Genomic DNA, 115,343 nt, shown 5'->3' on the forward strand with positions numbered 1-115,343 from the left:
GGCTAAGGCCGGAGACAAACAAGAAGAGGTGTTGGTGGTCGAAATCGATCGGCAACGCAGTGAACAAGTGCGGCGTATCTGGCCCTTCTTAAGGGACCGACGTATCGATGCCTATGGGGAACTGACGAAAAGATTTAGGGATTAGTTTGAAAATCACATAATCTTTAAAAAAGAAAAAGGACCATGGTTCTTCGCCACGGTCCTTGTCATTTAATCATTTAGCTGTAAACTGGGTGGGGAGTGGAATCAACCAACAAAAACGTCCTGGCGACGGGCACGATTAGCCAGGATGGTATGATCGATCATTTCTCCACATGAGTAGCACTTCCATGCATCGAAGACCCTAACAAAGTCATAAAATTTTTCTGCGTACATTCTGCCTTTGCATTTTGGGCATCTCATCTGGTTTCCCCCTTTGTGAATTATGGTAGATAGTAACGGTTGATGTTCATCCACATGTCTATTATTAATTACACAAGGTATGCCAGTTAAGAACTCAGTCAGGGGGTTCGCCGGCGGATGCAAGCATTGACAACAATTTTCCTACTATTTTTTGCTGAGTTACAAGAATTGATTATTTTTAAAAAAAACGTTCCCACGCAGCCAAACGGCCTGGGCCGATCCCCGGGACCCGTTCTAGCTGGGCAAAAGAGGTAAAATCGCCATTTTTTTGGCGGTCCAACTCAATAGCAGCCGCTAACTTTGGCCCGATTCCGGGGAGAGCCATCCAATCGGCGGTAGTCATGGTCTGCGGTTGTAATGGGATGCCTAATACAATCCGTCGAGAAGCCGGCATCCATGTTCTTTTTACCTCAATAATTTCAGCGCCTTCCAGACGAATACAAAGAGTTTCTCCAGAAGTAAGAGGCTTATCAATTGATGCTTTTTCGCATCGATCAGAGTTTCGCTCACCAAGCGTCACTTGAATGACGCTGCGCGGAGTAAATCCGTCAATAAATTGATGAACCCCTTGATCGGGAAATCCCTCTCCCAGCTCGATCCATATCCCTTCGCTGTCACCAACAGAAACGGCCGGGGGATTCTCCTCCATGAGGGAATCCACCCGGCCGTATCGAATACCAGCAGTCAACAGCATCAAGGCTACCGTCAACAGCAGCCCTGCCTTGTTGTTCATTCGTCTTCCGCATCCTTTAACAGTTTGTATTGCAGGGCATCGACCAGGGCCTGGTAAGAGGCGTCGATAATATTGTCGCTAACCCCTACCGTTCCCCAACGCATATTTTTATCTCCCGACTCGAGCAATACCCGGGTAATGGACGCGGTACCTTTGCCGGTAGGCAACACCCGCACCTTGTAATCAAAGAGACGCATGTCTTTAACCTGCGGGTAAAAACTCTCAAGAGCTTTGCGCAAAGCGTTATCCAGGGCGTTGATCGGTCCGCTGCCCTCGGCTGCGGTATGTTCTATGCGGCCTCCGACCTTGACCTGTACCGTGGCTTCGGAAAAGGGTTTTTCCTCGCCGTGGCGCTTGGAATCGATAACCCGGAAACCGATGATGGAAAAGAATTGCTTTACCGAACCGAGGGCGCGGCGCATGAGCAATTCGAAGGAGGCTTCGGCACCCTCGAACTGATAACCTTTGTTCTCCAGATCCTTGATCTTTTCCAGGATCTCCATGGTTACCGGGTCTTTGCTGTCGAGATTGATATTGAACTGCTCGGCCTTGGCCAGCACGTTAGAGCGCCCGGACAGGTCGGAGACCAGCACCCGGGTAACATTGCCGACCTGTTCGGGGCGGATATGTTCATAGGTTTCCGGATGACGCTGAATGGCCGAGACATGGACACCGCCCTTGTGGGCGAAAGCGGAGTTCCCGACATAAGCCTGGTGCGGATTGGGCACCAGATTGGCCAGTTCATAAACATAGCGGGATACTTCCCGCAGCCGCTGCAATTGTTTCTCGGTCAGGCATTGGTGCCCCATCTTCAACTGCAGGGAGGCGATAATGGAGCAGAGGTTGGCATTGCCGCAACGTTCGCCAAATCCGTTCAGAGTACCCTGCACATGGACGATACCATGTTCTACCGCCATCAATGAATTGGCCACCGCACACTCGCTATCGTTGTGCGTATGAATGCCAAGAGGCGTCTGGATATGCTTTTTCACCTCGGTCAGAATAGCGGGCAATTCATGGGGCAAGGTACCGCCATTGGTATCGCACAGCACGATACAGTCGGCCTGAGCCTGCTGGGCCGCCTTGAGGGTGTCGATAGCGTACTCGGGATTGGCCTTGTACCCGTCGAAAAAATGCTCGGCGTCGTAGAAAACCTCGGCAACATGCTGCTTGAGATAAGCCAGGGAATCGTAGATCAACTCCAGATTGGCTTCGCCACTGATGCGCAGCGCCTCTCGGACGTGAAAATCCCAGGTCTTGCCGAAGATAGTCACCGCATCCGGCTCGGCCTCGATCAGGGTCCGCAGGTTGTTGTCCTTTTCCGGTGTGGTCTTGGCCCGCCGGGTTGAACCGAAAGCAGCAATCTTGGCCTGTTTCAGGGAGACCTTTTTGACCTCCTTAAAAAAAGCGATGTCCTTGGGATTGGATCCCGGCCAACCACCCTCGATATAATGAACACCTAACTCGTCAAGTTTCTGAGCAATCCGGATCTTGTCCGCCACCAGAAAAGAAATTTCTTCCGCCTGGGTTCCGTCCCGCAAGGTCGTATCGTACAGATGGATCAAACTCATGGTCTCTATCCTTCATCTGCTGCCAACAGTGTCGACAGTATTATTCAGACTCGGCCCCTTGGTCACCCAGGCCGAAGGCTTCGTGCAGAACACGCACAGCCAGCTCGGTGTACTTGGCGTCGATGATACAGGACACCTTGATCTCACTGGTAGAAATCATTTGGATATTGATTCCTTCCTGACTGAGCACCTGAAACATTTTGCTCGCCACTCCCGAATGGGAACGCATGCCGACACCGACAATAGATATTTTGGCGATATTTTCATCGCTCAGCACCCCGGCGGCACCAATCGCCTTACTGGTCTGTTCCACGGTCTTCAGAGCTTTTTTAAAGTCGCCATGGGGCACAGTAAAGGTCAGATCCGTGTAACCTTCGTGAGACACGTTCTGAATAATCATATCGACCGTAATGTTCTCCTCGGTGAGGGGCAGAAACAACCGAGAGGCGATACCGGGCTCATCGGGAACCCGCATCACGGAGATTTTAGCTTCATCCTTGTTATAGGTCACTCCTGAAACCAGAACGGTCTCCATATCACTATCCTCCTTCATCACCAGGGTTCCCTGGTTGTCATTGAAACTGGAACGCACATGCACCACCACGCCATATTTTTTGGCGAACTCCACGGAACGAGTCTGCAACACTTTGGCCCCCAGGGAGGCCATCTCCAGCATTTCGTCGTAGGATATTTTAGCAATCTTGGAGGCCTCCGGCACGATCCGCGGATCGGTAGTATAAACGCCATCAACATCCGTAAAAATTTCACAGACATCGGCTTTTAAAGCAGCGGCGACCGCCACGGCCGAGGTATCGGATCCGCCCCGGCCGAGAGTGGTCAAGTTGCCGTTGCAATCGGCCCCCTGGAATCCGGCAACCACGACAATGTGCCCGCTATCCAAGTCGGCACGAATCTTCTCATCGCCGATATGTTCAATGCGAGCCCGGGAAAAGGCGCTGTTGGTGACGATCGGCACCTGGTGGCCGAGATAGCTTTTGGCCTTGTAGCCCATGGACTGCAGACACATGGACAACAGGGAAATGGTTACCTGCTCACCAGTGGATACCAGCACATCGTATTCACGGTCATCGGGTTGTTCGCAGATCTCCTTGGCCAGCCCGACCAGTTTATTGGTTTCCCCGGACATTGCCGACAGAACCACTATAACCTGATTGCCTTCGGCATGGGTTTTGGCGACCCGACGAGCTACATTCTGGATTCTGTCGATGGTTCCCACCGAGGTGCCGCCATATTTCTGTACTACCAGGGCCATGACTTCCTTCTCCTCTTATAAAGATAAAATAGAACAACCGCATGGCTCTCATGGCGAGTCCTTATCCATGCAGAATTACATCCACTTATTCACGCCTGGCAGGCGGCCGATGAATCGCTAAATGGTTGACATCTTCGGCCGCCTCTTTAACCATCTCAGCCAAAGTCGGATGGGCATGGATCAGCCGGCCGACATCGGCAGCAGTCAATCCATGACCCAGAGCCAGGGCTATTTCAGCCACCAGATTGGAGGCCTGCTCGCCCACTACCGTGGCGCCAAGCAGGCGACCGTCACTTTTGTCGGCCAGCAACTTGACGAAACCTTCGGCGTGACCATCAGCTAAGGCCTTGCCGCTGGAACGATAGGAAAACCGACCGATATCCACGGCTAATTGCCGCGCCCTGCAGGCCTCTTCGGTCAAACCGACCTGGGACAATTCAGGCAGGGTAAAGACGGTGCTGGGAACCACATTATAATCAACCTGTTCGTTGCCGCCCAAAGCATTGGCTACTGCCACCCCGGCCTGATACGCAGCGACATGGGCCAATTGCGGCCCTCCAGTCAGATCACCAATGGCAAACACGTTTTCGACGGAGGTACGCATACCTTCATCGACCACCACGGCGCCGGCAGCTAATTCCACACCAAGCTCTTCCAAGCCAAGACCGTCGCTGTTGGGCACGCGACCGACGGCCACCAGGGCCTTATCAACTTGACTTGTTCCTTTGCCGGCAAGCTGTGCTTCAACTCGGCCATCAACCACAGTAAGCTGATCAATGGCGGTACCGACATGGATGTTTACGCCTTGAGCGTGTAGGGCTTTTGTCAGCAAAGCCACCGCTTCCCGATCGCTGTTGCCGAGCAGGTCCGGTTGCTGTTCCACCAATGTCACCCGGGAACCGAAAGCAGCAAAAATAGCGGCCAATTCGCAACCGATATAGCCTCCGCCAATAACCAGCAGGCTGGACGGAAGTCCTTGAATACCAAGAATTTCGTCACTGGTCAAAATATTTTTCCCGTCCACCGACCAAACTGCGGGACGTACCGGTCTCGCTCCGGTAGCCAAGACGATATGGCGGGCTTGTAGACGGCCTGTCAGGCCGGGACGACGAAAAGCAATCCGGCCCGGTTGTTCAATCCTGGCCTGACCTCGAAAGACCTCAATATCGTAGCTCTTCATCAGCTGACGCAAGCCACCGTGAAGTTGATCAACCACCGTATCCTTGCGCTTTGCAGCCGCCCCAAAATCAAAAGACAAAGAGCCGAGTTTAATGCCGTGAGCAGCGGCTTGATCGATCTGGCTCAGCAACCGCGCGGTGCTGTGCCAGGTTTTGGTCGGAATACAACCGCGATGCAAGCAGGTGCCGCCCAGGCGATCCGCCTCGATCAGGCAGACTTGCATACCCTGCTGGGCAGCGCGTACCGCAGCCGTGTAGCCCCCCGGGCCGCCGCCAATCACCGCCAGGTCGTATTCAGTCATTGTCCCCCGCCTGGCTCAACCACTCCCCTTGCCACTTTTGCATCAGGGCAAGAGGGCCCGCACCTGCAGCACGACACTCGATTCGCCGTTGATCGGCCTGTTCATGGGATAAATGCACAGCAAGATATTCCCGGGCCAGCCCGGTAAAGAGATCCGCCCATTCGACGATCGCTACCCCATCCCCCGGCAGATACTCCTCCATGCCGAGCTCAAGCAGATCCTCCGGTTCGGCCAATCGGTAAAGATCGAAGTGATAGAGTTCCAAACGCCCCGTATAAGCATTCATCAGGGTATAAGAAGGGCTCGCAACAGGAACCTCTTCCGGAACCCCGAGACCGCGGGCCAGGCCACGGCTGAAACAGGTTTTACCGGCCCCCAGATCGCCACTGAGCAGGATAACCAGGGGTTGCTCGATAAGGCGGCCGAGACAGCGTCCAAGCCGGCCGGTTTCCTCTTCACTGGATGTCGACAAAGACCAAACAGACACGAGCTATAGCCCCATGCTGCGAATAATATCGAGACGGGCCACTACGCCAAGCAGGCGTTTGCCGTCGACGACGGGAATCATATGAACCTGCTTATCGACCATCAGGGCGGCGATTTCTGCGACCGTCGTATCCTCGCTGCAGGTGGTGATCCCGGTCGTACAAATTTCACCGACCTTGCGGGCAGTCAGCTTTTCTACCTGTTCGCGAAACTTGTTTTCGCTCTCCAGGTAGATCACCCAGTCGAACAGGGAAATGACCGTGGGCAAATGCAGCGGACGATCTTTGGCGATAAGATCGGTTTCCGTAACCACGCCGTGCAACTCGCCGGCCTCATCAAGTACCGGCATGGCATTGACACCGGTCTCGATGAACAGACGAGCCAACTCTTCCACCCCGGTATCGATGCGAACAGTGTGAACCTCGCGGGTCATGATGTCCTTTGCCTTGAGCATAGCGTCTCCCCTTTTGCAAACGGGGCGGCTCGATGGCCGCCCGTGAAAATTAATGTGTTATTCTTGCCGGTAACAACCCTTACTTCAGCAACCTTCTAAAATCACCGTCGCGAAAGCATAGTCGCCATCGTGACTGCAAGAAAGATGGATTGTCTCATGACCCCCGTCACGAAACAATTCCTCGGCACGCCCGGACAGAACAATGGCAGGCTGTCCCAGGTCATTGCGTACTACTTGCACCTCATGCCATCTGATCCCTCGACGCAGACCTAAGCCCAGGGCTTTCAAAAGTGCCTCCTTAGCGGCAAAACGAGCCGCCAGATGGGAGGCCGGATCGGCCTTGGGCAGGGAGTAGGCAAGCTCACCGGCGGTAAAAATCCGTTCCAGCAACGCCTGTTTGTTCTCTTCAACAAAGCAGCGAAAACGAGCGATGCGAACCAGATCATTGCCCAGGCCGGAGATCCGTGCCGTCATCAGCCCCCCTTGAGCAGCGCCACCATTTCCCGCACCGCCCGCTCCATTCCGACCAATACCGCGCGGGCCACGATACTGTGACCGATATTCAGCTCCGCGATGCCACCAAGGGCTACCACATCCCGTACGTTGACATAGTTGAGGCCGTGGCCGGCGTTAACTTGCAAGCCAAGCTTTTTAGCGGCCTTCATGGCCATTTCCAGCTTCCCTAACTCTGCTTTTCGACTAGCCTCGTCCGAGGCTTCACAATAACTGCCGGTATGCAACTCAATGGCCTGAGCGCCTACCCGGTGAGAAGCCTTGACCTGCTCCAAGTCGGGATCGATAAAGAGACTGACCAGCATTCCCCCCTGGCGCAAGGTGGCAACCTGTTCTTTAAGGGTTGAGCGCAAATGCACCACGTCAAGACCCCCTTCCGTGGTCAACTCTTCACGCTTTTCCGGAACCAGCGTCACGCAATCGGGCAGCACCTTGAGAGCGATTCCGATCATCTCTTCGGTAGCAGCCATTTCCAGGTTGAGGCGAGTCTTGACCGTCCGGCGCAGAATTTCCACATCCCGATCCTGGATGTGCCGGCGGTCTTCCCGCAGGTGCACGGTAATACATTCGGCACCGGCCAATTCGGCGAAGGCCGCAGCGGTAACCGGGTCGGGCTCGTCAATTCCTCTGGCCTGACGAACGGTGGCGACATGATCGACATTGACTCCCAGAGTGATCATGCTATGCCTCCTCTCCGCAGCACATATGCTTTTCGACAGCAGTCGCAATATCCTGAGCCAAAGCGGCGATCTGCACTTCGTCCTGCCCCTCGAGCATAATCCGCATCAACGGTTCGGTACCGGAATAACGAATCAGTACCCGGCCGGTTTCAGCCAGCTTTTCCTCAGCGGCGGCGATACTCTTGGCAACCTCGGGGACTTCAGTAACCGGCCGTTTTTTATCGACCCGCACATTGACCAGTACCTGGGGCAATGCAGTCATCACCGAAGCCAGCTCCGAGAGGGGTTTGCCGGTACGTTGCATGATAGCCAGCACCTGCAGGGCCGAGATCATGCCGTCACCGGTGGTATTATGGTCGAGGAACACCATGTGCCCCGACTGCTCTCCACCCACATTATAGCCGCTGCGACGCATCTCCTCCACTACGTAGCGATCACCGACGGCGGTCTTGACAATGCGGCCTCCGGCATTACGAATCGCGATATCGAGTCCCATATTACTCATGACCGTCGCCACCAGGGTGTTGTTGGCCAGCTTCCCCTGTTTAATCAAGTCGCTGGCGCAGATGGCCATGATATAGTCGCCATCCACTTCGCGGCCGTTCTCATCGACGAAAATGACCCGGTCGGCATCGCCGTCCAGGGCTATACCGAGATGGGCCTTATGTTCCTTGACCGCAGCCGATATCACTTCCGGGTGAAGAGACCCGCAACCGGCATTGATATTGGTACCATTAGGTGAAGCGCCAAGGAGCACAACATCAGCACCGAGTTCTCTCAGAACCGCCGGAGCCGCCTTATAGGCAGCGCCGTTGGCGCAATCGAGAACGATCTTCAAACCCATCAGGTCGAGATCCCGTGGGAAGGAATTTTTCAGAAAGACCACATAACGACCGACAGCATCGTCAATACGGTAAGCCTTGCCCACCTTTTCAGCGATAGGCCGCAGGGAATCGATCTCCTTGGAAAAAATCAGTTCCTCAATGGCCAGTTCGGTCTCATCAGGAAGCTTGAACCCGTCACCACTGAAAAACTTGATGCCGTTATCCTGGTAAGCATTGTGCGAAGCGGATATAACCACCCCGGCATCGGCGCGCATTGAAGAGGTAATAAAGGCGATTCCAGGAGTCGGCAATGGACCAACCAGTAGCACATCGACACCCATTGAGCAGATCCCCGAGGCCAAAGCGTTTTCGATCATATAACCGGACAGCCGGGTATCTTTTCCGATAACGATACGATGTCGCCGATCATCCTGCTTAAAAATATAGGCAATAGCCCGACCGAGCTGCATGGCGATTTCGGTAGTCATGGGATGAATATTGGCCACCCCGCGCACGCCGTCGGTACCGAACAATTTCTTTTTCATGACAGGTAGTCTCCTGGGTAAATACTTTATTTCTATTTAGGCAGCGGCTCGACAACAACTTCCACCGCGACTGCCTGGTTGTTTTTAAGATTGCTATAGCGTCCCGGATACACCAAAGAGACCTCCTCCCTAAGGGTTGTCCGAGCATCGGTCAGGTCCAACTTTTCTGTAATAACGCTGTCGACCCCGGCCACTTCACTCTCTGCGCCCTCTATCATTACCTGTCGGGGCGTGATGTTTACCTTCGCCACCCGATAGCCGGCGGCCGGCTTACCGCTTAACTGGTGTTTAACTGCCACATTTTTACTGACGACTCGTTCGAGTTTGACATCAATATAGGATGGCGATAGGCGCGTCACCTTGAGGGGGCCCGGCAGATTAAGACGTTCTTCGAGGCGTTTGAGCGTGATCAGACCGGGCTCCAGATCCTTGAGATTGACGGCGATACCGATATCCTGCAACTGCAGGTTCATCAACAAAGTGCGGGGACCGCTGATACGCACGTCGATCAGGCTTGGTATTTCATTCGCCACCATCATCCCGGCCGGCATGTTTTTCAGCTCCAGAGGTACCGCATAGGAACGCTCAAGCTTCTGTTCGCCGGTCACAAAAAACCACAGAATACAGGCGAAAACCAAAGCCAGCAACTTCAGGGCCCAATTTTCGGTCAGCTTACTCAACATATTACTTGGTTTTCCTCCGGAAACGGCTCTTTGCCCATATGAAAACTGCACAGTGTCCATCCGGAACTTCCGAACAGAAACTACTTGGCCTTTTTCTTACTCCCTCGCGGCTCCAACAGTCGCTTGAGCACCCGAGTCAGAGCGGTGGAGTCAAGGTCACGGGTAATACGACCGCCGACCACCACGGAAATCTTGCCGGTTTCCTCCGACACCACGATGGCTACGGCATCGACCAGTTCGGTCAAACCGATGGCCGCACGATGACGGGTCCCGAAAGTCTTGCTGATATCAGGATTCTGCGACAGAGGTAAAAAACAACCAGCCCTCTTCAGTCGACCCTGCTGAATCACCAGTGCACCATCGTGGATCGGGGAATAAGGCAGAAAAATGGAAGTGATCAGATCGCTTGCCACCTTGGCATCGATCTCCACGCCAACCTCCAAAAAATCCTTGATGCCCGTCTCCCGTTCGATAACGATCAGTGCACCGATACGCTTGTTGGCCATATTGACGCAGGCCTTGACCAATTCGGACATGACCGCGGTTTCTTCCCGGTAGGATAAATCGGCAAAGAAGGGGTTGGCGCCGACATGGATCAGAGCACGACGGATGTCCTCCTGAAACAGGACAACAATGACCAGAATGATCGAGGAGAGAAAATTATCCAGAATCCAGTGCAGGGTATAGAGACCGGTCAATTGGGAACCGACATAAACACTGAGGATAACCGCCAGGCCGAACAACATCTGCACCGCCCGGGTGCCTTTGATCAGCAGCATGATCCGGTAGATGATAAAGGCGACCAGGCCAACATCGAGGGTATCGAGAAGCCATCTGAAATCTTTTAAATAGTCGACAACTCCGCCCATAACACCTCTGCCCGCGACCTTAGCGCAGACGACTCAATAATTGTTATATATGATTATGGCATCTGCTCACGACAGATCGCCCAGGCCATCAAGGCCGCTTCCCTGGCTGGTTTCACGTCGTGTACGCGAAAGATTTGGGCCCCGGAAGCCACTCCGAGGGAAATGGTGGCCAGCGTACCGGCTAACCGGTCAGCGGGGTTGTCCACCCCAAGAACCTTACCGATAAAACTTTTTCTCGAGGTACCAAGCAACAAAGGGCGGCCGAGACAGTGCAGCTCTTTCAAGCGGTGGAGAATTTCGAGATTGCCTTCAAAACTCTTGCCGAAGCCGATGCCGGGGTCAATGGCCAAACGGTTTTCGCTGATGCCGGCAGTAACGGCCTGAGCGACGGAAGCCCTTAAATAACCAACTATTTCGCCGAGAAGGTCATCATAGCGCGTATCCTGCTGCATCGACCGGGGACGTCCCCGGGTATGCATCAGAAAGAGCCCGGCACCGCTCTGGGCTACCGTTTCCGCCATCCGGGGGTCGAACTGCAAGCCGCTGATGTCGTTGACGAATTCGGCACCGGCAGCCACCGCGGCGGCAGCCACCTGACTCTTGTTGGTGTCCACAGACAGAGGGCAATCAACTTCACGGGACAGCCGTTCGATAACCGGCACCACTCGTTCCAGCTCTTCGTCAACGTCGACAGCGGCGGCGCCGGGGCGGGTGCTTTCACCGCCGATATCTATAAGGTCCGCTCCTTCGCCTGCTAAACGGACCCCTTGGCGCAAGGCATCGTCCAGGGCAACCTGGCGGCTACCCGCATAGAAGGAATCAGGGGTGACATTCAAAACCCCCATAATCCGTGGTCGATCCAGAGACAGGGTGCAGTGGCGGCCGACCAACTGAGTGGGCATGGGCCGTTCTTCATCCAACTGACGAACCAACTCAACGGCCAGCGACGGCGCCATTTGCTCGGTCCGGGCCAGAGCCATTAAATCCGAAGTCTGAGCGATCAATGCAAGACGGCATCGACTTGTGGAAGCCGATCGGGATTGTACAAAACTGATACCTCCCAAGCTTTTCAAGGCTTCCGCCAGCAAGGCCGCTTCGGCCGCTGGCAGGTCCGCAATAACCACCAGCCGGGGAAAGACACCGGCCAGTTCAAACCTGACATCTGCAACAGAAAACCCGGCATCCTGCAAACGGCGAGACAGTTCGTCGACACCGGTTGGCGAAAACAATCGAACGACAGCGGCCAATTAGACCTCGGGAGACAGACTGTCGACGTCCGGCTGACTGTCGACGGCGACGACTTCTTCCTGCTCTCCGGTTACCAGGTAGCGTACCTCAGAGGCGTCCAGGGTTTCTTTCTCGAGCAAGGCTTCAGCCAGGCGGGTCAGACTGTCTTTATTATCAGACAGAATCTGCCGGGTTCGTTCGTAATTTTCCTGGACGATGCGGCGAATTTCCCCATCGATCTCCACAGCCGTTGCTTCGCTGTAATTTTTCATATGGCCGAGATCACGGCCCAGGAAAACCTCACCCTCTTTTTCCCCATAAGCCAGCGGACCGACCTTGTCGCTCATGCCCCACTCGCAGACCATTTTACGGGCGATGCCGGTCACTCGCTCGATGTCGTTACTGGCGCCGCTGGTAATTTCGCCGAATACGATCTCTTCAGCCACCCGGCCTCCGAGCAAGGTACAGATAATGGTTTCCAGGCCGGTGCGGGACTCGTTGTACTTTTCTTCGGAGGGCAAATACATGGTTACGCCAAGAGCCCGGCCGCGGGGTATGATGGTCACCTTATGCACCGGATCGGCATCCGGCAGATAAAAGGCCACCACCGCATGACCCGCCTCATGATAGGCGGTAACATTCTTTTCTTTTTCGGTGATAACCATGGAACGGCGCTCAGCCCCCATCATCACCTTGTCCTTGGCCGATTCAAGATCGTCCATCTCGACCTGCTCCTTGTTCGCCCGGGCTGCAAGCAGAGCGGCTTCATTGATCAAGTTGGCCAGGTCGGCGCCGGAGAAGCCGGGTGTTCCCTTGGCCACCACATCCATATCCACATCGGGGGAAAGGGGAACCTTACGGGCATGCACCTTGAGAATCTTGGAACGCCCTTTGATATCCGGACGGGGGACCACAACCTGGCGATCGAAGCGGCCAGGACGCAACAGGGCCGGATCGAGAACGTCGGGGCGGTTGGTGGCCGAGATCAGGATCACCCCCTCGTTGGACTCGAAACCGTCCATCTCCACCAAGAGCTGATTGAGGGTTTGTTCCCGCTCGTCATGTCCGCCGCCGAGACCGGCACCACGGTGACGACCGACCGCATCGATCTCGTCGATAAAGATGATGCAGGGAGCATTTTTCTTGCCCTGCATAAACAGGTCCCTAACGCGGCTGGCACCGACACCAACGAACATCTCGACAAAATCGGACCCGGAGATCGTAAAGAACGGCACATCGGCTTCCCCGGCAATAGCCCGGGCCAACAGAGTCTTACCGGTACCGGGAGGCCCGACCAGCAGCACCCCCTTCGGAATCCGGCCACCAAGACGGGAAAACTTCTTGGGGTCCCGAAGATAAGAGACGATTTCTTCCAGTTCGTCCTTGGCTTCATCGACACCTGCCACGTCCTTGAAGGTCACCTGTGCGCCGGTATCGGACATGAGTTTAGCCCGACTTTTGCCAAAGCTCATCGCCTTGCCGCCACCGGACTGCATCTGACGGATGAAGAAAATCCACACCCCGATCAGCAGCAGAATCGGGCCCCAGGACACCAGCATGGTCATCCAGAAGCTGCCATCTTCTTCGGCCTTGGCCTCGATGACCACTCCTTTGGAGCGCAATTCCTGAACCAGGTTGGGATCGTTCGGAGCAAAGGAAATAAAGGTGCGTTCATCCTGATACACCCCTTCGATATTCTGCCCCTGCAAGGTCACGCTGCGAACATCGCCGGCCTCAACTGCAATCAAAAATTCACTATAAGCCAAGGTCGGCTGTTGTTGCTGGCGGTTGGCCATGATGTTGTACAACATGATCATAACCAACAGAATGACTAACCAGAGCGCCAGGTTTTTATGAAGCTGGTTCACAATTCCCCCTAAAATTTCGTTATAACGACGACTGCACGCAGCCGTACGGCATGGCCTAGGACCGCTTAAACACTACCGAAATTTATCATACCAGGACCCAATGTACAAGGGGCATCTGAGCACTCAACAAGCCTGAACAACCACTCTCAGTACCGGGCCCTCCCCCTCTACGCAGGCCCACTGCTGACAACGGGCCAGCCCTGCCAGCCAAAGAATCTGACGGCCCTCTAAAAGAGGTACTGCAGCGCGCGTCTCGCGATCTATTTTGGCATCGATAAAAAATTTTTTGAGCTTGCGACTGCCGGGAGCCCCATCGGGGTGAAAACGGTCTCCGGGACGGAAGGAACGCACTGTCAAGGGGAAGGGTACCAACTGCGCCGGAAACTCCACCACTACAGGGGTTTCGCCCTGCGGTGCCGCCTCTATACTGAATACCATCCGCCGCCCGTCCGGCAAAAGCACCTCACCCGGACCACGCACCTCAATAGTGAAGGGAGCCGCCATTATCGGCGGGATGGGCCGCAACCAAAGACGCTCGTAACGACGCCCTGCCCAAGCCCCGGGCAGATGCGCTTCTGCCTGAGGCTTAGTCCCCTCAAGCAGCTTTTCCATGGCTTCAACGTGTATCGCACCGATACCGCGCAGATCGCCACGCACTTCCTGCAAAGCCTGCCGCAGAACCCGCGCCCGCAAGGCGGGGTGCAGATCCAGCAAGGCAGGTCGGTTGAGCCATAACCCTCTATCGTCCATGGTTCGAACGGCACCCAGAGTTTCCTTGACCTCCTGCTGCCAGAAATCTTCTTCCGAAGATATACGCTGCGTCAAAGCGACCAGATTTTCTCCAAGTCGCGGATTAAGCTCTGTCAACTCCGGCAGCACCCTGTGGCGAATACGATTGCGTGTATAGTAGAGATCCTCGTTGCTGGCATCCTGCAGATAAGCCTGACCGATGGCTTCCAGATAATCCTCGACCTGCTTCCGGGAGAAGGTGAGCAAAGGACGAATAAGGCGATCATTGAGGGGCCGCATGGCGGCGAGTCCCGTCAAACCACTGCCCCGCACCAGACGCATCAGCAAGGTTTCCGCCTGGTCGCCCCGATGATGTCCGAGGGCGATATAATCACAGCCCAGAGCATCCGCAGTGCGTTGCAGAAACTCCCGACGCAATTCATGTCCGGCCTCTTCCAGCCCCTGGCCTCGCTCACGGGCCAGCTTCGGCAAATCAAGGCGCTCGACCGTCAGAGGTACCTGCCACTCACTGCAGAGCTGTTGAACAAAATCAACATCCCTGCCACTCTCGGCACGAATACCATGATCAAGATGCGCCGCTTGAATCCGCAGAGAAAAGAACGGCGCCAACTGCAACAGTAGATGCAACAAGGCCACAGAGTCGCCGCCGCCGGACAGGGCAATGAGAACCCCGACCTCCTTGGGCAAAGAATGACGAACCCAGAAATCGTGCAGGCCCTGCTGCAAAATTTTTATAGCATTCATCGTACGACCATTCCGGAAAGCGCAAACGACAAAACCCCCACCGTGAACCGGAGGGGGTTTTGTTTATAAAAATGGTGGCGGTGCAGAGATTCGAACTCCGGACACTGCGGATATGAGCCGCATGCTCTAACCAACTGAGCTACACCGCCTTGTTTACGAGGAAAAATCCATCCTCCCCTTGCGGGAAGGCTCACTTTATAACCTAAGCCAATTACCTTGTCAAGCAGAAACAAGCAGTCTTTTTTCAACCTGCCGCCAACGGCATTCTAATCCCCTGAATCACCCTCAGGACTGGCATTCTCGACATTTCATACCAGGCTTCAATAGTTAAAAACCCTTGACATCCCATAAAACGAAAGCAGATAATTTACCGCTAACACTCACCTGCGTAATCTCATAAACCCTTATTCTTTAGAATATAAGAGAGGTGCTGCCCCAACGGCTATCATTTGACCACTCGGCAACAACTACCCGTTACACCCATAATACGCATCTCCAGGAGGCACCATGAGTGAAGAGTCTCTGCAAGTTAATTTGGAAGACACCCAAAAAGATAAATATTTAACTTTTCGCCTGGCTGACGAAGATTACGGCATCGAAATTTGCCACGTCACCGAAATTATCGGCATCCAGAAAATCACTGCGGTGCCCGACATGGCACACTTCATCAAAGGCGTCATCAACCTGCGCGGCAAGGTGATTCCAGTGATGGATGTGCGAGCCCGCTTTAATCTGGCTCCCCGGGAATACGATGAGCGCACGTGCGTTATAGTGGTGAATGTCAACGAACAGGACATCGGCCTGGTCGTCGATCGAGTCAACGAAGTGGTCGACATTCCTGCGACTCAGGTGGAACCGCCGCCAGCGACCTCTCAAAGTCAATCGAGCCGGTACATCCGCGGCATCGGCAAAATGGGCGAGTCGGTCAAAGTCCTGCTTGACGCCGAAAAACTTCTGGAAATCTAGTGGACACGTCACAGAACTGATTTTAAAAGAGCCCTGCCCTTTTCGGCGGGGCTCTTTTTTTAAAAACACAGCAAAACAACCCGTTTATTGACCAAGCTCAACCCTGTCAAGCAGGACGTAAGGCATTCTATCCATAACCTTGCCCTTAAACTTACAGGATGGCTACGCCATCAAACTTCTTTATGGAGATTGCCATGAGCACAAAAAAGCAAGAGCCCAACATGCCCGCCGCCACTCCCACTGAACTAGCTGCCATGATCGACTACCAGGAAGGGTCCGTGGTCAGTCGTACCCTGCAACAAGACGAGGTCGGCACCCTGACCGTTTTCAGCTTTGACCAGGGACAGGGCCTTTCGGAACACACCTCTCCCTTCAATGCTTATGTGCAGATCCTCGACGGCCAGGCCGAGATCACCATCGGCGGCAAATCGGTTATCGTCCAGACCGGCCAACTGATTCTCATGCCGGGCGGCATACCGCACCAATTAGACGCTGTCCAACGCTTCAAGATGCTGTTAACTCTGTTTCGCACCAGTCAACCGGCGAAACAGATCTGATTGTCACATGCCACGAATGCCTCGCTGGCCCTAATAAGTCAACAGCAGCCAAAGATTCGTCAAAAGGGCGAAAAAAGTCGTTGACAGTTCTGCCACCCCTTTGCTATAAAGTGGACCTCGCAACGACGGGGCTATAGCTCAGCTGGGAGAGCGCTTGAATGGCATTCAAGAGGTCGGCGGTTCGATCCCGCCTAGCTCCACCAAAGAAATCAAGGACTTACGGCACTAAGCTGTAAGTCCTTTTTCTTTTCCCACGCCTCTCTCCCTATCCTCTCCCACACCTTAAAGATTCAGCCCACACGATCATTCCTACCCAAACCTGACGATCAGGGGCCTTTTCGGGCAATGAAGTTGAATATGAATTTAGAGTGCCGGAACCAATCAGGCGGATTCAACTAGCAAGTGAAACGGATTCCTTGCTGAAGAATACCTCGTTCGGGGTTCGATAACCAAGGCACTTTCTTGGTCGATTATTCAGCCGCTCCATCGCAAACTGAATCTCTTCGTCAGTGACCGCTCTCAAGTCACAGTCCTTGGGAAAATACTGGCGAATCAGGCCGTTCATGTCTTCGTTGCTCCCGCGCTCCCATGATGCATAGGTGCGGGCAAAGTAAAAATCGGCTATTAGGGCCTCAGCAATATCTTTATGTTGAGCAAACTTCTTGCCGTTGTCCGAGGTCAGCCTATGAACCCGATCGACATGGGGACTGAGTAATCGAATGATCGTTGTTGCCACCTGGGAAGCGGTTTTCTGTTCCGCTTTGGCAATGAGGGCCAGACGAGCTTTGCGGTCCGTCAGAGAAACAATGGCCTGTTTGTACCCCTTGCCGATAACCATATCGAGTTCCCAATCGCCCAGACGAGAACGGTCACCTACAATGACAGGCCGGGTCTTGATGCATCGCCGATCAGGTAGCTGGCCGCGACGATCTCTGGCGCCATAACGCTTATTGCGTTGCTTTTGACAACGAAACTGCTTGTACAGATCGCCTCCATTACTCTTATCCGCCAGAACGTATTGGTAGATTCGTTCATGGTTCACCGATGGGCGATCGGTTCTGCGCAACCAGCCAGAAATCTGTTCGGGGCTCCAGTCGAACCGAAGATGACTTTCGATCAAGGACTAGGCTTCAACCGTGATTCGCTTGCGAGACTTTTCACAGTGTCGTTTCTGGGCCCGTTGATGGCCTGCTTGGGGCAGTAGCCCCGTTGCCCGCGGTTGCGCTTGAGTTCACGGCTAATTGTTGCCTTGTGTACTCTGAGCACTTCGGTAATTTTGGATTGCGTATATCCTGCTTTCTTGAGAGCGTAAATCTGGCATCCTTGATCTTGTGCAAGCTGCGAGTAGCGTCTCATCTGTGCTCCTTTGACCGGCCAGTCTAGGTGGCACAGATGCTACCGTAGCTTGCTCACTTAAACCAACCGTACAAAGATGCACTTACGAATTAAATCCAGGTCACCGCCTCCAGGTCGGAACCGCAAACCATATTGACAGTCACCGCCCTGGCCTAAACAGGGAGACCGACCAGCATGAAAGCCTGCCAGGCGGGGCTTTGACCCTGTCCGGCTGAAAGAACGTTGCCCATGATGACCTCGGACACGTACTGATCGCTGTCGGTGATCAAACATAATATCTCGATCTTAACACGGATATAACGTCTTCTCTTCGAAACCATGCCAATCCTCCTTGTGCTGTTGTAGCTGCTTTTCGGACTGTCCACAATCTCAGGGGAAGGCCACGACATTATAACCTTGTTTTACAAAAAGAATCGCCCCCCCCACAATCCCCCTATTCGGGGGGTCATTTTCCCCATTTCCAGCGATTGGCGGCCATCGAGTATTTTGCTGTAATAACCTAACTAGCTAGTGGAAGGGTGACAACTTCATGAGCGCCCTCGCCCTGAATTTTAAACCGCTTGGATTAGCAGTCATAAAAGGTACCGCGATGCATCACTTACTGCCTCTGATAGCAGCATGGGGTGGCTTTATATCGGACCTTTTTATAAAAACCTTTTTGTGATGAGGAAGAGACCATGAATCAAGGAAAAGAACCGATACAAGCATGGATCACAGTTTTTGCCGGTACGGCTATTAACCTGTGTCTTGGTATTTTATATGCCTGGAGTATTTGGAAAAAATCCCTCGTGAATATGGACCTGGCCGGCCAGACCATGTCCGGCATCAATGCAGGCTGGACCTATCTGACAAATTCCCAGGCAGCCACGCCGTTTTCCCTCTGCATCGTCATGTTCATGTTGTGCATGATTCCCGGAGGTAAAATCCAAGACAAACTGGGCCCCAAAGCCGGTGCCACCATCGGCGGTCTGTGCATGGCGGCGGGTTGTATTATCGCCGGCCTGATGAAGAGTTACACCGGCCTGATCATCGGTTTCGGATTCATGGGCGGTCTCGGTATGGGGATCGGTTATGCTTCCCCCACACCTGCGGCTTTGAAATGGTTCGGCCCGCATAAGCGCGGCTTCGTGGCCGGCTTGGTGGTCATGGGATACGGTGGCGCGGCCATCTATATTGCGCCGCTGGCCCGATACCTGATCAACAATTACGGTATATCCGGCAGCTTTTTCGCCTTGGGTGTATTCTTTGCCTTGGTGGTGATCATCGCAGGACAGCTACTGAAAACACCGCCGGTCGGTTATACACCGCCAGCATCGCCCGCCACTCAGGCCACCAATGCCACTGCCACGAAAGAAAACTGGGCACCATCCCAAATTGTCAAAACCTGGCAGTTTTACGTACTAGTCATCATGTTTATCCTGGCCACCCAATCCGGTCTGCTCATCATCGGAAATGCTGCCGGTCTGCTCAGTAAAGTAGGTAAAGAGATTCCCTTCTTTGTCACCAATGCATGGATTCTGGCGGCCTACGGCGGTATCGTCAATGCTGCCGGGCGTCCGTGCACTGGGATCTATTCAGACAAATGGGGCCGCATGCGTGCATATGCCCTCAACTGCGGGCTATCAGCCCTGTGCATCTTTTCCCTGCCGATGATCATCGCTTCTAAGAGCATCGTTCTGCTCTTTCTGGCCGTCGGTATCGGGTTCTGGCAGTACGGTGGTTTGCTCTCCCTGATGCCCTCTTTTGTTGCTGACTTTTTCGGTCCCAAGAACCTTGGCATCAACTACGGCTTGGTTTTTATCGGCTGGGGCTTGGGGGCTTTCATGCCCAAACTGGGCGGCATCATCCAGGATCAAACTGGAAGCCTTGACCTGGCGTTTTACATCTCCGGCGTTCTTTTGATCGTATCCGTGGTGCTTGCACTGATGCTCAAACGGCCCTGTGACGCGCATGTAACGGTGACCCAGATAGCGCCCGCTGAATCCTCATAACGATATCCAGAATCGGAATGTCACGCGTGCAACAACCGTATTCCAAGTCAACCCGGCATTAAGCCTCCTAGCTGTAAACTTATTTCAGGACGGGACACCCGGACGACAAGGGCCGCCCAGCCTCTGGCTGGCGGCCCTTTTGTTTTAAGAACGGTTTTGTCGAAATCGGAAAAACTTCATCTCCAATGTGATACCCGGATAGTGACTGGCCTTTTAAACAGCCTCCTACCCCACCGCTACCCACATCCCGCGCGAACATTTATCCTTTCCTTATTGTCGAAACTTCCGGGCGTAGAATTCAGCCGCCGGGGGCTTGGCTTTGTCCCCCAGCGTCGGGACAATCCCAGCTTTCCCGCCCATGTACGGGCCGCGCAGGAGGCTCTGGATCTGGTTCGCGAGGCAATCGGGGCCAGCCATTATGATCTGCTGGTCATGGATGAGATCTGCGGCGCCATTGCTGCCGGCCTGGTAGATGAACAGGAGGTGGTAGCCCTGCTGGAACAGGCCCCGGAAGCTATGCGCATCGTACTGACCGGAAGAGATGTCCCTTTCGGGCTAATAACCCTGGCCGACACAGTGACGGAAATGCGTTGCATCAAGCACTGCCTGTAACAGGGCCGTATGGCCCAGAAAGGGGTTGAATTCTGAGGTGGGGGTCAGGTGTGGGATGCGTTCTGGCCGATGGCACCTGTAACGTCGCCGGCAACTCGGTTGCGTCCCTCTTTCTTGGCCCGATACAGTGCTTGCCCGGCGCTGGCGACGAATTCTTCCATTGCCATTGTGCTGTCCGGCCTCGTACTGGTCACCCCGATGCTGACGGTGACCGTACCCGAAGCGCCTTCGCCGATGTGGGGGATGGCCAGACTCTGCACCTGCCGACGGACCTGTTCAGCCAGTTCGATGGCCTCGGCCTGATCCGTATCACGCAGGATAATGGCGAACTGCTCGCCGCTGAAACGGGCGATGTGGTGGGCATCCCAGGCCTGGGCGGAATCGACCAGGGTCTGGGCGATGTTTTTCAGGATCTGGTCACCGGCCTGGTAGCCGTAGGTGTGGTTGAATTGTTCGAAAAGGTCGATATCCACCAGGAGGAGGGCCAAACAGGATTCGCTCTTGCCGGCGTGGCGCCAGACCGCGGTCAGTGAAGCGTCGAAGCTGCGGCGGTTGGCGATATTCGTTAGCGGATCGAGCAAGGCCTGGCGACGCAGATAATGCTGGGCACGTCGGCGATGCTGCACCTCAAGTTCCAGTTTGATGTTGGCCTGCTCCAGCTTATCGGTGCGGTCCGCCACGCGTCCCTCCAGATCGCTCCGCACGATGCGCAACTGCTCCAGGGCATCGGCCAGTTTGCGAGTGCGGCGATTGAACCAATAGGCGAAGGCGCCGAATTCATCCGGGCGATTGAAATCGAGGCACAGCATTTCTTCGGCGTTGATATCCACGGCCGATTTCAGCTGCTGAGTGATTCTCGCCAGCGGTTGCATGAGAATGCGGTTAAAGGTCAGAAAGGCACCGATGACCGCCCCCGAAACCCCTAGGATCAGGGTCAGCAGCAGAGCACGATAGATGGCCGTGGCAGCCGAGATGGCGTGGCTGATTGGGGTTACAGTGACAATCTTCCAGTAGGTGCTCGGCACATGAAAGATGGCGATGGAGCACGGTTCGCTCAGCAGTAGATCGCCTTTGGTGGTAAAATGCTTCAGCAGAATGTCTTCGTCTTGGCCGTCGGGCCAAGGGTCCTGCAGCACGGCGGCGATCTGTTCCGCCTCAATGGCAGATACCTGATCGCTGTCCTGCGCCATGCGTTCGGCTATGGTTCGGTCATATTGTTCTGATTGTCTAGCCCTGTCCAGTAGAGATGTGGAGGCCTCCTGCAGAGCCGCAGCAATAGGCTGAAAAACCGGATTACTTTCGGCCAGCTCCGCGGCCTGAATGTATTCGATGTGCTGGTGGCCTAACTTGTCCCGGTAGCGGTTCTGGGTGAGTGGTACCTCCGGAAAGGAGAGAAAGGTGCCGTTGCGGTCCACCGCAAAGGCATAACCACCCATTTTGGTGGCTTCGCCTTCAAAGAAGGCCTCCATCCCTTCCAGCTTGAGGTCGACAGTCACCACTCCGACAAAGCGATCCTTGCGGTAAATGGGCACGGTACAGGTGACCATCGGTACGTAGGTGTGCGGGTCCATGTAGGATCTGGACCAGAAGACCTTGTTTGGCGGCAGGAAACGGCCGGGTACGTACCATTCCTCGTGATGGTAGCCGACCCCGCGCGGATCGTTATAATCCGCAATAAACTCGAGGGTACCGGAAGCATTGCGGCCCCAGAAGAAGCTGCGCCGTTCCAGGCGCTGAGCGAAGGCGTAGGGTTCGTACCATACCCCGCCACCTATGATATAGGAAGATGGTCCCAGTTGCTCCATGAGGCGGGGGATGAACCGCATGTGATCCTCGACCTTCAGGGGAAGATCGGCTGACGTGGTGGCCATGGCCCGCGCCAGGGTTTCGGCGACCGCGATCCGTTCGCCGAGTTGCGCCACCATGGTGTTGCCGATCTGGTTGACCAGGCCAAAGGACTGTTCCTCCATGCGCGGCCGGCCGATCCGCTCCATGATGAGGGTCAGACTGATGACCAGAACGGCCAGCAGAAAGACAAACACCAGAGGAGTGCGAAACAGGAGGCTGTGATACCAACGCACAGAAAAAGATTTTATGTCGCTCATTCCGGACCTCGAAAGCCTGTTGGGAGGCGGCAATGCCTCCCTTTTCCCTGGCGAGGATAGCATAAGCGTTTATCCTGCGACCACTTTTTTCCGGCCGTATACGATTCTGGCTGTGCGGAGCAAAAACAGCGGATGGCGAAGGACAAGTTTCCATATTAAGCAAAGTATAACTGGACAGCCAATCGGCAGCTCCTATACCATTACAGAACCTCAGCAGCGGCGGAGGGTGCCGATTTTCCGCTCATTTCCGCCATTTTTCCACCTTGTAAACTGTCCTGCTTTACAAACATGGAATTACAGTCCATGCGTTTTCAGACCCGCCAGCCGAATCCACCGGCAAAGAGCGGTTAAACAATGACCGGAACGTCATGATCAATCTACTTGAACTCATCGACCAGTCCACCCTGGACAAGATCATGACTGCCTATACCAAGGCCACCGGCCTGGGCGGCGGCATCTACGATCCAAAGGGCAACATCCTTGCCGGGCCCTACAATTTTTCCGACTTTTGTCTTAACTTCTGTCGCGGCAGTTCCAAAGGACGAAAAAAGTGTATGGCCAGTGCCCGGTTCGGTGCCCACGAAGCCATGCGTCCGGATGCCAATGCCATTTACGCCTGCCTCAACGCCGGGCTGGTGGAGTGCGCCGCGCCCATTATCGTCGAAGGTCAGTTGATCGCGGTCATCATTTGTGGCCAGGTACGGACTGAAGACTACGAAATCGACCGGGATCTGGCCGTACACCACGCCATGGACATCGGTATCCGGGATATTTCCGGATACCTGGAGGCATTGTACCGCATTCCCAGGATCGGCTACGGGCAACTAAAGGACTATGCCACCTTACTGAAGATCATCGCTCATACCACCGGCACTCTGGCAACCAACAACAGGCGCCTGAAAAACCTTTCGCGCAAACGGTTATTCCAACTCTACAACAGCGTTTCCGACTACATCATAGCGACTGACGTCGACGGCAACATCGAGATGCAGAACAAGGCCCTGCTTACCGCCTTGGGACAGCCCGACGCTGATCTTACCGGGAAGTCTCTACCCTCGCTGTTTCTCGATGACTCCAGCATCGTACAGGAGTTGGACAAGCTACGTCGCGACCGGGAAGTTCACGACCGGCTGAGCGTAGGCCTGCTGCTGTCGGACAAGAAGTTGGCCCAGGTCGATGCCTCGCTTTCCCGCATAGAAAATGAGCAGGGCGAACTGCAGGGCTATGTGGCGGTTATGCGCGATATGTCCGAAGAGAAAAACATGGAAAAAATGAAAAACGACCTCTTCGGCATGCTCACCCACGACATGATCAATCCCATTCTGGCGGTGAAATCGGCCATCAAGCTGCTGCTCGACGGCCAGGTGGGCGACCTGACCTCGGACCAGCAGGATATCCTGCAAATGGCGGCCAGCACCAACCATGACCTGCTGGGTATGGTCTCGGACTTTCTGGATGTCTATCGACAAAGTTACGGCATGCTGACGCTGCGCCGCTCCCGGTTCGATATTCACCTGGCGCTGCAGGAAGTCATCAACCAGTCCTACTATTTCTGTCAGGACCGAAAACTCAACATCGTCTATCGATCGGATGTACAGGAGGAACAGATATTTTTTGGTGACCGCCTCCGCCTGATGCGTGTGTTCGCCAACCTGCTGGACAACGCTATCAAGTTCAGCCCTGAAGAAGGATCGATCATCATTGAAACCAAACAGTTGATGGCGACCGACGAAAGAGCCGTTGTTTTCCCTCCACTGCAGGAGGGGGTTTCTTACATCGAAATGTCCTTTCACAATTGCGGTGACCGTCCGCCTCGGGAGGAACTAGACCTGCTGTTCGACAGGTTTTTTACCAGCAGCCACAAAAAACCCGGCGAAAAAAAGGGGCTGGGACTGGGCCTGCATTTTTGTAAACTAGTGGTCGAGAACCACGGGGGACACATCTTGGCGGAAACAACAGAGGATGGGCTTCGCATCAGTCTGGCACTGCCCGTGACGGACGAAAATAGCCAGCGCGGACACTAAACCACCGTGATAAGAGAGGGGGATTCATGCAGCACGACAAACCGTTTAAAGTCTTTCTAGCCGACGATCATCCCCTGTTGCGCACTGGGTTGCGCATGAGTCTCAGCCAGCATGCCGACATCGACTTTATCGGCGAAGCCAACGACGGCTTCAAAGCCGTGGAAAAGATCAAAACAAACCCACCGGATGTCGCCCTGATCGATGTCGACATGCCGGGCCTTTCAGGGATGGCCGCCATCCGCCTCCTGCGCAAGCAATACCCCGACATGAAACTGCTCATCTTCTCCTCCTACAGTGACCGGCATTACATCGAAGAAGCCATGCAGGCTGGCGCCAACGGCTATATCCTCAAGAGCATAGACATCAGCGAACTGGTCGAGGTCATCCGCGCTTTTGCCCGCAATGAGCAACCCATGTCGCCCTACCTCATGGACCTGGCCATCGAATGGGAGAATACTTCCGCTAGTGAAAACGCGGATAAATTGGTCACCAAACGGGAAAAACAGATTCTCGAATGCCTTGCCCGCGGGCAAGGCAACAAAGAAATCAGCGATTCCCTCTACATCAGCACCGAAACAGTCAAAACGCACATCAAGAACATCTTCAAAAAGCTGGAGGCAAAAAGCCGCCTGGAAGCGGTCATCGCCGCCAAGGAAAAACACATCATAGACTGAGTCGTGGACAAGACGCTCCATGCCTGGAGCGGAACATAATTCGTGGCCACATGCTTTCGGCCGGCTGTTGCGCAATGGAGAAATACCTCCGATGAGGGATTGTTTTCGGTTGAAGCCTCTGTTAGAAATATAAACAGGTTGAGAGATCGAAAACTGAAAGCTTCGCAACAATTTTATTGTTACGCTCTCAGGTTCCAACTCTTTACTTCACAATTTGATCCAGGACAGGTGTTTAACCAACCTAACAGGGAAGACGGTGTAAATCCGTCGCGGTCCCGCCGCTGTAACCGGTGACGATAGCCACACGATGCCACTTTTTTTTCATAAAAGGGAAGGCGTGGCTGGTAGGATGATCCGGAAGCCAGAAGACCTGCCTGTCCTATGTACGTGCTGTCGCGGCCTTCGAGGATAAAGGTCAGGCAATCCCTACACGTGTACATATCGATAGCTGGCGGATAAAAAACGATATCCCCGGAGCTTTTGGCTCCGGGGATTTTTCTTTTCAGGGGAGGTATCCATGCACCTGCCGATTCATCTATCCATCCGGGGGCGGCTTTGTCTGCTGGTCGGCAACGGTCTCCTCGTTCAATCACTTACTCCCCGGCTGAGCAACCAGGGTGCGCAACTGCGATGCGTAGACTTACGGCAGCAACCCTACCGACAGAAAGATCTTGAAAACGTCTTTTTAGTCATTGCCGATGCCGACGATCCTGCCATCAATAGCCAGGTCACCAGGGAGGCCCGCGATGCCGGCATTCTCGTGATGCGCGGCGACCTGCCCACTGATGGAGACTTCACCCTTCCCGGCTTGCAATCCGCCGCCACGGCATTTTCGGAACCCGCTACCCTCTCCCCGGCCAAATCCCCTCAGGGAGATTCCCCCCCGGGAAAAGTATCCTTGATCGGGGCCGGACCGGGTGATCCGGGCCTGCTCACCGTCAAGGGAGCGGCCTGCTTGCAAGCTGCCGATGTGGTGTTGTTCGACGCCATTGCTAATCCTTTACTGGTGACGCGATACGCCCCGAACGCCGAAAAGATCGATGTCGGCAAACGCAAGGGCAACTACAAATACAGTCAGGAAGACATTACCAGGCTGATGCTCGACCTGGCCCGCCAGGGCCGCAAGGTCGCCCGCCTCAAAGGAGGCGATCCGACAATTTTCGGCCGTGGCGGTGAAGAGGCCCGTGCCTTGTTCGCCGCCGGCATTCCCTTCGAAATCGTACCCGGCGTCAGTTGCGTGGCCGCAGCCCCGGCCTACGCCGGAATCCCCATCACTGACCGCGAATACGGTTCATCCTTCGGGGTTTACACCATCCACAAAAAAAACGGCGCCGGCCTGAGCGGTGAACAGTGGCAGCGCATGGCCGGAGGGCCCGATACCCTGATCCTGCTTATGGGCAAGAGCATGCTCGCCACGGTGGCCGAAAAACTGGTATGCCAGGGTCGGCCGGCCACCACCCCGGTGGCCCTTATCACCGATGGTACCACCTGCCGACAAAAATGTTTTATCGGCACCTTGGCCAGTATCGTTGAAAAAGTGGAACAGGAGGCGGACGGCAACGAAGGGCCCGGCATAATCGTGATCGGCGAAGTGGTCTCGGCCGTTCCTAAAATGCAGTGGTTCCATCCCAATTTACAGGAAGAATTGGCCGGTGCCACGGAACAGGAAAGCGCTTTTGCCCTACTGAGCAGGCTGATGGAAGGGATCGCGGCATGAGCGGCGCACAGGTCTTTCTAATCCGTCACGGCGATACGGGCGACGCGCTGAAGGGCCGATTCGTCGGCCGGAACGATGTCCCCCTGGGTCCCATCGGCCGGCGACAGGCTGCCGCCCTGGCAGGCCGTCCGGACTTAAAGAGCTGTCGGGAAGCCTTCTGCAGCCCCATGCTGCGGGTACGACAAACCCTCGCACATTCGGAGCTCGACCTGGCCTGTCAACAGGACGCAAATCTGCGGGAGATCGACTTTGGACGTTGGGAGGGGCTTTCCTTTGCGGAAATATCCCGAGATTATCCCGCCGAAGTCGACAGCTGGGCAGGTCTGGAGAGCGATTTTCGTTTCCCCGGAGGGGAAGCCTACGCCGATTTCTTGCACCGCATCCAAAAAGCAGCTGAGCGTATCGCCCGGACTGCCGCGTCGCAGACTTCGCCGGTTGCAATTTTCACCCACGGCGGCGTCATACGCGCCCTGATCTGCCATTGGCTCGGCCTGCCGGCCAAACATTACCTGTTGTTCGAAATTGAACCGGCTTCCGTTTCGGCGGTGCGCCTGTTCGGCGACCAAGGGGTACTTACAGGCCTTAATGATCTGAGCCATCTCAGGGAGGATCGGTCATGAGTCGCCTGATCCTGATCACCGGCGGTGCCCGCAGCGGCAAGAGCGCCTTTGCCCAACAATTGGCCGAAAGTTTACCCGGTCCCCACACCTATGTAGCGACCTCTCCGGTGACCGACCCCGAGATGGCCGAACGGGTCCGCAAGCACCGACTGGCGCGCGAAAATCACGATTGGCAAACGCTAGAAGAGCCGCTCGACCTGGCCGGCACCCTGGCTCGAACAGAGGATTGTCCGACCGTACTGGTCGACTGCCTGACCCTCTGGATTAACAACCTCATGTATCGGGCCACAAACAACCGTCAGCCCCTTACCGAAGAGGACGTTGAAGAGCATTGCCGGGCCGTTATCGGCGCCGCGCATCAGCATCCGGGCACCGTCATCTTCGTCACCGGCGAAGTCGGCCTGGGTATTGTCCCGGAAAATCGCGAAGCCCGTTTATTCCGTGATCTTCTCGGGCGCTGCAATCAGAGTCTGGCCGCCGCTGCCCGACAGGTCACCCTGGTGGCCTGCGGCCTGCCGTTGCATCTTAAACAGGAGAACACACCATGAGCTTGCTCAACGACACCATCGCCGGTATTCGTTACCAGGATCAGGACACCCGCCGCAGGGCCAAGGACCGCCTCGATCGCCTTACCATGCCCCATTGGGCCCTCGGCCGGCTGCTCGACCTGGCCCTGGACCTGGCAGGCATGACCGGCTCCCTGCAGCCGGTGGTGGAGCGTCGGCTGATTATCACCATGGCCGGGGACCACGGCGTGGCGGACGAAGGAGTAAGCGCCTTCCCTCGGGAAGTTACCGGACAGATGGTGGCCAACATTGCCGCCGGCGGCGCCGGCATCAACGCTCTGGCGCGAGTCGCAGGGGCGCGGGTACAGGTGGTGGACATGGGCGCGGCCTGTGATCTCTCGTCCCTTGCCGAAAGCGGCCGCATCCTCTCCCGACGCATCGCCCCCGGCACGGCGAATATGGCTGTCGGAGCAGCCATGAGCCGAGAGCAGGCAGTGCGCAGTATCGAGGCTGGCATCGAACTCGCTCAAACCTTTGCCGCCGATACCGACCTCTTCGGCACCGGAGAAATGGGGATCGCCAACACAACGCCGAGCAGCGCCATCGTCGCAGTATTGACCGGCGCCACCGTGGAGCAAGCCACCGGTTGCGGCACCGGCATCGATGTTGAGCGCCGCAAACACAAGGTCGCCGTCATCGAACGAGCGCTACAGGTCAACCGCCCCGACCCCGACGACGGTCTCGACATACTGGCCAAGGTCGGCGGTTTTGAGATCGGCGGATTAGCCGGAATGATCCTCGGCGCAGCAGCACAGAAAAAAGCGATCATCATCGACGGCTTCATCAGCACCGCCGCCGCTCTGATAGCGCAATCCCTGGCCCCGGCCTCGACGGATTACATGATCGCCGCCCACCACAGCATCGAGCAGGGACATTGTCTGGCTCTGGAGCGACTCGGCAAAAAACCGCTTTTGGACCTCGACTTCCGTCTCGGCGAAGGAACCGGGGCAGCCCTGGCCATGAATCTGGTGGAAGGCGCCCAGCGTATCCTCACCGAAATGGCGACCTTCGAAGAAGCCGCCGTCAGCCAGGGAAACGTCAACCAATGAAGAGCCTGTTCGCCGCCCTCAGCTTTCTCACCGTCGTACCGCTGCCGGCCCCTTGGCACGGGACCGAACGCGAGCTGAGCCGAAGTCCGGTCTGGTTCCCCCTCGTCGGGGCCTTGATCGGTGGAGCAGTCGCTCTGTTCGATTTCGGTCTGGGACTTTTTCTGCCGACAACCGTGGTCAGCACTTTTAGCGTCCTGGCGATGCTGGTGGCATCCGGGGGGTTGCACATGGACGGACTGGCCGACACGGCCGACGGCTTTTTCAGCTCTCGCAGCCGCGATCGCATGCTGGAAATCATGCGCGACAGCCGCAGCGGTCCCATGGGTGTTATGGCCATCTGCTCCCTTTTGCTACTGAAAATCGTAACCCTGGCCGCGGTGCCGGAGCCCCTGCGCATCTCCACACTGATCCTTATGCCTTTAGCTGGGCGCACCGCTTTGACGGTAAGCCTCACAACGCTCCCCTATGCACGGACCACCGGCGGCCTGGCCGGGGTCTTCCGCACCGACGGCATTCAGGCACTGCTGGCGGCGGCTGTCCTGTTGGCCTCGGGCTGGCTTCTGCAGAGCTATACGGGATTAGTGGCGGCAATGGCATGTCTGGCGGTTATCCAGTTGATGGCCGGATACAGCAAAAAAAAGATCGGCGGCTTTACCGGCGACACCCTGGGCGCAACCTGCGAACTGACAGAACTGGTCCCGGCCCTGATCGCGGTGGCAATGGGGTGATGCGCTTCATTTCTCACTTTTAAGCGCCAGGCCTCCTGTAATGAATGCTGAGAATCTCGGGCAAGCGAAACAACCGAAAAAGGATAAACAAACCATGACTGAATCCGGTACATGGCGTCACGGAGGGCATCTACAACAACTGGCCATGGCGGCCGGGGTGAGCCCCGGGGAATTGCTCGATTTTTCGGCCAACATCAATCCTCTAGGTCCCCCCGAATGGCTGCGTTCTTGTATCAGTGGCAGCATCAGCTCCCTTGTGCACTACCCGGATCCCGAGGGTCGAGCTCTGGTCGATGCCGCCTGCCAACGCTACGGCGTTACTGCCGATGAAGTCCTTCTCGGCAACGGCTCCACCGAACTTTTTTATCTGCTCCCCTCCGCCCTCGGAGTGCACCATGCATTGATTCCGATACCGAGCTACGTCGATTATGCCACCACGGCCAAGATCGCCGGACTGACGGTGCATCCCCTGACCCTTGCCGACGACGACGGTTTTGCTCTCGATTTCGACCGCTTGGAGTCCGCCCTGATGACCATTGACGCTGGGCCGGTGATGATATTTATGGGGCAACCCAACAACCCCACCGGCACCAGTTTCGACGCCGGGCGGTTGCGGCATCTGGCCCGCCGCTTCCCGGCGGCCACTTTTGTCGTTGACGAGGCCTTCGGTGATTTTGTAGAGGGTTTCGACAGTCTCACCGTCAATCGTCCCGCCAATGTGGTCGTCATGCTGTCCCTGACTAAAATTTTTGCCATCCCCGGCCTACGGCTCGGTCTCGCCGTTGCCTCCCCTTCCACGGTGCAGAAGGTCAAGGCCCTGCAACCGCCCTGGTCGGTCAACACCATTGCCCAGAAGGTCGGCGAGGCGGCCCTGCGCGACACCGAATATATTCAAGCATCCCGCAGTGCCGTAGCCTCCATGCGCAAAGCCCTGCGTCTGCAGCTCGACCGGATTCCCAACCTGACCGTCTATCCGGGCGAGGCAAATTTCCTGCTGATCCGCTGCGATCACCGATCGATGAATGCCCGTGTCCTGGCCACCCGCCTGCTTAAACGGGGGTTGGCCATCCGTGTCTGCGACAATTTCCAAGGGCTCGATGAGCGCTTTTTTCGGGTAGCGGTTCGCACAGAACAGGAAAATGAGCAACTGGTGGAAGCGCTGCGCCAGGAGCTTTTCATGGCGCCACTGATCGTGACCCGGCGTCATACCCCGGCCCTCATGTTCCAGGGCACCAGTTCCAACGCCGGTAAAAGCGTGCTGGCTGCGGCCCTGTGCCGCATCATGCTGCAAGACGGCTACCGGGTGGCCCCCTTCAAAGCCCAGAACATGTCTCTTAATTCCTTCGTTACCCGCGACGGCGGCGAGATGGGGCGCGCCCAGGTAGTGCAGGCCCAGGCCGCCCGCATCGATCCGGACGTGCGTATGAATCCGATCCTGCTCAAACCGAGCAGCGATACGGGCAGTCAGGTGGTTTTGTGCGGCAAACCGGTCGGCAACATGCGAGTCATGGATTATTTCCGTTACAAAGCCGAGGCCTTCGAGCGGGTCAAGGAGTGCTACGATTCCCTGGCGGGGGAATACGACGCCTTGGTACTGGAAGGCGCCGGTAGCCCCGCCGAAGTCAATCTCAAGGCCCACGACATCGTCAACATGAAAATGGCCCTGTATGCCAATGCGCCGGTGCTGATGGTCGGCGACATTGACCGCGGCGGTGTTTTCGCCTCCTTCGTCGGTTCCATGGAGGTCCTGTCCGAGCGCGAACGCGACCAGGTAGCTGGATTTGTCGTCAACCGCTTTCGCGGCCAGGCCGATCTACTCAAGGGTGCCCTCGACTACACCCTGCAGCACACGGGGAGCCCCGTCCTCGGTGTCGTCCCCTACCTGAAAGATCTGGGACTTCCCGAGGAAGATTCCGTCGGATTCAAGAACGGACTGTTCGATGATGCACGGTCCGCTGAGAATGCCGTCGATATCGCGGTACTCGACCTGCCGCATATTTCCAATTTCACCGACGTCGAACCGCTGCGCATCGAACCCGATGTGCGCCTGCGAACGGTGCGCCGCATTCAGGATCTGGGGCGGCCGGATGCCATCATCCTGCCGGGGAGCAAGAACGTCATCGGCGATCTGACCTTTTTGCGCGCCGTCGGCCTCGACCGTGCTCTGGAAAAGTTGGCCATCGAAGGCGGTTGTGAAATCGTCGGTATCTGCGGCGGCTATCAAATACTCGGTCGCTCCATCAGCGATCCCCACGGCATCGAATCGCCGGGTACCGACCTTGTGGGACTCGACCTGCTGCCTATCGAGACGATCCTCGAACCGGACAAAACCCTCACGCGCACCGAAGCCCGGCACCGTATTTCGGGCCTGAAGGTCCATGGCTATGAAATCCATCACGGCCAGAGCCTTACCGGGGAGATAGCGCCGGCTTTGATCGGTACCGACGGTCAAGGGATGGGCGCCTGCCTCGGTGACGGCTTGGTGTGGGGCAGTTACCTGCATGGCCTGTTCGATGCCGACGACTACCGCCGCTGGTTTATCGACCGCTTGCGAGAGCGCAAGGGGCTGCAGCCCCTCGACACGGTACAGACCTGTTACGATCTGGAACCGGCCTTCGAACGACTGGCCGATGCGGTACGGCAGAGTCTGGACATCCCGGCCATCTATCGCCTTATGGGACTGAAATGACCCTCGAACTGCAGATACTGGCCGCCATCGGCCTCGACATGCTGTGGGGAGACCCCCGGCGAATGCCACACCCGGTGAAGGGCATAGGACGCCTGGCCATGGCCCTGGAAGGCCCGATGCGAAAGTGGTTCGCCGATCCACGCCTGGCCGGTCTCGTCACAGTCATTATCGTCATCTCCGCGACGGCGGCTGCGACGGCCTTGTTGCTGATCGCGGCCTCTCGCCTGCACCCGTGGGCCGGAGACGCCCTGAGCATCCTGCTGTTGTCGACCTGCCTGGCAGGCCGCGATCTGGCCGCCCATGCAAGGCAGGTCTTTAAGGCCCTCCAGCAGAACAACCTGGAACTGGCCCGCGAACGCGTCGCCTGGATGGTCGGCCGCGATACAGCATCCATGAACCGGGCCGATATCGTGCGGGCCGGGGTAGAAAGCGTAGCCGAAAACACGGTGGACGGCGTCACCGCGCCCCTCTTCTGGGCGGTGCTCCTCGGTCCCGTCGGTGCCCTGGTCTACAAGGCCGCCAGCACCCTCGATTCGACCTTTGGCTATAAAAACGAGCGTTACCTGCACTTTGGCTGGGCCTCGGCGCGACTGGACGACGTCCTCAACTACCTGCCGGCGCGCCTGACCCTGCCACTGACTGTGGTAGCCGCCGCCCTGCTCGGCCTACACCCCGCAAACAGCTGGAGCATCGCCCTGCGGGATCGGCGCAAACATGCCAGTCCCAACTCCGGCTGGAGCGAAGCGGCAACCGCCGGGGCTCTCGGGATCCAACTGGGCGGGCCGGTCTACCGGCAGGGGAAGCTCAGCGACATGCCCCTCTTCGGCGATGGCGGAGAGCCCCTGGCGCCAACGCATATCGAACAGGCGGTGCGGCTAATGCTGCTCACTTCGCTGCTGGCGGCAGTGGCGTTTTTGGGGATGCGGGTTGGATGGGGCTGGTTGATATGGGGATAAGCAAAACCAGTCTCACGCTCGTTCGCTTCGCTCACTAAAGCCGCAAAGAAAGACAATTCAAAAAAGGTTTTCTTTGCGACTTTGCGGCTTGAGCGACTGAAAAGGAGCGGGCGTGAGATGATTTTTATTGTTTTTAAAAAAGGACAAACCAAATGAACGACAAACCACGCATCCTTATCTTCACCGGCGACGGCAAAGGCAAAACCACCGCCGCCATGGGCATGGTACTCAGAGCCAGCAGTCACGGCATGCGGATCAAGGTTGTGCAGTTTCTCAAGTCCGATAAAGGCAGCGGCGAGATAGCGGCCCTACAGAACCTGCCCGGAGTGGACTTCGTGCAGCGCGGACTAGGTTTCGTACCGAAACGCCGCAATGACCCGAAATTGGGCGAGCACCGCCGGATCGCCGGAGAAGGATTGGACTTGGCCCGGGAAGCGATCCTATCGGACAACTACGACCTGGTTGTGATGGACGAAATCTGCGGCGCCATTGCCGCCGGGCTGCTGGAAGAAGCCGATGTCAGCGAGCTGCTGACCCGGGCCCCGGCGGGGCTGAGCCTGGCTCTGACCGGCCGTCATGCCACCGCCAATCTTATTGAACTGGCCGACACCGTCACCGAAATGCACTGCGTCAAGCATGGCCTGCGGCAGGGCAGAACAGCCCAGAAAGGCGTGGAGTTCTGAGTATGAGTTGTCCGAGACTGGTCATCGCCGGCACTTCCAGCGGCGTCGGCAAAACCTCCCTGACCCTGGGTCTGACGGCCGCTCTGTGCCGCCGGGGCCTCAAAGTCCAGACCTTCAAGGTCGGTCCCGACTTTCTCGACCCCACCTGGCTGGCCCTTGCCAGCGGCCGTCCCTGCATCAACCTGGACGGCTGGATGTGCGGCGAGGACTACGTGCGGGACCGGTTTGCCCGCGCCTCTGCCGATGCGGACATCGCCATCGTCGAAGGTGTTATGGGACTTTTCGACGGCGCCGATCCCGCAGACGCCGTCGGCAGCACCGCCGAAATCGCCCGCTGGCTCGACGCTCCCGTTCTGCTGGTGGTCAACGCCCACGGCATGGCCCGCAGCCTGGCGGCTTTGGTAAAAGGCTATGCGGAATTTGATCCCGAGCTGCAAATGGGCGGAGTGATCGCCAACCGCTGCGGCTCGGCGCGCCATGCCTCCTGGCTTTCGGAGGCCCTTGCCGCGGCCGGCATGCCCCCGTTGCTAGGTGCCGTCCGCCGGGATTCCCTGCCGCCTTTGCCCAGCCGCCATCTTGGCCTGGTAACCGCCGACCGACAGAATCTCTCCGCTTCGGCTTTGGCAAATCTCGCCGATGCCGTCGAACAGCAACTCGATCTGGCCCGCATCCTCGAACTGAACAAGGGGATACCGTGGGAAACTCCCGTTTCCGTCCCAGACACAGCACCCCTTGCCGGTACTCAGGGGGTGCGCATCGGACTGGCCTTCGACGAAGCCTTTCACTTCTACTATCCGGACAACCTGCAGGCGCTGGAAGAAACCGGGGCTACCCTGGTGCGTTTTTCTCCCCTGCGGGACCGCACGCTGCCCGATGGCCTGGATTCCCTCATCTTCGGCGGCGGTTATCCCGAGGAATATGCCGCCGATCTGGAAGCCAACCGCGACATGCGCCGGTCCGTGGCGGCGTTCGCCTCTGCAGGAAATCCGGTTTACGCCGAATGCGGCGGACTCATGTATCTATCCGCAGGGATCGAATTACGCGATGGAGTCCACCATAAAATGGTCGGAGCCCTGCCCTTTGCCACCCGCATGCTGACTACGCGCAAACGCCTTGGCTACACCGAAGTCAAGCTCTTGCAGAAAGGCCCTTTCGGCGATGCAGGCACCTGTCTACGCGGCCACGAATTCCATTACTCCGAAATCATCGATTCGGCTTCCACCTGCACCGATGGGTCCGCATGGCAGGTCCGCTACCGCCGATCCGGCACCCCGGTCATGGAAGGTTATCAGCACGGCAACCTGTTCGCCAGTTACATCCACATCCATTTTGCCAGCCGCCCCGGTGCGGCCGAGGCCTTTGTCGACTTTGCCCGAGGAGACCAATGAAACCGTTGATCCACGAATTACTGGCCAATCCATTAAGCGGCGAACAGATCGAAGCGCGTTCCATGGCGACCATCGACCGGGAAGCGCCGCCTCACCCTTTTACCCCCGAACAATGGCCGGTGGTACGCCGCATGGTACATACCACCGCCGATTTTTCCCTGCTTGAACATGTACGCTTTTCACCGGACGCTATCGAGGCTGCCCGCGGCGCCCTGCGGGGGGGCGCTCCGATCTACGCCGATTCCAACATGATCCGCGCCGGCCTCTCCATGGCCCGCTTGCAGCGGGTCTGCCCGGACTATCGACCGGAATCGATCCTGTGCCATGTGGCCGATGGCGACGTCGCCGCCGAGGCTCGGCAAACTTCGCTGCCCCGTTCCCTGTTCGCCGTGCGCAAGGCCGCGGATAAATTGCAGGGCGGCATCGCGGTATTCGGCAACGCTCCCGTCGCCCTGCTGGAACTCAACCGCCTGATTCAGGAAACCGGGCTGCGCCCGGCTCTGGTGATCGGCATGCCCGTCGGCTTCGTCCACGTGGTGGAGAGCAAACAGGAACTGATGGGCATGGGCGTACCCTACATCACCCTCGAGGGACGGCGAGGCGGCTCACCGCTGGCGGTCAGCGTAATCCATGCACTGTGCGGACTTGCTGTGACGGAGTAAGTGCTGAGATTCGCGGGATGTTAACTTCCGGTTTTAAGGAAAATTCAACTGCCCGCAGCATGCGGAAAGGTATCACCTTGTTCCACCCATCCAACATGAAAGGAGGTGATTGAATGAAGCAGCAGCGCAAGGAAGTCATCGCCTACCGCAAATCCTGCGTGGCGAACGGTACCGGTCTTTCCCATTACATTCTGATGGACAAAAAGACCAAGTAGAGTACTAAACCGCGGGGCGCCTTCGGGCGCTCCGCACCCTAAATACTTAACCCAGTTAGCAACCGCTCTTATGAGCGCTAAAACTGATAACCATATCGATCCTTGGGAGAAACTTCATGAACGAGACGAAAACTTTCGAAAACAAGGCTTCCTCGCGGGGCATCCACTTCAACACCGGTAACGGTCCGAGTCTGGTCCCGGTCAACATCGACCACCCCGATTACATCGCCCTGCTCGACCCCGATGCTGCTTTCTGGTCTCTGATTCAGAAGGACAAGTTGGGCGAGGCCCTGAGTAACGAAAGCAGCTTCATGCAGCAGTTCCTTGGCCGTCGCGACGAGTTTTTGGATGAGATCAATGCCCTGCGTTTCGGTCTGAAACCGTCGGCGGTCTATTTCAACCCCACCGACCGCTGCAACCTCAACTGTTCCTACTGCTACATCCCCGAAGAGATGCGTACCGACGGTAAGACCATGACCCCGGAAGAATTAATCAAAGCCCTGGGCCTCCTCAAGGAATATTTTAAGACTACCGTGCCCGAGGGCCTCAAACCCCAGATCATTTTCCACGGTGCGGAACCGATGATGGCCCGCGAAGCCGTTTTTGCCGGTATCGACGCTTACCTGGACGATTTCAGCTTCGGCGTACAGACCAACGGTACCCTGCTGGACGACGAAGCCATCGCTTTTCTCACTGAGCGCAACATCGGCATCGGTCTGTCCCTCGACAGCCACATCGAAGAAATCTGCACCCGCACCCGCAAAACCTGGGAAGGCGAAAGCGTCTTCAACCATGTGGTAAGTGCCATGAACAAGCTCAAGGGTTACCCCTTCTACAACGTCATCTGCACCGTGACCCGCGAAAACATGGACAAGCTGGTGGAGATGGTCGACTTCTTCCACGAACAGGAAGTGCCCATCTGTATGCTCAACCAGGTGCGCTGTACCCGCCAGGGAGCCCGCGACATCAAGCCCCTCGACCATGAAATGGCCGAACATTACTTCAAAGCTCTCGACCGCACCTACGAACTCTACAAAAAGACCGGCCGCAAGCTGGTGGTAGCCAACTTCGCCAACATTCTGGTCGGCGTCGTCGCTCCCGCGGCCCGCCGCCTGATGTGCGATATCTCCCCCTGCGGCGGCGGCCGCTGCTTCTTCGCCCTGTCCGCTAATGGCGACCTGTTCCCCTGCAGCGAATTCGTCGGTGTCGAACGCTTCAAAGGCGGCAACCTGTTCACCGACGACATCGACGCCGTCCTGCAGACCGAAGCCTTCCGTGCCGTTACCGAACGGGTAGTGGAAAACATCGATCCCTGCAAAAGCTGCGCGGTGCGCCACTTCTGCGGTTCACCCTGTCCGGCAGAAGCTCATGAGATGAACGGCGGCCAGAACGTGCCCGGCGCCTTCTGCGAGCTGTACGAAGAACAGGTGCGCTATGCCCTGCGCCTCCTCGCCGACGGTAAAGAAGATAGCTACCTGTGGGAAGCATGGGATGAGGATACCACCACCAGCATTGATTTGACGTCTCTGTGAGTAGGAGTTCGGACAACCTGCGGGAAGCCTTCCCGCAGGTTGTGAAATCGGGATTTTGGCCTGAATCCACGGAGAGATAAGCCATGTTCAATCGATTCAAAATAACCCCATGGATGCTGCTTCTCTGTACTCTGTTCGGCTGCACAACCGGAGAACCCGGAGTTACAGCACAAAAGGATAAATCCATGAGTCAAAAACCTCCCGCCATCGTGCTGGTGGCTTTCGGCACCACTTCAAACAGGGGTCGGGAAGTATTCGAGGTCATCGAACAGGCAGCGCGAGAGCGCTATCCGCAACACGACATCTTTTGGGCCTTCACTTCCCAGACCGTTATCAATCGCCTCCGCCTGCGCGGAGTGGTGATACACAACTTGCCGGAGACTCTTGCCCTGCTGCAGGCAGAGGGATACAAACAGGCGGTGCTGCAATCGCTGATGATCGTGCCGGGACAAAAAGACGCGGAAATCGCCAAGGTGCCGACGGGTGCGTTACAGGTCGCCTATGGACAACCACTGATGGCCTCCCCCGAGGATATACGTGATACCGTCGATGCTGTCCGGAGAGATATCGCCGCTGACAGCCCCACGGTTTTCGTAACCCACGGTAACGCCAAATACCCGCAATACAACCGGGCCCTGCTCGATTTCGCCGCCGCCGTCGAAGCACATTTCACCGACGCCTTTACCTGCAGCGTTGAGGGTGAACCCGGTCTGGCCCAGCTCGACATCGCTCGGCAGCAGGCAATAAAAGCCAAGGCTGTACATTTCGTGCCACTGATGCTGGTAGCCGGCGACCATATTGAAAACGATGTATTGGGGGACGAGTCCGATTCATGGAAGAACCTGGTCGGCGTCCAAATGGCCAGTTGCGCCGCACCCTTGGGGTACAACCCGGCGATTCTCGCAATCTTTTTCCGGCACCTCGATACCGCCATGGCCACACTGTAGGGAGAAAAGCAGTGACATCGATACGTTACTTTCCGATTTTACTTGCCTTGATCTCCTTGCTGTCCTTGGGGACCCTTGGCTTTGTGGGCTTGACGCCCCCGGCCATGGCCGCCGCTTCCCAGACTGAGACGGCCCTCCGGCCCGAAAAGGTGCAGGCTGAAGGCGCTCGGGGCCGCGCTCTTGAGAGAGCACGGCACCAAGCCAGGGAGAATCCTTCGGCCTACCGCAGTTGGAAACGTCAGCTGCCTTTCTGGCCGCGTAAAACAGTACTGCTTATTGAACTGGCGTTCATGATCACCATCGGCATCCTCATCGGCCAGGTACTTGAGGTGGCCGGCTGGATCGGCGTGTTGTCGGTGCTGGCCTGGCCGCTGATACGCCTGGGGCGCCTGCCGAAGGCTGCCGGACCGGCTTTCATCATGGCATTTCAGTCCGGGGCGGTAGCCAACAGCATGCTGGTCACCTACAGGGACGAAGGCACCCTCAACAACCGTCATCTTTACACCTCGGTGCTGGTGGTTTCCTGCCTCTCGCTGTTTGCCCACCTGCCGACCTTCATCGTCCCCTTGGGATTCGCCTTCGGTTGGATGGCCACCGGCGCTCTGTTCGGGGTCCGGTTCGCCGCTATCGCCCTGGAAATCATACTGGTGTTGATCGTCTCCAGCTGGCTAAGCCGACGCTGGAGTGAGAACCGAACCGACTTCAACGTTCCGGCACAGACAGCGGTCATCGAGGGTGTCAGGTCGGGTCGACCGGCCTTTGCCAGCCGGGAATTCTGGCGAAAGGTCTGGAAGCGCTCGCAGCGCACCCTGCGGCGCCTGCTGCTGTATGTGGTCCCGACCTTCGTGGTCATGGCATTGCTCGAACAGTTCCAGGCATTCGATTTTCTGGCCGCCTGGCTTCCGGGGCTGTTCAAACCATCATTTTTACCACCCCAATCGGTGGCCATCATCCCCGCTCAGGCGGTGAACATGTACAACGGAGCCATCGCCGCGGCCAACTTCATCGACGCCGGCAATCTCACCACCAAGCAGGCCGTCACTACAATCCTGCTCGGTTCGGTGATCACCGCGCCGATCCGCACCCTGCGCCACGCCTTGCCCACCTACCTAGCCACTCTGGGCGCCCGCCCGGGCACGGTGATGGCTTTCAGTGCGCAGGCCTTGCGGGTCCTGTTCGTACTGCTGTGTACCTGGGTAATGGTACTGGTTTGGTAAGGGCGATCTTTATGATCGACCCGCACCGGGACATTAGTTGCTCTGTCCATTTACCGGGGACGAATCCATGATTAGCCCCTACGAGGAATTATCCATATGACTATCAAAACAAAAAAATGCCAACCCGGCCATTTCTATGCCGTCGGCGTCGGCCCCGGGTCCCCAGACCTGATTACTTTGCGGGCCGCCGGCCTGATCGAATCCGCCGATACGGTGATCGTTCCCCGGTCGGAACTCGCCGGAGAAAGCCTGGCCCTGGTCACCATCCGCGATTTGATTGCCGATCAGGAAGTCATGGAACACGTCTATCCCATGAAGCGCGATTCGGCGAAGACGCGGGCCTGCTGGGCGGAGGTAGCCGCAGAGGTCGCTGCACGGACCAGCGCCGGGCTGTCGGTCGTCCAGGTCACTATCGGCGATCCGATGATTTACAGCACCAGTTCCTATCTCATCGAAAGTCTTGTCGAGCTGCTCCCGGCCGAATGCATTCATGTCACTCCCGGTATCAGCGCATTTCAGGCCACGGCCTCGATCCTAGGCGAACCACTGACCCTGCAGGAGGACCGTCTCTGCATCATGCCCGCCACCGACATGGACGAGGTGAGCCGCGCTCTGGACCGTTGCGAAACCCTGGTCCTCTACAAAGTCGGACCGCGCCTGCGTCAATTGGGCGCCTTACTTGAAACCCGCAATCTGCTCGATCAGGCCCGACTGGCCAGTTATGTAGAACAGGACGGCAGGGAAGCTATTTTCCATGATTTCCGCAAAGCCCTTGCCGATGAAACCCACGGCTACATGTCGACGGTTATTGTTCGCCTTGGACGCCGCTCCTGGGAGCAAACTTCCGGGGCGAGAAAGGCCGTCTGAGCATGGGCGGCCTGCAGAGCGGATTCACCACCGGCGCCTGTGCGGCAGCGGCGGCCAAAGCCGCTGCCTGTTTGCTGTCCGAAGGGACGATGCACGATGCGATAACCATTCCCCTGCCGGACGGCACACGGGAATCGCTGCCTCTGTCCTATGTCCGGGCCCTGCCTGACGGCGCGGAAGCAGCCGTATGCAAGCAGGCCGGTGACGATCCCGATGTCACCGACGGAGCCCTGGTCATCACCCGCATCGCCTGGGTGGACGGCGACATCCAGTTTCATGCCGGAGAAGGGGTCGGTATTATTACCAAACCGGGACTGGCACTGCCCCCCGGAGAACCGGCCATCAATCCCGGCCCCCGTGCCATGATCAAGGCCGCAGTGCGGGAAGTAACCGATCTCGGCCTGCGCATCACCGTGGTCATCCCGGCCGGAAAGGAACTCGCGGCCCGTACCTTCAATCCCCGTCTGGGAATTGAAGGCGGCATCTCGGTCCTTGGCACCACCGGCAGAGTGCGGCCCTTCAGTCTCGAAGCGGTTCGCAAAACCATGGAGTGCGCCTATAACGTAACCCTGGCCTCGGGGAACCGTCACCCCGTGCTGGTGCCCGGGCATATCGGCGAAAGGGCGGCACGCAGGCATTTCCGATTAACTGACGAGCAGCTCGTTGAGGCCGGCAACGAATGGGGGTTCATGATCGACCTGGTCTTGCGTAAGACGCCTGCAGCCCTGCTGGTGCTGGGACATCCCGGTAAACTGGCCAAGCTCCCCCTGGGTCACTGGGACACCCATTCGAGCCGATCTGCCAGCCCGGTGCCCTCGGTCAGGACACTGGCCGCCCAGGTCCTTAACTGCACGGTTGCTGAAGCGACTACGGTGGAAGGAGTCTTTGCCGATTTAACCCCGGAGCAACAGAAATACCTCGGGGATGCGCTGGCCGAAGCAGTTCAGGTCGCCATCAGCCGCCGCCTTAACTACAGCGTGCCGGTCTCGGCCGTACTCATCAACCTCGCCGGGGATCTCCTTGGCTCCAGCGGAGATTTGACACCATGGCAATAACGGACAAACCGATCACCATCGTCGGCTGCGGCCCCGGTGGTCCGGCCTACCTGACGGACGCGGCCCGGCATGCCGTGGAACATGCCGGCCTGTTGGTCGCCGCCAACCGGCTGCTGGAACTCTTTCCGGAAGCCCAAGCCGAGCGGTTGGCCGTAGGCGCGGATATCGCCGCGGTCCTGCAAACCATGGAAACCCGCCTGGGCCAGCTGCCCATGGTGGTGTTGGTCACCGGCGACCCCGGCATGCACAGCCTGGCCCGGCCGGTGGTACGTCATTTTGGTCGCGCCCTGTGCCGCATCATTCCCGGCATCAGTTCTGTGCAGGCCGCTTTCGCCGCTGCCGGCCTCGACTGGATGGACGCCCGGATCCTCAGCGCCCACGGGACCCTTCCGGAGGTCGATCACGACGACCTCGAAGCCGTGGATAAAATCGCCGTGCTGGCAGGATCACAATCTGCCCTGCGCTGGATCGCCGACTTAGCTAAACGCCTCGCCCCGCGCTGGATACTGGTCTGCGAAGAACTGACCCTGCCGGGCGAAACCGTTACCAAAGTAACAGCCGACATATTGGCAAGGATGGAAGCAAGCCCCAGAACGGTGGTGCTGTTATTGCACCCGGCGGTCTGGGATATTTAGCCATTTCCCGCAAGGAGATAATATATGAAAGTCTACTTCATCGGCGCCGGCCCCGGCGATCCGGAACTCGTTACGCTCAAGGCAAAACGCCTGCTGAACTCCTGCTCTATCTGCATCTATGCCGGCTCGCTGGTCAACCCCGCGGTGCTCGACCACCTGCCGGCAGGGGCCGAACGCTACGATTCCGCCGTCATGAGCCTGGATGAAATCACGGTGCTATTCGAAAGCGCCCGACAGCGTGACCTGAACGTGGTGCGGCTGCACTCCGGGGACCCGTCTATCTATGGCGCCATCCGCGAGCAGATGAACGAGCTTGACCGGCTCGACATTTCTTACGAAGTCATACCCGGCGTCAGTTCTTTCCAGGCGGCGGCCGCCGCCCTGTGCACGGAACTGACGGCACCGGAGATATCCCAAACCATCATTCTGACCCGCACGGCGGGTCGCACGCCGATGCCGGAAGATCAGGATCTGTTGAAACTGGCCAAAAGCAACGCCACCCTGTGCATCTTTCTCTCGGCGCATAAAATAGGCGAAGTCGCCTCCACCCTGTCCGGCCATTACGGCAGCGGATGCCCCGTCGCCGTGGTCTATCATGCCTCCTGGCCTGATCAACTTATCCTACGGGGCACTCTGGACGATATCGGCGCGCAGGCGGATAGCGCGGGGATCACCAAAACCGCTATGATCGTGGTGGGCTGGGCCCTGTCGCGGGACATACCGGTTTCCAAACTCTACGACGCCGGATTTTCCCACGAATACCGCCGGGCCAAAACATCATGAGCGTCGCCCTGGTTTCCCTGTCAGCCGAGGGGCTGGCCATAGCCCGTAAACTGGCTCCTCACCTGCCCGGTGCCGAAATCCATGCACATGAATGCGTCGGCCGATCGCCTGATGCCGCTGCCTTTTCCGGGGTAGTTCCCCTCACCCGGGAACTGTTCAGCCGCTGCCGGGGCATCGTCTACATCATGCCGAGCGGAGTGGCGGTACGAGCCATCGCCCCGCTCATCGAGCACAAACTCCGGGATCCGGCGGTGGTGGTCGTCGATGTCCTCGGCCGTTGGGCGATCAGCCTGCTGTGCGGCCACGAGGGGGGCGCCAATGACCTGACTCTGCATATCGCCAATCTGCTGGAGGCCGAACCGGTCATCACGACCACTTCGGAAGCCGCCAAAAACCTCATCGTCGGAGTCGGCTGTCGGCGTGGCACTCCGGCCGACACCATCGTAGCCGCCGTTACGGAAGGACTGGCCCTGGTCGGCCACAACCCCGGCGAAGTGCGCTATCTCGCTTCGGCCGATCTCAAGGCCGACGAAGCCGGGCTGTTGGAGACAGCCGAGCGTCTCGACATACCCCTGCGACTGATTTCCGGCGCCGAAATCCGCGCCAGCAGCCGCAATTTCAACATATCCGCTTTTGTTCAGGACAAGGTCGCTTTGCCGGCCGTAGCCGAGCCCGCCGCCCTGTTGGCGGGAAGGAGGACCCGATTAATACTACCGAAAACCATCATCAAGAGTGTCACCGTGGCGATCGCCCGGGAAAACTGTTCGTGGTCGGCATCGGACCCGGCAACCGCCTCGATCGAACCCGCCGGGCCGAGCAGGCCATAGCGGACTGTCAGGTCGTCGCCGGTTACCATCTGTACCTGGAACATATCGCCGATCTGACCGCCGGCAAGGACCGTATCGCCTCGGGAATGATGCAGGAGACCGAGCGGTGCCGCGCGGCGTTGCAACGGGCGACCGAAGGCGCCGTGGTCGCCCTGGTGTCTTCTGGCGATCCCGGCGTGTACGGCATGGCGGGGCTGGCACTTGAAATGGCTGCTGCCGAAGGGTTTGACGTGGCCATCGAAATCGTGCCTGGCATCTCCGCGGCCAACACGGCCGCCGCGCGCCTGGGAGCCCCGCTGATGCTCGATTACGCCTGCATCAGCCTCAGCGACCTGCTGGTGCCCTGGGAGTCCATCTGCACCCGGCTGGAGGCGCTGGCCGCCGCCGACCTGGTAGTGGCCCTGTACAACCCGCGCAGCAAAAAACGCATTCGCCAGCTTGAAGAAGCCGTGGCCATCATGCGGCAGCACCGCGATGACAGTACACCGGTCGGTATCGTCACCGCCATCGGAGAAACAGATGAGCAGATCACCCTGACGACCCTCGATCGACTGCCCGGGGCCGAGGTCGGCATGCGCAGCACGGTCATCATCGGCAACAGTACGTCCCTGTGCCTGAACGGCCGGCTGATTACGCCGAGGGGTTACCGCTTATGATCATGCTCCTCGGCGGCACCAGCGAAACGGCACCAATGACCCGGGCCCTTCTGCAAGCCGGATACCGGGTCCTGGTCTCAACGGCGACGGACGCACCCCTGGCCCTGCCGGAACATTCGCGACTGGAACGCCGCCATGGCCGTCTCGATGGGATGGCCATGGCGGACCTGATGCGCCGCCGACATGTCGGGGTGCTGATCGACGCGGCCCATCCCTATGCCTCCCGCGCCCGGCAAGAAGCACAGAAGGCCGCGGCTGCGTTGAGTCTCCCTTATCTGCGCTGGGAAAGACCCGGTACCGATTTCAACGGTTTCCCCGTGATTGCGGCCGAGGATCACGAAAAGGCAGCGGAGCTTGCCTTTGCCGACGGCCGGCCGGTACTGCTAACCACCGGTTCCAGGCATTTATTACCCTATACAACCCGGGCCCGCCAAACCGGCATCCGTCTACGGGCCAGGGTCCTCCCCCATGAAGAATCCCGAATCGCCGTGCTGCAAGCCGGGTTGTCAACCGAAGAAGTAATCTTCGGCAAGGGGCCGTTTTCCGTCGAGTGCAACCGCCGGCATATACGCCGGCATGACATCGGTGTTCTGGTCACCAAGGACAGCGGCGAAGCCGGAGGGGTTCCGGCCAAACTGCAGGCGGCACGTCTAGAACATTGTATCATTATCGTCGTGCAACGCCCTGCCGTCTCCAACCCGTATCCGCGATTCAACCATCTTCCGGAACTGCTTGCCACCCTGGCCTCCATCGTTCCACCCCAGACTGCCACCGACTGATCATTTCTTTATTTTCAAATACTTAGACTTTATCTCTACCCCGTATCCCCCCGATAGGGGAGTTAAGTTCCCCCCCGTTGAGGGATATTCCCGCCTTCCCTTATGAGTTACCTTAGCTCATGGATAGCAAAGGAACCGTTTTTTGGACATTTCATAAAGTTCCGTTTGAGTCTGGAACGTTGAAGTTCACGAACACCTCGCAGTTCATAAACAAAACTTTTTTCTTCCCAGGGTGAGAAAAGGCACGCAATGAACCGATCAATGGCAATCATGGCGAAAAAGTTTTGGGCGATAATCTCTCTCACCGTCCGGCATCCCGTTTTTTCAGGGGCGACCCACCCTGGTCATTTATCCTCCCACGACCCGTTCAACTACCTGTTTTTTTCGGCATTATCTTCCCGGCAGTTTCCCGCTGACCGGGGGTCGTATGTCTTTTACCGGGACGGTTTCTCTCCGGATGGCCCGGAAGATTCACCGTCCTTTTTTTCATCCCCCTATGGAGGTTCATCATTATGAAAAAGTGGAGTGTATTACTGATCTCCGTCTTTATGCTGGCTGCCGGTTTCATCGGTACCGCTGGAGCGGCGATCCAAGTCGAAGGAGATACCTACGCAGGTATCTGGGACAAGTACATGTGGCGCGGCTTTAACATAAGTAACAGCCGACCCACCATTCAGGCCGGTATTGATCTCTCTGCAGGCGGCTTTACCCTTAGCACCTGGCACAACTGGCAACTGTCCAGTGGAGAAGACTTCCGTGCCGGGGAATTGAACGAGACCGACATCATCCTGACCTATGCCTTTGACCTGGGCGAAATGGTTTCCATCAGCGTTGGCGACATCTTCTACTCCCTCGACATGGGCGGCGCCGAAGACACCAACGAACTGTTTGCCACCGCCACTCTTAACACCCTGCTTTCCCCCAATTTCAAAGTATCCTGGGACTGGGACGCCGCTGAAGAAGACGGCATGTTCTACAGCTTCGACATCAGTCACAGCTTCGACATCGCGGAGAAAACCGCTCTTAACCTCGGCGCCCTGGTCTCCTACAACCAGCACTGCGATTCTTCCGTTGGTGACTACGCCGGCTGGCATAACTATGAGCTGAGCGCCAGCCTCGATTACGCCTTGACCGATCAATTGACTCTCAGCCCGATCTTTATCTTATCTTCGGGAATCAGCAGCTCCGCCAAAGACGCCATTGACACCGAAACAGCGGGCGCGTTGAACCTGACCTTCACTTTCTAAGAAAACGGAGCAGAACCGGGGCGCAATTGCCCACTTAAAACGACGGGTGAGAAGCCGGACATGGGCTTCTCACCCCGATCTCCCCATGCCCTGCAGCAGGGGATTATTCGCGTACAAAACCTATCACTGCTTTCCTGAAACCGACACACGTCAGGAGGAACGTCATGAAGAAGACCTTGTGGGGAGCCATTTCAGCTACCGCTGCCATCGTGGCCGTCGGCGCCCTGTTGCTGACCCCGGCTTGCATAAAAAAGGAAGAACACCAGAAGGAAACCTTACGCATCACCTGCTGGGGCGGCTATGCCAAGCCCTATGTCAAAGACTTCCAGAAACTGGTTAAAGACAAATACAACGTCGATGTCGATGTGCAAATCTATAATCCCACCGATCAAGACGAATTCTTTCAAGGGGTGAAAAACAATACGGCGGACCTGATTTCGCCGCCTATCGAACTGCCTAAGATTCCCCGTTTCTTCTCTTTCCAGGAAGGCCAGCAATACCTGCAGCCAGTGGATGTGCAGAACATCCCCAATCTGGAGAAAATGATGCCGGTATTCAGCGACGATCAGACGCCTTTCTACAACGGCGTGCGCTACGGCGTACCTTATAACTGCGGTCCCTACGGTCTAGCCTACAACCTTGACAAGGTCTCGACCGAACCCAGCAGCTGGAACCTGCTGTGGTCTCCGCTGTACGCCAACCAGTACACCGTCAACAACAACTTCCCCAAGGTGAATGTCTGGATCTCCGCCCTGGCCCTGGGCTACGGCTATGAAGACATCTTCGACATCAACAAACTCGACCGCGCCATGGTACAGAAAAAACTCAACACCCTGGCTAAAAACGCCAAAAGTCTGTGGGACGGCGGCGCCAATCCGGATGAATTCCCCGAATTGTCCCTGGCCACCACCTGGGGTTTCGCCGCCCAGCAGGCTAATCTCAAGGGCGGCAACTGGCGACTGGCCACTCCCGCCGAGGGCGGAACAGCCTGGATCGATGCCTGGTATGTCGGCGCAGGCGCCGAGGGCGTGACCAAAATCCTTGCCGAAGAGTGGATCAATTTCATGCTTGAGCCGGAGCGTCAGGCCGATGTGGTGAGATCTCAGGGAGTCTCCCCGGTTATGGCCGACACCGGCGACATCCTCAACGCCGAGGAAAAAGCCATGTTCCACGTAGGCGACGAAGCCTACTTCAAAACCGTAGCGCTGTGGCAGGTTCTCAGCGATGAGACTGAACAGGCCTTCAACGAAATGTGGGAAACAGCAAAGCAGTTGCGTAAGTAAGCACTGCTGGGGATGTTGTAGGTCATCACAGTCATCTCCAACATGTTAACAACACAATACTCGGTCTGCGGCGCTTGCGGCAGATCGGATACCCCCCATCAAACAAGACGGAGGTAACAGAATGTTAAAAAAGAGAAAACTCCTGGCAGGCATTACCGGCGCGCTGGTAATGACCTTTCTGGCCAGCATGGCCGGAGCCGTCACCATCGGGAAAATCAAACCCGGTGAAGACGTCATGCAGTACATCAAGCGCACTCAAGGAAAGTTCGATCAAACTACCTACCAGAAGGTTATCGGCGCGGCCAGTGCCTTTAAAGAAGGCGACCAGTCCCTCGGAGTCGCAGCAGACACCGAAGCTGACCGTGAAAACGCCCGTAAATTGCTGGCCAACACCAAGATCAAGGACCTCAACGATCGGTCATTGTTTGTGGACGGCCAGGATACCCTGATCCGCAACACCACCGACAAGGTCAAGTACAACAAAATCAAAAACATGACCATGGGCGAGCTGAAAAACTTCCTGCTCACCAAATCCGAAGCCGATATCAAAGCCATTATGGGCGGCCTGCACAGCGATATTATCGGTTCGGTAGTCAAACTGATGTCCAACGATGAACTGATCCGCGTCGGCCAGAAAATTTTCATTACCCTGCCCGGCACCCAAATCGGCGCTAAAGGTTACATGGGTGCGCGCATTCAGCCCAACTCGCCGACCGACAATAAAGAAGACATCCAGATGCAAACGCTTAACGGCTTTGCCTTCGGCGTCGGCGATATCGTCATCGGCACCAACCCGGTCGACAGCCAGCTCGAAGCCACCGTGCGTGTTGAAGAAGCTCTGAAAGAAATCGTTACCGCTTTCGGCCTGGAAGACACTATCCCCTGGTGTGTACTAGCCCATATCGACGGTCAGGCTGCTGCCGAAGAGGCCAAGCCCGGATCCACCGCTATCTGGTTCCAGAGCCTCGCCGGCACTGAAAGCGCTAACAAAACCTTCGACCTGACCCTGCAGAAAATGGTCGATTACGCCAAAAGCCGTACAGGTCCCTACAGCCTTTATTTTGAAACCGGCCAGGGCGCTGATTACACTAACGGTCACGGTCACGGCTTTGACATGGTGGTTCACGAATCCCGCAAATACGGTTTTGCCCGTGCTCTGAAGCAGGAGACCGCCAAGGCCAAAGGTGTTTCTGAAGACGAAGTCTGGCTGCACCTCAACGACGTTGCCGGCTTTATCGGCCCTGAAGTCTTCAAAACCCGCGAGCAACTGGTTCGCTGCTGCCTGGAAGACATCGTCATGGGCAAGCTGCACGGTCTGGTGCTAGGACTCGACATCTGCTCGACTCTGCACATGCCCGTCACCCTCGACGACCTGGCCTGGTGTCAGGACCAGATCGCTCCGGCCAACCCGGCCTACCTGATGGCTCTGCCTACTCGTAACGACCCGATGCTCAGCTACCTGACCACCAGCTTTCAGGACCATGTGCGTCTGCGTGAAAAATTCGGTTACAAAGTTAACGACGCCATGTGGGACTTCTACAAGAAGATCGAAATTATCGACGCCGACGGCAAACCGACCAAACATTTTGGCGATCCGGCGTGGGTTTACTACAAATTCCTCCAGGCCAAAGGTGACAAGCGTTCCTTCAAGGAAATCTATGCCGAAGGTCAGAAATCGATCGAAAACGTTCGCGGCCGCGGCCTCGATCTGGCCGTGGGCTACGGCGATAACGTCTGGGACCTGGAACCTGTAACCGACAAGCGTATCCACGACCTGTATGACGATGCCAAAATCAGCCTGTGGACCGAATTCACTCCGGAATTCATCGGTTCCATTCCCAATGCCGTAAGCATCAAATCCCAGTCTCACGATCGCGAAAACTACATCTCCGCACCGGGCACCGGTGAAGAGCTGTCCGAGTCTGCGGTTGCTACTCTGAACAAACTGGCGGCCTCTTGGGGCAACAAAGCTCCTGACGTGCAGGTTGTTATCTCTGACGGCCTGAACGCCAAGGCGCTCATGGATGAAGACCACCTGATGCCTTACCTGGCGGCACTGAAAGAAGAGTGCAAAAAGGCCGGTTTGACCCTGTCCGACAAAAACCTCGTCGTGACCGGTGGCCGTGTCCGCGCTGGCTACAAAGCAGGTGAAACGCTGTACAGCAAGGCCGGTAAAACACCCAAGGCCATCGTTCACCTCATCGGTGAACGCCCGGGCAGCGGCCATCACGCCTTCTCTGCCTATCTGGTTAAAGTTACTCCCAGCACCTGGGCTAAAACAGGGACTGTCGACCATGACTCTTCCAAGGTTCTGTCCGGTATTTCCGATACCGGTCTGATTCCTGCGGAAGCGGCTCGCCAGACCATCACCCTGCTCAAGCAGATGTAACCTCTCCACCCTGCACAGGCCCGGGCCCCCAACAGGGGCCCGGGCTCTTTCCACCAATTCCCGCCCGGCCCCGGCCCGCTGGCCCTCCCTCCCGACCAGTCGGCCTGTTAAGGAATCTTGGAACAAGATTGCCCACGCAGCAAGTTTGTTTCATAAACCAGAAGTACCCGGATGGCAGACATGACGACACCCGCACTAGACATCCCTGCAACCGCATCGCGCCCCCGCCCCCCGTCCCTGACCCGGGACGTATGGCACAAAACCCGCCTGTGGTCCCACGCCATGACCCTCAGCCCCTATTACCGCTACGGGGAGGTCGGGAACCTGTCGTACACTTTCGGCAAGAGCATCCTTGAGGGCGCCATTCTATACACCATGTTTTCCATGGCACAAAACGAATTCAAGGTGGCTGCCGTTCTTGGCGTACTGACCAAATATTTCTATCCGGCCATCACCTTTGTCAGCAGTCTCAAGGTTTCCTCTTTCGTAGACTACATGGAAGGTTTTGCCAGCGAGAATCTTCAAGTCCAGCGACTGATCCGCGTACTGGCCCTGGTCGGCGGCGGACAAGCCCTGGGAGCAGTGCTGCTGCTGCTATGTTACCCGCCCCTGTTTACCAGCCTGGTCGGCGACTGGACTGGCAGCCGCTATCTGCTGATCGCATTCTACCTGCTGCACCATATCTGCGACGGTTCCGCCCAGGTGGCTGAAGGGCGGGTATGGTTCAAACTGATCGAAATCAAACTGCGTCACGGCCGGCTGCGCCGCATCTCGGACAATTTCTGGGGAATTCACGCCATGAGCCAGAACATCCAGATGCTTTCGGGGCTGGTTCTACTGTGGGTCACTACCCTGACCACCGGCCTGTTTCTTGAGCGCCTCGGTCACGGCGTCATGTGGAGCATCGTGATATTCGGAACGGTGCTTACGGCCCTGTCCAAGTTTAGCCTGCCGTTGGCCTGGAAACTATCGCTGAAAAACCGGGAACACGAGGACGAATGACGGAACAACCGATCCTGCAGATTGAAAATCTCGACTTTGCCATCGGCGACCAACGAATTCTCAAAGATATTAATTGTAGTTTTGCCGCCGGCGGCATCCATGGCCTGATCGGACCGAACGGTTCCGGTAAGAGCACCCTGCTGCGTAATGTCTGCCGCATCTGGGAACCGCAGAGCGGTCGGGTGCTTATTGATGGCCTGGATTATCGCCGTTTCCCCCGCAAAACCCTCAGTCAGATGGTGACTCTGGTTCAGCAGGATACGTACCTCGATTTTTCGATGTCCGTTTCCGATTTCGTCGCCATGGGTCGGCATCCGCACCTGAAACGGCTGCAATGGCTGCGTCAGCATGATCTGGACATCATCGCCGATGCACTCAGGGTCACAGGCACCGAAATTTTCCGTAACCGGCTTATCAACGAACTGTCCGGCGGCGAGGCGCAACTGGTGAGCTTAGCCCGTGCCTTGGCTACCGAGGCACCGATCATTCTCCTCGACGAGCCGACCAGCGCCCTGGACATTCTACACAAGCTTGAAATCATGGAACTGCTGGCCAGCCTGCGTAATGCGGGCAAAACCATCCTTATCAGCATCCACGATCTCGACCTGGCGCGACGCTATTGCGACACCGTAACCCTGCTGCAACAGGGCCGGATCTACTACCACGGCATGGCCGGAAAAGGTTTTGCCGAACACCGCATCAAGGAGGTTTTCCATGTCGGCGTGGAGGAAATCGCAACCGAACATGGCGTTTCGCTGTTGTTCTATCGTTAAACACATCCTCACTGGAGCTCTCGGATCCGTACTGCTGACGATGTTGCTCTGCAGTGCTTCTACGGCGGCAGAAAACGCACGCGGCGCCCATAAGTTTCCCCTGGAGATGGATACGCTGATGGGAGCACTGAGCGATGCCCGGAAACCGTCCCCCGTCCCGGCAGAGAGCTATCCCCGTACCGTCACCTACCGCTTTATGCGCTACGATTTCGTTGCAGATCAGGAACATGAGGAAGAGCGGTCGATTGCCCTTCCTCATCAGCCTCAGCGCATCATTCCCCACGCCACGGGCCTGACCGAAATTCTCTGGGCCATCGTGCCCCATGAACGTCTGCTTGCCGTGCACAAAAGCTGCAAGGATCGGCAGTTCTCCTTCCTGGCACCACTGCTACCCGCCGATCTTCCCACCTATGGAACCGACGACGCGGAAATCGTCATCGGCTACCGGCCTGATCTGGTTATGGCGTCGTTTTTCTCCAACGAAAATTTTCTGCATCAGTTGCACACCGCTCAGGTACCCGTGGGACAGTTCGGTTTTTTCGATGATCTGGATACCATCAAGGATCAGGTCCTGCTCGCAGGACGCCTAACCGGCGAGGAGGACTCGGCGCAGAGACTGGTCGCCGTCATGACCGAAAAGCTCCATGATATCCAGACCGTAGTGCGGCAACAACGTGGAGACGCGGGCAAACCGCCGACCGTGCTGTATTACGACAACATGGCTTATGTGGCCGGCTCAGGTACAACCTTCGACAGCATGTGTCAGGCTTTGGGAGTGACCAACATTGCAGCGGCCAGGGGAATTAAAAACTTCAAGCAGATCGACTACGAAACCCTGCTGCGATGGAACCCGGATGTCATCATCGTGCCGGATGAAAGCAGCTTTGACAAACAGCTCTACAATCAGGAAATCCTGGCCACGGCACAGGCCGTGCGGCAAAAAAACATCCGCAAGATGCCAACCGTTTACCTGCTTAGCTCTTCGCAATATCTAATCGCCAGCATCAACTATCTGGCGGGGCTGCTCTATGAATCGTCGTTCTGATCTCAAGCATTTTTTTATCACCAGAATCGGAGCCTGCGCGGCAACCTTGGCGCTGCTCCTCATCGGCATATTTCTGTCCGTCCGCGTCGGCCCCTGGATGATCAGCTTGCAGGATATCGGCCACATTCTGGCGGTAAAAACCCTGGGCATGGACATGGTCACCGATCCGGCTCTGGAGGCCATCGTCTGGCTGGGGCGGGTTCCCCGCACCCTGACCGGGGCGCTGGTCGGGTTTGCCTTGGGGGCTGCCGGTACTATCATGCAGGGCATCTTCAAAAACCCCATGGCCAGTCCGGGGGTTATCGGCACCAGTTCCGGGGCGGCGCTGGGGGCCGTGATGGCCATCTATGCCGGTTTCGCCGTCACCAGCATCTATGCGCTACCGGCCTTCGCCATCCTGTTCGCCTTCATGTCCATGCTGATCGTACTGGGCGTCGCCACCAGCGGCGGGCTGACCTCGCGCTATACATTGCTGCTGGCCGGTATCGCCTTCAATGCCATTTTCGGCGCTCTCACCTCCCTGGTGATCGTGCTGTCAACGGACCGGTTCGAAATGGCCCGCCAGATCGTCGGCTGGCTGATGGGGGATCTGACCAACCGCAGCTGGCAGCATGTGTATATTGTTCTGCTCATCACCCTGGTCGGCACCCTGTGGTCGATGCTGTATGCCCGCGACCTGAACATCATCATGCTCAGCGAAGAGATCGCCGCCAACCTTGGCGTCAACGTCACCTGGTCCCGCAACATACTGTTGTTTATCTCCGCCCTGCTAACCGGAGGTGCCATTGCGGTATCCGGCGCTATCGGCTTCGTTGGGCTGGTCGCACCGCACATCATGCGCAGCTTTGTCGGCTCGGACAACCGCCTGCTGATCCCGGCCGCCGGTGTGCTGGGGGCGGCGCTGGTCGTCTATTCGGACTGCGTGGTGCGTATTTGGGGCGGCGGCGGGTTGCGCATCGGCGTTTTGACCGCACTGCTCGGCGGTCCGTTTTTTCTCTACCTGATCATGCGTGACCGCCGCAAATTTGTATTCTTCTGAAACTGTTTCACCGGGTATCACCCGGTCGACGTTAATTATTGCTGGAGGCAGCACTGTCATGAACTCAAACGCCACCCACACTTCTCCAACGACACTGATATCTTCAGCGGAGACTTTCCGCTCCAGGATTCAACAAGTTGAGAAAGAAATCGGCAAAATCATCATCGGCCAGCAGGGCATGATCGAAGCGATTATCTGTACCCTGTTGTCCCGGGGACACATCCTGCTTGAAGGGGTGCCGGGGTTGGCGAAAAGCCTTACGGTCGGAACCTTTTCCCGCACCATCGGCGGTGAATTCAAGCGCATCCAGTTCACGCCGGACAAACTACCCAGCGATATTACCGGTACCACCATCTACAATCAGGCTACCGGTGCCTTTACCTTCCACCAGGGGCCGGTGTTCTGTAACATCCTGCTGGCTGATGAAATCAACCGTGCGGCACCCAAGGTACAGTCGGCGCTGCTCGAAGCGATGCAGGAAAAACGGGTCAGCATCGATCGCGATCAGTACCAATTGCCTGAGCTATTTATGGTACTGGCCACGATGAACCCGGTAGAACAACTCGGTACCTACCCCCTGTCAGAGGCGCAACTCGACCGGTTTATATCCAAGGTCACCCTGACTTATCCAACCATAAAATCCGAAGAACAATTGCTCAGGAAAAAGAGTACCAACTATGAAGCGCTGCAAAAAGCCGTGCCGTGCCTTTTACAGCCGGATGAAGTGGTGGCCATGCAGCAACATGTGGCTCGAAACGTCACCGTTTCACCGGCAGTGGTGTCTTACATTCTTGAGATCTGTCTACGCACCCGCCCCCAGTCGAGCGAAGCGCCAACCGCCATACGCAATTACGTATCCGTAGGGGTTTCGCCGCGGGCTGGTGAACATCTCATCGCTTATTGCAAAGGATTTGCTTTTTTACGCGGGCGTGACTACGTGGCCTTCGAGGATGTCGATGCCTGTGCCGCCCAGGTGCTCGGGCATCGTTTTATCCTTAACGACGGGGCGATTCTGGAAGGCATACATGCCGACGACCTGTTGCAGGACATAGTCTGTTCGGTAGACCCCTATTCCACAGACAGCCTCAAGGAGCGCCATTACCCATGAAGCCGCCTTATCGTTTCGATGTTCTACCCAAACACCCGCCCCGCAACGACATGGCAGGCGACTGGGCCGGGCTTGACAAAGGCACCGGATACGAATTCTGGGGGTTGCGTAAATATCTGCCAGGGGACAGTTGGAGCCGTATCGACTGGAAAGCGTGCGCACGCAGCGGTGAACTGCATGTGCGGGAATTTCTTAAGGACAGCGCCTACAACCTGATGCTCCTATGCGATATAAGCCGCTCCATGCACTTCGGCAATAAATTCGGCCTGGCCAAAGACCTGACTGTCTCTTTGGCCCACGCAGCTCTGCGATCCAACAATCCCTGCGGATTGCTACTGTTTGCCGACAAGGTTCTGACCTGGATCCCCCCGAGCGCCGCCCCGCGACAGTTTCATCACATCGTCAGCGCCTTGCAACAGGCACCGTCCACAAAAAACCGCAAGACGCAACTGGCACCGCCGCTGAAATTGGTCATGAAACGGCTATCTTCATGCTTCGGCGTTATCATTTCCGACTTTCACACGGACCTCAGCAGCCTGAAAAGTCTGATGGATGCCGCTGATCAGCGCTTTCCCGCCCACGAGATGGTCGCTCTGCATGTACTGGAAGACTCTGAATACCATTTGACTGGGGTCAAAGACGGCCTGCTGACACTCCAGGATATGGAATCGGGACAGCAGATGGCCCTGGATCTCTCTGGCCTGCAGGAGTTCAATACCCTGCTGCGCCTGAAACGGGAACGCACCGCACGAGCACTGGCCGGAGTCGGGGTCGATTCGGCAGTATTGCCGACTAGCGCCACAGATATTCAGGCTCGCGTCAATACCCTGCTCGCCAGGCGGCTGGCAGCCAGAGTCTGACTTGACACTGTTCACAGCAAGGAAAAACCATGAAATTCTATTCCCCTGATACCGTTAAACAGCACCTCGCTTACTTCATGCCAGCAAGCCTTTTAATCCAGGTGCTGATAATACTCCTGTTGTTTGTCGCACCGGCCCTGGCGACTGAAATATTGCTCGATCAGGCAGCGACGCCGCAACGGGTATCTGCAGAGGCATTACCGGCCCCCGACGCCGTTTCATCAGCCCCCCATTTATCCTCCCTGGAAACAGAACGCATCGCCTGCTTCGATCGCCTCTGGTCCAGCTACCAGGAGGATGTGTGGTTCTACGGTGAAAACGAACAGCGAATCGTTCCCGAATCGAGCCTTGAGTGGCTGGTGGTACGATTGCTGGGCACGCCCGGGCAAGTCGACGCGCTACCAACGGCTGTAACCGACAGTTTCCCCACCGGGACATTGGAAAGCCCATCTCCTTCCTTGGAGTCATTCAACGCCGGCTACGGCGAATACTTCAGTCACTTTCTCCGCGACCCGGAGTTGGGCGCCGCTATGACCGCCTACCGGTTGCGCAGGGATATGCCCAGGGAGGTTTTTCAGACCCTGATGGCCCGTTTACAACAGGATCCACAGGTTATGTACGCACATCCGGCCTGGAAGATCTCTGATCAATTGTATGCCCCCCTCGAAGGTATCGAGGTGACCTGGAAGACCTCTGCCAGTAACCAACAGCGCAATGCGCTTCTGCAAGCCGTCGGCGCGGTTGCAGCAGATACAGGATCAGTTGCCAACCGTCAAAGAGTGACCATCGTTCCCTGCCAGCAAAGTGTCTGGCAAGCAGCCAACCTGCTGGCCGAAGATATTCATGTGGCGCAAGCCCGGCCGCTTTTGATGCCTCTGGTGCCCCCGGTAAGCGTTGAGTTTTCCCTGGGCATGAACGGCGCCATGCCGGGTACTCCGCTCCCCTTTACCTTTAAAATACGATTCACCGACAAGGTGAAAATTGACTCGAGCACCATTGCCAACCTCAATCTCAAACCGAGGGGCATTTTCCACAATTTGTTCGACATCCGCTATGATGTCCCGTTGAGCGCTGTTGATGTAAACCGCAGTCCCATTTGCATCACCGGACAGATGAAAATCTATGCCACCGGTGATTACAACCTGCCGGAGATCCCTGTCTACTTCTCCGACAAGGGCGCACCAAAAACTAAAATCCAGGTGATTAAAACAGCAGCCGTACCGGTGCGTATTGCCTCCATCATCCCTGAAACTCAGCAAAATTTCGATTTACTGGTCGGCCAACCCGACCCTATCCCAATGATGAACACTTCCGCTGCGACGAGAGCCAAGCACCGTAATGTCCTGTTGATGTTGGCCGGCGTGTTTCTCATCGGCCTGGCTGGCGCAACATTGGCGTTACTCAAGCGCAGCCGCCGCCAACAAGCCGTGCAGCCGGAAAACCATGCCCTGGTTCACAAACAGGCAGCGGCGAGTGAAGCCATTTTGGTTGTGCAGCAACATCCGGGATTGAGAGAGATTGCCACCCTGGGCATCTCCTTGAAGAACTACCTGGCCGAATTGGTCGGACTCGACGAAAACCGCCGCGGCGGCAGCCACACGGCCTTCTTCCGCCGCATTGAAGAGATGTTGCCCAGCGCAAGCCGTGCATCCGCGGCCGAAGTGCTCTCGATCATCGACCATGTCCTGGCACGGGGAGACCAAACAGCCGTTCCTGCCACGTTGCCCGGGCAAGCCGCTCGGCTTATTGATGAATTGCGGGCCTCGGATGAAACAGCTCCGGATCTTTTCGAAAAACACTGAACCTTTTCTGCTGCCGGATTATGCTGATGCCTGGTTTTGAACTGCAATATCCCTTGGCCCTGCTGCTGTTGTTACTGGCACCGCTGTTCCTGGTGCTGCGGCGGCATACCAGGCGCAAGCTGCCCTTTCCGGCCATTTTCCCGGAAATGGCCAGTCTGCGGCCGAGTTTCTGGAAACGTAATTATAACGGCATCTTTTTCAGTCTGGTGTACGCCTGCATGGTCCTGAGCCTGGTCAACCCAGGCTATTCAAAAGAGACGGTGGAGGACTTCATCGAATCGAAATGGCTGTTCCTCGCCCTCGACATGTCCGGTTCCATGAAACGCCCGGCCAGCCGGTTTTCGGACCAATCATTAGGCGACCTGGCCCTCGACGGCATCACTTCCTTCATCGACATGCGCCGCGATAAGGATTACATCGGACTGGTGGCTTTTTCCAGCTATGCCAAACTGCTGGCGCCCTTGACCTTCGACAAGGAGCTTCTCAGGGCAAAACTGGATCTGGTCCGCAGCAAAAGCCACTCACGGATCGCTAGAGAGCTGGGGGCCGGCGGAGGCACTAACGCTTCTGAAGCGACATGGCTCTGCCTTTCGGCGTTTTTTTCCATGCTGCCGGAGGAGAACCGCCTGAGCGTGGAACAGATCGCCGGCATGCGAGAATTCCTCCTTGGAGAACCTGGCGCCTTGCTCGATATCCCGCAGAAAATACGTCATGCCACCCCCGGCAAGGGAATGGCCGTTATTCTCTTTACCGATGGCCGCATCGAACCGACCCAGCGTGCCCACGTGCAGCGTGGAGGGTTACCGAACCTGGTCAACATCATCACCTTGATGAAAGCAGTCGGCGTCCGATTTTACATCATTTCCGTCGGCGGGGAAATCGATGCGGCGGTGGAAAAAGCCATGCAACCGACGACGGATGAACCCACTGTTGGCCGCATATTTGTCACATCCAGAGGTCTGGACAGGGAACAGATCGAAGAGGTTTACCGGGAAATAGATATTCTGGAGACCAACCGCAACCTGACCCGCATCACTCTGCAGCCTCGCTGGACGCGTTGGCCACTGACCCTGCTGACATTCGGCCTGATGGCACTGCACCTTGTTTTACGTAGCCTGCAGGGGCTGCGGAAGCTGTAATCCGAGACATCATGAATCAAGCAGATTTGGTCGGAACCGTACGATTGTGTCCCGATACTTTTTGCATCAACTGCGAGGAATGAACCATGCTTACTTTTCCGACAATCCTTCAAAAATATAAAAACCTGATCCCTGTCGCTCTGACCTTTCTCGGCTTGATCGGCCTCGTGCTGCTGTTCGCCGGGGGTATCACCTACAAGCTCAGCGCGCAGCGGGAAGCGACGATTCAGGATCTGAACCGACGACTGACCAACCTTTCGCCGGAAAGCGACGGGAGGGCTGCTCTTGCCGAACTGGGGGAGATCATCGCCGCCGGCAAAGACCTTAACCTGAACCTGCCAAAAGCAACGTATGCCAGGGCATGGTATCAATGGCAGACCGCCGTCGATGACTTTAAGCAGATAACGGCAGCGCAGAACAACCGATACCTGGCCACCGGACAACGACAGGAGCTGAAGAACTTCCATACCCGCCTGCTGGCCCTGCGCGATAGCTGTGCCGTAACTCTTGAAGGAGGCAAACAACTGCCCGCGCCCCTCGGCTGGAAATTCCACAACCTCAAAGGCAATGTATCGGTCATGCTGGCCTACAGCGTGCTTGCCTTTGAACAAGACGGCCGTAAAGGCGCCAAATTCCTTTCCGACGCCGTGAACAATTTCCAAACATCCATCGATATCGTCGATAGTATCTGCAGCACACCCGTGGAACGGTCCTTGCCCCGCTGGAATATGGAACTTATCGTGGGGCTAGGTGAATTCAGGCGCATCGGCCTGAGTGAAGTAAAGCAGCAGAATGTGAACGAAATACAGGAACAGCTCGAGGCCTTCATCCCCGACGTGGCCGGTTTCGCTCCCGGGGTCCCCCTGGAAACCCGCGTGGAAAAATAGGCAGATTCATGGTTTTTTCGTCCTCGCATTTTTTCTGGCTGCTGTTGCTCCTGATCCCCGTTGCATGGCGGGTCCTGTCGACGGAACGTTTCCTTAATCACCTGCGTTTCCAGTTCCGGATGGATAGCAACAGCAAGTCTCCCTGGAGACTTTTGGGCCGTTGCCTACTACCGTTGCTCGCCCTGGCCTGCCTGGTGACGGCCCTTGCCAGCCCCAGCATGACAGTCCTACGTACTGGAAATGTCAGCGACAATATGGTTTTGGCCATCGGCATTGATGTCAGCAAATCGATGCTCGCCGAAGATGTGGTCTTGGAACAGCCAGTACAAGGGGAGCTCCGCCCCCTTTCCAACCGTCTGAACGCCGCACGACAATTGGTCCTGACCCTGTTAAGCCGGATAGATGGCGAAAAGGTCGGTCTGTTTTTCTTCTCCCGTAACGGCATCGAAGTCGTTTCTCCCACGCGCGACCTCGGCTTTGTGCGCTACATGGCAACCCATACCGATCTCAGCGACCTGACGGACTCGGGTAGCAATCTCCTGGCGGCCCTCGACACCGGCATCATGATGGTCGATAGTCAAAACGGAACACCAGCTCAGGCAATTATCCTTATCACTGATGGCGAGGATACGGAAAACAGTAGGTCTGCACTACGCAAAGGTATCGACGCCTTCTCCCAGCAGAACATCGCGGTTTTCACCGTCGGCACCGGGAAAACCAGCTCGGTTCATATCCCCATTCGCCGCAAAGGGATCGACGGTATCGACGGCTTCTACACTGACGAAGACGACCTGCCGCTGAAAACCCGTCTCAACGAACAATCATTACAGGAAATTGCCTTGGCAAACGGCGGCCAATACTTTCGACTCGACCGCACCTCACCCCTCAGGCAGGCGGAAGAACTGATGAAAAGCATCCTATCGATTGCCGCATCTCATCCGGAAACCCTACCCGCTCAGCGCCTCCCGTTAGATCTTGCCCCCCTGTTTCTTCTCGCTGCCCTGCTGTTTTACTGTCTGTACCTGCTTCTCTGAAATACAGCGGAGGGACGGTCGTGAACATGGATAGGTTTTTCATCGATCTGAGCAGAGTTCAAGTAGGCGTTGTAGAGCCTCTGAACAATAAACAATCGGGTGCTCCGCTCAGCAAAGATAACGAATATCTGAGCAGCTTGATCAGGGCAAGTTGGATCGGCAAAAGGAAGGGAATAATCTTTCTAAAACAATTTATCGGTTTGTTGCCGAACAGTGGAAAGATGACTATCTGGACAGCTTGGGAAAAGCGCTACAGGAGTAATCCTCCGTCCAAGACATGGAACTAAAAAATTTTAAGACACCAAAGTTATTCATAATGAATGCTTCTACTTTTTTTGTTGTGTTTTATGAGCGACAAATGGATCACCCTGAAATCACCCTTATAGGGGATATTTAAATACAGAAAACACCTTTATGGGTGATTGTCGTATCCATCTCTCATGTATATTATAGAACCATACACAACTAATAGTTAAAATCATAGTTATAGGCAAATGGGAATTGCTTCCGATTATATTTTAACTGTTTTGTTTGTGTATATATACAAAGGCAGTAAATACTTTGTATAACCTAGGTAAAGCTTTTGAAACACTTTCTTATCAAGAAAGCCCCCACACAAAAAAGCTTGTCTAGTCTTCACCTCCTTGTTATTCCAAGTGGGGGGTTTTCCTCCTCTCTCCCCCCACTTGGAAAATTTTCAAAGCAATATCATTTTAAAACCGAACACGATTTAAAGATAACGTCCGAATCATACAGCAAATAATTACCGCCATGGGCCTTCGGGCCGGGCCGACAGTCTGTGGCGAAGGTGGATGTCTGACAGGCGACCGCCTGACTTAAGCCCGGAACCGTTTATACGCGTTCCGGGCTTAAGTCGTTTAAAATTTCATCACAAGCAGTCAATAGTCGCTTCTTCCAATCTTTTTCCCGGGCAAAGAGGTCAAACATGGAACATATCATCAAAATTTGCATGGGCAGTTCCTGCTACAGCCGTGGCAATCAAGAGAATCTGGAGCGCATCGAACGTTTTCTTAGCAAGCATCAGCTAGAGGGTGATATTGATTTGCGGGGCAGTCGTTGCGAGGGCCTCTGTTCCGATGGGCCGATTGTCGAGATTAACGGACAAATTCATGGGGCCGTGACGGTAGACACCATCGATCAATTGCTTGAACAGCAATTGATCTTGCAGTAAGGGAGAGTTTTATGGAATACCGCCAGCCCCCTGTCTATACAGCAGAGAATGAGTGCCAGGATTGCTCCAAATGCGTTCGGTATTGCCCGGTCAAGGCGATCAAGGTCACGGACGGCCAAGCCCGAATAGTACCGGAGAAATGTGTGGCCTGCGGCACCTGTGTAAGGGTCTGCCCAGCCAAGGCCAAGCGGGTGCGAGACGACCTCAATAGCGTCAAGCAGCTGTTGCGGCAGCCGAAGAAGGTCTTTGCCTCCCTCGCTCCCTCTTATGTCAGCGAATTTCCCGAACTCTCCACGGCCAACATCATTGCCGCCCTGCGCCAACTCGGTTTTGCCGGAGTCAGTGAAACCGCCCTGGGCGCTCAGAAAGTCTCCGCCAAGGTTATCAAGGAGTTAAACGGAGGGAATAAGCAGTTACTGCTATCCTCAGCCTGTCCGGCGGCGGTTACTTACATACAAAAATATCTGCCGGAATTTGCCCATTCGATCTCGACGGTCTTTTCCCCCTTGCTGGCCCATTGCACCTTGCTTCGGCAGCATTACGGCTCCGATATCGCCGTAGTATTTATAGGCCCCTGCGGGGCGAAAAAAAACGAAAGGGATCGTCATCCGGAACTGCTTGACGCGGTTATCACCTTTACCGACCTGCAATCCTGGTTCGTCGAGGCCCGGATTGATCCGGCTGCCCTGATAGCGGAGGAAGCTGATCGTTTTGTGCCCGAAAGCGCCCAGGAGGGATCCCTGTATCCCATCGAAGGCGGCATGATCGATACCTTGCGCATCCAGGGGGGCGGGGACAGGATCCATTACAGCACCGTGGGTGGCTTACACGGCATCGAACATGTCCTTGGCGGATTACAACCGGAGAATGTGACTCTGCCGATATTCCTCGAATTGCTGGCCTGCCGAGGGGGTGCATCAACGGCCCTTGTGCCACCCCAGGACAATCGGGGCTGAAACAATGGCAGGAAGTGATATCCCGGGCTGACGTACCGACTGAGCCGGTATTCCGCCAGCCCTTGTTGAACATCGAAGAGAATATCTGCGATCTGCCCCTGCTCGGTCGGACTTATAACGAACAGGAGATCCGGCAGGCTCTGGGTCGGGTCGGCAAAGAAAACCAGGAAGACGAACTGAATTGCGGCGGCTGCGGTTATGATTCCTGCGTCGATTTCGCAAAGGCTATTCTGTCAGGACATGCCGAATCGTCCATGTGCCTCTCCTTTTTGCGGGAACAGGCTCAGAAGAAGGCCAATGCCCTGTTGCACTGCATCCCATCGGCTATTGTGTTAGCCGACCAAGACTTGAAAGTGCTTGATTGCAACCGAAATTTCGCCAAGCTGTTCGATCCGTCGCTACTGGAAGCCTACGACGTATGCCAGGGACTGACCGGAGCTTCTCTGCAGCGAATTTTGTCTTTTACCGATCTGTTCGAAGAGGTCTTGAGCAGCGACTGTGCTCTGCACCGCGAAGCCTTGCATGTGGGTGACAGGATTTTTGACCTGACTATTTTCCCCATTGAGCCAGGCCAGGTAGTCGGTGGCGTAATCTCCGATGTGACAGACTCTGAACTCCCTCGAGAAATGATTGCCCAGCGCGGTCAGGAAGTCATTCGAAAAAACCTCAAGACCGTTCAAGAAGTAGCCTGTCTGTTAGGTGAAAACATGGCGGAGACTGAAATTTTGCTGCGCTCTCTGGTGGAAGGATTTGCTCCAGCTGGCAAAGTTAGCCCTGTCTCGGGTCCTCAGTAGAAGGTGGACAACGAGCAAGGGGAAGGGAGGCGAATAAACATGAGTCAGAACCTGTTTGTGGAGATTGAATTCAGTCAGTGCAACAAACATGGCGAGGATATCTGCGGCGATTCGTTCCTGATGCAGAAGATCGAGGAACAAAAACGCCTGATCGCCGTGCTCTCCGACGGTTTGGGTCATGGCGTCAAGGCCGGCATTCTGTCGACCATGACCGCTTCCATGGCTGTGAAATTTATCGCCAGCGATTTGGAAATCGGCCGTTCGGCGGAAATTATGATGGATGCCTTGCCGGTTTGTCAGAAACGTCAGATCAGCTATGCGACTTTTTCCATTTTCGATTACCGGGAGAGTGGCAGCGCTCGAATCATTGAGATGGACAACCCGGGTTTCATGCACATTCGTCAGGGGAAGTTGTTGGATACGGCCTATCAGGAGGTCGCCTCTCCACGCCACCAGGCGCGCAAACTGAGGATATCCCATGTTGAACCAAGGCCCAGGGACCGCCTCGTATTCATGTCCGACGGCGTTACCCAGGCGGGTCTCGGATCGGATCAGCATAAACTTGGATGGCGCCTCTCCGGTTGCTCCGAATTTGTACTCGCGGCCCTGCATGATGATCCGGATCTTTCGGCCCGCGACCTTTCCCGAAGGATTCTCGAAACGGCACTGCAGAAAGAGATCGACAAGCAGGCCGGAGACGATATCACCGTAGGGGTGGTCTATTTTCGAGTGCCTCGTCGAACCATTCTGCTTACCGGCCCCCCTTTTTCAAAGGAGAGGGACGGAATTTATGCCCGTAATCTCGATTTGTTTGATGGCCGCAAGGTGGTCTGTGGTGGGACCTCCGCCGAAATCGTGGCCCGTGAATTGGGAAGGGAGATTCAAACGGATCTGCGCAGCCACCGTTGCGGTATTCCCCCCGTCTCGCACATGCCAGGGGTTGATCTGATAACCGAAGGGATTCTGACCCTGACCCGGGTAGCGCAATTTCTTGAGCAGGGAGATATCCCCAGGGAAAACCACGGTGCCGCCCAATTGGCCCAGATGCTGCGAGACAGCGACGCCATATCGTTTCTAGTCGGCACCAAGATCAATGAAGCACACCAGGATCCGAGTCACCCGGCGGAGTTGGAGATTCGGCGCAATATCGTTAAGCGGGTCGCAAAAGTGTTACAGGAAAAATATCTTAAAGAAATATCCTTGCAGTATATTTAGGAAACTTTGCAAGGAACCTGCTGGTTTGAACCTGCAATCGCACTCAATATTATTCATTATGGGGAAGATCGACCTTGCGCTACCGGCCACAAGTCGTCCTTGTTTCTGCCAGGAGAACACATCATGCTTAGTCCACAGCAAACTTCTTTCACCAAGATTCTTTCCCTTACAAGCGACGAGCCTTTAAAGCGGCGCTTCATGGTACTGGACGAACCGATTCAGGCCAATATGCGTTTTGGCCTGCTGCTGGAGGTTCTCGACAAAGTCGCGGAAGAAGCCGCCCTAAACTACGTCAACCAATTTTTCCCCGAGGCCCGGGTGGTCACGGCGGCCATCGACAATATCGTTATCCGTCATGTCACCGATATGTCACGGGACGTGCACTTCAAAGCACGCATCAACCATGTCGGCCGCTCTTCGCTGGAAATCGGCATTCGTGTCGAGCAACCCGGCAACCCGGTGCGTCATATCGCCTCCTGTTATTTCACCATGGTCGCTCGTTCTGGCATGGGTGAAGGCGCTGTCAGCGTCGCCCTACCCGGTCTCAAATATGGTGAAGAGATCGAACAACAGCGGGCCGACAAAGCCCTGCAACGGCGCAAAGAATACAAGCAGCAGCAGGCGCAACTGAACGAGCCACCCAGCCGTGAAGAATTCCAGATGCTGACCGATCTGCACACGGCCCAGGACCAAACCGGTTTCAACGGCCTGCTAGCCGGCAAACTCACCGCCGACGCCTGGGAACGGATGTACCCTGAACAGGAGAACGTACCGAAAAAGATTTTCGGCGGCTACCTGATCCGCCGCGCCTACGAACTGTCGTCCATCTGCTCCGAGCAGATAGCCCCCAACCGTCCTATTGCCGCGGCGGTCAACCGCATCAACTTTTTTCACCCGGTGCGCATGGGCGACACCCTGCACTACACCACCCGGGTGGTCTATACCAACGGCAGCTTCATCTGCGTCGAAGCCAACATCGAGCGCATCAGTCGAGACAAGACCACCAAGGCCCTGTCCAACTCCTGCCTGTTCACCTTTGTCAATGTCGATGACGACCTGCAACAACAGCCGGTGCCAAAGATCTACCCCACTAATTACGGCGAGGACGCCCGTTACCTTATGGCCCACCGCAGCAGCCAGAGCCTCATCGCAGAAGGACAAACGATCTGAGCTTAGGGATGGCAGTAAAACTGTGGGACAGATTTATATATTTGCCAAGGGCGTAAAACAAACCTGTCCGGGTATTTGCCTATAAATTCTGAAAAACTTTTCGGTTCTGCCTGCATTATGAGAACAGTTCGTAAATAGCCCCCGGCAACGCCAGCTTCTTGCAACAGGCCTGGTTTGCCGGCGACGTTTGGCAAACTAAAAAAGCCCCCCGCCGAAGCGGGGGGCTCACTCACCGGAGGAGCTTAGGTATGGCGTACTTAAGATTCCAGGTAAGTAAAAAAATCAGCCTTGTTGAACACGGCGGGCAGCGCGTTTGATGTTGAGCAGGTTGCGGAAGCTGACGTTATCGGTGGTGATGTTGTTGCCCCGGGAACCACAGCCGAGAGTCAAGGACGGAATCAGATTATTACACAACGAGCCAACAGCACCGTGGCTGGACGGCGAGTTGAAAGCAACACGGTTGGCATCGACCCTTTGGGCGAATTCAACGCAGGTGTTCTCGTTAGCCGAGTGAACAGCCGCAGTGTGACCGGCACCGCCTTTTCTCAGCAATTCAGCACAGAGTTCGATGGCGGCCTCCTGACCTTCAGCAACAAAGTAGCCCAGACTCGGGGAGAGTTTTTCGCGGCTCATGGGCTCCACATCCTGGGTACCCTGGAGGGGACCGACCAACAAGGCGTTGGTCCCTTCCGGCACTGAGAAACCGGCCATCTCGGCGATCTTGGCTGCGGACTGTCCAACCACCTTGCCGGAAACCACCTTGCAGTCACCGAAGTAGAGTTCCTCAAGCTGCTTCTTCTCGTCGGCAGACACCAGGTAGGCGCCGAGGTCCTTCAACATGGCAACGGCTTTTTCCGCCACGGCTGCATCGTCGAAGATCAGGTTCTGCTCCGAAGCGCAGATCACGCCGTTGTCGAAGCATTTGGACAACAGAACATCGGCCATCGCCTGGGCGATATCTGCATCGCTGGCCACATAAACCGGGCAGCCACCGGCACCCACGCCGAAAGCGGGGTTGCCCGAGCTGTAGGCGGCTTTAACCATGGCGCCGCCGCCGGTCGCCAGAATGACATCCACACCGGGGTTGGTCATCAGGGCGCTGGTAGCTTCCATGGAAGGCTCAGCGATCCACTGTATGCAATCTGCAGGAGCACCGGCAGCAATCGCTGCGTCGAGGCAAAGTTGAGCGGTGGCCTCGCAGCACTTCTGGGCGCGGGGGTGGAAACCGAGCACGATCACGTTACGCCCCTTGAGAGCGGACAGGATCTTGAAGCAGACGGTAGAGGTGGGATTGGTGGTCGGGGTGATACCGGCTACTACGCCAACGGGTTCGGCGATCTCGATGATGTCGTTTTCTTCCTTGACGATACCGACGCTCTTGACGCCTTTCATGTCATTCCAAATCACCGTGGAACCGACACTGTTCTTGATGGTTTTATCCGCCACATTGCCGATGCCGGTTTCTTCCACAGCCAACTTGGCCAGTTCTTCTTTTTTTGCTTCTACGGCATTGGCTACCGCTTCGCAGATGGCGTCGGTCTGCTCCTGGTTGAGCTTTTTTGACTCAGCCAGGGCCACCTGAGCTTTTTGGACCAACTGATTGATTGTCTCTTCCACCATGTTTTTCTCCTCGTCTACTTGGTTTGAATTGCCCAGCTCAGAAGGCTCGGCAAGATATAGTAATAGGGTCCAGTCGTTGAAACCGTCAATTCGGTGTGTCATTCAGACCCTTTTGTTCTTGCGGTTACTCTAGCCACTTTATTGCGTGACTAGATCCGGTTGCTGTTGCGCCAGATCTTCATGTTTTCCGCATCTTTAATCAACTCATCGCGAAAATCCGGATGGGCAATGGAGATCAGTGCTTCGGTCCGTTCCCAAGTGCTTTTGCCTTTGAGGTTGACCTTGCCGAATTCGGTCACCACCCATTGTACACAGGTACGACTGTCGGTAACGATACTGCCGGGACTCAAGGTCGGCACGATGCGGGACTTGACCTCCCCTCCCCGGCTGTACGTTGAGGACAGACAAATAAAGCTCTTGCCGCCGTTGGAGAGATAAGCGCCCATGACGAAGTCGAGCTGGCCACCGGTACCGCTGATATGTCGGATACCGGCCGACTCGGAGGAAACCTGGCTGAACAGATCGATTTCCACGGCGTTGTTGATCGAGATGAAATTGTCGATCATGGCCACCTTGCGGACATCGTTGCAGTAATCGACCGGGCAACTCATGACTTCCGGATTGTTGTGGATGAAGTCGTACATCTTTTGAGTGCCGGCGGCAAAAGCGAAGACCTGGCGGAAGCGGTCGATGTTCTTGCGCGAACCGTTGATTTTCCCCCGTTTAGACATCTCGACGAAGGCATCGACGTACATCTCCGTGTGTACCCCCAAATCCTTCAGGTCCGACTCGGCGATCAAAGAGCCCACGGCATTGGGCATGCCGCCGATCCCGAGCTGCAGACAGGCGCCGTTGGGGATCTCCTCGACGATCAGTTCCGCAACTTTTTTGTCCACCTCGGAAAGCGCGGCGGAATTCATTTGCGGTAAAGGCGGATTGGAGCCCTCGACAATGCGATCTACCTGAGAAATATGAATGGCCTCTTCGTTGCCGCCCAGGCAACGGGGCATGTTCTCGTTGACCTCGACGATGATGACCTTGGCTTGCTCGCACACCGCCATCATATGGGAGGCCTGGGGGCCGAAGTTGAAATAACCGTGTTCGTCCATCGGCGCCACCTGGAACATGGCCACGTCTACGGGATCGACGCTTTCCCGATAGAACCGAGGTAGTTCCGAATAGCGCATCGGGCCGTAGTACCCGCAGCCCATATCGATGATCTTGCGATCAATGCCTGAGCAGTGCCAGGCATTCCAGGTGAAATGGTTTTCCGGGTTGGGGATGGCGAAAATCTCCGGCATCCACAGGGCGATGCCACCGCGAACCTTGACGTCGCTCAGTTCTCCGGCGCGGGTCGCCAGGGCTTTGTCGCTTGCCACGGGGTGACCGAGACACCAGCCATAATCAACCCAGTCTCCTGATTTGACTGACTTGACCGCTTCTTCGGCGGTCACCTGCTTTTGGGCATACATGTCGGTATAAGGCATGTTTTTCTCCTTCCTCGTGTTTTGTTGCGAGCTACCCGAGCAGGCCCGACTGTTGTTCCGCCATCAATGGTACGGACTCACCAGCTTCCTGCCGAACCTGGCCGACTTAAGGTAGACATCCAACTTACCAGCAAACTCAAGAAAGGATCCATCGCCCAAAAAGGGGGATTTGATCCCACACAATAGGGACAAAACAGGGGAGGCCGATTGGTATCTATAGAGGAAAAGCATGCTCGTCTAACGACTTCCACTGCATCGGAAACAATAGAGCCGCTGCCTTTTCAGGCAGCGGCCACGAAACATCCCAGACTTGTCTTCTTTTTTGCAACCTAATCGATGAGGTTCTTCTCCCTGGCCACCGCCACCGCCTCCAGTCGATTATTTACCTCGAGCTTAGAAAAGATACTCTTGACGTGTGTTTTCACCGTTTCGGCACTGATGAACAGCAGCGAAGCGACCGCCTTATTGGTTTTTCCTTCGGCAAGGTACTGGAGAACCTGCCTCTCCCGTTTGGTCAGCGATAAACCATCCAGTTCACTCGACTCCCAGCCTGAAGGCTTCCAATCGACTGCCAGGTCGAGCAAATAGGGGGAAACGCTTTCCCGGCCCTCTGCGAATGTCTCGACGATTTTGATCAACTCCTCGATTTCAGTATTTTTGACCACATAGCCATTAGCGCCGGCTCGCATGGCCTCTCGAACGTATTCTTTGTCGCTGTAGGTGGACAATACGATAATATTCAGGTCGGGGAGGGATTTGCGCAGGATGCGTATCGCTCCGATTCCTGACAGGCCGGGCATGTCGATGTCGAGCAGAGCTACATCCGGCGGATTGGCCTTGATTTTCTCCACGGCCTTATAACCATCGGCGGCTTCGCCAATCAATTTAATCCGACTGCTTTGCTCCAGGATGAGCCCCAGGCCGATGCGCGTCAGGGGATGGTCATCCGCTAAAAATACGGTAATGGTTTTGCCTTCATTCATCGCAACCCACCTGTTCTTGTCTGGGGTCTTCGACCGGCAGCGCAAAAAGAAACCGGCAGCCCTTCATCGCCTGCTGCTCATCGCTTTTAAAAGGCGATTCAACCCAGATACTTCCCCCGTGCGCTTCAGCCACCAGCTTGCAGAAGGCCAGCCCGAGCCCGACCCCACGACGACCATTTTCATGCTTTGTTTTGGTTGAAAAAAACTTTTCAAACACCTCTTTGTGGTGCTCTTTCGGGATACCGCCCCCCTGATCGGTGACAGTGACCAAAATACGGGCCCCATCCGCCTGGAAACCAGCTCCCGTCGCCGATGCGATCCCGCTGGGACCAGATCCGTTCAACAACTCCGCAGCGATCGAAATCCGCCCCCCTTCGGGACTGAAGCGAATGGCATTTTCCAACAGGTTGGTGCAGGTACGCACGAGCCGACTCCAATCTCCAAGCAGTTGCAAAGCTTCTTCACCGGGCGTGAAGCAGATATCAAGCTTTTTGTCTTCGCCGGCAAGTCGAACCTCCTTCAGGCTTTGCAGGAGGACGGCATTCATATCGACCAGGACCCGGCAAAGGGACAGACCGCCGCTTTCATCCCGAAAGATATCCAAAAAGTCCGACACCATTCCCAGCAGCTGGTAGCTGGAATCATAAGCAAGGCTCGCCAGCTCCTGCTGCTTGTCATTTAAGGGACCCAGGTATTTATCCAGCAATATCTTCATGCCGCGCTGGATAGAAAGGATCGGATTGCGCATATCGTGAGTCAGCATGCCGATCAGATCCTCCTTCATGCGCTCCGCGGATTTCTGCTCGGAGATGTCCCTCATGACCGCGGCATAGCCGGTTCGCTCGCCCTTTTCGTCGTAAATTTTGGCGAATGAGACATCCGCCGGAAAGATCTGCCGCCCAGGGCGGCGCACATCGAGAACCAACGGACCTTTGCTCTCCGGCTTGGCCCGGCGGGGAGTCACCAGGGTGCGGACCGTTTCCGGCTCGACAAAGAGCGAACACAGGGTTCGGCCGACAATATTTTCCGCCGTGCGCCCGAGCATGTTTTCGCCGGCCTTATTGACCATGGTGATTTTTCCGTTTGGCTGAGCAGCGACGATGGCATCTGAAACGCTGTTTATGAGCTTGTGCAACGATTGCTGTTGGGCCCTTTGCGACAGATATTTCTGCAGCGCCAAGGAACTGATCGTTTGAGCGATGGCCTCCATCAGCTTAAAAATAGACTCCAGACGCTCGCCACACATAAACGGTACTTCATCGAGAGCCTTCAGATACCCGTCGATATCGCGGACCCCGATAGATTGAGCCTTTGCGATGGCTGCGGCCCGGGGAATATCGCCTGTTCGAACCTGGCCCATCACCAGGGTGGCCAGATGGTAGCCCTCAACAATAATCGGCGTGGCACAGTCCTGCAATCCCGCATTCAGGCAGGTATAGATAAAGCGTTTTTTCAACCGCTTGCTTTCCCTGCCCCCGTAACAATCGCTTTCATAGCATTTTTGTCGCCCCGCCGGCGTGGAGCGGCAATATTCCCGGCAAAGAGTCGTGAAATTGTGCTCGGCAGTTATCGGCTGCCCTTCGCTGTCAACGACTACCGCGCTGACCTGGGTCGCTTCGGTCAAAGCTTCCAAAATCTTGTCCAGGGCGTTTTTTTCGATCAAATCAACGAGTTGCATATTTCTTCCCATATAACCGTCCTCAGCGACTCTGTTGTCGGGCCAGGCCAAAATCGATGACAAGAGAAGAAGCCATGATCTCAACTCGCAGGTATCTGCCTGATATGCTTATCAATATTTATTTCAAAACCACTATCTCTATCTATGTACTGAATTATAACACCGTTTAGCCCAAAAGGTCTCTCCCCCACACATCCCCCATTCGGGGGACAGAATACCCCTTTTCAAGCGATTGGCTAGTATTGATGTTTTTGCTGTAATGGCTCAATTACCTGCATAGGAAATGATCGGACTTTCGTACCAATAAAAAGGTATTTAACAATCGACCAAAACCAGGAAACAACAAAGGAGTAAATCGTTATGGCAGGAAATGGACAGGGAAATCCGGCGGTGGTCGGCTTGGCAGGCTTCGGACTGACGACCTTATTGTTGCAATTTCACAATCTCGGCTGGTGTGGAACCGGGATTATCTTTTGTACCGCGCTGATGCTGGGCGGCGGTGCGCAATTGATTGCGGGCCTGCAGGAATTCAAATGCGGCAACAATTTCGGCTACAGCGCCTTTACCGTCTATGGCGCCTTCTGGCTGGCCCTCGGGTTCATCTGGCTCATTCTCGACCTGCAAAGCGTACCCAACTCGGTCATCGGCAGCCACCTGGCGATCAACAAACCCGACATCGGCTTCTTCCTGGTCGGCTTCACCCTCTATACGGCGATCATGTGGGTCGCGGCACTGCGCATCCACGGCATGATGGCCTTTACCTTCACCACCCTGCTACTCGGGTTCATCGGGCTCGACCTGGTCTTTCTGGCCGACATGAAGTGGCTGATGACCGTAACGGCCATTGATCTCATCATTTGCGCCCTATCGGCCTGGTACATGATGGCCAACATTATTTATACGCAGGTATTCGGCAGGGCGGTCCTGCCTGTTGGCGCCCCCTGGGTCAAACTTAAACTGCCATTGGCGGAAGCTGTAGTGGAACAAAAACTTGCAGCGTAAAAGGTAAGCTCTTCACAAGAACACCAGGTCGGGAGATCCCTTAAGCGCTCTCTCCTGACCGAGCGTGTACAACGGGTTTGAAATTGAATGCCGGGGGGTCACCCCCGGCAATTTTTTTTGGTGAAATCAGAACAATTAAACTGGACCTCTCATTTAGCATGGCATAGTCAAAAGCACCAGAAACTGCTTGGCATTGGCCGGGCAATATCGGACGCACTTGGAGCAATCCCGGCACTCGTTCTCTACCGTATAGACAGGAGGCGGAAGGTGTCTCATAAGATACTCCGCTACTGAAGGGGCAAATACTGGTCGAGCAATTGCTCAATGCTTTCGGCATGCACACCACCGTGAACTTGCCCGTTAATCTCGACAATCGGTCCCTCGGAACAGAGTCCTTCGCAGCGACTTCCCCGCAAATCAACTAAGCAGTCTATCTGGCGTTTGCTAAGATAACTTTCGATGCGCGCAAGATTTTCCTGATTGCCACGGCTATAACACGAGCTACCCATGCAAATCTTGATGAAATACTCCATCCACACACCTCTTTACTTGACAACAAGGTTACGGAATGACCGCCTTGACCACGGACGAATTCTTCCAGAAAAAACTTAAGCCCGGAACGCGCTATGCGGTTCCGGGCTTAAGCCAGGCTGTCACCTGCTGGACAGCCATCTTCGCCACAGACTCTCGGCCCGGCCCGAAGGCCCATGACGGAAACTGTTTTCTTCGATGAAATAGCTCAGATGATCTATTTTAAAGCCTGATCGGCTTATAAGTAATCTTTGCTTGAAAAGGCTCCAAGTGGGGGGAGGGAGGAGGAAAACCCCCCACTTGGAATAACAAGGAGGTGAAGACTAGACAAGCTTTTTTGTGTGGGGGCTTTCTTAATAAGAAAGTATTTCAAAAGCTTTACCTAGGTTATACAAAGCATTTACTAGCTTTGTATATATACACAAACAAAACAGTTAAAATAGAATCGGAAGCAATTCCCAGTTGCCTACAACCAAAATTTCAACTATCAGTTGTGTATGGTTCTATAATATACATGAGAGATGGATCTGACAATCACCCTCAAGAGTGAATTTAATATCTATAAGCTAGCTTATAATAGTTATTTTGTTTCATATTTTATCACTACATTAAGACTTTGAACAAAATAGTGGTTTTTTCGAGCATCTCAAGCACCCAAGACTTTCAAGTGCGAAAATCGACAGTTCTCCCATTCTCTACAATTTGCACAGTTCACTAAGGAGAACCTTTTTCCCTTAAAGTTTTTTCCAAATTTTCCAGAGAGTCAAACCCCCACTGTTTGGCAAGAAAACGATAGATCGTCTCGGAAAGATTCGATCCTGCTTTCTGCAAATCAAGCATATCCTGATTAAGCCGCTTCAGAGTTTTTTCCGAGTAGCTTTCCAATTCCCCACGCAGATAGGTTTCAAAAGAAGTCAAGTCGGGAGCATTTTCTGTCTGGCGCAACGGTCGACCGCCTCGCATCAGACCAGGATAATCGGCAATAAATTGCTCTTGTCCCTGAACAGCCAAATCGGTAATGGCGTCGATTAACACACTGAAGTTTTCACAGGGCACCAGGTTGTCCATACGGGCATATTTGAGAGCCAGCAAATTGCGCCCCGTCGCCTTGGCCTGTTGCAAATCATCCAGATAGCTTTCGAGGGTTGCAGGGGACCAAGCGGCGAACTGGGCCCTTCGGTGCAACTTGAAACCTTCGGGGTCTTCCTGACAGCGATACTTTTGAGCGGTAGGAACGGACAAAAACATGGCCAGCTCCAGCTCTAGAATCTGCTCGGTGAGCCGTATTCGGTCTTCCATAAACACATCCTTTTTCAATTATTTCAGTTAAATACGGTAAAGTGTTTCCGCAGGTCAGGGTCAAGAATCCCGGCTTGCACTCGGGGTCCGTGATCCAGCAGAAAGCTGCTCTTTGAATCACTCAATCCCTGAGATTGCATCTCTTCGACAACCAAACCGCAGAGCTCTTCAATGATGGCGACTTTCTGGTCTCCATCATCCGTATTCAGCAATCTGTTGATTTGCTTATGCAGAATCGAACCGAGGACCGGTAACTGAGCGGTGGCACGGTGCAGCCATTTGTAAAAGGGCGCGTAGCGACGATTGAGCAGGAAGGCCATGGACATGAGGTCATGGCAGAACTGAAGTTCGGCATAGCGACTGGCGAAAGGCTCGTTGCGCTGCAGGCTGCGAAGAAGGTTGTACTGGCCCGTCTGGGCCAGGGTCATGCACCGTGAAGCGATCTTTTTTCGACGAATGTCTTCCGGATAATAGTCGAGCAGATGACGACGCCAAGCGGAAAAGTGATCGTCCGGGTCGTGAAAGACCGCACCGTTGGTGCAAACTCCCAGCGCCTGATCGGACAACCCCAGCCATTCCCGCAACCCTTCAGGCGGATGATCGAGCCCGGTGTAGCGGGCATAAAAACCCGCGATATTCAGTACGCCCATGCGACCTTCTTCGCCGGGGCTTGTCTGACGTGGTCCAAAACCGGCAAAAGTTTGAGGCAGCTCGCGATAAGCGGCATCCAATTCGGGCCCGTAGTCTGTAAAATCTTTCTGCGACAGCCAAAGACAAAACCCCGGCCCCCAATCGTGATCCCGGGACAGAGCGTCGTCAAACCCGTAGCATTCCGACCCTGGCCCCACCAGACCCACAGCAATCCTGTCGGCAAGATCGCTGAAACGTTCTTGAATCATGGGCAGACCGTGGGCCAAAAAATAGTCTTTGGAGAGTTGCAATCCCTTCATCGCCTGATTACTACTCACTCTTTGAGAAGGTCGATGTTTTTCGAAGCCTGCCGAGCCTTGGCGGCATTGCCCGTCTGCTCATAAATATCTCTAGCCTTTTCAAATTGGAGCAGGGCGGAAGCTTTATTCTCGGTCAAGGCATGAATGTAACCAATATTGGTGTACTGATCGGCTACCTTGCCCAGGTGACCCAATTCTTCGAATATTTGCAGGGCCTGACCATAATAGTCGAGAGCCTGGGAGTAGTCCTTTCGATCCCGACAAACCGACCCCATGTTACCCAGTTGATCCGCCACCCCTTCTGGCTGACCGCAATCAACGAAATTCTCCCTGGCGTAATTAAAAGTTGTCAGGGCTTCGTCAAAACGCTGCAGACGCGACAGCAACAGGCCAATGTTATTCTGGACAGCGGCCATGCCGGGCTTGTCGCCTTCCGAAGCCAACAGGAGACCGATCTGACAATAAATATCCAGAGCTTCCTCCTGCCGATCACTGGCACAATAGGTATCGGCCATCAGCATATGCTGCCGGGCTTCACCTTGTACATTTCCAGCGTCCCTGTAGAGTCGCGCGGCTTCGGTAAAAGAGACCAAAGCCTCATCGTAAGCACCTTGCTTAAAGTGCGCGATTCCTTCACGGGTTAAGAATTCGGTCTGTTCCATCGAGGATTCTTTATTCATGACATTTCCTGTCAAAGGAATGTTGCGGTCGGCCCATGACTGCAACCATCAAAACATTTTTGTACACAGCAAAACCCTTTATCGTTGTCTCCAGCGAGACACCCTCAATCTCAATCAAGCTTTTCCAGAAGGTTGATTTGAGGTGCCTCGGCAAACAATTCATCCACTTTTCCCAAAAGAGCCTGCAGGTAAGGCATTGCCAGATGCTGCTCCAGATCCTGGCGACTTTTCCAGACCTCATAAAAAACCAAAACGCCTGGATCGTCCGTGGAACGATGCAGGTCGTATTGAATACATCCGACTTCTTGTCGGGTGGGATCCAGAAGCGCACTCAACTCGGCAAGGGCGGCTTGCTCCTTGCCTTCTTTGGCTTTGAAACTGGCCACTACAATCACATCTTGGACAGGCATGAAAAACTCCTTTTAAATAAAACATGATCAGCCCTTTCCGAAGAACACTCCGAAAAGGGCTGATCAACACTTTGTTAGCTGGTTACCATAAGAAGAAGGTACCCACGGCGATGATGTCTACGGACTGATCACCACCGTTGAACCATTCGACATTGGCGTGGTTGTATTCGGCCACCAACTTCAGGTGCGGGTTGATGTCGTGGGACACGCCGAGGGTGATCACGTCCTGCTGCTTAAGTTCGCCAAATTCGGTAATGGCCCGAGCCGCTTTTTCGGCGGAAGTTTCTTCCATACGGTTAGCACCGTAGCAGATGGCAAGTTTTGTTTTGCCACCGTTAGCGAAGGTATAGGTGCCCTGCAGCAGGTAACCGTAACCCTCCCGCTCTTCACCGGTGTAGTCGAGGGAATCGAAGTCGAGCATCAGGGTAGAGCCGAGACCTTCGCCGTCAAAACCGGAAACAACCACCTCGTAGCCCTTGTAGCCCACCTGCACACCGCCGGCCACACCCCAGGCGGTGACATCGTCAATGTCACTGCCATCATTAAACTCGGCTTCCTGGTACAGACCACTGATCCAGGACTTGAAGCTACCAGCGCCATCGGCGTAATTACCGGCGTAGGTCAGTTCGCCTTCAATGCGGGGCATTTTGGTTTCGGTAGCGGAAGGTTTAACGACAATGTATTCTCCAGTGACCCCATCAACGCCCGTCGAAACACCGGAACCGTTGATAACACTGGGATCATGCAGGGCCAGAGCCAGTTTGAAGCCATTCATGTCCGGGGTGGTATAGCGAACCTGGGCGTTGAACTGGGGATAGATATAGCCGTAGCCGATGTTGCCCAGAGTTGCGCCGCCGCCGGCCACGGAACCTTCGATACCATAGCCCATCAGGGTCCAACCGGTCAGAGCGTTCTGACCCATGAACAGACTCAGGGACTTGCCAACCATAAACTGACCGAAGTTGCCATCGACGGTAAAGAAGACTTCACGCAGGTCGATCTGACCGCTGAAGCTGTTCTTTTTATTGGCATTCTGCGGGTTGGGGTAAAAACCGACCCGGGATCCCATGTCGAGACCGCCCATGGTCGGCGCCTTGACGTTAAAGGCCAGTACGCCAGGCAGAAAACCGCTGCGAAGGCGGAAGGATTCCTGGTCGTCGGACAGGGTATGAAATTCGCTGTGTACCTTGTCTGGCCGCTCGTCGGCGGTGGCGTAACGCAGGAACATGTTGACGTTGCCGTCGGTGCTGAAAGACCAGCCGTCGGAACCGCCAATGACCAGGGCGGCTTGAGCCGGGCACACCACAAACAGCGTGGCGAATATTGCGAGGCTGTAGAAAAGTTGCTTGATAGATTTCATGGGTTGTACCTCCAAAGTAAGAAAATTATCAATCACCAGGACTGACTAAAAAATGACTTTGCATGCGCTAGTTGCAAGTGCAGGATACGACCTTAACCACCGATGGAAACCTTGAAACTGCGATCCTGCAAACAGCTAATTCGCTCCTTAACCTGTTCAAGGGTCGGCGGCTCCAGTCCCTCTAAAGGGTAACTGAAGTCCAGCTGCCTCCACTTCATTTCACCGAGACGGTGATAGGGCAGAATATCGAGGGACTGAACGTTATTGAGTTGCTGAACAAAATCGGCCACCGCGTTGAGATTGCTGTCGGAATCGTTGATGCCCGGAATCAAGGGAAGGCGAATTCTTAATGGGATGCCGAGATCGGAGACCTTGCGTATGTTTTCCAAAATCAACCGATTAGAAACACCGGTAACTTTTTTGTGTTCCTCATCATCCATGTGTTTGATGTCCGCCAGCACCAGATCGACGTATTCCAATATCGGTTCGTACACTTCCCAGCTTGCAAATGAACTTGTTTCAATAGCGGTATGGATCCCCCGGCTCTGAGCTTCTTTCAGGGCAGCCTTTAGAAACTGTGGCTGGGCCAGCGGCTCCCCTCCGGAGAAGGTGATGCCGCCACCGCTTTCTTCATAGAACTCACGATCCTTTTCCACCATCTCCATCAATTCCGGAACGGTGACATAGCGGCCAAGGATGTTGATTGCACCTGCGTAACAGAATTTGGAGCACTCGCCGCAAAGGGTGCAGCGGTCCCGATCGATAGTCAGACCTGATTGATCGTGCTTCCCATCGCCGATGGCATCCTGCGGGCAGACAGTTCGACATTTTCCGCAACCGATACAGTTGTTCGGAACAAAATTACTTTCAGGCTGCGGTGAAAGAGATTCGGGATTTGAACACCAGAGACATTGCAGCGGACAACCTTTGAGAAAGACATTGGTACGAATACCGCCGCCGTCATGAGTGGCAAATTTCTGAACATCGAAGACCAGGCCCGTCAGGCCTTCTCCACGATTAGCTATGTTGAAATCCAGAACTTTCTCTCTCCAGTTCATGATCTACTCCAGTCTCGGTGTTCCGGTGGGTTTAAGGAGTGCCGGACCCTCGCAGGTCCGGCACTTGTTCTACCTGGGCAAGCAGTGTTTAAAAGATCTGCTCGGTACGGGACATGATGTCGTCCTGCAGGGACTTGTCCAGCGCGGTGAAGAAAGCGCTGTACCCGGCCACCCGAACTACGAGGCTGCTGTATTCTTCAGGTTTTTCCTGAGCTTCTTCCATGGTTTTGCGGTCAATGACGTTGTACTGAACATGGAAGCCGCCGTTCTTGAAGTAGGTTTCAGTTACAGCGATCAGGTTGCGCAGACCCTCTTCCCCCTTAACGGCGTTGGGATGGAATTTCTGGTTGAGCAGGGTGCCGTTAGAGGTGACTTCGTGGTCGAGTTTGGCGACGGATTTAACCGAAGCGGTCGGACCGGCGATATCAACACCACCGGAGGGAGAAACACCGTCAGCCAGCGGAGAGCCTTTTTTGCGGCCATCCGGAGTCGCTTCACAGACAGAACCGAACGGAACGTTGGCGGAAGCGGGATAGAGACCGGGCTGATACTGGCCACCACGGGGGTTGGTGTACTTGTTGACTTCGGCGCAGTAAATGTTGGCCGATTGGACGGCGACTTCGTCAGCGTAGTCATCATCGTTGCCGTACTTGGGAGCACGGTTGATGAGCATCTGGCGGACTTCCTCGGCGCCCTCGTAGTCGTTGTCGATAATCTCCTTCAACTCAACCAAGCTGATGGCGTTATCTTCGAAGCACAGCTTCTTGACGGCGGTCAGAGCATCGCCGGCATTGGCAACGCCAACCCCTTGGGGACCGGTGAAGTTGTAGATGGCGCCGCCTTCCTGAAGGGACTTGCCGCGGCCGATGCAGTCTTCAACCAGGCTGGACAGGAACGGCAGGGGCATATTTTGACCGTGGGCCGCATCAACCATGTTGTCGGCGTGGGCCATCAAACCAACGAAATACTCCATTTGCTTGGTGTAAGCGGCAATAACATCGTCGAAAGACTTCATTTCGTCGACGGTACCGGTCTTGAGACCGACCTGCATTCCGGTGCGCTTGTCATAGCCGTTGTTGAGGGTCAGCTCGACGACCTTGGCCATGTTGAAGAATGCGGCATCGTGCCAGCCTTCGGTCTTGCCGCCAACCTGGGGCTCAACACAACCGATGATGCCGTAGTCACGGGCATCTTCCAGAGACAGGCCACGAGCCAACAAAGCCGGGATGATGATGCGGTCGTTGAAGTAGGCCGGTACGCCCAGACCCATGCGGCTAAGTTCGGCGGCTTTCATGTAAAGCACTTCCGGAGTGTTTTCATGGATGCGGACCGACAGCGAAGGTGCGTAAAGCTTGGTGTTAGCCGCAGCCTGCAGCAACATCAAGGACAATTCGTTGGTAGCATCAAGCCCGTCGCGATCCTGGCCGCCGACAATGATATTCATGAACATCGGGTAGCCGGCAAAGGCCATGGTGGAAACTTCGTCACGCACCTTGTTCAGGCTGTTCATCTTCAGCCAGATCAGGTCGAGGACTTCCTGAACCTGCTCGGAAGACATGGAGTCTTTGCTGGCTGCGTAGAAGGGATAGCAGTACTGGTCAAAGCGCATGGGAGAGATGGAGTGGCCGTTCGATTCGATCTGAATGATCAGGTGTACGAACCAGAAAGCCTGGACTGCTTCCATGAAGGTTTCCGCGGGTTGGGCAGGTACCTTGCGGCAGATGCGGGCAATCTCCAGCAGTTCGGCTTTGCGGGTGGCATCCTGCTCGGCCGCAGCCAAACGCTCAGCTTCGTCGGCATAACGGTTGGCGAAGGCGATAACGGCCTTGTTGGCGATGATGGTCGAGTCCAGGAAGTGCAGGGACTTCATCTGGTCCGCCTGGGTGAAATCGAATTTTTCCTTGGCCGCTTCAGCTTCGGCGATGACTGCATCAAGGCCTTCGCTCATGACCTTGCCGTAATTTGCCGAGATATGGCCGACACCGTTGAACCAGTAGTTGCCGACGGTGTAGACGACAGCGTCACCGGCATCGAGTGCTTCTTGCTTCATCATAGAAGCGGCGATTTCGTGGTTGGTCTTGCCTTTCCAGTAGGGAAACACGTCTTCGCGCAGGGTTTTCTTGACATCTTCGCTGATCAAGAAGACGTCGGCGCTGCGCTTGGCCAGGCGATCGAGCTCACCTTCCAACCACTCGCAAGAGAATTCGGGATAAACAGGGGCGGAACGGGGCATGCTGCACTGATTGCCGACGATCAATTCATCGTCTTCGATGCGAATCGACATCCCCAGGAGAATCTTTTCCAGGGCCTTGGCGCGGCGGATGCTCATGGGCTTGCCTTCGGTCTCCTTGTAAGACTCGGTGATGAGCTTGGCCCGCTCGGCGCAGATTTCCGGAGTGGTGGCCAGGAATTTGGCCTTGATCTTCTCGACTCTTTCGCTAGGACCATGTTTTGCGACTGCAGGATCAACTTTTACGATAGTAGACATCTGTTTCTCCTTCAAAGTGTGGGTTTGATACTCTTGTATTGTCCGACAGACCGTTCAACTTCTGCCGAATCACTGGATATTTTTCTCAAGGCAGGAGCCGCCTATTCAGCAGCACCCTACCTTGGACGGAACCGGTATTAACCGCCGAAACCTTTGGCTGCCAGGTTAAGGAGCAAGGTACCGATAGCAATGGCACCGGCCGGCGGATCGATGTGGGTAGAGCCGTGGTTCCACATCACGCGAGCCACCAGTTCCTGTAGCAGACCGGCCAGAACGCCGACGAGCGCGGCCACAATCAACGAGTTAAAGAGAAGGAAAGCCAGGGCGGCGAGGATGGCCTGACAGTGCCAGACGGGCAACTTCTGCACTTCACCGGTACCCAACTGAAGACCGAACAGACTGATGGCGGCGATACCCCAAGCGAAGATCAGAGGCACTACAAAGGCGCCGGTAGCGGACACGGTACCCTGCACGACCATCGGATCAAGGACACTTTTTGTACCCATGGCCATGGCTGCCGAGAGTAGGCCAACACCGAAGCTGAAAACGATAAGGCGGGAAGGTTGAGCCATCCAGGGAACCCAGGACAAAGCTCCCTTGTCGGTTCCGAGCAGGCCGTGAGACTGGATCGATGCCGCTTTTCCCCAAGGCATTTCTTTCAAGAACAACAGGCGTGCCAGACAGGCGGTACCGACAACGCTCAAAGCGATGCAGTCGGCGGAATTAACAAAGGGAATCTTGACCAGCAGTTGCAGCAACACATGGCCAATCACGGCAAATACACCACCGACCAACAGAACATCCCAGGAGGTGCCGATGAGAGGTGAAAGGATGTCCTTGCCGCTGCCGCTGACCAGGTTCTTTTTTACCCCGGCGGCGTAAGCTACGGCCGCGACGCCGGCGGCGAAGCCACCTGTGTGAGGGCCGAACAAGGAGCCCAGGCCAACCTGCATGAGCAGGAATTCTGAACCGCCATTTAAAACGACGAAGCAACCGGCCAATACAATCAAGCCGCAGATGCCGAAAGAAAACAGACCCCCTAGGGCCGCACCAACGATTCCGCCACCGAAGCAAAGCAATAAAGTATCTACAGACCAAGGACCCATTGTTTTTCCCTTTCGTGGATGACTACAAATGTGAAAAATGATAAACTTACGAACGGTTGACGTACTTCCTGTTATCCTGCCTCTGCTTTTATTTCTGTTTTTTTTGCGCGCACCTCATTTGTAGATCAGACACCACTCAATAACAATCGCTACAAAAAGCTAATACTGTCACCCTCCATAGTGATATCTACTGTCACCCCCACTGTGAAAACTAAAAAAAGGCTACTTTTGTCCCTCGATATAGTGATTTAGATGTAACCCGCCCTTGCGTATACAACATTTCTCTTTGATCAAATTCAAACACCATGCTATGAATTTAAGTAAGGAAGACTATTGCCGGCAGGTTCTTAAGTAGACAAGACGAAGGGGTTGTTACCCCGTCACGGGAATAATGGACCCAGGAGATGGCATGGCTAGCCAGGAAATTCAGATCCTCGATCTGATAGAAAAGGACGTTCTAGAGGAGATTGTCCGGGACTTCACCAAGGCGACTCGCGTGGCTTCGGTGCTGGTTGATCTTAACGGTCTGCCGATCACCAAAGAACACAACTTTTCCCGGCTATGTAAGGAGTATTGCCGCTCAACCCCAGAGGGAAGGGCGAAATGCTATGCCAGCGACAGGTTTGGCGGCACAGAGGGGATAAAACAGGGCAAGCCTTTTATTTATAAATGCCTGAATGCCGGGTTAATGGATAGCGCCACACCGATTATCGTCGAGGGCTATCATGTGGCAACGTTGGTCATGGGGCAGGTACTGACCAAACCGATTCCTGTCAACGAAGCCATTGAGACGGCGGAAAAGATCGGGATCGTAGATATTGCCGGTTTTCTGCGCGCCCTTCACGAAGTGCCGGTGATGAGTTATGACCGATTGCAGGCGGTGGTAAACCTCATGCACACCATCGCCAGGACCATCAGTTCTTTGGCCATTCAGAAATATTTATCCCAGAAGTCGTATCAGCAAAACCTGCATAACACCATCAACAGTGTCACCGATGCCATCGTTTCCACCGAAACCGATGGAACCGTAAGGCTGATCAACAAGGCGGCGGCACGCATGTTCAGCAGCGGTTCCCCGTCTATCGTCAACCGGCCGATATTCGATCTATTTGCTTATCCCGAGGACTTTCGGGAATACCTGGCAGGCTCCAGCGACCAAGGACCGTACGACTCACCGTCCACCTTTGAGGTGCTCAGGCCCTCCGGAGAGAGTTTCTACGTCCAGGCGTCCTTTCGTAAAACCTATCGCTTCACAGCGGAGCCTTTGGGATACGTCATCGTGTTGCGTGATGTCACCCAGGAGAAAATGGTCGAACAGATGAAACAAGATCTGATCGGCATGCTGACCCATGACATGGGCAATCCGATCCTGTCAGTGCAGAGGGTATTGGAATTACTGCTGGATGGTCATCTTGGTACACTTAACAAGCGGGGCAATGATCTGGTTCCATTGGCCTTGAATTCGACCCATAGCCTGTCCGGCATGGTCTCCAATTTTCTGGACATTTTTTTGGACGAAAGTGCCGGCCTCAACCTCTGCGAAGTGCCCGGCAATATGGACAGCACCCTGGCCGAGAGCCTGCAACAGGTTGGATTCGCAGCCGACGACAAGCAAATCACCATTCACTTTCAACCGGGTAGCGCCTCCCGGAACATGCTGGCAGACTGGGGTCGCCTACAGCGAACCTGCGCCAACCTGCTGGCCAATGCCATTCGCTTCAGTGCGGTGGGAGATACAATCACCGTCCAGGCCGAGCAGCGTCACAACGCAACACACGGCGAACACCTGCTGGTGACCATAGACGATCAGGGCAAAGGGATCGATAAAGACAAACATGCACGGATTTTCGAGAAGTTCTACACCACCAGCCCGCAAAACAGTTCCGAACGCCGGGGCGTAGGATTGGGACTGACCTTCTGCAAGCTGGCCGTTGAAGCTCACGGTGGCGAGATCTGGGTCGAATCCCCCTACACGAACGCCCTCGGGGAGGAAGTAAAGGGATGCCGCTTTCGATTCCGGATTCCGGCAACAATTAACGACTCAGGGGAGGTAGAGCATGAATGAAGCACATCCGATCAAGGTCTTCATTGCGGACGACCATCCCATCTTGCGAATCGGCCTCAGCATGTATCTCGAGTCGAAACCCCACATCAATATTGTGGGTGAAGCCGACAACGGCTTTGATGCCGTCAACGCGATCAATGAAAATATGCCGGACATCGTCCTCATGGATGTGGATATGCCAGGGCTATCAGGTATTGAGGCTATTCGGGTATTGCGCAAGACCTTACCGGACCTGAAAATTATCGTGCTCTCCACCTACACCAAAAAAGAATATGTACAGGAAGCCATGGTCGAAGGTGCAAACGGTTACGTCGCTAAAAACACCAAAATTGACGAACTTGTTAAGATCATTGAAGACTTTTCGGAAGAACGGGAATGCCACTCCCCCTACCTGCTGAACCTGGCGGTGAATTGGCGTCCGGCCCAGGAGGCGACTGGCGAGAACCCCACCCACGGCTTGACCAAAACGGAAATGAAGGTGCTGAGAAATATTGCCGAAGGGAAAACCAATAGCGAAATTGCCGAAATAAATTTCGTCAGCATCGAAACCATCAAAACCCATGTCCAAAGGATTTTTCGCAAGCTGGAAGTCAACAACCGCATGGAGGCGGTGGCAGTGGCTCGTGAACAAAAGATAATCTAGCCCGAAGCCAGACATAAAGCAGCTCGCCGACAGCAACTGACGGCGCACCACTATCTATTACAAGGAAGATTTGCCCTGAATTGCCATCAGCAAACCTTGCTTGTTTCGCTCAGGAGAAATCATCATGCTCAGCCCGTTGCAAACTTCTTTCACCAAGGTTCTTTCCCTTACCACCGATGAGGCCTTAAAGCGGCGCTTCATGGTGCTGGACGAACCGATTCAAGCCAATATGCGTTTTGGCCTGCTGCTGGAGGTTCTCGATAAAGTCGCGGAAGAAGCCGCCCTTAACTACGTCAACCAATTTTTCCCCGATGCCCGGGTGGTCACGGCGGCCATCGATAATATCGTTATCCGTCATGTCACCGATATGTCAAGGGATGTGCACTTCAAGGCCCGTATCAATCATGTCGGCCGCTCCTCTCTGGAAATCGGCATTCGCGTTGAGCAACCCGGCGGCCCGGTGCGCCATATCGCTTCCTGTTACTTCACCATGGTCGCTCGTTCGGGAATGGGCGAAGGAGCGGTAAGCGTTACACTTCCCGGCCTTGAATATGGCGAAGGAATTGAAAAACAGCGGGCCGACAAGGCCTTACAAAGGCGCGAGGCCTACAAACAGCAACAGGCGCGACTGAACGAACCGCCCAGCCGGGATGAATTCCAGATGCTGACCGACCTGCACACTGCCCAGGACGAGCCAGGCTTCAACGGCCTGCTAGCCGGAAAGTTGACCGCCGACGCCTGGGAGCGGATGTACCCTGAGCAGGAGAACGTACCGAAAAAGATTTTCGGCGGCTACCTGATCCGCCGCGCCTATGAACTGTCGTCCATCTGCTCCGAGCAGATAGCCCCCAACCGTCCTATTGCCGCGGCGGTCAACCGCATCAACTTTTTTCACCCGGTGCGCATGGGCGATACCCTGCACTACACCACCCGGGTGGTCTATACCAACGGCAGCTTTATCTGCGTCGAAGCCAACATCGAGCGCATCAGTCGAGACAAGACCACCAAGGCCCTGTCCAACTCCTGCCTGTTCACCTTTGTTAACATCGATGATGATCTGCAACAACAACCGGTGCCCAAGATCTACCCCACTAATTACGGCGAGGACGCCCGCTACCTCATGGCCCATCGCAGCAGCCAGGCACTCATTGAGGAGGGGCAGACAATCTGAACCGAGGAGGTCGGATTCTCATATTGTTGGCTTTTCCCGTTCGACAAGCATGGCCAGACCGTTGCCGCCGCCCATGCACAGGGTTGCAAGACCCCTCTTTAAATTTTGGTCCTGCAGGGCATGCAGTAGAGACACTAGGATCCTGGCACCGCTGGCACCGATGGGATGCCCCAAAGCCACCGCACCGCCACGTACATTAAACTTCTGCAGATCGATGCCCAGTTCCCGGAGCACGGCCAGGGAGGCAACGGAAAATGCTTCATTATGTTCCACCAGGTCGATATCGGCCAGGGATATGCCAGCTTTAACCAGCAGCTTTCTGACAGCCGGGATCGGCGCTTCCATCACTTCCACCGGAGACACCCCGGCCGTTGTGTAGTGGGTGATATGGGCCAGAGGCACGAGGTTCAATTCCCTTGCCCGGGAAGCCGAAGCCACCACCAGGGCCGCTGCGCCATCAGCAAGCTGAGAACTGTTGCCGGGGGTCAGTCTCCCGTTTTCCCGAAAAACGGGAGACAGGCCGGCCAAGCCTTCCAGGGTGGTGTCGGCCCTTACGCATTCGTCGCTGGCGAAAGTGACGCCGTCGAGCAATACCGGCACGATCTCCCGGTCAAAATTCCTTTCCTGTTGTGCCTTGGCCGCCAAGTGCTGGCTGCGTTGGGCAAAGACATCCGCCTCCTTCCGGGTCAGCCCGTATTTCTCGGCCGTTCTCTCCGCGGTCTCTCCCATCTGGACATTGTGGAAAGCATCGAGCAACCCATCGTGCAGCATGGCGTCCACCAGGGGGGCGTTACCGGCTTTGATCCCCCGGCGCAGACCATGCAACAAATGGGGTGCAGCACTCATGTTCTCCATACCACCTGCCACAACAAGGTTCGCTGCGCCGGCCTTTATCGCTTGAGCCGCCAACATCACCGCCTTCAGGCCGGATCCGCAAACCATGTTGACCGTCACCGCCCCGATCTCTGCGGGGAGACCGGCCAGGATGGACGCTTGCCGGGCGGGATTTTGCCCAAGTCCGGCTGAAAGAACGTTGCCCATGATGACCTCATCCACCATCGAACCCCGAACACCGGCTTTCTCCAGGGCCTTTTCAATGACTGCCGCACCGAGGCGCGGAGCGGGAACGTTCTGAAGCGTTCCGCCGAATTTGCCGATAGCGGTACGAACCGCGCTAAGAACAACTATCTTTTCTGACATATGATGCTCCTATGCTGGCGGCGGTTGTACACTTTCCCGGTTCTTATTGGCGCCATTTTCTTTACGTTGCGACCCGAAAGTCACAGCCGACTTCACCCTGATTATCTATAAAGAATCGGTTTTTTCCCCTTATCGCTAAAACTCTTGAACTATCGGTACCCTGGTCATAGCAGAAGTTGCCGGAAATCTGATCTTTGAATTCCCGATTTCCCATCCGGTTCCTCCTGTTTGGATTTACCCCCTTTGAAATATTCTACACGAGATCGAGTTCCTGTTGTGGCCACCTGCGTCATTATGTGTAAGAAGTACGACTATTTGAAAATAGTTACATGGCTTCTCTCAAAGGCCGAAACCGGATTAATATTCCTTTGGTCAAAGTTGCCAAGACACCAAATGAAACGACAGTTTCTCAAGCAAAGGCACTGGAGAAAACAGAATTTGCCACTGCAACATTCAGGTGGGCCTATCAAGTGGGACAAGTCATATATGATATATTAATTACATGCGAAAACATGAATTGACATAGTCATGTGAATAGGCAAAAACCGCGGAGGTGGTGGTGGTTGCTTCAACAAACCCAGAAAAAAGCCTTTTAAGTCAACAACAACGCTGGTTTCAGTTTGTAAGCGAACTACAAGAACGCCCTTTGTTGGAATTCTCTCAAGTTTGGAAAACTTACCAGACAATCTATCCTGATTATGATGAGAACCCCACCCGGGCGATTGCCTGGCAACCCTCTGCCGAAACAATTCCCACGACCAATATTTCAAAATATATGACCAAAACGGGTCATGAGAGTTATGCCGACCTTCATCGCTGGAGCGTCACAGACCCAGCTGGCTTTTGGGCAAGCGTAATTGACGAACTCAGCATCCGCTTTCATATGCCACCCAATAATATCCTGAAAAAGCAGAACGACCCTGAGCAGGCACACTGGCTCCCCGGGGCCAGGCTCAATATCGTCGACAGTTGCTTTAAGAGCCTCGCTAATCAAACAGCCATTATCAGTGGACACGAAGGGGAGCAAGGCTTGAGCTTCACAACCTACGGCCAGCTCAACGAGCTCGTGGCCCAGGTCGTCTCGGCACTCAATGGCCTCGGCTTCCGTCCGGGGGATGCTATCGCACTCTACCTGCCGATGACCGCCCAATGCGTTGCCGCCTATTTGGGGATCATCAAGGCCGGTTGTCAGGTCGTTTCCATTGCGGACAGTTTTAGTTCAGGCGAACTTAAAAAACGGCTCGAGATCAGCCGTGCCTCTGGAATCATCACCGCCGATCGGATGCAGCGCGGCGGCAAAGTTATTGAACTTTACGACAAGGTAAAAGAGGCCGCAGCACCACGGGCGGTGGTTATTTCCTCCAACGGTTCCCCGCCCGACCTCCGAATAGGCGACCTCCTCTGGACGGACTTTCTGCAACAAGGCGGCGGCAACGAGGGCTGGCATGGCGCACCGGAAACGCCGATCAATATTCTCTTCTCTTCGGGAACGACCGGTACGCCCAAGGCGATTCCCTGGACCCATTTAACGCCTGTCAAAGCAGCCATGGACGGCTACTTTCATCAGGACATTCATCCGGAAGATATTATCGCCTGGCCAACCAACATCGGCTGGATGATGGGGCCCTGGCTGATTTTTGCAACCCTGATCAACGGCGCCACCATGGCTCTATTCGATGGGCGACCGAACACCCTGGACTTCCTGCGTTTTGTTAAAGAAGCACAAGTCTCTATCCTTGGTCTTGTCCCGGCCCTGGTTCGTGCCTGGCGAACCGAGAATTCCAATCTGGACTTGAGAGGGATCAGACTGTTCAGTTCCACCGGTGAAGCTTCCAATCCTGAAGATTACCTCTGGTTGATGAGCCGCAGCGGTTTCAAAGCTCCGGTCATTGAGTATTGTGGTGGAACTGAAATCGGCGGCGGATACATCACCGGCACTATGGTTCAATCGGCCGCGCCTGCCCTCTTTACGACCCCTGCGCTCGGTATCGATTTCACCATTCTGGGCGATGATCAGCAACCGGTTGAGAGGGGGCAAATGGGCGAAGCTTACCTGAAACCGCCATCCATCGGATTATCCCAAGCCCTGCTGAACGCAGACCACCATCGAGTCTACTATGCCGATTGCCCAAAATCCCCTGACGGCAGGGTGTTACGCCGGCACGGGGATCAACTAAGGGTGCTTGGCAACGGTTTTTACCGCGCGGAGGGACGATGTGATGACACCATGAACCTTAATGGCATCAAGGTCAGTTCAATCGAACTGGAAACGGTATTGAATCGCCACCCGGATATTCAGGAGAGTGCGGCGGTGTCACTGACTTCACCGCAAATCGGTGAAAGACTTTTTGTATTTGCCGTCGCCCGGCCCGGAACCGACCCCGATCACCTCAAGCAGGAATTGAATCGCCTGCTTGCGACTCAGGTCAATCCGCTATTCAAGATCCACCAGGTTGTCATGATCGATGAATTGCCAAGAACAGCATCGAATAAATTGATGAGACGCAGTCTGCGAAATCGTCTCCAGGAGGACAAGCTATGACAAACAAAATGCAGAATCCTTGCAGCGATTCGCCGTCAACCCAATTGAATCTGAACATCCGCGGTCTGGCGCCTTCGGCAACCGTCACCATCAATGACCTGTCCAACCAACTGCAAAAAGAGGGGCGAAAAGTCTACAAACTCGGCCTTGGGCAGTCACCCTTTCCGGTTCCTGATCCCGTGGTCAATGAACTGCGCCTCAACGCTCATCAGAAGGCCTACTTGCCGGTGAGAGGATTGGCGACTTTGCGGGAATCGATCGCCGCTCACCATCGCCGGACATTCAAGATAGATTGTTCCGCCGATGATGTTTTGGTGGGACCAGGGTCTAAGGAGTTGATGTTCCTGTTGCAACTGGTGTACTACGGTGACCTTGTCGTTCCGACTCCGACCTGGGTTTCCTACGTGCCTCAGGCCCAAATTATCGGCCGCCACGTTCATCTGGTACGTACACGCTTTGAAGATGGCTGGCGCTTGACCGCTGAACAGCTGGATTTTCTCTGTCGCATCGATCCGAGCAGACCGCGCATCGTGGTCCTCAACTACCCATCGAACCCAACCGGCATCACCTACTCCCGTCAAGAATTAAAAGACTTGGCTGAAGTGGCCCACAGATACCGCCTCATTATTCTCTCGGACGAAATCTATGGCCAACTGCATCATCAGGCAGCCCATGAATCGATTGTGCCCTACTATCCAAAAGGCACGATTGTCTCCGGTGGATTAAGCAAATGGTGCGGTGCAGGAGGCTGGCGGCTCGGCTTCTTTGTCTTTCCCCGTTGCATGCGCTGGCTTCAGGACGCCATGGCAGCCGTGGCCAGCGAAACGTACACCTCGACCTGCGCCCCCGTTCAATACGCCGCCATCAAAGCTTTTGAAGAGAGTCCGGAAATTGATCACTATTCATTTCAGGTCAGAAGAATTCTCAGGGCCCTAGGTCAGCACCTCAGCGAAACCCTGACGAACGCCGGGGCCCGTGTCATTGCCCCCGAAGGTGGATTCTATCTATTCCCTGACTTTAGCGAGCATGCAGAAAAATTACGTGAGCGAGGGATTACAACCAGCACTGAATTATGTCGACGGTTGCTCTCTGAAACAGGGGTGGCTGTCCTCCCGGGGCAGGAATTCGGTCAACCCCCCGAACAGCTTTCCCTACGAATCGCATACGTTAATTTCGATGGCACCCGGGCGCTCAAGTCGATCGAGAAGCTTCCCAGCAAGGCGCTTCCCGACGTTGAATGCCTCAGAGACTGGTGTCCCGATACGCTTCAGGCGATAGATCACTTGATAGAGTGGATAACGAAGACATAGCGTTCATTGAAACAGTTTTCTTTTGAACTTAAACCTGCCAAACCCTATAAAATCATAATAACTTTCAAGATGCCCTTATGTGATACTTCGAGATGTAAGGCAACTGCCGGGGACAGAACGGACACAGGGAGGACAGAAAGGCCTTTGATGAAGAAGAGGAGCCCAAAACCAAAAAAAGATAAACAGCGCTTGGCGGTCATCGGCTTCGGTCGCCTGGGAAGAGCCTGCGCCAAGTTGATAATGGCCGACAAAAAGCTCGAACTGGCAGGTATTGTCCGCCGGCCGGATCGGCTTGGCGAAAAACTGCCTCCACCCTTTGCCGGGGTCTCAGCGGTAGCCCATATCAGCGAGTTAAGGGCTGTCGATGCCGCGGTGATCTGCGTTCCGACCCTACAAGTGCTTGCGGTGGCCAGTGATTTGCTGCAGCACCGTATCCCAATTGTCGAATGTGCCACATTGCATGAGGCGGCCTTTCAGAGGCATAAACAGGAACTCGACCGACTCGCCTTCCATCACGAGACCTCGGCCATTGTCGGTGCCGGATGGGATCCCGGCGTTCTATCGCTGTTTCGCGGACTTTTTTCCATCCTGATTCCCAAAGGGCTTACCGAGACTTCGCACCATCCCGTTGCAGATCTGCACCACTCCACGGTTGCCCGGACCATCGCAGGGGTAAAGAAGGCCCTTTCCACCGAACTGCCTGCTGCCCGGGGAAGGAGACAGCGCTACCTTTATGTTGAATTGGAGGCAGGAGCGGTCTTTGAAGAAGTGGAGAAAGCCATTGTCGCTGATCCCCTCTTTCTCGATGCGGAGACCATTGTTTTTCCGGTTGAAAATATTGCCGAACTTGAGAAGGACGGGCACGGAATTCTTGTTGAGCGACATGAGGACCCAGCATGCGGTCATCAGGTCTTTCTGCTCGAGGCGCGCTTCTCGGAGACGGTTCTTGCCGCCCGCATGATGATTGCCGCTGCCAGAGCCCTGCCTACCCGTCACCACAGGGCTTACAGCCTATTCGATCTGCCCCAGAGAGTCCTTTGGGAGCGGATGGCGGAAGTAGCGGAACAGGAATGGTTCTAACGAGGGGTTGGCGGCTTCATGCCTAAACTCTTTTGTAAATGTTCGTCTATTTCTTTTACTCATGGAACAGCTCTCGTTGGATGGTACACAATACCACCTTAGTTGGTGTCCAGGTTTATTGAACCACCACAAGAGGTCCTAATTACTTACAGACAGGAGTACTTATGCTTAAAGTAATCCAAAATGGCCTGAACCGGTTAGACATTGAGCTGAGTGGAAAGTTGGATGCCGAACAAATGAAGACAGCGCTTGATGAGCTTGTCAGCAAATCGGAAAACATTGAAAATGGAAAAATGTTGTATGAAGTTATCGATTTTCATCTTCCGTCACTTGGTGCAATTGCAATTGAATTTTCGCGCCTGCCATCGATGTTTAAGCTTATGAAAAAATTTAACCGAGCAGCGGTATTAACCGACAAGGCCTGGATCCAGAAAGTAAGTGAACTTGAGGGGGCCTTGTTCCCAGGCTTGGAAATTAAGGCCTTTAATCGGGATCAAAAAGAAGAAGCGGAGACCTGGTTGTCCAGTTAGTGCCCACCCGAAAACTTTGGATGGGCACAGAGACGTTTTCAGATGGGAAACGAGAGGTTTTCCTCAAGGTCAAGGAAATCAAGCGGTTGCGCGGAGGCGTAACTGTTTACGCCGCACAAGCAAACGTGCAGATTGACGCAGAGATTGGGGAAAAGGGCCGCTTCCGGATGGAAACGAGTTAGAGCGAAAAAACTGCCTAAGGATAGGTACAACTTTAAGATGGAACAGCCCCGGCAATCAGGCGGATTTTGTGGTATCCTTTGTTCGAACTTTGCCATATAAGTTATCGCCTTGCAGGACTGAGAGCATGGCATTCAGCAAGACAAGTCAAAAGGGAAGACAAGCATGACCCTGGAAGTCCTCTGGGAAAAACTGGCAGACATTACAACCAAGTCCGGGATGAAGTGCGGCCGGTCCGACCAGTGCAATGCCGATTGTTGCCGCCCGTCCGTCAGCGGCAGTGAGCCCGGCGTCACCCCTCCGGAGATCGAATTGATCAATGGCTTTTTGGCAAAGCAGCGGGGATTCCGGTTTTATGAAGCCGGTGAAGACTCTTGCAAATTTCTGGATAAAAACGGGAAGTGCCGAATTTATGCGGTCAGGCCAATCGACTGTCGGGTTCATTTCTGCATAGATGACTCGCTGGCAAGCAGGCCCAACCACAAAGCAGCTAACCTGGTGGAAGATTACCATTCACGCCATGACGTTGAATTTATGGAAACAGAGCTGATCGATTCCTTCAAATTCTCGGGGGAGCATTAACATAGTCAAAAGCGGAGGTTCTTGAATTTTTTAGATTCCCGGAGCGTGGGAGGGAATGTGGCTCAGGCCTGAAAGAATCTGCGTTCTCAATCTGAAACGACGAACTATCTACGCCGTCCTGACCGCAGCAATGCTGACCATAGGGTAGTTTGGCCGTCCCTCTGCCCCGGATGCAGTATCCCCCCCCTCATGCAGCAGACAGGCTTCGCTGGCGGTTGTTAGGCAACCTCAGGCAATCGAAAAGGAGGGGAAATTGAAAAATTTAAAAGAAATGCTTGGTACCCATAAGAAGACATTATTATTTCTCTTAATTATTGTTTTGTTCGCGCTCGTTTATGCCGTCGTTCTTCAAAAGCGAGAAGTGTCATTTGGACCAATCAAAATTGGACCCGGAAACGGCACTTCCCAAGGCGTCGGGAGCCTGGATCAACCGAGCAATGCCGTGGAGGGATTGGGGGCAGGCTTGAAAGAATGACTTTGAGGAAGACTCAAAGCATAACCAAAGTGTCTGTCCCTTGGCACAAAAAGCAAAGCCTCCCTCCCTGGCCACAACAAAACCGGCGGGGTCGCACCCTCCTCCACCGGCCAACTCTACGGCATGAGGACCCTCCTGAAAACAACCGCCACCACAGCGGGATACAAATAAACCGATCACACGCCTTGTGCCCCTTTTGCGGAACCTATATACTCAGCACCACTGAAGTCCCGTACTGTGTACAGTAATCCCCCATTCAAAGCACTTCTGCCCCATGACCTTGCAACAGCATTCCTTTACCGTTGACCGCTTCGATCCCCTGGCTCTTTTTCTCTATTTAGCGCCTGACGGCCCGGGCTTTCTGGAAAGTCCCGAGCTGACCTCCCGCACCGGCCGCTATTCCATCATCGCCCTGCGCCACAGGGAATCCTACCGACTCGATGACGATGGCCTGAGCCTGCTGCGGGACGGAATTGAAACATTTTTGCCCGGTGATCCTCTTCAGACCTTGGCCGGCATCCTCGAACAGCGCCGCTTGCCAAAGGAAACGTCTGTTCCTTTCTGCGGCGGATTCTTCGGCTATTTCGGCTACGACCTGGCCGCTTGGTTGGAAGAGTTGCCGCGCCTGGCCCGGCGCGACCGGCCCTTGCCCGCCCTGTGGCTCGACTGGGTCGATCTGTGCGCGGTCTACGATCATCAAAACGGCACCGTCACCTTGAGTTCCCTGGTCCCGGGGGACGACCTGCAGGCCCTGGAAGAGAAGATTCGCGTTGCCCTGGAACATCCGTTGCCAGCATCAGGACAAGTCTCTTGCGAGGCACCGGCGGCAATCCTGCAACAAGCGGAGTTTGAGAAGATGGTGCGACAGGCCAAGGACTATATCGCCGCCGGAGATATCTACCAGGCAAACCTGTCAGTGCGCTTTGACGGTCATTGTTCCCTGCCCAGCGCGCAACTCTATGCCAGGCTGCGGCGCATCAACCCCAGTCCTTTTGGCTGCCTGTTGCGTACCCCTCATCTCGATATTGTCTCCTGCTCACCGGAGCGGCTGGTTTCCCTGCACGGCACCACAGCCGAGCTTCGGCCCATCGCCGGCACCCGGCCCCGGGGCTATTCGCCCCCCGAAGATGCACGCCTCGGTGAAGAACTGCTCGGTCACCCCAAGGAACGGGCCGAGCACATCATGCTTCTCGATCTGGAGCGAAACGACCTTGGCAAGGTCTGCCGCCCCGGCAGCATCGTGGTCGATGAATTAATGGTCCTTGAACGCTACTCCCACGTCTGCCATATCGTCTCCAACCTGCGGGGAGAGCTCTGCGAAGGAGCCGGCCCCTTCGACCTGATTCGCGCCACCTTTCCCGGCGGCACGATCACCGGGGTACCTAAAAAGCGTTGCATGGAGATCATCGAAGAGCTGGAACCCGTCGGTCGCGGCACCTACACTGGCAGTGCCGGCTATATCAGCGCCTGCGGCACCATGGACCTCAATATTTTAATTCGCACTTTTCAGAAATTCGGCGACCAGTTGACCTATCAGACCGGTGCCGGCATTGTCGCCGACTCGGTACCGGAACGGGAATGGCACGAATGCCTGAGCAAAGGTGCGGCCCTGCGCCAGGCTCTGGAGGAACCATGCTGATTTACAACCTCAACGGCGAGTTTGTCGATGCCGCCGATGCCAACCTGGCCTGCAACGATAGCGCGGTGCTCTTCGGCGACAGCCTGTTTGAAACCTTCAAAGCACAGGACGGACATATCCAGTTTCTCGATCAGCACCTAGATCGTTTGGAGCTGGGCGCCCGCCTGCTCAACTTCCCCTGTGATCGACCAGCCCTGCGCAGCGCCCTGCTGGAAACCGCCGCGCGCCTCACCGCACCGATGGCCCGTCTGCGCCTGACCCTCAGCCGCGGACCGATGACCAGCCTCGCTTTTCCGTCAGCCGTTTCCGGCCATTTCTTCATCAACGCCGGTCCCTATCAAGAACCCGATTCCGCAGAACTGCAGCAAGGTGTGATCTGCGTCTTCGCCCCCAATCGGCGGGTCAACCCCCTGTCCCACTTGCCTCAATTAAAGCGGGGGAACTACGCCGACTGTCTGTACGCCGCTGACTACGCTCGCCGCAAGGGAGCACGAGAAGCCCTTTTCAACGAGGACGGTCAAGTGCTGGAGGGCGCCACCAGCAACCTGTTTATGATCAAAAACGACACCCTGCTCACTCCCCCCGCCGGCGAACTGGTATTGGCCGGCATCATCCGCCGCCAAGTTCTGTTAGCTGCTGCAGACCGGGGATTATCCGCGGAGGAGCGGCCAATTTCTGAAGAGGACCTTTTTAACGCCGACGAGGCCTTCCTGACCAACTCGCTCATCGGTCTGCTGCCTATTGCCCAAATTGAAAACCGATCCATGAAACGCGGTCTCTGGACAGCACGTCTGGCAACCGCAGTCGCTCAAGCCGCAGCAGCAGTCTTCGGAGCTGAAAACGGCACTAACAGAAAAAATTTCTGAAGGGCCCTGAAACGTCTTGACCGACACGATCGATCTATCTATAATTCACTTCTCTTTTGCCGAAGTGGTGGAATTGGTAGACACGTCGGTCTCAAAAACCGATGGCTTCTAGCCGTGCCGGTTCGATTCCGGCCTTCGGTACCAGTTATTAAAAAGGCCGTTTCTCCAACTGGAGAAACGGCCTTTTGCTTTTCACTTAACCCTTCGCTATTCGGCTTGCTCTTGCAATGCCATTTCAATCTGTTGCAGCCCTTCCAACGCCCTCATTGCATAAGATACCTGCCCCGCCGGGACCTGCCCTTCGCGGGGATTGATGCGAATCAACGTTCCTCCGTAGTTACTTGCCAGCCTTTCTGATAAATTACGAATGGTCGGAATGGTGGTCCCGGCCCCCAATTCGACCACAACTAGCGGAGTTCTTGCCGCACCTAAAAAATTCTCAAAACGGCGGTGTTGAACCTCGCTACGTTCGGCAAGCCAAGTCGCATCGCCAAACATAAGAATGTTTGGCCTACAGACAGCTCCACACCGGGGACAACGGGGAATATCCTGAGCCTTCATGGTGGTATGATCAACCGGGATGGATTCAAAATTCGTCCAGATCTGGCTACAGCAGGGCACCGCACATTGCAGGTGATGGATGGAACCATGTACCTCGAGAATCTGCTCTTCAGCAAATCCAGCCTTTTGAAACTGACCATCAACGTTGGACGTGACGACAAAACTTTCCAGTGAATAACGTTCAATCCAATCCCTCAGCAGATTAAAGCCCCGATGAGGAACAGTCTGTCGGTAGAGCTCTGTGCGATGTCCATAAAACCCCCAAGCGAAAGCTGGATTATCATCAAAATGTTTGGGATTTGCGGCATCGACAAAATCGATGCCAAGTTGCTGATACATTGGATAGGCTTGCCAGAATCCGTGCGGTCCACGAAAGTCAGGCAACCCGGAATCAACCCCCATTCCGGCCCCGGCAGTAATGACCAGAGTTTTAGCTTCGGACAGTGCTAAACCAGCCTCGACACCTCTTGAACGCCCCATGTAATCCACCCATTTCTATGTTTATCCATAAACACCGCAACAATTACGCTATAACTCAAGGATATACAACGGTATGAATACTGCAGACATTGAACCTTAACATAGGCTGTGTTTCTAAAAAAACCTCAAAAATTTATTTATTAAACACAATAGCTTTCAGACTGGCACTGAGGCCAGAACCCATAACTTGAAATAAATAATAATTTCAGATATTTAGAAATGACACAGCTTAACAGAGAAAAACTTTAAAGGAATTTTATTAAGGAATAGAACACAACCGGCAGATATATAAATTGCCATTTTTTCGACTAACCCGCATTGACAATGTGTTTTTCTAGCAAATAATTAGTTATCACTACTTAAAAAGGTCTTCAAAACATCTAAAACCAGATTTAAATTCAGAAAATTCATCGAGTATGGCTAAAACTTCTTACCTCGTAGATTGTTGGCCACCCAAACATCAACAACAGGAGACGTAAATGACTTGGCAAAACATTAGATTAAGCGGCAAATTTGCTATCGGTTTTGGTTTGGTATTACTACTACTGTCATTGGTTGCCGGGTGGTCGATCCTTGGGGTTGGCAATATCGTAGGCGATGCCAAAGAGGTAATCGCCGGCAATGCCCTGAGAGCGGAGATGATCCAGCGGGAGGTCGACCATCTCGAGTGGGCCAATCAGGTCAACGCCCTGCTTACCAACGACCAAATCACTAAGCTGGATGTACAAACCGACCCCCATAAATGCGGTTTCGGCAAATGGTATTACGGCCAAGGCCGTCAACATGCCGAGGCCCTGGTTCCCGAACTGAAACCGATACTGGCACAGATCGAAGCCCCCCATCGCTCCCTGCACGAATCTGCGGTGACCATCGGCCAGACCTTTCGACAGGCGGACCTCACTTTACCCAAATTCATCGCCGAAAAAGAGACCGACCATCTGGCCTGGGCCAATGCCATCTTGGCCGTATTTGCAGAAAACAAGACCCAACTCAATGCGCAGACCGATCCCCACCGGTGCGGCTTGGGGAAATTTCTCGAAAGTGACAAAGCCAAACGAGCCGCCGCCTCCGATCCGGAACTGGCGCGGCTGTTTCAAGAGATAAGAGAACCGCACACCCGTCTGCATCAATCAGCTATAGAGATCAAAAAGAACCTGACCAACAGGAAAAAAGCCTACAGCATTTTCCAGAGCCAAACCCTTCCGGCCCTGGCTGAAACCCAGGCCCAATTGCAGAAATTAAAACAGCGCTCTGAGGAACTGGTCGCCGGCATGCAAGAAGCCAGCAGCATCTACGCCACCAGAACCATGCCCGCCCTGGAGCAAGTCAAAACTTTGCTCGGTTCGGTGATCAAAACCGCCGATGACAATATTATGACCGACGATGAGATGCTGCATGCCGCCAGCGGTACCCGCACCGGCAATATCGTGCTGGTGGCTATTGCCCTGCCCCTGGGTATTTTCTTTGCCTGGATTATCGCCAAAGGCATTATCGGGCCCATGAAACAAAGCTGCGCCATGATCGAAGAGATGGAAAAAGGCCATCTGAACATGCGACTCAACCTCACCCGTCAGGATGAAATCGGCCAGATGGCCCAGAGCATGGACCGCTTTGCCGACAGCTTACAAGAGGAAATGGTCGGTTCGTTGCAAAAACTTGCGGCCAGTGACCTGACCTTTGAGGTCACCCCCAGAGATAGTCAGGATACCATTCGCGGCGCCTTGAAGCAGCTGGGGCAAGACCTCAATTCTCTGGTCGCCCAGATTTTTACCTCGGGAGAACAGATAGCTACAGGTTCTTCCCAAGTAGCCGACGGGAGTCAATCTCTCTCGCAAGGGGCCACCGAGTCGGCCGCTTCTGTGGAGCAAATTACCGCTTCGATGACGGAGTTGGCCTCTCAGACCAAACAAAACGCGGACAACGCCACTCAGGCAAACCAACTTGTCGTTCAAGCCAAAGAAGCTGCAGAAAAAGGTAATCATCAGATGCAGGATATGGTTGCGGCCATGGCTGAGATCAATGAAGCCGGTCAGAACATCTCTAAGATCATCAAAGTAATCGACGAGATCGCCTTCCAAACCAACCTGCTGGCGCTGAACGCCGCAGTCGAAGCGGCCCGTGCCGGCCAACACGGTAAAGGATTCGCGGTCGTCGCCGAAGAAGTACGCAATCTGGCCGCCCGCAGCGCCCAGGCGGCCAAGGAGACTGCAGAACTGATCGAGGGTTCGGTACAAAAAACCGCCAACGGCACTCAGATCGCGGGTCAGACGGAGATTGCCCTCAAAGAAATCGTCACAGCGGTGATCAAGGCAACTGATCTGGTCAGCGAAATTGCCGCGGCATCAAACGAGCAATCTCAAGGCATCGGCCAGATCAACCAAGGCCTTAATCAAATCGACCAAGTGACCCAGCAAAATACCGCCAATGCCGAAGAGAGCGCAGCGGCAGCCGAAGAGCTGTCGGGTCAGGCCGAGCAACTGCGTCAGATGCTGTCCCGGTTCAAGCTTAGCGACCAAGTGAGTGTAACGAGAAACATAGTTGACAGCGCCGCTGACACACCTTCATTCATGCCCGGTTCTGGGTTAGCATCAACCACAGTTCAGCCTCCGGCACAACCTGTTATTGCCCTGGATGACAGCGAGTTCGGAAAATACTGACCGCCATATCTCCATCATTGTTAGTAAAAAAGGCAGCCCTTTGGCTGCCTTTTTTACATAACTTTTTGGAAAACACCCAGACAGGTATGGGCAACTAGCTGACCATCAGAGCTCTGCTTTTCTGCCCGGTTTCCATGCGAACAAAGACAGCCTCCCCAGAGAACAGCCAATTCCGATCACCGAGAGAATACAAAAAAACAGCATATCGCTTCGCATGCTGCGCATGAAAGAAGGAATGGAGGCCGAAGATATGGCCTCCCCGTCCATGAATAAAGAGAAGCTGAGGGTAACGACAATCATACTGAAGGTCATTCCCAGGGAACGCATGGTTCCGGTCAAGCCGGACGCCACACCGAGATAACGTTTGTCGAGGCAGCCCATGATAACGCTGGTATTGGGGGTAGAAAAGAACCCGTACCCCAACCCCAGCAAAAGCAGAGTTCCAACCACCAGAGATAAGTGCATATCAAGATCGATATTGGCGGCTAGCAGTAATCCACAGCAACACAGAGTCATGCCGAGAGTTGCGATCCGGGCAGCAGGAAAGCGATCGGCCAGGCGGCCGCCAACAGGCGCCAGCAGCATCTGTACCAGCGGTTGCAGCATCAACAGCAGACCGGCGTCCCGTGGGATCATCCCTTTTGCATACTGCAGGTAAAGACTCAAAAAAAAGACCACGCCGAATGTCGAACCGTAGTTGATAAAAGCAGCGACATTGCTCAGCGCAAAAATACGATTTCCGGTCAGCAGGTCGATATCTAATATGGGATAGCGGCAGCGGCGTTCCAAGGCTACGAATAACCCCATAAACAATATCCCCAACAAGAGCAAACCGACCGCCCAACCACCGGCATCAAGGCGAGAGCCGCCCAAAGTTATTGCCGAGATTGCCAGGGCATAAACCAGACTCCCACCCCAGTCAAAGGGTTCGCCGGCTGCTTCATGCCATTCTGAGCGCATACGTACCAGGGTCAACCACGAGGACAGCAGGCCCAACACCACACCGGGCACAAAGACCGCGCGCCAGCCGAAATAGCTGGTCAGCAGCCCGCCGATAGGCGGCCCGCAGGAGATTCCGGCGTAGACGGTGCTAATGGCGATACCAAGCACTCGGCCACGCTTTTCAGAAGGAAAGACCGACACCACCAGTGCCAGGCTACTGGCATTGACCATGGCTGATCCGACGCCCTGCAACAACCGCATAGCAATCAGCATTTCGATACTCAATGACAGGGCGATTAGTGCGGTGGCGAGGGTAAATAGAAAAATCCCCCAGATGAAGACTCGCCGTCGACCATAGACATCACCGAATCGTCCCATGGGCAACAGAAACACCGCCACTGAAAGAACATACAATGTTTCGACCAGGCCGACCTGCAGAGCACTGGCCTGCAAACTTCGGCCGATGGTCGGCAAAGCCACCGCCACAGCAGACAACATGAAAGGCATGAGAAACAGGGCCGAGCAGACCACGAACAGCACTGCGCCTGGAGAAACGCGGGCAGTGCGACTCATCGAGTGGCTCCGCTGCTTACTCGAACGAACTGTAAAAAAATAGAATGCCAGCCTGTAAGAATCATTCCCTGCCCCTTTCTTGCAGGCAGGCAACAAAAATTCCTGATTCCGACCCGCGGGAGGTACCTCTTTCATGAACCGCTCAACCGACCGGTTATCAGAAGGTCACCACTGTATAGCCTTGCTGCTGCAACTCACCCAAAGGAGGATGACCACTCATACCTTCCAGTAGCGGCAGATTGGCAGCCTGCACCGCCTCAAGCGCGCCGAGCTTGGCCGAGCAGGCCTTACAGGCGCCACGGATCAACCCGGCCTGGCGGGCTTTGCCGTAGAGTTGATGAAAGGCATTGTCCGGCTTTTCCAGTTCAGCCACCAGTTTAACCGACTGACCTTCGAAAATGATCGTCGCTTCCTGGCCCCGATCTATCATATCCAGAGCGTTTAGCAGGACGTGCGCAAAACAGAGCAGTTCGCCGTTGAATACAACCAAAGCATTTTTGTTCATGTGCCCTCCTGAGCAAATTGAATAGCGGAAGTTTCAACAAAACACACCAGTCCAAATACGTAAAAGTTTAGCGAAACAACCGCCCGTAATGGCTCGCTCGGTGCAGGAGCAACCCGGTGTAGTGGCGAGCAGGTGATCGGCTTTCTAGCCTTTACCGATCAGTATCTGGCTCACGGGCACCCTCCTTCATGATTTTACAGGCTTCTGGCGGCGAATGTGTTACAGGGATCTTCCAGTGCAAAGCTCGCCGCACCAAAAAATAAGCGATACTTAGGGATAAAATAACAGCGGACATCCCATACAACATCTCGGAAGAGGTCTCTTTGTAATCGAGAATGATAATTTTTCTGGACACGGCAACAAGTGCCACCAGCACGACCACCTTGGCTGGGACCCTATGTTCTTGCAGATACGCCCTGATACTTTCCAGAAGTTCCAGGCCGATCAAAACCATAAGAAAGAAGCCGAAGACTTCCAGCATTTCCTTTACGTCAAGAAGATACTTTGGTGGCTTCATGAGTTCCTGAAAAAGAATAACTCCCAATTCAATTGTCGATACGAAAACCGCCAGCATCATGAGACCGAGCAACACGACAATAATTAGTTTTTCAAAAAGGGTCAGGGCCTTTTCCACCTTTTACCTCCTCTCTTTGTCTTCAGCGACTTGCCTGATTTTGCCGTAAACGTCGATCGGACTCAATTTGTTCAGCTCCGCAATCTGACGCAGATTCATCCCTTCCCGGAACCGGATATTTTCTTCCGCAAGCACCTTCCTGACAAGGTCCATATTCAGACCGTACTGGGCGCACAACCCTTCCAACGTCAGCCTGCCCGCTCCCTGACGGGGCCGTTGCGGCATTCGCTCCCCTGACTGCATATCGGTGAAGCTTTCCAGCATGGCCAGATAAATGGCCTGGGGAGCGACGCCGTTGGCGACGGCGACTTCCTTGAGGGATTGAGAGTCGGACTCGACGGCGAACCCTGCGGCCGCCAGAGCTTTAATAGCGTCTTCAAGGTCGATATCCAAATGGCGGGTAAAGGCCCTGAGGGTAGACAGCTCGGCGTGACCGTAGGGCGGTTCACCGTATTTCCGGGCGGCCGCCTCCTTGATCCCGGCATTGATGGCGATAATATTCGAAAAAGGCGACATCTCCGTATAGGTCCCCACCACAAAAAACGCCGTCACCAGCAGGGCGATGTTGAAGTTGACGGTAAAAACTTTTAACTGCCGACGTTTATCCTTCAAGTAGAGAGTGATACTCTGCCAATTGTAACAGGTATGCAGCGCCAGGGAGATCAGGAACAATATCCCCACATTGATATGAATAGCGGCCCATTGCTCTTTGGACAGGCCCCACAATTTCCAGTTGGCCCAATAGGCCACCCGCCCCTGGGGAACGATGTAAAGCACGGCGCTGGTAAGGAGAATAAAGAACAGAGACACAAAAGCGGTCAGGGAAGCAATGCGTTTCAGATTCATCGGTTTAGTCCTTATTCATTTAGATGTGGGTTAATTATTGGAGGTTCGCACTGCCCTGGTGTTTTTTTTCGAACAGCTCCGGAAAAGTTTCCGATTACAACTCCGCCCGACTTAACCGAAACTGGCTATGCCGGCCGGACATCCGGGGAGGTCTGCAGGTAAAATTTCGTCCATTTTGGCATTCCGCGCAGCGCCCCGATACCATTTGCAGTCAGGCAAATGAAAATGCTAGGTTGAAACCATCCTCCGCTACCGCTATGAAAGGAACAGAAAACGTGCTGCAGACCTATTTTCTGATTATCCGCGCCACTCCTTCGGAAAAAAACCACAACCGCCTGACTGTGCCGTGTGTTGAAGCGCACTTTTGGGTGCGGGAAAAATCTGCCGAGGGCGCCATGCAGCGTGCCAGGTTTTACCTGGAGCAGAAGGATTGGATTACAGAGGCAATCGAGTTACAGCCAACCCTGACCAGTGCCATGGAGTATCTCCCGACCGAAACCGAAAGGGCAAACTATCGCGAGGCACAGCGTTTCGGCATCGCCATGCGGATCAAATAATTGTTTGTTTTAGACTCACTGAAAATGGACCAATGTCCGCCCGTACCGTCACCTCAGCAAGCATGCGGATTGTCGCTCTTCACGGCGAAGCATGACTGGCCGGGACCGCAAAACCTTTTCCTGTCGAAAGTTCATTAACACACCCTACTCCTGCTCCCAAGTAAGATCAATACTTCGGAAAACACCTCCGTTACATAAAACCAACACTTCCTTATTTCTTCCCTATTTCCTGCACAGTGACCCACTATTTTACCGGAGTACGACCCGACTCGACCCACAACCTTTAACTTCGAACAGAGCTGGTTCACCATACCCATGAGTATTCGACGTCATAGATTGGCCTTACTTTTTCCCCTCATCCTCACCCTTACCGCCTGCATCGCGGTCGGACCGGATTACGCTACGCCACAGGTGAAACTTCCTTCCTCCTGGAACGGCGCGGTTTCGGCAGTCAATACGGCAACGCAACCTGCGGAACACACCGCCCTGCACCGATGGTGGAAGGAAATGAACGACCCGTTGCTGAACGAGCTGGCAACCGAAGCGTTGGCGGCCAACCTCGACTTGGCCACCGCCAAGGCACAACTACGAGAGGCCCGCGCGCAACGAGACATTGCCGCAGCAGAACTCGGTCCGTCGGTTGATGCATCAACCTCGGCTTCCCGCAGCCGGTCGAGCGAAGAAAGCGGTTCAGGCAATACCCGTGAATTATACAATGCCGGCTTTGATGCGAGTTGGGAAGCCGATGTCTTCGGCGGGTTGCGCCGCGGCGTTGAGGCCGCAACAGCCGAACTCGAGGCAAACGTCGAGGTTTTGCGCGACACCCAGGTCTCTCTGGTCGCCGAGGTGGCTCTCAACTACGTAGAGCTGCGCACCGCTCAGCGCCGCCTGAAGATTGCCGAAGAACGAATAGTCTCTTTGGAAGACACCCTCCAGCTTGCCCGCTGGCGGCTGCAAGCCGGACTGGTCTCTGAACTCGATGTCACCCAGGCCCGCACCGAACTGGAAAATACACGCGCCAGCTTGCCACCCCTGCGTACATCGATAACCGAGGCCAGCAACCGGCTGGCAGTACTTCTGGGACGCACCCCGGCGAGCTGCAGTCCCGCCTGACAGCAACGTCCAGCATTCCACTGACCGGCCGTGCGGCGCTCATCGGCATACCAGCCGACATTCTGCGCCAGCGCCCCGACGTTCGGAGCGCCGAACGCAAACTGGCGGCTCAGACCGCACGGCTGGGCGAAGCGGAGGCAGAACGATACCCGAGTTTCAAGCTTACCGGCTCCATCGGCCTGGAGGCCCTCACCCTTTCTGCACTGGGCAACGGCAGCTCGGCACTCTACTCGCTGCTCGGCTCCATTACCGCACCGATCTTCGATTCCGGACGCATCAAGGCCAACATCGAAATTCAAGACGCATTGCTCGAGCAGGCTCGGCTGAATTATCAAGCAACTGTGCTGACAGCCCTGGAAGAAGTGGAGAACGCCTTGGTCGCAATCTCCAACAACAACGAGCGACGACAAAAACTGGCCCAAGCCGCAGACTCTGCCCGTGAAACCCTGAAGATAGCCGAGGACCGTTACTCCAGCGGGCTGACCGACTTTCTCACCGTGCTCGACAGCCAGCGATCCCTGCTCAAAATTGAGGATGACCTGGCCAACGGCACCGGCGAACTGACCGGCGCCCAAATCCGACTCTTCAAGGCCCTTGGCGGCGGCTGGTCGCCTACCTCCCCCACGACAGATAGCGAGAATGCGTCATGAGCACTAAAGAATTTGCCCCTATCGACAATGTCCGCGAAACACTCCAGAACTCCCAAAGCCGCGGTGTTCGACCCCGCCGCAGAACCGTCGCCGTTATAGCTTTCGCGGTGTTACTGCTGATCGCGGGCTATGTATGGCTGCGCGGCAACGGCGATCCCCATAAAACCCACTACCTGAATCAAAAGGCGACCCGTGGGACCCTGGTGGTCAAGGTCACCGCCACCGGCAATCTAGAACCGACCAATCAGGTGGAGGTCGGCAGCGAGATGTCCGGCACCATCGCCACGGTTTACGTCGATGACAACGACCGAGTAACCAAGGGCCAGGCGCTGGCCGTGCTCGACCTGACCAATTTCAAAAATGCGGTGGCCCGATCGCAAGCCGCCGTCGCCGTTGCCAAAGCCAGCCTGCAACAGACCCAGGCCACTATTGAGGAAGCAGGTTCCAAGCTTGCCCGTTACCGGGAAGTCTTTCACCTGTCCGGCGGCAAGGTGCCGTCAAAGACCGAAATGGAAGCGGCCGAAGCCGAGTTTGCCCGTGCCGAAGCCAACGTAGCAAGCGCTCGGGCCAACATTGCCGAGGCCGAGGCCACCCTGAACAGCGACCAAACCGATCTCGACAAGGCCACCATCCGCTCGCCGATCGACGGCGTGGTGCTGGAGCGGTCGGTCGACCCCGGTCAGGCGGTGGCCGCGTCGCTGCAGGCCGTAACCCTGTTTACCCTCGCCGAAGACCTCTCCCAAATGGAACTTGAGGTGGATGTGGACGAAGCCGACGTCGGCCAGGTGAAGACCGGGCTCAAGGCCAGCTTCACCGTCGACGCCTGGCCCGAACGAACCTTCAAGGCGACCATCACCCGCGTCGGCTTAAATGCCTCCGACGGCGACGGCGTTATCTCCTACCCCACCGTGCTGCAGGTTGCCAATGACGACCTCAGCCTGCGTCCGGGAATGACCGGCATCGCCGAAATAACCACCATCACCCGCGAGAACGCTCTGCTGGTCCCCAACGCCGCGCTGCGCTTCAGCCCCCCGGCCCAGACGGCGAACAAGACCTCCCGCAGCAGCCTGCTCGGCTCCCTGATGCCGCGCCCCCCCGGTCGCGGCCAGCAGGATAAGCCCCAGACTGCCGCCAAAGACAGCGGACAGACGGTCTGGATACTGCGCGAGGGCCAAGCCGTACCGCTGCAGGTCACCACAGGAACCAGCAACGGCCAGGTCACCGAAATCCTCGGCGACCCGTTGCAGGAGGACATGGAAGTCATCACCGAAACAGCGAGCGCCCAATCATGAGCACCTATACGCCTTTGATCCAACTGTCCTGCATTACCAAGACTTACGGCCGCGGTCAGGCAGCGTTCCAGGCCCTGAAAGGGATCGACCTGACTATCGAAACGGGCGATTTCGTCGCTGTCATGGGACCCAGCGGGTCCGGTAAATCCACCACCATGAACATCCTCGGCTGCCTCGACACTCCCAGCGGAGGAAGCTATCAATTCCAAGGACTGAACGTTGAGGGGATGTCGCGCAACCAGCGGGCGCTGCTGCGTCGCCATTTTCTCGGTTTCGTCTTTCAGGGCTTCAACCTGCTGCCCCGCACCACCGCACTGGAGAATGTTGAGCTGCCCCTGATCTACCGCGGCGAGCCGGTTGCCGGACGCCATGCTGCGGCCCGCGCCGCTCTGGAGAAAGTGGGGCTGCAGGGTTGGGAACATCACACCCCGGCCGAACTGTCCGGCGGCCAGCAGCAGCGAGTCGCCATTGCTCGTGCCATTGCCACCTGTCCGGAGGTGTTGCTGGCTGACGAGCCCACCGGCAATCTCGACAGCCAAACCAGCCGGGAAATCATGGAACTGATCAGCAACTTCAACCGCGAGCAGGGCATCACCGTGCTCATGGTCACCCACGAGTCCGACATGGCGCACTACGCCAAACGAGTCGTCCGTTTCGTCGACGGCCGGATCGACCAGGACTTTCGCAACGGGGAGGTGGTCTGATGTGGTGGAACACCTTTCTGCTCGCCCTGCGCTCCATTCGCCGCAACTTGATGCGTTCTTTCCTGACCATCCTCGGCATCGTCATCGGTGTCGCCGCGGTTATCACCATGGTCACCCTCGGCAACGGCGCCACCCGGTCGGTGTCCGAGCAGATCTCCAGCATGGGCAGCAACCTGCTTATGGTGATGCCGGGCCAGCGTTTCGGACCCGGCTCCGACGAGGCGGCAAAGTTCAAAAGCGCCGACGTCGAAGCCATTCGCAACCAGATCAGCGGCGTCAAGCTGGTCTCGCCGGTAGTGAACAAGTCAGCGGTCGCCGTCTACCAGGCCGACAACTGGTCCACAATGGTCTCCGGCAGCAATGGGGATTACTTCGATGTGGGAAATTGGGAGCTGGAAGCCGGCAGGGTCTTTAACGAAACGGAGCAGCGCAGCGGTAAGGCGGTGTGCGTAATCGGCGAGACGGTGCGCGAGAAGCTGTTCGGCGGTCAAAATCCGGTGGGCGCCGACATTCGCATCAAACAGTTCTCCTGCCAGGTCATCGGCCTGCTCAAATCGAAGGGCCAGTCGGCCATGGGAAGCGACCAGGACGACACGGTGGTCATGCCCCTGCGCACCGTCCAGCGCCGCCTCGCCGGCAGTCAGGACATCGGTCGCATCATGGTTTCGGTAAGCGACAGCGATTCCATCGACACGGTCACGACCCAGCTCACTCTATTGCTGAGAGAGCGACGCAACATCGACGAGAACGAAGACGACAACTTTAAGGTGATGGACACCCGGCAGCTTGCAGAAACCCTCACCAGCACCACCAAGATCCTCACCATGCTGCTCGGTGCGGTAGCGGCGGTCAGTCTGCTGGTGGGCGGCATCGGCATCATGAACATCATGCTGGTGTCGGTGACCGAGCGAACCCGCGAGATCGGGACCCGCCTCGCTATCGGCGCACTGGAAAGGGAAGTGCTGATGCAATTCCTCATCGAGGCGGTGGTACTGTCCAGCCTCGGCGGCCTGACCGGCATCGTGCTGGCGACCGGGGCCTCCCTGTTTCTGGCCGGGCTGATGGGCATCCCCTTTCTGTTCGACCCGGGCATCAACCTTGTGGCCTTCCTGTTTTCCGCGGCCATCGGCGTGATCTTCGGCTTTTTCCCGGCGCGCCGCGCGGCCGGCCTCAATCCCATCGATGCCCTGCGCCACGAATAGCAGGCTGTTGAAAAACCGCCTTGAAGCCCACGGAAGGGCGGTTCAACATCCTGACAACCGAGAATCAGTCGATACAGGCCAGGCCGCTAAACTCATCGTCGGACGCGGTAATGAACTCGTCAATTCGATCCTCCGGCAAGTTGGCCATCTCACCGAGAGTCGTGGTCTTCAGGGTATCGATCTCCCACTCGGTAGTGTTGTAGGTGGTGTGATAAAAAGACAAACACTTCTCTTCCTTCAGCCCCATCTCCAGAAATTGGCGGGCCCCCTGACGAATCAACCTCAACTTGCGACGGATGTCAGACAGTCCAACCACAGTCCAGACCCCCAACACGATGGGGCTCTCCAGGTTCTTCACATCGCCGACAAATTCACCGCGCAGTAGATCATTACGATCCACCCCCAGATAGGGGACGAAATCCATATGCTCGGCAAGTTTGCGTTCGCTGGAGAAGAAGCGACCGCTGACAGGGTCGAGGGTAAAAATGATATGGTGCTGGATGTCCTGGCCATAGCTCTTGAACAGCATGCCTTTGAAAGCATCAAAATCGAATTTCTTGGCCAGAAAGGTCTCGTTGCGCTTGATGCGCTTGAGGATGGTCGCCAACCAGATCTTGATAATCTGTTGGTCGATACGGCACTTGTCCAGCTCCTGCTTGAGATACTGCCAGTTGTGCCCGCCGTAGCGGTAAAGCAAAACGGTGCGGTAGATATCGCGCACGTTGTTATAGCGGCTGAACTGGTTGATCAGGTCGTAGCTGAAGATCTCCATCTGCCGCAGCTGCCAGATAAACACCGCCACCTGAATTCGGCTGCTGCGTGCAGTCACCAACACCCGCTGAGAAATCTTGAACAACGAGATGTAGCGGGATTCGAGCACCGCCATCAGGTTGCTGCTGCTGCGGGTGCTGCGTTTCAGGGCGATGGTCCAGCGGGTAAAGCGGCCCGGTTCGCTCTCCACCACGATGTTGTTCCTGCCGAAGGAGGAGAATATCTGCCGGGTACCGAGCCCTTCCCCCTCCTTAGTGGTCTTGCCTACGAACAGCGGCAGGCCGTCCTCCCCCTTCTCCAACCGCTCCGGTTCGATGCCGAGGCCGTTGTCCTCGATGATCAGCGTCACCCCTTCCGGGTGCGGTTGCAAAATAATATCGATCAGTCCCCGCCGGCAGGCACCGGCGATGGCGTCCAGGGCATTAGAGACGATGTTGATCAGCGCCCGGCTGTAGTTGATATAGTTGCCGGCCACCTCCGGCACGTTGCCGCCCAGGGTCAGCCGAATGTCGCAAGCCACCGCCGCGGTCTCGATCACCGGAATGACCCGTTCCTGAATCAGCTCCTTGATGTCCACCTTGTGCATCTCGGAGATCTTGTCCTCGTAGACGTTCAAGGTGTTGAGCAGCGCCGTCGTCTCCCGGTTAACGTCCTCCACTACCTTATGGAAGTTATCGACGGAAATCACCCCGATCATGTCCAGCAGCACTTTAAGGGATTTGCGCGCGTCGTGACGCACCCGGCTCAGCTGCTCCGCCAGGGAAAAATCCTTGCCGCGCAGCCGGGTCATGCGCTCGGCAATAGTCTGCGCCTGCCCCGCCAGCAGAGAAAAAGTCATCTTGCGATAGACGGTGCTCTCTTCATACTTAAAAGCCCGCGCGGTGTAAAAGGACACCACGCTGCCGAGCTTTTCCCATACATAAAGGTAGATGGTGCTCTCGGGGGGCACCTCTCGGGCCAGCTTTTCGACAAAGGCCGAACCGATACCCTTGCCCCGACCAAAAGGACTGGTCACCTGAGTATAGATGTGAAAGCGAGTCTGCTTTTTATTGGAATAGACTACCATGTAGCCGAGAATCTCCCCCTCCTCGTCCCACACGTAGCTGTGCCGGTAATCCTTGTCGATCTTCTTGTCCTTGACGTAGGGCGACGGGATCAGCACCGTATCGATGTTCAGAAACGGAATCTTGCGGATGCGCTGCTCGTCCTCCGGAGTCAAACCGCGGATATAGGGAAATTCAGGTTTTTCTTCAGCCATGATGCGGATTCGCCTTTCTTTCAAAAACTTCCGTAACTCACCAAATAAACAGTCGGATTCATTATAGTTGGTATCAAAATATTGTAACGCGGATGTTGCTTAATTGCACTCTTTGCTTCACGTAGAAGCTGCAGCTGACCACAGTGGACAGCATTATTTTTCAGTTTGACAATCCATTTAAGCCAGACAAAGATGATTTTTTATTTAATTGGCCCACAACTATCTAACTGCTTTTGCAGGTAAGCTGAAACGATAACAATAGCCAGGCGACATGCATGATATACATAAAACAGAGAGGCATTTAAGAACACCTCGGCGGTGGCATTGCAGCTGCCTCTTTGTTCGGTATTTATCACGGAGTTAACCCAAAAAGGAGAGACACCACATGCAACCCCGCATCAGCATGATCACTCTGGGAGTTCGAGAGCTCGCCGCATCGGTGAAGTTCTATGAAGAAGGGCTGGGCTTCCCGCGCATGGACTCTCCTCCCGAGGTGGCCTTTTTCACTCTCAACGGCACTTGGCTGGGATTGTACGGCCGGGACGCGCTGGCAGAAGACGCCACGGTATCGGCTGAAGGTTCGGGCTTTGCCGCTGTCTCATTGGCTCATAATGTCCCGTCGGAAGAGGAAGTAGACGAAGTGATGAATCAGGCCCTTGCGGCTGGTGCGACGCTGGTCAAGCAACCACAGAAGGTATTCTGGGGCGGCTACAGCGGCTACTTCAAGGACCCCGACGGCCACCTGTGGGAGATCGCCCACAACCCCCACTTTTGGGTGGGTCCGGTTGACGAGGACAATTGACATGGAAATGGCCCCGTTGTCAGGACAGTTTGGCAGCCTAAACAAGGCGGATCGCCATGGGGTTCAGGCCGCCATGCAGCGCCATCAAGTCCCTATTTAGAAGATCAAAAAATATTTCATCCGAAGACCCAAATAAGGCTATTTTTCCGCTATAAAAATCGGTTATATTGCAACAAATTTTACACCCCCTCTGGGCCTTGCCTTCGAGGGGGTGATTTCGTCGGTTGGAGGTCAGGTGGCCATGGAAATGTCGGCGAGTATGCGCGATCGGTTGATCGCGGCAAACCAGCGGGAATACGGGGAGCGCTATGAGCAGTTGCGCTTTCCTGCCCCAGCAGAAGCGCAACGGGCTCTGGCCCGCCGCGCCGAGTTGCTGGATGATTTGTACGGGCGGGTGGTAGTCGGTAACGGCGGCACCAAGCTCGATTGCACCGGCCTGTCGCCGGGTTGCCGTATTTGCGCCGAAGGGGGTTGGTCCTGCCTATTTATCACCGGCCGCTGCAACTGTCGCTGTTTTTACTGCCCCACAGGCCAGACCGAAAACGACCTGCCAACCACCAATGCGGTGGATTTTCGTACTCCGGCCGACTATGTCGGTTATCTAGAGCGCTTCGGCTTTCGCGGTGCCAGCATCAGCGGTGGCGAACCGCTGATGAACCCCAAACGTTCACTGGCTTATGTGCGTGCCATAAAAAAACACTTCGGTGACGCCATGTACGTCTGGCTTTACACGAACGGCACCTTGGCCGACGAAGACCTGCTCCGTCAGTTGGCCGATGCGGGGCTTGACGAAATCCGCTTCGACATCGGCGCTAACGATTATCAGCTCGACAAACTGCGACTGGCCGCCGGGGTGATCCCAACCCTCACCGTGGAAATTCCCGCCATCCCTGAAGATCTGCCGCGCCTCAAGGGGATGCTGGGCGAACTGCGCGACGCCGGGGTCATGCACCTTAACTTGCACCAGATGCGTCTCACTCCCTACAACTTCGAACATCTGGCCCAACGCGGCTACACCTTTCTGCACGGAGAGAAGGTAACGGTTCTCGAATCGGAACTGACCGCCCTGGAGGTGCTGCAATACAGCCTCGACAACAACATCGGCCTGCCGGTCAACTATTGCTCTTTTGTGTTTAAAAACCGCTATCAAAGCCAAGCGGGTCGCCTGCGCAACAGTCGGTTCATGGTCAAGTCTTTCGAATCCGTCACCCAAAATGGCTATATTCGCACCCTGACCCTGCTTGGCGAAGCGGCGGTGGTAACTCGGCAGATCGAAAGTTTCAAAACAATGTCCATAGATGACAGTCTGTGGAACAAGGGGAATGGTCCTGATAAGCTTCTCATTCATCCGCAACTGATGGGAAAGATCGACAGTCGCGCCTTTCGCCTTCAGGTCGGTTATGCCAGCTGCCGTCAATTGCCATCAATCAGCTACCACAATCCTTTTGTGACCATCCCGGTAAGTCCGACGAAGTCAGTGATTATCGAGCGGGGCCGTGCCGCGGCCGACGTTGAATTGGGCGAGGAGGCGCAAGAGCGTTTCATATCGTTCTTCCTTTCCGGAGATAATTCATCACCAATGATCGCAGGCAACGACTCTTTGGCCGAATTGGTCCCCTTTGAACACGGCCGGCAGGGGTTGCAGGATTATTTCTAAAAAACTTCACAGCCGACTCACGCCACAACGCCATGTAGAATTCAATCCCTTCCCGCCCCCCTTTTGTCCAACATTGCTTGGCTTAAGCCCCTTATCCACCTATAATTGTTTTATCTTTTCCTTTTTGCAGGCGATATCCGGATATGCCCTCTTTTTCTAAATCGAAGCTGCGCGACAAGCTGCTCCGCTGGTGGAGCACGCCACGCATCTTTAAATTCTTCCTGCTGCGCCTGCGTCTGGCCGCTACCTATCAGGCAGTGGACCGCTACACGGTGCTGTTCTGGGCTGGGCTGGTCGGGATACTCGGCGGC

The 115,343-nt window shown here is 55.5% G+C and carries 104 protein-coding genes, 3 tRNA genes, 1 pseudogene and 1 riboswitch (2 of these 109 only partly in view); of the genes and pseudogenes, 70 read left to right on the plus strand and 38 right to left on the minus strand.

What is annotated here, in order from left to right; genetic code table 11:
• A protein-coding gene (locus tag A7E78_RS06070; RefSeq protein ID WP_072283399.1) for a carbon-nitrogen hydrolase crosses the window boundary here: on the plus strand, positions 1-145 show its 3' end. 749 nt of this gene lie to the left of the window's left edge; the window shows 145 of its 894 coding nt (coding positions 750-894); its start codon lies off the left edge, out of view; the stop codon is at positions 143-145.
• Between the two features lie 435 nt (positions 146-580).
• On the opposite strand, the gene A7E78_RS06075 is transcribed toward A7E78_RS06070, so the two are convergent.
• The 15 genes from A7E78_RS06075 to A7E78_RS06145 form a co-directional block, all read right to left on the minus strand.
• On the minus strand, positions 581-1,135 hold the full coding sequence (locus A7E78_RS06075; RefSeq protein ID WP_072283400.1) for a ComEA family DNA-binding protein: 555 nt from the start codon (positions 1,133-1,135) through the stop codon (positions 581-583).
• Positions 1,132-2,706, minus strand: a complete 1,575-nt coding sequence (gene cimA / locus A7E78_RS06080; RefSeq protein ID WP_072283401.1) for a citramalate synthase — start codon at positions 2,704-2,706, stop codon at positions 1,132-1,134. Before cimA ends, A7E78_RS06075 begins: the two co-directional genes overlap by 4 nt.
• 40 nt (positions 2,707-2,746) lie before the next feature.
• Positions 2,747-3,979, minus strand: a complete 1,233-nt coding sequence (locus A7E78_RS06085; protein WP_072283402.1) for an aspartate kinase — start codon at positions 3,977-3,979, stop codon at positions 2,747-2,749.
• Positions 3,980-4,064: 85 nt separating this feature from the next.
• Entirely contained in the window at positions 4,065-5,459 is a 1,395-nt protein-coding gene (gene lpdA / locus A7E78_RS06090) for a dihydrolipoyl dehydrogenase (protein WP_072283403.1), read from the minus strand.
• Positions 5,452-5,946, minus strand: coding sequence for a tRNA (adenosine(37)-N6)-threonylcarbamoyltransferase complex ATPase subunit type 1 TsaE (gene tsaE / locus A7E78_RS06095; RefSeq protein WP_072283404.1), 495 nt, complete (start codon positions 5,944-5,946; stop codon positions 5,452-5,454). Before tsaE ends, lpdA begins: the two co-directional genes overlap by 8 nt.
• Positions 5,947-5,949: 3 nt before the next feature.
• Positions 5,950-6,399, minus strand: a complete 450-nt coding sequence (locus tag A7E78_RS06100) for a CBS domain-containing protein (protein ID WP_072283405.1) — start codon at positions 6,397-6,399, stop codon at positions 5,950-5,952.
• Between the two features lie 84 nt (positions 6,400-6,483).
• A complete protein-coding gene (gene acpS, locus A7E78_RS06105; protein WP_072283406.1) occupies positions 6,484-6,873 on the minus strand; it encodes a holo-ACP synthase in 390 nt (129 codons plus the stop codon).
• Entirely contained in the window at positions 6,873-7,592 is a 720-nt protein-coding gene (locus tag A7E78_RS06110; protein WP_072283407.1) for a pyridoxine 5'-phosphate synthase, read from the minus strand. Before A7E78_RS06110 ends, acpS begins: the two co-directional genes overlap by 1 nt.
• Position 7,593: 1 nt before the next feature.
• Positions 7,594-8,961, minus strand: coding sequence for a phosphoglucosamine mutase (glmM, locus tag A7E78_RS06115; protein WP_072283408.1), 1,368 nt, complete (start codon positions 8,959-8,961; stop codon positions 7,594-7,596).
• Between the two features lie 32 nt (positions 8,962-8,993).
• Positions 8,994-9,644, minus strand: coding sequence for a CdaR family protein (locus A7E78_RS06120; protein WP_072283409.1), 651 nt, complete (start codon positions 9,642-9,644; stop codon positions 8,994-8,996).
• 80 nt (positions 9,645-9,724) lie between these two features.
• Positions 9,725-10,513: a diadenylate cyclase CdaA gene (cdaA, locus tag A7E78_RS06125; protein ID WP_072283410.1), complete on the minus strand. Its 789-nt coding sequence runs from the start codon at positions 10,511-10,513 to the stop codon at positions 9,725-9,727.
• A 53-nt stretch (positions 10,514-10,566) separates the two neighbouring features.
• Positions 10,567-11,760: a dihydropteroate synthase gene (gene folP, locus A7E78_RS06130; protein WP_235606809.1), complete on the minus strand. Its 1,194-nt coding sequence runs from the start codon at positions 11,758-11,760 to the stop codon at positions 10,567-10,569.
• Positions 11,761-13,608, minus strand: coding sequence for an ATP-dependent zinc metalloprotease FtsH (gene ftsH / locus A7E78_RS06135; RefSeq protein ID WP_072283411.1), 1,848 nt, complete (start codon positions 13,606-13,608; stop codon positions 11,761-11,763). It lies immediately after the preceding gene.
• A gap of 123 nt (positions 13,609-13,731) precedes the next feature.
• Positions 13,732-15,102, minus strand: coding sequence for a tRNA lysidine(34) synthetase TilS (gene tilS, locus A7E78_RS06140; RefSeq protein WP_072283412.1), 1,371 nt, complete (start codon positions 15,100-15,102; stop codon positions 13,732-13,734).
• Positions 15,103-15,174: 72 nt separating this feature from the next.
• Positions 15,175-15,251 (minus strand) — tRNA-Met (locus A7E78_RS06145).
• A 358-nt stretch (positions 15,252-15,609) separates the two neighbouring features.
• On the opposite strand from A7E78_RS06145, the gene A7E78_RS06150 reads away from it, so the two are divergent.
• The 3 genes from A7E78_RS06150 to A7E78_RS06160 all read left to right on the plus strand — a co-directional run bounded on the left by A7E78_RS06150 (position 15,610) and on the right by A7E78_RS06160 (position 16,828).
• Positions 15,610-16,068, plus strand: a complete 459-nt coding sequence (locus A7E78_RS06150) for a chemotaxis protein CheW (protein ID WP_072283413.1) — start codon at positions 15,610-15,612, stop codon at positions 16,066-16,068.
• 194 nt (positions 16,069-16,262) lie between these two features.
• Positions 16,263-16,625, plus strand: coding sequence for a cupin domain-containing protein (locus A7E78_RS06155; protein ID WP_072283414.1), 363 nt, complete (start codon positions 16,263-16,265; stop codon positions 16,623-16,625).
• 127 nt (positions 16,626-16,752) lie between these two features.
• Positions 16,753-16,828: transfer RNA gene (locus tag A7E78_RS06160), tRNA-Ala, on the plus strand.
• A 188-nt stretch (positions 16,829-17,016) separates the two neighbouring features.
• Here A7E78_RS06160 and A7E78_RS06165 read toward each other — a convergent pair.
• Both A7E78_RS06165 and A7E78_RS15030 read right to left on the minus strand, forming a co-directional pair.
• Positions 17,017-17,981: pseudogene (locus tag A7E78_RS06165) on the minus strand (IS30 family transposase).
• Positions 17,982-18,133: 152 nt separating this feature from the next.
• Entirely contained in the window at positions 18,134-18,301 is a 168-nt protein-coding gene (locus tag A7E78_RS15030; protein ID WP_158516080.1) for a hypothetical protein, read from the minus strand.
• A gap of 357 nt (positions 18,302-18,658) precedes the next feature.
• Between A7E78_RS15030 and A7E78_RS06170 the strand changes: the two genes are divergently transcribed.
• Positions 18,659-19,972 carry an L-lactate MFS transporter gene (locus A7E78_RS06170; RefSeq protein WP_072283415.1) on the plus strand — a complete coding sequence of 438 codons (1,314 nt, stop codon included), beginning with the start codon at positions 18,659-18,661 and terminating at the stop codon, positions 19,970-19,972.
• 273 nt (positions 19,973-20,245) lie between these two features.
• Positions 20,246-20,584 (plus strand): cob(I)yrinic acid a,c-diamide adenosyltransferase, encoded by a 339-nt coding sequence (locus A7E78_RS06175; protein ID WP_072283416.1) that lies wholly within the window; start codon positions 20,246-20,248, stop codon positions 20,582-20,584.
• Between the two features lie 44 nt (positions 20,585-20,628).
• Here the strand turns inward: A7E78_RS06175 and A7E78_RS06180 are convergent, their stop codons facing one another.
• Positions 20,629-22,689, minus strand: coding sequence for a sensor domain-containing diguanylate cyclase (locus A7E78_RS06180; RefSeq protein WP_072283417.1), 2,061 nt, complete (start codon positions 22,687-22,689; stop codon positions 20,629-20,631).
• 368 nt (positions 22,690-23,057) lie between these two features.
• On the opposite strand from A7E78_RS06180, the gene A7E78_RS06185 reads away from it, so the two are divergent.
• The 41 genes from A7E78_RS06185 (at position 23,058) to A7E78_RS06385 (ending at position 66,893) form a co-directional block, all read left to right on the plus strand.
• A complete protein-coding gene (locus tag A7E78_RS06185) occupies positions 23,058-24,713 on the plus strand; it encodes a PocR ligand-binding domain-containing protein (RefSeq protein WP_072283418.1) in 1,656 nt (551 codons plus the stop codon).
• 26 nt (positions 24,714-24,739) lie between these two features.
• Positions 24,740-25,387 (plus strand): response regulator transcription factor, encoded by a 648-nt coding sequence (locus tag A7E78_RS06190; RefSeq protein ID WP_072283419.1) that lies wholly within the window; start codon positions 24,740-24,742, stop codon positions 25,385-25,387.
• Positions 25,388-25,596: 209 nt separating this feature from the next.
• Positions 25,597-25,779, plus strand: a riboswitch (cobalamin riboswitch).
• A 125-nt stretch (positions 25,780-25,904) separates the two neighbouring features.
• Positions 25,905-27,104, plus strand: a complete 1,200-nt coding sequence (gene cobA, locus A7E78_RS06195; RefSeq protein ID WP_072283420.1) for a uroporphyrinogen-III C-methyltransferase — start codon at positions 25,905-25,907, stop codon at positions 27,102-27,104.
• Positions 27,101-27,724 (plus strand): histidine phosphatase family protein, encoded by a 624-nt coding sequence (locus A7E78_RS06200; protein WP_072283421.1) that lies wholly within the window; start codon positions 27,101-27,103, stop codon positions 27,722-27,724. Before cobA ends, A7E78_RS06200 begins: the two co-directional genes overlap by 4 nt.
• Positions 27,721-28,272, plus strand: coding sequence for a bifunctional adenosylcobinamide kinase/adenosylcobinamide-phosphate guanylyltransferase (gene cobU / locus A7E78_RS06205; RefSeq protein WP_072283422.1), 552 nt, complete (start codon positions 27,721-27,723; stop codon positions 28,270-28,272). The genes A7E78_RS06200 and cobU overlap by 4 nt, the downstream gene beginning before the upstream one ends.
• Positions 28,269-29,339, plus strand: a complete 1,071-nt coding sequence (gene cobT, locus A7E78_RS06210; protein WP_072283423.1) for a nicotinate-nucleotide--dimethylbenzimidazole phosphoribosyltransferase — start codon at positions 28,269-28,271, stop codon at positions 29,337-29,339. The genes cobU and cobT overlap by 4 nt, the downstream gene beginning before the upstream one ends.
• On the plus strand, positions 29,336-30,067 hold the full coding sequence (gene cobS / locus A7E78_RS06215; protein ID WP_072283424.1) for an adenosylcobinamide-GDP ribazoletransferase: 732 nt from the start codon (positions 29,336-29,338) through the stop codon (positions 30,065-30,067). The genes cobT and cobS overlap by 4 nt, the downstream gene beginning before the upstream one ends.
• A 94-nt stretch (positions 30,068-30,161) precedes the next feature.
• Positions 30,162-32,756: a cobyric acid synthase gene (locus A7E78_RS06220; RefSeq protein ID WP_072283425.1), complete on the plus strand. Its 2,595-nt coding sequence runs from the start codon at positions 30,162-30,164 to the stop codon at positions 32,754-32,756.
• Positions 32,753-33,712: an adenosylcobinamide-phosphate synthase CbiB gene (gene cbiB, locus A7E78_RS06225; RefSeq protein ID WP_072283426.1), complete on the plus strand. Its 960-nt coding sequence runs from the start codon at positions 32,753-32,755 to the stop codon at positions 33,710-33,712. Before A7E78_RS06220 ends, cbiB begins: the two co-directional genes overlap by 4 nt.
• Before the next feature lie 152 nt (positions 33,713-33,864).
• A complete protein-coding gene (locus A7E78_RS06230; RefSeq protein ID WP_072283427.1) occupies positions 33,865-34,395 on the plus strand; it encodes a cob(I)yrinic acid a,c-diamide adenosyltransferase in 531 nt (176 codons plus the stop codon).
• 2 nt (positions 34,396-34,397) lie between these two features.
• Positions 34,398-35,783 carry a cobyrinate a,c-diamide synthase gene (locus A7E78_RS06235; protein WP_072283428.1) on the plus strand — a complete coding sequence of 462 codons (1,386 nt, stop codon included), beginning with the start codon at positions 34,398-34,400 and terminating at the stop codon, positions 35,781-35,783.
• Positions 35,780-36,445, plus strand: a complete 666-nt coding sequence (locus A7E78_RS06240; RefSeq protein WP_072283429.1) for a precorrin-8X methylmutase — start codon at positions 35,780-35,782, stop codon at positions 36,443-36,445. Before A7E78_RS06235 ends, A7E78_RS06240 begins: the two co-directional genes overlap by 4 nt.
• 113 nt (positions 36,446-36,558) lie before the next feature.
• On the plus strand, positions 36,559-36,660 hold the full coding sequence (gene cbpA, locus A7E78_RS06245; RefSeq protein WP_072283430.1) for a modified peptide precursor CbpA: 102 nt from the start codon (positions 36,559-36,561) through the stop codon (positions 36,658-36,660).
• A 116-nt stretch (positions 36,661-36,776) separates the two neighbouring features.
• Positions 36,777-38,192 (plus strand): peptide-modifying radical SAM enzyme CbpB, encoded by a 1,416-nt coding sequence (gene cbpB, locus A7E78_RS06250; protein ID WP_201258044.1) that lies wholly within the window; start codon positions 36,777-36,779, stop codon positions 38,190-38,192.
• A 185-nt stretch (positions 38,193-38,377) separates the two neighbouring features.
• Entirely contained in the window at positions 38,378-39,139 is a 762-nt protein-coding gene (locus A7E78_RS06255) for a sirohydrochlorin cobaltochelatase (RefSeq protein WP_072285063.1), read from the plus strand.
• Positions 39,140-39,150: 11 nt separating this feature from the next.
• The gene (locus tag A7E78_RS06260) at positions 39,151-40,356 is read left to right on the plus strand and encodes a nucleoside recognition protein (RefSeq protein WP_235606810.1); all 1,206 of its coding nucleotides are present in this window, start codon (positions 39,151-39,153) and stop codon (positions 40,354-40,356) included.
• 96 nt (positions 40,357-40,452) lie between these two features.
• Positions 40,453-41,223: a precorrin-2 C(20)-methyltransferase gene (gene cobI, locus A7E78_RS06265; protein WP_072283431.1), complete on the plus strand. Its 771-nt coding sequence runs from the start codon at positions 40,453-40,455 to the stop codon at positions 41,221-41,223.
• A gap of 2 nt (positions 41,224-41,225) precedes the next feature.
• On the plus strand, positions 41,226-42,278 hold the full coding sequence (cbiD, locus tag A7E78_RS06270; RefSeq protein ID WP_083552782.1) for a cobalt-precorrin-5B (C(1))-methyltransferase CbiD: 1,053 nt from the start codon (positions 41,226-41,228) through the stop codon (positions 42,276-42,278).
• Positions 42,269-42,913, plus strand: a complete 645-nt coding sequence (cbiE, locus tag A7E78_RS06275) for a precorrin-6y C5,15-methyltransferase (decarboxylating) subunit CbiE (protein ID WP_072283433.1) — start codon at positions 42,269-42,271, stop codon at positions 42,911-42,913. The genes cbiD and cbiE overlap by 10 nt, the downstream gene beginning before the upstream one ends.
• 24 nt (positions 42,914-42,937) lie before the next feature.
• Positions 42,938-43,696 carry a precorrin-4 C(11)-methyltransferase gene (cobM, locus tag A7E78_RS06280; protein ID WP_072283434.1) on the plus strand — a complete coding sequence of 253 codons (759 nt, stop codon included), beginning with the start codon at positions 42,938-42,940 and terminating at the stop codon, positions 43,694-43,696.
• Entirely contained in the window at positions 43,693-44,523 is an 831-nt protein-coding gene (locus A7E78_RS06285) for a cobalt-precorrin 5A hydrolase (protein WP_072283435.1), read from the plus strand. Before cobM ends, A7E78_RS06285 begins: the two co-directional genes overlap by 4 nt.
• Entirely contained in the window at positions 44,463-45,179 is a 717-nt protein-coding gene (gene cobJ / locus A7E78_RS06290) for a precorrin-3B C(17)-methyltransferase (protein WP_072283436.1), read from the plus strand. Before A7E78_RS06285 ends, cobJ begins: the two co-directional genes overlap by 61 nt.
• Entirely contained in the window at positions 45,176-45,958 is a 783-nt protein-coding gene (gene cobK / locus A7E78_RS06295; RefSeq protein ID WP_072283437.1) for a precorrin-6A reductase, read from the plus strand. Before cobJ ends, cobK begins: the two co-directional genes overlap by 4 nt.
• Positions 45,959-46,470: 512 nt before the next feature.
• Positions 46,471-47,205: a TorF family putative porin gene (locus A7E78_RS06300; protein WP_072283438.1), complete on the plus strand. Its 735-nt coding sequence runs from the start codon at positions 46,471-46,473 to the stop codon at positions 47,203-47,205.
• A gap of 164 nt (positions 47,206-47,369) precedes the next feature.
• The gene (locus tag A7E78_RS06305; protein ID WP_072283439.1) at positions 47,370-48,488 is read left to right on the plus strand and encodes an ABC transporter substrate-binding protein; all 1,119 of its coding nucleotides are present in this window, start codon (positions 47,370-47,372) and stop codon (positions 48,486-48,488) included.
• 121 nt (positions 48,489-48,609) lie between these two features.
• Entirely contained in the window at positions 48,610-50,877 is a 2,268-nt protein-coding gene (locus A7E78_RS06310) for an ethanolamine ammonia-lyase (protein WP_072283440.1), read from the plus strand.
• 180 nt (positions 50,878-51,057) lie between these two features.
• Complete coding sequence (locus A7E78_RS06315; protein ID WP_072285065.1) at positions 51,058-51,879, plus strand: hypothetical protein; 822 nt, start codon at positions 51,058-51,060, stop codon at positions 51,877-51,879.
• Positions 51,876-52,652 carry an ABC transporter ATP-binding protein gene (locus tag A7E78_RS06320; RefSeq protein ID WP_072283441.1) on the plus strand — a complete coding sequence of 259 codons (777 nt, stop codon included), beginning with the start codon at positions 51,876-51,878 and terminating at the stop codon, positions 52,650-52,652. The genes A7E78_RS06315 and A7E78_RS06320 overlap by 4 nt, the downstream gene beginning before the upstream one ends.
• Complete coding sequence (locus A7E78_RS06325) at positions 52,594-53,697, plus strand: ABC transporter substrate-binding protein (protein ID WP_083552785.1); 1,104 nt, start codon at positions 52,594-52,596, stop codon at positions 53,695-53,697. Before A7E78_RS06320 ends, A7E78_RS06325 begins: the two co-directional genes overlap by 59 nt.
• Entirely contained in the window at positions 53,681-54,736 is a 1,056-nt protein-coding gene (locus A7E78_RS06330) for a FecCD family ABC transporter permease (protein WP_072283443.1), read from the plus strand. The genes A7E78_RS06325 and A7E78_RS06330 overlap by 17 nt, the downstream gene beginning before the upstream one ends.
• Positions 54,737-54,794: 58 nt before the next feature.
• Positions 54,795-55,844 (plus strand): AAA family ATPase, encoded by a 1,050-nt coding sequence (locus A7E78_RS06335; RefSeq protein WP_083552789.1) that lies wholly within the window; start codon positions 54,795-54,797, stop codon positions 55,842-55,844.
• Positions 55,841-56,704, plus strand: a complete 864-nt coding sequence (locus A7E78_RS06340; RefSeq protein ID WP_072283444.1) for a DUF58 domain-containing protein — start codon at positions 55,841-55,843, stop codon at positions 56,702-56,704. The genes A7E78_RS06335 and A7E78_RS06340 overlap by 4 nt, the downstream gene beginning before the upstream one ends.
• Positions 56,705-56,733: 29 nt before the next feature.
• On the plus strand, positions 56,734-58,506 hold the full coding sequence (locus tag A7E78_RS06345; RefSeq protein WP_072283445.1) for a hypothetical protein: 1,773 nt from the start codon (positions 56,734-56,736) through the stop codon (positions 58,504-58,506).
• Positions 58,507-58,532: 26 nt separating this feature from the next.
• Positions 58,533-59,645, plus strand: a complete 1,113-nt coding sequence (locus A7E78_RS06350; RefSeq protein WP_072283446.1) for a vWA domain-containing protein — start codon at positions 58,533-58,535, stop codon at positions 59,643-59,645.
• Positions 59,646-59,731: 86 nt separating this feature from the next.
• Positions 59,732-60,532: a hypothetical protein gene (locus tag A7E78_RS06355; RefSeq protein WP_072283447.1), complete on the plus strand. Its 801-nt coding sequence runs from the start codon at positions 59,732-59,734 to the stop codon at positions 60,530-60,532.
• An 8-nt stretch (positions 60,533-60,540) separates the two neighbouring features.
• Positions 60,541-61,566 carry a vWA domain-containing protein gene (locus A7E78_RS06360; protein WP_072283448.1) on the plus strand — a complete coding sequence of 342 codons (1,026 nt, stop codon included), beginning with the start codon at positions 60,541-60,543 and terminating at the stop codon, positions 61,564-61,566.
• 883 nt (positions 61,567-62,449) lie between these two features.
• Positions 62,450-62,758 (plus strand): (2Fe-2S) ferredoxin domain-containing protein, encoded by a 309-nt coding sequence (locus tag A7E78_RS06370; RefSeq protein ID WP_256359863.1) that lies wholly within the window; start codon positions 62,450-62,452, stop codon positions 62,756-62,758.
• Positions 62,759-62,769: 11 nt separating this feature from the next.
• Entirely contained in the window at positions 62,770-63,714 is a 945-nt protein-coding gene (locus A7E78_RS15165; protein ID WP_201258045.1) for a [Fe-Fe] hydrogenase large subunit C-terminal domain-containing protein, read from the plus strand.
• 14 nt (positions 63,715-63,728) lie between these two features.
• Positions 63,729-64,508: a (Fe-S)-binding protein gene (locus A7E78_RS15170; RefSeq protein WP_201258046.1), complete on the plus strand. Its 780-nt coding sequence runs from the start codon at positions 63,729-63,731 to the stop codon at positions 64,506-64,508.
• Between the two features lie 39 nt (positions 64,509-64,547).
• Complete coding sequence (locus tag A7E78_RS06380) at positions 64,548-65,723, plus strand: SpoIIE family protein phosphatase (RefSeq protein WP_072283451.1); 1,176 nt, start codon at positions 64,548-64,550, stop codon at positions 65,721-65,723.
• A 123-nt stretch (positions 65,724-65,846) separates the two neighbouring features.
• Entirely contained in the window at positions 65,847-66,893 is a 1,047-nt protein-coding gene (locus tag A7E78_RS06385; protein WP_072283452.1) for an acyl-CoA thioesterase, read from the plus strand.
• A 282-nt stretch (positions 66,894-67,175) separates the two neighbouring features.
• Here A7E78_RS06385 and A7E78_RS06390 read toward each other — a convergent pair whose 3' ends face one another.
• The 4 genes from A7E78_RS06390 to A7E78_RS06405 all read right to left on the minus strand — a co-directional run bounded on the left by A7E78_RS06390 (position 67,176) and on the right by A7E78_RS06405 (position 72,661).
• Entirely contained in the window at positions 67,176-68,615 is a 1,440-nt protein-coding gene (locus tag A7E78_RS06390; RefSeq protein ID WP_235606811.1) for an aldehyde dehydrogenase family protein, read from the minus strand.
• Between the two features lie 47 nt (positions 68,616-68,662).
• Positions 68,663-70,000: a butyryl-CoA:acetate CoA-transferase gene (locus tag A7E78_RS06395; RefSeq protein WP_072283454.1), complete on the minus strand. Its 1,338-nt coding sequence runs from the start codon at positions 69,998-70,000 to the stop codon at positions 68,663-68,665.
• A 329-nt stretch (positions 70,001-70,329) separates the two neighbouring features.
• Complete coding sequence (locus tag A7E78_RS06400; protein WP_072283455.1) at positions 70,330-70,983, minus strand: response regulator; 654 nt, start codon at positions 70,981-70,983, stop codon at positions 70,330-70,332.
• Positions 70,976-72,661, minus strand: coding sequence for a PocR ligand-binding domain-containing protein (locus A7E78_RS06405; protein WP_072283456.1), 1,686 nt, complete (start codon positions 72,659-72,661; stop codon positions 70,976-70,978). Before A7E78_RS06405 ends, A7E78_RS06400 begins: the two co-directional genes overlap by 8 nt.
• Positions 72,662-73,021: 360 nt before the next feature.
• On the opposite strand from A7E78_RS06405, the gene A7E78_RS06410 reads away from it, so the two are divergent.
• Complete coding sequence (locus A7E78_RS06410; protein WP_072283457.1) at positions 73,022-73,663, plus strand: acetate uptake transporter; 642 nt, start codon at positions 73,022-73,024, stop codon at positions 73,661-73,663.
• 287 nt (positions 73,664-73,950) lie between these two features.
• Here A7E78_RS06410 and A7E78_RS06415 read toward each other — a convergent pair whose 3' ends face one another.
• The 9 genes from A7E78_RS06415 to A7E78_RS06455 all read right to left on the minus strand — a co-directional run bounded on the left by A7E78_RS06415 (position 73,951) and on the right by A7E78_RS06455 (position 83,545).
• Positions 73,951-74,196 carry a (2Fe-2S) ferredoxin domain-containing protein gene (locus A7E78_RS06415; RefSeq protein ID WP_072283458.1) on the minus strand — a complete coding sequence of 82 codons (246 nt, stop codon included), beginning with the start codon at positions 74,194-74,196 and terminating at the stop codon, positions 73,951-73,953.
• 712 nt (positions 74,197-74,908) lie between these two features.
• A complete protein-coding gene (locus A7E78_RS06420) occupies positions 74,909-75,493 on the minus strand; it encodes a DUF4125 family protein (RefSeq protein ID WP_072283459.1) in 585 nt (194 codons plus the stop codon).
• Between the two features lie 23 nt (positions 75,494-75,516).
• On the minus strand, positions 75,517-76,461 hold the full coding sequence (locus A7E78_RS06425) for a DUF4037 domain-containing protein (RefSeq protein WP_235606812.1): 945 nt from the start codon (positions 76,459-76,461) through the stop codon (positions 75,517-75,519).
• A complete protein-coding gene (locus tag A7E78_RS06430) occupies positions 76,458-77,123 on the minus strand; it encodes a tetratricopeptide repeat protein (RefSeq protein ID WP_072283461.1) in 666 nt (221 codons plus the stop codon). The genes A7E78_RS06425 and A7E78_RS06430 overlap by 4 nt, the downstream gene beginning before the upstream one ends.
• Before the next feature lie 110 nt (positions 77,124-77,233).
• On the minus strand, positions 77,234-77,533 hold the full coding sequence (locus A7E78_RS06435) for a putative quinol monooxygenase (RefSeq protein WP_072283462.1): 300 nt from the start codon (positions 77,531-77,533) through the stop codon (positions 77,234-77,236).
• 82 nt (positions 77,534-77,615) lie between these two features.
• Entirely contained in the window at positions 77,616-78,893 is a 1,278-nt protein-coding gene (locus A7E78_RS06440; RefSeq protein ID WP_072283463.1) for a porin family protein, read from the minus strand.
• Positions 78,894-78,985: 92 nt separating this feature from the next.
• The gene (locus A7E78_RS06445) at positions 78,986-79,951 is read right to left on the minus strand and encodes a glycyl-radical enzyme activating protein (RefSeq protein WP_072283464.1); all 966 of its coding nucleotides are present in this window, start codon (positions 79,949-79,951) and stop codon (positions 78,986-78,988) included.
• A gap of 88 nt (positions 79,952-80,039) precedes the next feature.
• The gene (locus A7E78_RS06450) at positions 80,040-82,439 is read right to left on the minus strand and encodes a glycyl radical protein (RefSeq protein WP_072283465.1); all 2,400 of its coding nucleotides are present in this window, start codon (positions 82,437-82,439) and stop codon (positions 80,040-80,042) included.
• 137 nt (positions 82,440-82,576) lie between these two features.
• Positions 82,577-83,545, minus strand: coding sequence for a DUF7973 family transport facilitator (locus A7E78_RS06455; protein WP_072283466.1), 969 nt, complete (start codon positions 83,543-83,545; stop codon positions 82,577-82,579).
• A 409-nt stretch (positions 83,546-83,954) separates the two neighbouring features.
• Between A7E78_RS06455 and A7E78_RS06460 the strand changes: the two genes are divergently transcribed.
• From A7E78_RS06460 to A7E78_RS06470, 3 genes are all read left to right on the plus strand, one after another.
• Entirely contained in the window at positions 83,955-85,610 is a 1,656-nt protein-coding gene (locus A7E78_RS06460) for a PocR ligand-binding domain-containing protein (RefSeq protein WP_072283467.1), read from the plus strand.
• Complete coding sequence (locus A7E78_RS06465) at positions 85,603-86,253, plus strand: response regulator transcription factor (RefSeq protein WP_072283468.1); 651 nt, start codon at positions 85,603-85,605, stop codon at positions 86,251-86,253. The genes A7E78_RS06460 and A7E78_RS06465 overlap by 8 nt, the downstream gene beginning before the upstream one ends.
• 124 nt (positions 86,254-86,377) lie before the next feature.
• Positions 86,378-87,424, plus strand: a complete 1,047-nt coding sequence (locus tag A7E78_RS06470; protein WP_072283469.1) for an acyl-CoA thioesterase — start codon at positions 86,378-86,380, stop codon at positions 87,422-87,424.
• 18 nt (positions 87,425-87,442) lie between these two features.
• Here A7E78_RS06470 and A7E78_RS06475 read toward each other — a convergent pair whose 3' ends face one another.
• Complete coding sequence (locus A7E78_RS06475; RefSeq protein WP_072283470.1) at positions 87,443-88,624, minus strand: acetyl-CoA C-acyltransferase; 1,182 nt, start codon at positions 88,622-88,624, stop codon at positions 87,443-87,445.
• 775 nt (positions 88,625-89,399) lie between these two features.
• Here A7E78_RS06475 and A7E78_RS06480 point away from each other — a divergent pair.
• The 9 genes from A7E78_RS06480 to A7E78_RS06525 all read left to right on the plus strand — a co-directional run bounded on the left by A7E78_RS06480 (position 89,400) and on the right by A7E78_RS06525 (position 97,972).
• Positions 89,400-91,166, plus strand: a complete 1,767-nt coding sequence (locus A7E78_RS06480) for an AMP-binding protein (RefSeq protein WP_145924854.1) — start codon at positions 89,400-89,402, stop codon at positions 91,164-91,166.
• On the plus strand, positions 91,163-92,476 hold the full coding sequence (locus tag A7E78_RS06485) for a pyridoxal phosphate-dependent aminotransferase (protein ID WP_083552806.1): 1,314 nt from the start codon (positions 91,163-91,165) through the stop codon (positions 92,474-92,476). The genes A7E78_RS06480 and A7E78_RS06485 overlap by 4 nt, the downstream gene beginning before the upstream one ends.
• Positions 92,477-92,623: 147 nt before the next feature.
• On the plus strand, positions 92,624-93,556 hold the full coding sequence (locus A7E78_RS06490) for a diaminopimelate dehydrogenase (RefSeq protein WP_072283472.1): 933 nt from the start codon (positions 92,624-92,626) through the stop codon (positions 93,554-93,556).
• A gap of 164 nt (positions 93,557-93,720) precedes the next feature.
• Positions 93,721-94,086, plus strand: a complete 366-nt coding sequence (locus A7E78_RS06495) for a SpoIIAA family protein (protein WP_072283473.1) — start codon at positions 93,721-93,723, stop codon at positions 94,084-94,086.
• A gap of 345 nt (positions 94,087-94,431) precedes the next feature.
• Positions 94,432-94,848 carry a YkgJ family cysteine cluster protein gene (locus tag A7E78_RS06505; protein ID WP_072283475.1) on the plus strand — a complete coding sequence of 139 codons (417 nt, stop codon included), beginning with the start codon at positions 94,432-94,434 and terminating at the stop codon, positions 94,846-94,848.
• 253 nt (positions 94,849-95,101) lie between these two features.
• A complete protein-coding gene (locus tag A7E78_RS06510) occupies positions 95,102-95,323 on the plus strand; it encodes a hypothetical protein (protein WP_072283476.1) in 222 nt (73 codons plus the stop codon).
• Positions 95,324-95,597: 274 nt separating this feature from the next.
• Positions 95,598-96,962, plus strand: a complete 1,365-nt coding sequence (locus tag A7E78_RS06515; protein WP_072283477.1) for an anthranilate synthase component I family protein — start codon at positions 95,598-95,600, stop codon at positions 96,960-96,962.
• Positions 96,956-97,828: an aminotransferase class IV gene (locus tag A7E78_RS06520; RefSeq protein ID WP_072283478.1), complete on the plus strand. Its 873-nt coding sequence runs from the start codon at positions 96,956-96,958 to the stop codon at positions 97,826-97,828. Before A7E78_RS06515 ends, A7E78_RS06520 begins: the two co-directional genes overlap by 7 nt.
• 58 nt (positions 97,829-97,886) lie before the next feature.
• Positions 97,887-97,972 (plus strand) — tRNA-Leu (locus tag A7E78_RS06525).
• Between the two features lie 63 nt (positions 97,973-98,035).
• Here A7E78_RS06525 and A7E78_RS06530 read toward each other — a convergent pair.
• The gene (locus A7E78_RS06530) at positions 98,036-98,869 is read right to left on the minus strand and encodes an SIR2 family NAD-dependent protein deacylase (protein ID WP_072283479.1); all 834 of its coding nucleotides are present in this window, start codon (positions 98,867-98,869) and stop codon (positions 98,036-98,038) included.
• A gap of 479 nt (positions 98,870-99,348) precedes the next feature.
• On the opposite strand from A7E78_RS06530, the gene A7E78_RS06535 reads away from it, so the two are divergent.
• Positions 99,349-101,526 carry a methyl-accepting chemotaxis protein gene (locus tag A7E78_RS06535; protein WP_072283480.1) on the plus strand — a complete coding sequence of 726 codons (2,178 nt, stop codon included), beginning with the start codon at positions 99,349-99,351 and terminating at the stop codon, positions 101,524-101,526.
• Between the two features lie 105 nt (positions 101,527-101,631).
• On the opposite strand, the gene A7E78_RS06540 is transcribed toward A7E78_RS06535, so the two are convergent.
• The 4 genes from A7E78_RS06540 to A7E78_RS06555 form a co-directional block, all read right to left on the minus strand.
• Positions 101,632-103,041 (minus strand): MFS transporter, encoded by a 1,410-nt coding sequence (locus tag A7E78_RS06540; protein ID WP_072283481.1) that lies wholly within the window; start codon positions 103,039-103,041, stop codon positions 101,632-101,634.
• A gap of 157 nt (positions 103,042-103,198) precedes the next feature.
• Positions 103,199-103,546 carry a DsrE family protein gene (locus A7E78_RS06545; protein ID WP_072283482.1) on the minus strand — a complete coding sequence of 116 codons (348 nt, stop codon included), beginning with the start codon at positions 103,544-103,546 and terminating at the stop codon, positions 103,199-103,201.
• Positions 103,547-103,697: 151 nt separating this feature from the next.
• Positions 103,698-104,180 carry a phosphate-starvation-inducible PsiE family protein gene (locus tag A7E78_RS06550; protein ID WP_083552815.1) on the minus strand — a complete coding sequence of 161 codons (483 nt, stop codon included), beginning with the start codon at positions 104,178-104,180 and terminating at the stop codon, positions 103,698-103,700.
• Positions 104,181-104,183: 3 nt separating this feature from the next.
• Positions 104,184-105,026: a DUF4405 domain-containing protein gene (locus A7E78_RS06555; protein ID WP_072283483.1), complete on the minus strand. Its 843-nt coding sequence runs from the start codon at positions 105,024-105,026 to the stop codon at positions 104,184-104,186.
• Between the two features lie 275 nt (positions 105,027-105,301).
• On the opposite strand from A7E78_RS06555, the gene A7E78_RS06560 reads away from it, so the two are divergent.
• The 6 genes from A7E78_RS06560 to A7E78_RS06580 all read left to right on the plus strand — a co-directional run bounded on the left by A7E78_RS06560 (position 105,302) and on the right by A7E78_RS06580 (position 110,544).
• A complete protein-coding gene (locus A7E78_RS06560; protein ID WP_072283484.1) occupies positions 105,302-105,583 on the plus strand; it encodes a hypothetical protein in 282 nt (93 codons plus the stop codon).
• Positions 105,584-105,898: 315 nt separating this feature from the next.
• Positions 105,899-106,696, plus strand: coding sequence for a TolC family protein (locus tag A7E78_RS15340; RefSeq protein WP_235606813.1), 798 nt, complete (start codon positions 105,899-105,901; stop codon positions 106,694-106,696).
• A gap of 101 nt (positions 106,697-106,797) precedes the next feature.
• Positions 106,798-107,346, plus strand: a complete 549-nt coding sequence (locus A7E78_RS15345; RefSeq protein WP_335743847.1) for a TolC family protein — start codon at positions 106,798-106,800, stop codon at positions 107,344-107,346.
• Positions 107,343-108,638: an efflux RND transporter periplasmic adaptor subunit gene (locus tag A7E78_RS06570; RefSeq protein WP_072283485.1), complete on the plus strand. Its 1,296-nt coding sequence runs from the start codon at positions 107,343-107,345 to the stop codon at positions 108,636-108,638. The genes A7E78_RS15345 and A7E78_RS06570 overlap by 4 nt, the downstream gene beginning before the upstream one ends.
• Positions 108,635-109,342 carry an ABC transporter ATP-binding protein gene (locus A7E78_RS06575; RefSeq protein WP_072283486.1) on the plus strand — a complete coding sequence of 236 codons (708 nt, stop codon included), beginning with the start codon at positions 108,635-108,637 and terminating at the stop codon, positions 109,340-109,342. The genes A7E78_RS06570 and A7E78_RS06575 overlap by 4 nt, the downstream gene beginning before the upstream one ends.
• Positions 109,342-110,544, plus strand: coding sequence for an ABC transporter permease (locus A7E78_RS06580; protein ID WP_072283487.1), 1,203 nt, complete (start codon positions 109,342-109,344; stop codon positions 110,542-110,544). The genes A7E78_RS06575 and A7E78_RS06580 overlap by 1 nt, the downstream gene beginning before the upstream one ends.
• A 64-nt stretch (positions 110,545-110,608) precedes the next feature.
• Here the strand turns inward: A7E78_RS06580 and A7E78_RS06585 are convergent, their stop codons facing one another.
• Positions 110,609-112,573, minus strand: coding sequence for a GNAT family N-acetyltransferase (locus A7E78_RS06585; protein ID WP_072283488.1), 1,965 nt, complete (start codon positions 112,571-112,573; stop codon positions 110,609-110,611).
• 385 nt (positions 112,574-112,958) lie between these two features.
• Between A7E78_RS06585 and A7E78_RS06590 the strand changes: the two genes are divergently transcribed.
• The 3 genes from A7E78_RS06590 to A7E78_RS06600 all read left to right on the plus strand — a co-directional run.
• Entirely contained in the window at positions 112,959-113,375 is a 417-nt protein-coding gene (locus A7E78_RS06590; RefSeq protein ID WP_072283489.1) for a VOC family protein, read from the plus strand.
• Between the two features lie 241 nt (positions 113,376-113,616).
• Positions 113,617-115,032: a radical SAM protein gene (locus tag A7E78_RS06595; protein WP_083552817.1), complete on the plus strand. Its 1,416-nt coding sequence runs from the start codon at positions 113,617-113,619 to the stop codon at positions 115,030-115,032.
• Positions 115,033-115,175: 143 nt separating this feature from the next.
• Positions 115,176-115,343 carry the 5' end (the start) of a ClcB-like voltage-gated chloride channel protein gene (locus A7E78_RS06600; RefSeq protein ID WP_083552819.1) on the plus strand. 1,662 nt of this gene lie beyond the right edge of the window, so the window shows 168 of its 1,830 coding nt (coding positions 1-168); its start codon is at positions 115,176-115,178; its stop codon lies off the right edge, out of view.

Origin of the sequence: Syntrophotalea acetylenivorans (assembly GCF_001887775.1) — a bacterium.
In the GTDB taxonomy this organism is placed as follows: domain Bacteria; phylum Desulfobacterota; class Desulfuromonadia; order Desulfuromonadales; family Syntrophotaleaceae; genus Syntrophotalea_A; species Syntrophotalea_A acetylenivorans.

What these genes read in the sequence shown, in the direction of transcription:
- A7E78_RS06410 (WP_072283457.1), top strand. Translation starts at nt 73,022, where the DNA reads ATGGCAGGAAATGGACAGGGAAATCCGGCGGTGGTCGGCTTGGCAGGC.
- cbpB (WP_201258044.1), top strand. Translation starts at nt 36,777, where the DNA reads ATGAACGAGACGAAAACTTTCGAAAACAAGGCTTCCTCGCGGGGCATC.
- A7E78_RS06235 (WP_072283428.1), top strand. Translation starts at nt 34,398, where the DNA reads ATGAGTTGTCCGAGACTGGTCATCGCCGGCACTTCCAGCGGCGTCGGC.
- A7E78_RS06330 (WP_072283443.1), top strand. Translation starts at nt 53,681, where the DNA reads ATGAATCGTCGTTCTGATCTCAAGCATTTTTTTATCACCAGAATCGGA.
- A7E78_RS06435 (WP_072283462.1), bottom strand. Translation starts at nt 77,533, where the DNA reads ATGCCTGTCCAAGATGTGATTGTAGTGGCCAGTTTCAAAGCCAAAGAA.
- A7E78_RS06325 (WP_083552785.1), top strand. Translation starts at nt 52,594, where the DNA reads ATGTCGGCGTGGAGGAAATCGCAACCGAACATGGCGTTTCGCTGTTGT.
- cobI (WP_072283431.1), top strand. Translation starts at nt 40,453, where the DNA reads ATGACTATCAAAACAAAAAAATGCCAACCCGGCCATTTCTATGCCGTC.
- A7E78_RS06150 (WP_072283413.1), top strand. Translation starts at nt 15,610, where the DNA reads ATGAGTGAAGAGTCTCTGCAAGTTAATTTGGAAGACACCCAAAAAGAT.
- A7E78_RS06495 (WP_072283473.1), top strand. Translation starts at nt 93,721, where the DNA reads ATGCTTAAAGTAATCCAAAATGGCCTGAACCGGTTAGACATTGAGCTG.
- cimA (WP_072283401.1), bottom strand. Translation starts at nt 2,706, where the DNA reads ATGAGTTTGATCCATCTGTACGATACGACCTTGCGGGACGGAACCCAG.
- A7E78_RS06180 (WP_072283417.1), bottom strand. Translation starts at nt 22,689, where the DNA reads ATGAGCGACATAAAATCTTTTTCTGTGCGTTGGTATCACAGCCTCCTG.
- cbiE (WP_072283433.1), top strand. Translation starts at nt 42,269, where the DNA reads ATGGCAATAACGGACAAACCGATCACCATCGTCGGCTGCGGCCCCGGT.
- cobU (WP_072283422.1), top strand. Translation starts at nt 27,721, where the DNA reads ATGAGTCGCCTGATCCTGATCACCGGCGGTGCCCGCAGCGGCAAGAGC.
- A7E78_RS06110 (WP_072283407.1), bottom strand. Translation starts at nt 7,592, where the DNA reads ATGATCACTCTGGGAGTCAATGTCGATCATGTCGCCACCGTTCGTCAG.
- A7E78_RS06475 (WP_072283470.1), bottom strand. Translation starts at nt 88,624, where the DNA reads ATGTCAGAAAAGATAGTTGTTCTTAGCGCGGTTCGTACCGCTATCGGC.
- A7E78_RS06220 (WP_072283425.1), top strand. Translation starts at nt 30,162, where the DNA reads ATGACTGAATCCGGTACATGGCGTCACGGAGGGCATCTACAACAACTG.
- cobM (WP_072283434.1), top strand. Translation starts at nt 42,938, where the DNA reads ATGAAAGTCTACTTCATCGGCGCCGGCCCCGGCGATCCGGAACTCGTT.
- cobT (WP_072283423.1), top strand. Translation starts at nt 28,269, where the DNA reads ATGAGCTTGCTCAACGACACCATCGCCGGTATTCGTTACCAGGATCAG.
- cobS (WP_072283424.1), top strand. Translation starts at nt 29,336, where the DNA reads ATGAAGAGCCTGTTCGCCGCCCTCAGCTTTCTCACCGTCGTACCGCTG.
- A7E78_RS06575 (WP_072283486.1), top strand. Translation starts at nt 108,635, where the DNA reads ATGAGCACCTATACGCCTTTGATCCAACTGTCCTGCATTACCAAGACT.
- A7E78_RS06405 (WP_072283456.1), bottom strand. Translation starts at nt 72,661, where the DNA reads ATGCAACTCGTTGATTTGATCGAAAAAAACGCCCTGGACAAGATTTTG.
- A7E78_RS06545 (WP_072283482.1), bottom strand. Translation starts at nt 103,546, where the DNA reads ATGAACAAAAATGCTTTGGTTGTATTCAACGGCGAACTGCTCTGTTTT.
- A7E78_RS06555 (WP_072283483.1), bottom strand. Translation starts at nt 105,026, where the DNA reads ATGAATCTGAAACGCATTGCTTCCCTGACCGCTTTTGTGTCTCTGTTC.
- A7E78_RS06380 (WP_072283451.1), top strand. Translation starts at nt 64,548, where the DNA reads ATGAGTCAGAACCTGTTTGTGGAGATTGAATTCAGTCAGTGCAACAAA.
- A7E78_RS06445 (WP_072283464.1), bottom strand. Translation starts at nt 79,951, where the DNA reads ATGAACTGGAGAGAGAAAGTTCTGGATTTCAACATAGCTAATCGTGGA.
- A7E78_RS06515 (WP_072283477.1), top strand. Translation starts at nt 95,598, where the DNA reads ATGACCTTGCAACAGCATTCCTTTACCGTTGACCGCTTCGATCCCCTG.
- A7E78_RS06450 (WP_072283465.1), bottom strand. Translation starts at nt 82,439, where the DNA reads ATGTCTACTATCGTAAAAGTTGATCCTGCAGTCGCAAAACATGGTCCT.
- A7E78_RS06300 (WP_072283438.1), top strand. Translation starts at nt 46,471, where the DNA reads ATGAAAAAGTGGAGTGTATTACTGATCTCCGTCTTTATGCTGGCTGCC.
- A7E78_RS06350 (WP_072283446.1), top strand. Translation starts at nt 58,533, where the DNA reads ATGCCTGGTTTTGAACTGCAATATCCCTTGGCCCTGCTGCTGTTGTTA.
- A7E78_RS06255 (WP_072285063.1), top strand. Translation starts at nt 38,378, where the DNA reads ATGAGTCAAAAACCTCCCGCCATCGTGCTGGTGGCTTTCGGCACCACT.
- A7E78_RS06540 (WP_072283481.1), bottom strand. Translation starts at nt 103,041, where the DNA reads ATGAGTCGCACTGCCCGCGTTTCTCCAGGCGCAGTGCTGTTCGTGGTC.
- A7E78_RS06400 (WP_072283455.1), bottom strand. Translation starts at nt 70,983, where the DNA reads ATGAATGAAGGCAAAACCATTACCGTATTTTTAGCGGATGACCATCCC.
- A7E78_RS06470 (WP_072283469.1), top strand. Translation starts at nt 86,378, where the DNA reads ATGCTCAGCCCGTTGCAAACTTCTTTCACCAAGGTTCTTTCCCTTACC.
- A7E78_RS06590 (WP_072283489.1), top strand. Translation starts at nt 112,959, where the DNA reads ATGCAACCCCGCATCAGCATGATCACTCTGGGAGTTCGAGAGCTCGCC.
- A7E78_RS06305 (WP_072283439.1), top strand. Translation starts at nt 47,370, where the DNA reads ATGAAGAAGACCTTGTGGGGAGCCATTTCAGCTACCGCTGCCATCGTG.
- lpdA (WP_072283403.1), bottom strand. Translation starts at nt 5,459, where the DNA reads ATGACTGAATACGACCTGGCGGTGATTGGCGGCGGCCCGGGGGGCTAC.
- cbiD (WP_083552782.1), top strand. Translation starts at nt 41,226, where the DNA reads ATGGGCGGCCTGCAGAGCGGATTCACCACCGGCGCCTGTGCGGCAGCG.
- A7E78_RS06460 (WP_072283467.1), top strand. Translation starts at nt 83,955, where the DNA reads ATGGCTAGCCAGGAAATTCAGATCCTCGATCTGATAGAAAAGGACGTT.
- A7E78_RS06360 (WP_072283448.1), top strand. Translation starts at nt 60,541, where the DNA reads ATGGTTTTTTCGTCCTCGCATTTTTTCTGGCTGCTGTTGCTCCTGATC.
- tilS (WP_072283412.1), bottom strand. Translation starts at nt 15,102, where the DNA reads ATGAATGCTATAAAAATTTTGCAGCAGGGCCTGCACGATTTCTGGGTT.
- A7E78_RS06585 (WP_072283488.1), bottom strand. Translation starts at nt 112,573, where the DNA reads ATGGCTGAAGAAAAACCTGAATTTCCCTATATCCGCGGTTTGACTCCG.
- A7E78_RS15165 (WP_201258045.1), top strand. Translation starts at nt 62,770, where the DNA reads ATGGAATACCGCCAGCCCCCTGTCTATACAGCAGAGAATGAGTGCCAG.
- A7E78_RS06185 (WP_072283418.1), top strand. Translation starts at nt 23,058, where the DNA reads ATGATCAATCTACTTGAACTCATCGACCAGTCCACCCTGGACAAGATC.
- A7E78_RS06320 (WP_072283441.1), top strand. Translation starts at nt 51,876, where the DNA reads ATGACGGAACAACCGATCCTGCAGATTGAAAATCTCGACTTTGCCATC.
- A7E78_RS06315 (WP_072285065.1), top strand. Translation starts at nt 51,058, where the DNA reads ATGACGACACCCGCACTAGACATCCCTGCAACCGCATCGCGCCCCCGC.
- A7E78_RS06355 (WP_072283447.1), top strand. Translation starts at nt 59,732, where the DNA reads ATGCTTACTTTTCCGACAATCCTTCAAAAATATAAAAACCTGATCCCT.
- A7E78_RS06075 (WP_072283400.1), bottom strand. Translation starts at nt 1,135, where the DNA reads ATGAACAACAAGGCAGGGCTGCTGTTGACGGTAGCCTTGATGCTGTTG.
- A7E78_RS06455 (WP_072283466.1), bottom strand. Translation starts at nt 83,545, where the DNA reads ATGGGTCCTTGGTCTGTAGATACTTTATTGCTTTGCTTCGGTGGCGGA.
- A7E78_RS06200 (WP_072283421.1), top strand. Translation starts at nt 27,101, where the DNA reads ATGAGCGGCGCACAGGTCTTTCTAATCCGTCACGGCGATACGGGCGAC.
- A7E78_RS06490 (WP_072283472.1), top strand. Translation starts at nt 92,624, where the DNA reads ATGAAGAAGAGGAGCCCAAAACCAAAAAAAGATAAACAGCGCTTGGCG.
- A7E78_RS06395 (WP_072283454.1), bottom strand. Translation starts at nt 70,000, where the DNA reads ATGCCTTATACCGACATGTATGCCCAAAAGCAGGTGACCGCCGAAGAA.
- A7E78_RS06310 (WP_072283440.1), top strand. Translation starts at nt 48,610, where the DNA reads ATGTTAAAAAAGAGAAAACTCCTGGCAGGCATTACCGGCGCGCTGGTA.
- acpS (WP_072283406.1), bottom strand. Translation starts at nt 6,873, where the DNA reads ATGACGGCACGGATCTCCGGCCTGGGCAATGATCTGGTTCGCATCGCT.
- A7E78_RS06385 (WP_072283452.1), top strand. Translation starts at nt 65,847, where the DNA reads ATGCTTAGTCCACAGCAAACTTCTTTCACCAAGATTCTTTCCCTTACA.
- A7E78_RS06570 (WP_072283485.1), top strand. Translation starts at nt 107,343, where the DNA reads ATGAGCACTAAAGAATTTGCCCCTATCGACAATGTCCGCGAAACACTC.
- A7E78_RS06430 (WP_072283461.1), bottom strand. Translation starts at nt 77,123, where the DNA reads ATGAATAAAGAATCCTCGATGGAACAGACCGAATTCTTAACCCGTGAA.
- A7E78_RS15030 (WP_158516080.1), bottom strand. Translation starts at nt 18,301, where the DNA reads ATGGTTTCGAAGAGAAGACGTTATATCCGTGTTAAGATCGAGATATTA.
- A7E78_RS06440 (WP_072283463.1), bottom strand. Translation starts at nt 78,893, where the DNA reads ATGAAATCTATCAAGCAACTTTTCTACAGCCTCGCAATATTCGCCACG.
- A7E78_RS06480 (WP_145924854.1), top strand. Translation starts at nt 89,400, where the DNA reads ATGACCAAAACGGGTCATGAGAGTTATGCCGACCTTCATCGCTGGAGC.
- A7E78_RS06190 (WP_072283419.1), top strand. Translation starts at nt 24,740, where the DNA reads ATGCAGCACGACAAACCGTTTAAAGTCTTTCTAGCCGACGATCATCCC.
- A7E78_RS06230 (WP_072283427.1), top strand. Translation starts at nt 33,865, where the DNA reads ATGAACGACAAACCACGCATCCTTATCTTCACCGGCGACGGCAAAGGC.
- A7E78_RS06345 (WP_072283445.1), top strand. Translation starts at nt 56,734, where the DNA reads ATGAAATTCTATTCCCCTGATACCGTTAAACAGCACCTCGCTTACTTC.
- A7E78_RS06155 (WP_072283414.1), top strand. Translation starts at nt 16,263, where the DNA reads ATGAGCACAAAAAAGCAAGAGCCCAACATGCCCGCCGCCACTCCCACT.
- cbiB (WP_072283426.1), top strand. Translation starts at nt 32,753, where the DNA reads ATGACCCTCGAACTGCAGATACTGGCCGCCATCGGCCTCGACATGCTG.
- A7E78_RS06420 (WP_072283459.1), bottom strand. Translation starts at nt 75,493, where the DNA reads ATGGAAGACCGAATACGGCTCACCGAGCAGATTCTAGAGCTGGAGCTG.
- cdaA (WP_072283410.1), bottom strand. Translation starts at nt 10,513, where the DNA reads ATGGGCGGAGTTGTCGACTATTTAAAAGATTTCAGATGGCTTCTCGAT.
- A7E78_RS06120 (WP_072283409.1), bottom strand. Translation starts at nt 9,644, where the DNA reads ATGTTGAGTAAGCTGACCGAAAATTGGGCCCTGAAGTTGCTGGCTTTG.
- A7E78_RS06335 (WP_083552789.1), top strand. Translation starts at nt 54,795, where the DNA reads ATGAACTCAAACGCCACCCACACTTCTCCAACGACACTGATATCTTCA.
- A7E78_RS06340 (WP_072283444.1), top strand. Translation starts at nt 55,841, where the DNA reads ATGAAGCCGCCTTATCGTTTCGATGTTCTACCCAAACACCCGCCCCGC.
- A7E78_RS06530 (WP_072283479.1), bottom strand. Translation starts at nt 98,869, where the DNA reads ATGGGGCGTTCAAGAGGTGTCGAGGCTGGTTTAGCACTGTCCGAAGCT.
- A7E78_RS06415 (WP_072283458.1), bottom strand. Translation starts at nt 74,196, where the DNA reads ATGGAGTATTTCATCAAGATTTGCATGGGTAGCTCGTGTTATAGCCGT.
- A7E78_RS06100 (WP_072283405.1), bottom strand. Translation starts at nt 6,399, where the DNA reads ATGCTCAAGGCAAAGGACATCATGACCCGCGAGGTTCACACTGTTCGC.
- A7E78_RS06170 (WP_072283415.1), top strand. Translation starts at nt 18,659, where the DNA reads ATGAATCAAGGAAAAGAACCGATACAAGCATGGATCACAGTTTTTGCC.
- A7E78_RS06535 (WP_072283480.1), top strand. Translation starts at nt 99,349, where the DNA reads ATGACTTGGCAAAACATTAGATTAAGCGGCAAATTTGCTATCGGTTTT.
- A7E78_RS06485 (WP_083552806.1), top strand. Translation starts at nt 91,163, where the DNA reads ATGACAAACAAAATGCAGAATCCTTGCAGCGATTCGCCGTCAACCCAA.
- cobA (WP_072283420.1), top strand. Translation starts at nt 25,905, where the DNA reads ATGCACCTGCCGATTCATCTATCCATCCGGGGGCGGCTTTGTCTGCTG.
- glmM (WP_072283408.1), bottom strand. Translation starts at nt 8,961, where the DNA reads ATGAAAAAGAAATTGTTCGGTACCGACGGCGTGCGCGGGGTGGCCAAT.
- A7E78_RS06465 (WP_072283468.1), top strand. Translation starts at nt 85,603, where the DNA reads ATGAATGAAGCACATCCGATCAAGGTCTTCATTGCGGACGACCATCCC.
- cbpA (WP_072283430.1), top strand. Translation starts at nt 36,559, where the DNA reads ATGAAGCAGCAGCGCAAGGAAGTCATCGCCTACCGCAAATCCTGCGTG.
- A7E78_RS06240 (WP_072283429.1), top strand. Translation starts at nt 35,780, where the DNA reads ATGAAACCGTTGATCCACGAATTACTGGCCAATCCATTAAGCGGCGAA.
- A7E78_RS06595 (WP_083552817.1), top strand. Translation starts at nt 113,617, where the DNA reads ATGGAAATGTCGGCGAGTATGCGCGATCGGTTGATCGCGGCAAACCAG.
- A7E78_RS06580 (WP_072283487.1), top strand. Translation starts at nt 109,342, where the DNA reads ATGTGGTGGAACACCTTTCTGCTCGCCCTGCGCTCCATTCGCCGCAAC.
- A7E78_RS06520 (WP_072283478.1), top strand. Translation starts at nt 96,956, where the DNA reads ATGCTGATTTACAACCTCAACGGCGAGTTTGTCGATGCCGCCGATGCC.
- A7E78_RS15340 (WP_235606813.1), top strand. Translation starts at nt 105,899, where the DNA reads ATGAGTATTCGACGTCATAGATTGGCCTTACTTTTTCCCCTCATCCTC.
- cobK (WP_072283437.1), top strand. Translation starts at nt 45,176, where the DNA reads ATGATCATGCTCCTCGGCGGCACCAGCGAAACGGCACCAATGACCCGG.
- A7E78_RS06085 (WP_072283402.1), bottom strand. Translation starts at nt 3,979, where the DNA reads ATGGCCCTGGTAGTACAGAAATATGGCGGCACCTCGGTGGGAACCATC.
- A7E78_RS06505 (WP_072283475.1), top strand. Translation starts at nt 94,432, where the DNA reads ATGACCCTGGAAGTCCTCTGGGAAAAACTGGCAGACATTACAACCAAG.
- A7E78_RS06285 (WP_072283435.1), top strand. Translation starts at nt 43,693, where the DNA reads ATGAGCGTCGCCCTGGTTTCCCTGTCAGCCGAGGGGCTGGCCATAGCC.
- A7E78_RS06390 (WP_235606811.1), bottom strand. Translation starts at nt 68,615, where the DNA reads ATGACACACCGAATTGACGGTTTCAACGACTGGACCCTATTACTATAT.